The sequence below is a fragment of the Mesorhizobium montanum genome, assembly GCF_033977145.1.
GTDB classification, from domain to species: Bacteria; Pseudomonadota; Alphaproteobacteria; order Rhizobiales; family Rhizobiaceae; genus Mesorhizobium; species Mesorhizobium montanum.
Window position 1 is genome coordinate 397,563 of sequence record NZ_JAVIJF010000001.1, and the last position, 103,674, is coordinate 501,236.

At 64.0% G+C, this 103,674-nt stretch carries 101 protein-coding genes, 1 tRNA gene, 2 pseudogenes and 1 riboswitch (1 of these 105 cut by a window edge); of the genes and pseudogenes, 51 read left to right on the forward strand and 53 right to left on the reverse strand.

All coding sequences use genetic code 11. The annotated features are described in order from the left end of the window. The 3 genes from RFM68_RS01885 to xylF form a co-directional block, all read right to left on the reverse strand. Positions 1-208 carry the 5' portion of an ATP-binding cassette domain-containing protein gene (locus tag RFM68_RS01885; RefSeq protein WP_320230947.1) on the reverse strand. It extends 593 nt beyond the left edge of the window, so the window shows 208 of its 801 coding nt (coding positions 1-208); the start codon lies at positions 206-208; its stop codon lies beyond the left edge, outside the window. A 13-nt stretch (positions 209-221) separates the two neighbouring features. Then, a complete protein-coding gene (locus RFM68_RS01890) occupies positions 222-1,574 on the reverse strand; it encodes a sugar ABC transporter permease (RefSeq protein ID WP_320230948.1) in 1,353 nt (450 codons plus the stop codon). A gap of 231 nt (positions 1,575-1,805) precedes the next feature. After that, positions 1,806-2,846, reverse strand: coding sequence for a D-xylose ABC transporter substrate-binding protein (xylF, locus tag RFM68_RS01895; RefSeq protein ID WP_320230949.1), 1,041 nt, complete (start codon positions 2,844-2,846; stop codon positions 1,806-1,808). Positions 2,847-3,115: 269 nt separating this feature from the next. Between xylF and RFM68_RS01900 the strand changes: the two genes are divergently transcribed. Continuing rightward, complete coding sequence (locus tag RFM68_RS01900) at positions 3,116-4,360, forward strand: ROK family protein (protein ID WP_320230950.1); 1,245 nt, start codon at positions 3,116-3,118, stop codon at positions 4,358-4,360. A gap of 156 nt (positions 4,361-4,516) precedes the next feature. Then, positions 4,517-4,954: a VOC family protein gene (locus tag RFM68_RS01905; protein ID WP_320230951.1), complete on the forward strand. Its 438-nt coding sequence runs from the start codon at positions 4,517-4,519 to the stop codon at positions 4,952-4,954. Between the two features lie 129 nt (positions 4,955-5,083). Here the strand turns inward: RFM68_RS01905 and phoB are convergent, their stop codons facing one another. The 7 genes from phoB to RFM68_RS01940 all read right to left on the reverse strand — a co-directional run bounded on the left by phoB (position 5,084) and on the right by RFM68_RS01940 (position 14,250). Then, on the reverse strand, positions 5,084-5,773 hold the full coding sequence (gene phoB / locus RFM68_RS01910) for a phosphate regulon transcriptional regulator PhoB (RefSeq protein WP_010911896.1): 690 nt from the start codon (positions 5,771-5,773) through the stop codon (positions 5,084-5,086). Positions 5,774-5,792: 19 nt separating this feature from the next. Further along, positions 5,793-6,500 (reverse strand): phosphate signaling complex protein PhoU, encoded by a 708-nt coding sequence (phoU, locus tag RFM68_RS01915; RefSeq protein WP_320230952.1) that lies wholly within the window; start codon positions 6,498-6,500, stop codon positions 5,793-5,795. Between the two features lie 20 nt (positions 6,501-6,520). Next, positions 6,521-7,324 (reverse strand): phosphate ABC transporter ATP-binding protein PstB, encoded by an 804-nt coding sequence (gene pstB, locus RFM68_RS01920; RefSeq protein ID WP_320230953.1) that lies wholly within the window; start codon positions 7,322-7,324, stop codon positions 6,521-6,523. Then, positions 7,321-8,172 (reverse strand): phosphate ABC transporter permease PstA, encoded by an 852-nt coding sequence (gene pstA, locus RFM68_RS01925; RefSeq protein WP_320230954.1) that lies wholly within the window; start codon positions 8,170-8,172, stop codon positions 7,321-7,323. The genes pstB and pstA overlap by 4 nt, the downstream gene beginning before the upstream one ends. 3 nt (positions 8,173-8,175) lie before the next feature. Beyond that, positions 8,176-9,159, reverse strand: coding sequence for a phosphate ABC transporter permease subunit PstC (pstC, locus tag RFM68_RS01930; protein WP_320230955.1), 984 nt, complete (start codon positions 9,157-9,159; stop codon positions 8,176-8,178). Between the two features lie 65 nt (positions 9,160-9,224). Then, positions 9,225-10,280 (reverse strand): phosphate ABC transporter substrate-binding protein PstS, encoded by a 1,056-nt coding sequence (pstS, locus tag RFM68_RS01935; protein WP_320230956.1) that lies wholly within the window; start codon positions 10,278-10,280, stop codon positions 9,225-9,227. Positions 10,281-10,899: 619 nt separating this feature from the next. Then, the gene (locus RFM68_RS01940; protein WP_320230957.1) at positions 10,900-14,250 is read right to left on the reverse strand and encodes a response regulator; all 3,351 of its coding nucleotides are present in this window, start codon (positions 14,248-14,250) and stop codon (positions 10,900-10,902) included. A 198-nt stretch (positions 14,251-14,448) separates the two neighbouring features. Between RFM68_RS01940 and RFM68_RS01945 the strand changes: the two genes are divergently transcribed. Next, the gene (locus RFM68_RS01945; protein WP_320230958.1) at positions 14,449-14,796 is read left to right on the forward strand and encodes a hypothetical protein; all 348 of its coding nucleotides are present in this window, start codon (positions 14,449-14,451) and stop codon (positions 14,794-14,796) included. Between the two features lie 128 nt (positions 14,797-14,924). Here RFM68_RS01945 and RFM68_RS01950 read toward each other — a convergent pair whose 3' ends face one another. Then, complete coding sequence (locus RFM68_RS01950; RefSeq protein WP_320231051.1) at positions 14,925-15,269, reverse strand: DUF2865 domain-containing protein; 345 nt, start codon at positions 15,267-15,269, stop codon at positions 14,925-14,927. A 264-nt stretch (positions 15,270-15,533) separates the two neighbouring features. Continuing rightward, positions 15,534-15,842, reverse strand: a complete 309-nt coding sequence (locus RFM68_RS01955) for a hypothetical protein (protein WP_320230959.1) — start codon at positions 15,840-15,842, stop codon at positions 15,534-15,536. A 255-nt stretch (positions 15,843-16,097) separates the two neighbouring features. Between RFM68_RS01955 and RFM68_RS01960 the strand changes: the two genes are divergently transcribed. Next, positions 16,098-16,319 (forward strand): hypothetical protein, encoded by a 222-nt coding sequence (locus RFM68_RS01960; protein ID WP_320230960.1) that lies wholly within the window; start codon positions 16,098-16,100, stop codon positions 16,317-16,319. Positions 16,320-16,381: 62 nt separating this feature from the next. Here RFM68_RS01960 and tolA read toward each other — a convergent pair whose 3' ends face one another. From tolA to RFM68_RS01990, 6 genes are all read right to left on the reverse strand, one after another. Beyond that, positions 16,382-16,771 carry a cell envelope integrity protein TolA gene (gene tolA / locus RFM68_RS01965; protein ID WP_320230961.1) on the reverse strand — a complete coding sequence of 130 codons (390 nt, stop codon included), beginning with the start codon at positions 16,769-16,771 and terminating at the stop codon, positions 16,382-16,384. A gap of 293 nt (positions 16,772-17,064) precedes the next feature. Continuing rightward, positions 17,065-17,925 (reverse strand): glutathione S-transferase family protein, encoded by an 861-nt coding sequence (locus RFM68_RS01970; RefSeq protein ID WP_320230962.1) that lies wholly within the window; start codon positions 17,923-17,925, stop codon positions 17,065-17,067. A 22-nt stretch (positions 17,926-17,947) separates the two neighbouring features. Continuing rightward, positions 17,948-18,529 carry a VOC family protein gene (locus tag RFM68_RS01975; protein ID WP_320230963.1) on the reverse strand — a complete coding sequence of 194 codons (582 nt, stop codon included), beginning with the start codon at positions 18,527-18,529 and terminating at the stop codon, positions 17,948-17,950. Between the two features lie 159 nt (positions 18,530-18,688). Then, positions 18,689-18,763 (reverse strand) — tRNA-Glu (locus RFM68_RS01980). An 84-nt stretch (positions 18,764-18,847) separates the two neighbouring features. Next, a complete protein-coding gene (locus RFM68_RS01985) occupies positions 18,848-19,261 on the reverse strand; it encodes a VOC family protein (protein ID WP_320231052.1) in 414 nt (137 codons plus the stop codon). 11 nt (positions 19,262-19,272) lie between these two features. Next, a complete protein-coding gene (locus tag RFM68_RS01990) occupies positions 19,273-19,656 on the reverse strand; it encodes a fimbrial protein (RefSeq protein ID WP_320230964.1) in 384 nt (127 codons plus the stop codon). A 26-nt stretch (positions 19,657-19,682) separates the two neighbouring features. On the opposite strand from RFM68_RS01990, the gene RFM68_RS01995 reads away from it, so the two are divergent. After that, positions 19,683-20,753: an RluA family pseudouridine synthase gene (locus RFM68_RS01995; protein ID WP_320230965.1), complete on the forward strand. Its 1,071-nt coding sequence runs from the start codon at positions 19,683-19,685 to the stop codon at positions 20,751-20,753. Between the two features lie 217 nt (positions 20,754-20,970). Then, complete coding sequence (gene rpoH, locus RFM68_RS02000; protein ID WP_320230966.1) at positions 20,971-21,882, forward strand: RNA polymerase sigma factor RpoH; 912 nt, start codon at positions 20,971-20,973, stop codon at positions 21,880-21,882. 291 nt (positions 21,883-22,173) lie between these two features. Here rpoH and RFM68_RS02005 read toward each other — a convergent pair whose 3' ends face one another. The 3 genes from RFM68_RS02005 to RFM68_RS02015 form a co-directional block, all read right to left on the reverse strand. Further along, positions 22,174-22,833 (reverse strand): peroxiredoxin, encoded by a 660-nt coding sequence (locus tag RFM68_RS02005; RefSeq protein ID WP_320230967.1) that lies wholly within the window; start codon positions 22,831-22,833, stop codon positions 22,174-22,176. Positions 22,834-23,022: 189 nt separating this feature from the next. Beyond that, positions 23,023-23,388, reverse strand: a complete 366-nt coding sequence (locus RFM68_RS02010) for a cell division protein ZapA (protein ID WP_320230968.1) — start codon at positions 23,386-23,388, stop codon at positions 23,023-23,025. Between the two features lie 5 nt (positions 23,389-23,393). Beyond that, a complete protein-coding gene (locus tag RFM68_RS02015) occupies positions 23,394-23,666 on the reverse strand; it encodes a DUF4164 domain-containing protein (protein WP_023763725.1) in 273 nt (90 codons plus the stop codon). A gap of 276 nt (positions 23,667-23,942) precedes the next feature. Here RFM68_RS02015 and tkt point away from each other — a divergent pair, with 276 nt between their 5' ends. From tkt to RFM68_RS02045, 6 genes are all read left to right on the forward strand, one after another. After that, positions 23,943-25,931, forward strand: a complete 1,989-nt coding sequence (gene tkt / locus RFM68_RS02020; protein WP_320230969.1) for a transketolase — start codon at positions 23,943-23,945, stop codon at positions 25,929-25,931. Between the two features lie 154 nt (positions 25,932-26,085). Further along, positions 26,086-27,096, forward strand: coding sequence for a type I glyceraldehyde-3-phosphate dehydrogenase (gene gap, locus RFM68_RS02025; protein ID WP_320230970.1), 1,011 nt, complete (start codon positions 26,086-26,088; stop codon positions 27,094-27,096). 156 nt (positions 27,097-27,252) lie between these two features. Next, a complete protein-coding gene (locus RFM68_RS02030) occupies positions 27,253-29,142 on the forward strand; it encodes a potassium/proton antiporter (RefSeq protein ID WP_320230971.1) in 1,890 nt (629 codons plus the stop codon). Positions 29,143-29,244: 102 nt separating this feature from the next. Further along, positions 29,245-30,441, forward strand: a complete 1,197-nt coding sequence (locus RFM68_RS02035) for a phosphoglycerate kinase (RefSeq protein ID WP_320230972.1) — start codon at positions 29,245-29,247, stop codon at positions 30,439-30,441. A gap of 119 nt (positions 30,442-30,560) precedes the next feature. Further along, positions 30,561-31,586 (forward strand): class I fructose-bisphosphate aldolase, encoded by a 1,026-nt coding sequence (locus RFM68_RS02040; protein WP_320230973.1) that lies wholly within the window; start codon positions 30,561-30,563, stop codon positions 31,584-31,586. A gap of 258 nt (positions 31,587-31,844) precedes the next feature. Further along, on the forward strand, positions 31,845-32,585 hold the full coding sequence (locus RFM68_RS02045; protein WP_320230974.1) for a DUF899 domain-containing protein: 741 nt from the start codon (positions 31,845-31,847) through the stop codon (positions 32,583-32,585). An 87-nt stretch (positions 32,586-32,672) separates the two neighbouring features. On the opposite strand, the gene RFM68_RS02050 is transcribed toward RFM68_RS02045, so the two are convergent. After that, on the reverse strand, positions 32,673-32,852 hold the full coding sequence (locus tag RFM68_RS02050) for a hypothetical protein (RefSeq protein WP_040985195.1): 180 nt from the start codon (positions 32,850-32,852) through the stop codon (positions 32,673-32,675). Positions 32,853-33,038: 186 nt separating this feature from the next. Here RFM68_RS02050 and RFM68_RS02055 point away from each other — a divergent pair, with 186 nt between their 5' ends. The 3 genes from RFM68_RS02055 (at position 33,039) to RFM68_RS02065 (ending at position 34,561) form a co-directional block, all read left to right on the forward strand. After that, positions 33,039-33,203, forward strand: coding sequence for a hypothetical protein (locus tag RFM68_RS02055; RefSeq protein WP_320230975.1), 165 nt, complete (start codon positions 33,039-33,041; stop codon positions 33,201-33,203). 209 nt (positions 33,204-33,412) lie between these two features. Then, entirely contained in the window at positions 33,413-33,823 is a 411-nt protein-coding gene (locus tag RFM68_RS02060) for a hypothetical protein (RefSeq protein WP_320230976.1), read from the forward strand. Positions 33,824-33,841: 18 nt separating this feature from the next. Further along, a complete protein-coding gene (locus RFM68_RS02065) occupies positions 33,842-34,561 on the forward strand; it encodes a helix-turn-helix transcriptional regulator (protein WP_127865650.1) in 720 nt (239 codons plus the stop codon). Positions 34,562-34,727: 166 nt separating this feature from the next. On the opposite strand, the gene RFM68_RS02070 is transcribed toward RFM68_RS02065, so the two are convergent. The 3 genes from RFM68_RS02070 to RFM68_RS02080 form a co-directional block, all read right to left on the reverse strand. Then, positions 34,728-35,426 (reverse strand): DUF1013 domain-containing protein, encoded by a 699-nt coding sequence (locus tag RFM68_RS02070; protein WP_320230977.1) that lies wholly within the window; start codon positions 35,424-35,426, stop codon positions 34,728-34,730. A 403-nt stretch (positions 35,427-35,829) separates the two neighbouring features. Next, positions 35,830-35,970, reverse strand: a complete 141-nt coding sequence (locus RFM68_RS02075) for a DUF1127 domain-containing protein (RefSeq protein ID WP_320230978.1) — start codon at positions 35,968-35,970, stop codon at positions 35,830-35,832. A 357-nt stretch (positions 35,971-36,327) separates the two neighbouring features. Then, the gene (locus RFM68_RS02080; RefSeq protein ID WP_430694810.1) at positions 36,328-37,308 is read right to left on the reverse strand and encodes an NAD(P)H-quinone oxidoreductase; all 981 of its coding nucleotides are present in this window, start codon (positions 37,306-37,308) and stop codon (positions 36,328-36,330) included. 143 nt (positions 37,309-37,451) lie between these two features. Here RFM68_RS02080 and RFM68_RS02085 point away from each other — a divergent pair, with 143 nt between their 5' ends. From RFM68_RS02085 to RFM68_RS02095, 3 genes are all read left to right on the forward strand, one after another. Further along, the gene (locus tag RFM68_RS02085; RefSeq protein WP_320230980.1) at positions 37,452-37,646 is read left to right on the forward strand and encodes a DUF1192 domain-containing protein; all 195 of its coding nucleotides are present in this window, start codon (positions 37,452-37,454) and stop codon (positions 37,644-37,646) included. A 79-nt stretch (positions 37,647-37,725) separates the two neighbouring features. Further along, positions 37,726-38,973, forward strand: coding sequence for an MFS transporter (locus RFM68_RS02090; protein ID WP_320230981.1), 1,248 nt, complete (start codon positions 37,726-37,728; stop codon positions 38,971-38,973). Between the two features lie 32 nt (positions 38,974-39,005). After that, positions 39,006-39,281: an ArsR/SmtB family transcription factor gene (locus RFM68_RS02095; RefSeq protein WP_320230982.1), complete on the forward strand. Its 276-nt coding sequence runs from the start codon at positions 39,006-39,008 to the stop codon at positions 39,279-39,281. Between the two features lie 77 nt (positions 39,282-39,358). Here RFM68_RS02095 and RFM68_RS02100 read toward each other — a convergent pair whose 3' ends face one another. Continuing rightward, positions 39,359-40,015: a glutathione S-transferase family protein gene (locus RFM68_RS02100; RefSeq protein ID WP_320230983.1), complete on the reverse strand. Its 657-nt coding sequence runs from the start codon at positions 40,013-40,015 to the stop codon at positions 39,359-39,361. Positions 40,016-40,134: 119 nt separating this feature from the next. After that, positions 40,135-40,962 carry an alpha/beta fold hydrolase gene (locus RFM68_RS02105; RefSeq protein WP_320230984.1) on the reverse strand — a complete coding sequence of 276 codons (828 nt, stop codon included), beginning with the start codon at positions 40,960-40,962 and terminating at the stop codon, positions 40,135-40,137. 86 nt (positions 40,963-41,048) lie between these two features. On the opposite strand from RFM68_RS02105, the gene RFM68_RS02110 reads away from it, so the two are divergent. Then, positions 41,049-41,567 (forward strand): winged helix-turn-helix transcriptional regulator, encoded by a 519-nt coding sequence (locus RFM68_RS02110; RefSeq protein ID WP_320230985.1) that lies wholly within the window; start codon positions 41,049-41,051, stop codon positions 41,565-41,567. A 259-nt stretch (positions 41,568-41,826) separates the two neighbouring features. On the opposite strand, the gene RFM68_RS02115 is transcribed toward RFM68_RS02110, so the two are convergent. The 3 genes from RFM68_RS02115 to RFM68_RS02125 form a co-directional block, all read right to left on the reverse strand. Continuing rightward, positions 41,827-42,228 (reverse strand): hypothetical protein, encoded by a 402-nt coding sequence (locus RFM68_RS02115; protein WP_320230986.1) that lies wholly within the window; start codon positions 42,226-42,228, stop codon positions 41,827-41,829. 236 nt (positions 42,229-42,464) lie between these two features. After that, on the reverse strand, positions 42,465-42,647 hold the full coding sequence (rpmF, locus tag RFM68_RS02120; RefSeq protein WP_006203806.1) for a 50S ribosomal protein L32: 183 nt from the start codon (positions 42,645-42,647) through the stop codon (positions 42,465-42,467). A gap of 154 nt (positions 42,648-42,801) precedes the next feature. Continuing rightward, positions 42,802-43,509 (reverse strand): biosynthetic peptidoglycan transglycosylase, encoded by a 708-nt coding sequence (locus RFM68_RS02125; RefSeq protein ID WP_320231053.1) that lies wholly within the window; start codon positions 43,507-43,509, stop codon positions 42,802-42,804. A 128-nt stretch (positions 43,510-43,637) separates the two neighbouring features. Here RFM68_RS02125 and RFM68_RS02130 point away from each other — a divergent pair, with 128 nt between their 5' ends. From RFM68_RS02130 to RFM68_RS02140, 3 genes and pseudogenes are all read left to right on the forward strand, one after another. Then, positions 43,638-44,555, forward strand: coding sequence for a polyprenyl synthetase family protein (locus tag RFM68_RS02130; RefSeq protein ID WP_320230987.1), 918 nt, complete (start codon positions 43,638-43,640; stop codon positions 44,553-44,555). 793 nt (positions 44,556-45,348) lie between these two features. Further along, positions 45,349-45,566: pseudogene (locus tag RFM68_RS02135) on the forward strand (tautomerase family protein). A gap of 134 nt (positions 45,567-45,700) precedes the next feature. Beyond that, complete coding sequence (locus RFM68_RS02140) at positions 45,701-48,034, forward strand: response regulator (RefSeq protein ID WP_320230988.1); 2,334 nt, start codon at positions 45,701-45,703, stop codon at positions 48,032-48,034. Positions 48,035-48,262: 228 nt separating this feature from the next. Here the strand turns inward: RFM68_RS02140 and RFM68_RS02145 are convergent, their stop codons facing one another. From RFM68_RS02145 to RFM68_RS02155, 3 genes are all read right to left on the reverse strand, one after another. Next, entirely contained in the window at positions 48,263-49,123 is an 861-nt protein-coding gene (locus RFM68_RS02145; RefSeq protein WP_430694805.1) for a transglycosylase SLT domain-containing protein, read from the reverse strand. A gap of 4 nt (positions 49,124-49,127) precedes the next feature. Then, positions 49,128-50,378, reverse strand: a complete 1,251-nt coding sequence (gene ispG / locus RFM68_RS02150; RefSeq protein ID WP_320230989.1) for a flavodoxin-dependent (E)-4-hydroxy-3-methylbut-2-enyl-diphosphate synthase — start codon at positions 50,376-50,378, stop codon at positions 49,128-49,130. A gap of 255 nt (positions 50,379-50,633) precedes the next feature. Then, a complete protein-coding gene (locus RFM68_RS02155) occupies positions 50,634-50,813 on the reverse strand; it encodes a YdcH family protein (protein WP_027166662.1) in 180 nt (59 codons plus the stop codon). Between the two features lie 249 nt (positions 50,814-51,062). Here RFM68_RS02155 and RFM68_RS02160 point away from each other — a divergent pair, with 249 nt between their 5' ends. Continuing rightward, positions 51,063-51,266 (forward strand): YdcH family protein, encoded by a 204-nt coding sequence (locus tag RFM68_RS02160; RefSeq protein WP_320230990.1) that lies wholly within the window; start codon positions 51,063-51,065, stop codon positions 51,264-51,266. Between the two features lie 123 nt (positions 51,267-51,389). Here the strand turns inward: RFM68_RS02160 and RFM68_RS02165 are convergent, their stop codons facing one another. Continuing rightward, complete coding sequence (locus RFM68_RS02165) at positions 51,390-52,190, reverse strand: IclR family transcriptional regulator (protein ID WP_320230991.1); 801 nt, start codon at positions 52,188-52,190, stop codon at positions 51,390-51,392. 122 nt (positions 52,191-52,312) lie between these two features. Between RFM68_RS02165 and RFM68_RS02170 the strand changes: the two genes are divergently transcribed. The 8 genes from RFM68_RS02170 to RFM68_RS02205 all read left to right on the forward strand — a co-directional run bounded on the left by RFM68_RS02170 (position 52,313) and on the right by RFM68_RS02205 (position 58,779). Further along, positions 52,313-53,185, forward strand: a complete 873-nt coding sequence (locus RFM68_RS02170; RefSeq protein ID WP_430694806.1) for a transporter substrate-binding protein — start codon at positions 52,313-52,315, stop codon at positions 53,183-53,185. A 75-nt stretch (positions 53,186-53,260) separates the two neighbouring features. Beyond that, entirely contained in the window at positions 53,261-53,926 is a 666-nt protein-coding gene (locus tag RFM68_RS02175; RefSeq protein ID WP_320230992.1) for an amino acid ABC transporter permease, read from the forward strand. A gap of 1 nt (position 53,927) precedes the next feature. Next, the gene (locus tag RFM68_RS02180; protein ID WP_320230993.1) at positions 53,928-54,578 is read left to right on the forward strand and encodes an amino acid ABC transporter permease; all 651 of its coding nucleotides are present in this window, start codon (positions 53,928-53,930) and stop codon (positions 54,576-54,578) included. Positions 54,579-54,582: 4 nt separating this feature from the next. Then, positions 54,583-55,392, forward strand: a complete 810-nt coding sequence (locus RFM68_RS02185) for an amino acid ABC transporter ATP-binding protein (RefSeq protein WP_320230994.1) — start codon at positions 54,583-54,585, stop codon at positions 55,390-55,392. 36 nt (positions 55,393-55,428) lie between these two features. Continuing rightward, positions 55,429-55,890 carry a RidA family protein gene (locus tag RFM68_RS02190; RefSeq protein WP_320230995.1) on the forward strand — a complete coding sequence of 154 codons (462 nt, stop codon included), beginning with the start codon at positions 55,429-55,431 and terminating at the stop codon, positions 55,888-55,890. 20 nt (positions 55,891-55,910) lie between these two features. Further along, on the forward strand, positions 55,911-57,116 hold the full coding sequence (locus RFM68_RS02195) for an aminotransferase class V-fold PLP-dependent enzyme (RefSeq protein WP_320230996.1): 1,206 nt from the start codon (positions 55,911-55,913) through the stop codon (positions 57,114-57,116). Between the two features lie 83 nt (positions 57,117-57,199). Next, positions 57,200-57,697: a 5-(carboxyamino)imidazole ribonucleotide mutase gene (gene purE, locus RFM68_RS02200; RefSeq protein ID WP_320216736.1), complete on the forward strand. Its 498-nt coding sequence runs from the start codon at positions 57,200-57,202 to the stop codon at positions 57,695-57,697. Beyond that, positions 57,694-58,779, forward strand: a complete 1,086-nt coding sequence (locus tag RFM68_RS02205; protein WP_320230997.1) for a 5-(carboxyamino)imidazole ribonucleotide synthase — start codon at positions 57,694-57,696, stop codon at positions 58,777-58,779. The genes purE and RFM68_RS02205 overlap by 4 nt, the downstream gene beginning before the upstream one ends. 124 nt (positions 58,780-58,903) lie before the next feature. Here the strand turns inward: RFM68_RS02205 and RFM68_RS02210 are convergent, their stop codons facing one another. Next, a complete protein-coding gene (locus RFM68_RS02210; protein WP_320230998.1) occupies positions 58,904-59,323 on the reverse strand; it encodes a lysozyme inhibitor LprI family protein in 420 nt (139 codons plus the stop codon). A 241-nt stretch (positions 59,324-59,564) separates the two neighbouring features. On the opposite strand from RFM68_RS02210, the gene ykgO reads away from it, so the two are divergent. The 3 genes from ykgO (at position 59,565) to RFM68_RS02225 (ending at position 61,645) form a co-directional block, all read left to right on the forward strand. Next, positions 59,565-59,690, forward strand: coding sequence for a type B 50S ribosomal protein L36 (ykgO, locus tag RFM68_RS02215; protein WP_006203764.1), 126 nt, complete (start codon positions 59,565-59,567; stop codon positions 59,688-59,690). A 144-nt stretch (positions 59,691-59,834) separates the two neighbouring features. Then, a complete protein-coding gene (locus RFM68_RS02220) occupies positions 59,835-60,455 on the forward strand; it encodes a tetratricopeptide repeat protein (protein ID WP_320230999.1) in 621 nt (206 codons plus the stop codon). Positions 60,456-60,667: 212 nt separating this feature from the next. Next, positions 60,668-61,645 (forward strand): alpha/beta fold hydrolase, encoded by a 978-nt coding sequence (locus RFM68_RS02225; protein WP_320231000.1) that lies wholly within the window; start codon positions 60,668-60,670, stop codon positions 61,643-61,645. Positions 61,646-61,955: 310 nt separating this feature from the next. Here the strand turns inward: RFM68_RS02225 and pyk are convergent, their stop codons facing one another. Further along, the gene (gene pyk, locus RFM68_RS02230; RefSeq protein WP_320231001.1) at positions 61,956-63,383 is read right to left on the reverse strand and encodes a pyruvate kinase; all 1,428 of its coding nucleotides are present in this window, start codon (positions 63,381-63,383) and stop codon (positions 61,956-61,958) included. Then, entirely contained in the window at positions 63,380-63,868 is a 489-nt protein-coding gene (locus RFM68_RS02235) for a DUF1036 domain-containing protein (protein ID WP_320231002.1), read from the reverse strand. Before RFM68_RS02235 ends, pyk begins: the two co-directional genes overlap by 4 nt. Positions 63,869-64,112: 244 nt before the next feature. Here RFM68_RS02235 and RFM68_RS02240 point away from each other — a divergent pair, with 244 nt between their 5' ends. The 3 genes from RFM68_RS02240 (at position 64,113) to RFM68_RS02250 (ending at position 66,878) form a co-directional block, all read left to right on the forward strand. Further along, a complete protein-coding gene (locus RFM68_RS02240; RefSeq protein ID WP_320231003.1) occupies positions 64,113-64,910 on the forward strand; it encodes an N-formylglutamate amidohydrolase in 798 nt (265 codons plus the stop codon). Between the two features lie 43 nt (positions 64,911-64,953). Continuing rightward, positions 64,954-65,262 carry a DUF1244 domain-containing protein gene (locus tag RFM68_RS02245; RefSeq protein WP_320231004.1) on the forward strand — a complete coding sequence of 103 codons (309 nt, stop codon included), beginning with the start codon at positions 64,954-64,956 and terminating at the stop codon, positions 65,260-65,262. A gap of 407 nt (positions 65,263-65,669) precedes the next feature. Next, positions 65,670-66,878 carry an MFS transporter gene (locus RFM68_RS02250; RefSeq protein WP_320231005.1) on the forward strand — a complete coding sequence of 403 codons (1,209 nt, stop codon included), beginning with the start codon at positions 65,670-65,672 and terminating at the stop codon, positions 66,876-66,878. A gap of 61 nt (positions 66,879-66,939) precedes the next feature. On the opposite strand, the gene RFM68_RS02255 is transcribed toward RFM68_RS02250, so the two are convergent. Continuing rightward, positions 66,940-67,833, reverse strand: a complete 894-nt coding sequence (locus RFM68_RS02255; protein WP_320231006.1) for a LysR family transcriptional regulator — start codon at positions 67,831-67,833, stop codon at positions 66,940-66,942. 96 nt (positions 67,834-67,929) lie between these two features. On the opposite strand from RFM68_RS02255, the gene RFM68_RS02260 reads away from it, so the two are divergent. Then, positions 67,930-68,886: an SDR family oxidoreductase gene (locus RFM68_RS02260; RefSeq protein WP_320231007.1), complete on the forward strand. Its 957-nt coding sequence runs from the start codon at positions 67,930-67,932 to the stop codon at positions 68,884-68,886. A gap of 58 nt (positions 68,887-68,944) precedes the next feature. On the opposite strand, the gene RFM68_RS02265 is transcribed toward RFM68_RS02260, so the two are convergent. The 6 genes from RFM68_RS02265 to RFM68_RS02290 all read right to left on the reverse strand — a co-directional run bounded on the left by RFM68_RS02265 (position 68,945) and on the right by RFM68_RS02290 (position 77,970). Beyond that, a complete protein-coding gene (locus tag RFM68_RS02265; protein ID WP_320231008.1) occupies positions 68,945-69,103 on the reverse strand; it encodes a DUF3309 family protein in 159 nt (52 codons plus the stop codon). Between the two features lie 95 nt (positions 69,104-69,198). Next, positions 69,199-72,375 (reverse strand): efflux RND transporter permease subunit, encoded by a 3,177-nt coding sequence (locus RFM68_RS02270; RefSeq protein ID WP_320231009.1) that lies wholly within the window; start codon positions 72,373-72,375, stop codon positions 69,199-69,201. Positions 72,376-72,444: 69 nt separating this feature from the next. Continuing rightward, on the reverse strand, positions 72,445-73,626 hold the full coding sequence (locus RFM68_RS02275; protein ID WP_320231010.1) for an efflux RND transporter periplasmic adaptor subunit: 1,182 nt from the start codon (positions 73,624-73,626) through the stop codon (positions 72,445-72,447). A 366-nt stretch (positions 73,627-73,992) separates the two neighbouring features. After that, a complete protein-coding gene (locus tag RFM68_RS02280) occupies positions 73,993-75,414 on the reverse strand; it encodes a coniferyl aldehyde dehydrogenase (RefSeq protein ID WP_320231011.1) in 1,422 nt (473 codons plus the stop codon). Positions 75,415-75,537: 123 nt separating this feature from the next. Further along, positions 75,538-76,668: a patatin-like phospholipase family protein gene (locus RFM68_RS02285; protein ID WP_320231012.1), complete on the reverse strand. Its 1,131-nt coding sequence runs from the start codon at positions 76,666-76,668 to the stop codon at positions 75,538-75,540. Positions 76,669-76,869: 201 nt separating this feature from the next. Then, on the reverse strand, positions 76,870-77,970 hold the full coding sequence (locus tag RFM68_RS02290) for a citrate synthase/methylcitrate synthase (RefSeq protein WP_320231013.1): 1,101 nt from the start codon (positions 77,968-77,970) through the stop codon (positions 76,870-76,872). Positions 77,971-78,059: 89 nt separating this feature from the next. Between RFM68_RS02290 and RFM68_RS02295 the strand changes: the two genes are divergently transcribed. Continuing rightward, the gene (locus RFM68_RS02295) at positions 78,060-79,226 is read left to right on the forward strand and encodes a citrate synthase (RefSeq protein ID WP_320231014.1); all 1,167 of its coding nucleotides are present in this window, start codon (positions 78,060-78,062) and stop codon (positions 79,224-79,226) included. Positions 79,227-79,465: 239 nt separating this feature from the next. On the opposite strand, the gene phaR is transcribed toward RFM68_RS02295, so the two are convergent. Beyond that, a complete protein-coding gene (gene phaR / locus RFM68_RS02300; RefSeq protein WP_320231015.1) occupies positions 79,466-80,065 on the reverse strand; it encodes a polyhydroxyalkanoate synthesis repressor PhaR in 600 nt (199 codons plus the stop codon). A gap of 303 nt (positions 80,066-80,368) precedes the next feature. On the opposite strand from phaR, the gene RFM68_RS02305 reads away from it, so the two are divergent. The 6 genes from RFM68_RS02305 (at position 80,369) to RFM68_RS02330 (ending at position 88,491) form a co-directional block, all read left to right on the forward strand. Then, positions 80,369-81,553, forward strand: a complete 1,185-nt coding sequence (locus RFM68_RS02305) for an acetyl-CoA C-acetyltransferase (protein WP_320231016.1) — start codon at positions 80,369-80,371, stop codon at positions 81,551-81,553. A 126-nt stretch (positions 81,554-81,679) separates the two neighbouring features. Beyond that, positions 81,680-82,405 (forward strand): acetoacetyl-CoA reductase, encoded by a 726-nt coding sequence (gene phbB / locus RFM68_RS02310; protein WP_320231017.1) that lies wholly within the window; start codon positions 81,680-81,682, stop codon positions 82,403-82,405. A gap of 699 nt (positions 82,406-83,104) precedes the next feature. Further along, the gene (locus RFM68_RS02315; RefSeq protein WP_320231056.1) at positions 83,105-86,509 is read left to right on the forward strand and encodes a helicase-related protein; all 3,405 of its coding nucleotides are present in this window, start codon (positions 83,105-83,107) and stop codon (positions 86,507-86,509) included. 71 nt (positions 86,510-86,580) lie between these two features. Then, a complete protein-coding gene (locus RFM68_RS02320; protein ID WP_320231018.1) occupies positions 86,581-86,967 on the forward strand; it encodes an RNA-binding S4 domain-containing protein in 387 nt (128 codons plus the stop codon). A 228-nt stretch (positions 86,968-87,195) separates the two neighbouring features. Further along, positions 87,196-87,534, forward strand: coding sequence for a ferredoxin FdxA (fdxA, locus tag RFM68_RS02325; RefSeq protein ID WP_320231019.1), 339 nt, complete (start codon positions 87,196-87,198; stop codon positions 87,532-87,534). A 375-nt stretch (positions 87,535-87,909) separates the two neighbouring features. Continuing rightward, entirely contained in the window at positions 87,910-88,491 is a 582-nt protein-coding gene (locus RFM68_RS02330; RefSeq protein ID WP_140803259.1) for a CarD family transcriptional regulator, read from the forward strand. A 53-nt stretch (positions 88,492-88,544) separates the two neighbouring features. On the opposite strand, the gene RFM68_RS02335 is transcribed toward RFM68_RS02330, so the two are convergent. From RFM68_RS02335 to RFM68_RS02345, 3 genes are all read right to left on the reverse strand, one after another. Then, positions 88,545-89,333 carry an amino acid ABC transporter ATP-binding protein gene (locus tag RFM68_RS02335; RefSeq protein WP_320231020.1) on the reverse strand — a complete coding sequence of 263 codons (789 nt, stop codon included), beginning with the start codon at positions 89,331-89,333 and terminating at the stop codon, positions 88,545-88,547. Continuing rightward, a complete protein-coding gene (locus tag RFM68_RS02340; RefSeq protein WP_320231021.1) occupies positions 89,330-90,010 on the reverse strand; it encodes an ABC transporter permease subunit in 681 nt (226 codons plus the stop codon). Before RFM68_RS02340 ends, RFM68_RS02335 begins: the two co-directional genes overlap by 4 nt. Before the next feature lie 125 nt (positions 90,011-90,135). Further along, positions 90,136-90,909, reverse strand: coding sequence for an amino acid ABC transporter substrate-binding protein (locus RFM68_RS02345; protein WP_320231022.1), 774 nt, complete (start codon positions 90,907-90,909; stop codon positions 90,136-90,138). A 306-nt stretch (positions 90,910-91,215) separates the two neighbouring features. Here RFM68_RS02345 and RFM68_RS02350 point away from each other — a divergent pair, with 306 nt between their 5' ends. Both RFM68_RS02350 and RFM68_RS02355 read left to right on the forward strand, forming a co-directional pair. Beyond that, entirely contained in the window at positions 91,216-92,079 is an 864-nt protein-coding gene (locus tag RFM68_RS02350) for an RNA polymerase factor sigma-32 (RefSeq protein WP_320231023.1), read from the forward strand. A gap of 207 nt (positions 92,080-92,286) precedes the next feature. Then, positions 92,287-94,263, forward strand: coding sequence for a caspase family protein (locus RFM68_RS02355; RefSeq protein ID WP_320231024.1), 1,977 nt, complete (start codon positions 92,287-92,289; stop codon positions 94,261-94,263). Positions 94,264-94,335: 72 nt separating this feature from the next. On the opposite strand, the gene RFM68_RS02360 is transcribed toward RFM68_RS02355, so the two are convergent. From RFM68_RS02360 to thiB, 4 genes are all read right to left on the reverse strand, one after another. Next, positions 94,336-95,802: a M48 family metalloprotease gene (locus RFM68_RS02360; protein ID WP_320231025.1), complete on the reverse strand. Its 1,467-nt coding sequence runs from the start codon at positions 95,800-95,802 to the stop codon at positions 94,336-94,338. Between the two features lie 153 nt (positions 95,803-95,955). Beyond that, a complete protein-coding gene (gene thiQ / locus RFM68_RS02365; protein WP_320231026.1) occupies positions 95,956-96,744 on the reverse strand; it encodes a thiamine ABC transporter ATP-binding protein in 789 nt (262 codons plus the stop codon). Continuing rightward, positions 96,741-98,357, reverse strand: coding sequence for a thiamine/thiamine pyrophosphate ABC transporter permease (gene thiP, locus RFM68_RS02370; RefSeq protein WP_320231027.1), 1,617 nt, complete (start codon positions 98,355-98,357; stop codon positions 96,741-96,743). The genes thiQ and thiP overlap by 4 nt, the downstream gene beginning before the upstream one ends. Before the next feature lie 243 nt (positions 98,358-98,600). Beyond that, the gene (thiB, locus tag RFM68_RS02375) at positions 98,601-99,611 is read right to left on the reverse strand and encodes a thiamine ABC transporter substrate binding subunit (RefSeq protein WP_320231028.1); all 1,011 of its coding nucleotides are present in this window, start codon (positions 99,609-99,611) and stop codon (positions 98,601-98,603) included. A gap of 43 nt (positions 99,612-99,654) precedes the next feature. Then, positions 99,655-99,759, reverse strand: a riboswitch (TPP riboswitch). A 125-nt stretch (positions 99,760-99,884) separates the two neighbouring features. Between thiB and RFM68_RS02380 the strand changes: the two genes are divergently transcribed. Genes RFM68_RS02380 through RFM68_RS02395 form a run of 4 tightly spaced genes read left to right on the forward strand, consistent with a single transcriptional unit; the run spans position 99,885 to position 102,960 of the window. Beyond that, entirely contained in the window at positions 99,885-100,529 is a 645-nt protein-coding gene (locus tag RFM68_RS02380) for a thiamine diphosphokinase (RefSeq protein ID WP_320231029.1), read from the forward strand. Positions 100,530-100,547: 18 nt separating this feature from the next. After that, positions 100,548-102,362: an ABC-F family ATP-binding cassette domain-containing protein gene (locus tag RFM68_RS02385; protein ID WP_320231030.1), complete on the forward strand. Its 1,815-nt coding sequence runs from the start codon at positions 100,548-100,550 to the stop codon at positions 102,360-102,362. A 56-nt stretch (positions 102,363-102,418) separates the two neighbouring features. After that, on the forward strand, positions 102,419-102,661 hold the full coding sequence (locus tag RFM68_RS02390; RefSeq protein ID WP_320231031.1) for a type II toxin-antitoxin system CcdA family antitoxin: 243 nt from the start codon (positions 102,419-102,421) through the stop codon (positions 102,659-102,661). Next, the gene (locus RFM68_RS02395) at positions 102,661-102,960 is read left to right on the forward strand and encodes a CcdB family protein (protein ID WP_320231032.1); all 300 of its coding nucleotides are present in this window, start codon (positions 102,661-102,663) and stop codon (positions 102,958-102,960) included. Before RFM68_RS02390 ends, RFM68_RS02395 begins: the two co-directional genes overlap by 1 nt. Before the next feature lie 29 nt (positions 102,961-102,989). Here RFM68_RS02395 and RFM68_RS02400 read toward each other — a convergent pair. Beyond that, positions 102,990-103,674: pseudogene (locus RFM68_RS02400) on the reverse strand (hypothetical protein); the annotation flags it as partial.

Consider the following 103,674-nt stretch of genomic DNA (forward strand, 5'->3'; position numbering starts at 1 on the left):
ATATCTGTCCGCCGTCGCGCTTGTAGGCGCCGGACAGGATCTTGATCAGCGTCGACTTGCCGGCGCCGTTGTGGCCGAGCAGCGCCATCACCTCGCCGGGGAAAAGGTCGACGGACGCGTCGTCGACAGCGCGGATGCCGCCGAAGGCGATCGAGACGTTGCGCATATCGACCAGCGGAACGCCTGCGGAAGCGGTTTTCTCTGTCATGATGTTCTCCCCCTCAGACGCGCTTGCGGTAGACGGTGTCGAGCCAGACGGCGATGACCAGCACGGCGCCGACGACGATGCTTTGCAGCGGCGAGTCGACGCCGAGCAGCACCATGCCGGACTGCAGCGACTGCATCAGCAACGCGCCCAGCATGGCGCCGAGCACGGTGCCGGAACCGCCGGCGAGCGACGTGCCGCCGATGACCGCCGCGGCGATGACCAGGAGCTCGTCCAGGGTGCCGAGCGCATTGGTCGATGAATTCTGCCTGGCCGACGAGATTGCCGCCGCGATCGTCGCCAGTACGCCCATGATCATGAATACCTTCATGGTGATCCAGCGCGTGTTGATGCCGGCAAGGTTGGCTGCTTCCGGATTGCCGCCGATGGCAAAGACATAGCGGCCGAAGCGCGTGCGCTTGGTGACGAAGGTCATGATCAGGCCGACGGCGACCGCCATCAGCACCGGAATGGCTATGCCATGCGCGATGAACAGCCCGCCTTCGGGAACGGTGATGTTGTTGGCGGCGGCGTAGCGGTTCACGATGCCGACCGGCCACGGATAGGAGTTGGCGAGCCACACCGCGCCCAGGATGATCGCGCAGGTGACCGTGGCCAGCAGCGTCTCGGCCCAGACCGGACGCAGCGGGAAGCGGAAGCGCTTGCGCTGCACGCGGCCGTTGAAATGCATGAATACGACAGCCAGGCAGGCGACGATGCCGACGGCCCAACTCCATCTGGCGCCGATCGAGCCCGCCGGGCCGCCACCCATCAGCTGGAACGTGGCGTCGAGCGGCGCCACCGTCTGGCCGCTGGTGACCCACCAGGCAGCACCCCGCCATACCAGCAGTCCGCCCAGCGTCACGATGAAGGCCGGCACTTCGAGATAGGCGATGATGAAGCCCTGGAAGGCGCCAATGAGCAGGCCGAGCGCCAGGCCGATCAGCAAGGCCAGGATCCAGATCCAGGGATTGCCCAGTTCAAGCCCGACGAAGCGCACCAGGAAATGCACCTGGGCAAAACCCATGACCATGCCGATCACACCTTCGGCCGATCCGACCGACAGGTCGATGTTGCGCATGACGATGACCAGCACCATGCCGGAGGCCATGATCGCCACGGCCGAAGTCTGCACCGACAGGTTCCAGAGATTTCGGGGCGTGAGGAACGTGCGGCTGTCGAAGTCGAGCGGATTGACGCCAAGACGCAGGCTGGAGATCACATGCAGCCCGATCCAGATCAGGAGCAGCGCGCCGATCATGCCGAGCATGCGGGTGTCGAGCTCGGTTGCCTTCAGGAACCGGGCGACGGCGCCGAGTTCCGACGCGCGCGCGGTGTCTGCCTGTGAGGTAGACGTCGTGTCGGTCATGATTTTCTCCCGCCGGCTTGTCCGTCTGACGCGGACACCGGGACCAACCTAGAAGCTATCCGCCAGAGGCGGAAACACAAATCTTTTTGAGAAAACGCCGCGGCTTTAAAGCAATTCCAGGAAAAGTGCGTAGCGGTTTTCCGTCCGGGATTGCGGCAACAAAGAACTGGAGCGGTTCAATGAACCGCTCCAGCCCGCGGCGCAAGTAACGTGATCGAACGTCGGTAAGGCTTAGTTGCAAACCTTGACGCTGCCGGCGGCAACGCCGGCGCAGACTTCGTCCTTCTTGATCCAGCCGGCGTCGATGACGACGTTGAGATTGTCCTTGGTGATCGCGACCGGTGTCAGGAACAGCGACTTGACGGTGTTGCCGCCGGGCGTCGTGAAGTCCTTGGCGCCGGCGATGTCGGCCATCTTCTTGCCATCGGCGAGCTGCGAGGCGATCTCGGCGGCGTTCTTGCCGAGCTCGCGCGCGTCCTTCCACACCGACACGGTCTGCGTGCCGAGCGCGATGCGGTTGAGCGCCGCATGGTCGCCGTCCTGGCCCGAGACCGGAACGGTGCCGGCCAGGCCTTGAGCCGTCAGCGCCGCGACGACGCCGCCGGCGGTGCCGTCATTGGCCGCCACCACCGCGTCGACCTTGTTGTCATTGGCGGTCAGGAACTGCTCCATGTTTTTCTGCGCATTGGCTGGCAGCCAGCCGTCCGTATAGGCCTCGCCGACATTCTTGATCTTGCCGCTGTCGATCGCGTCCTTCAGCACCTCCATCGAGCCCGCGAACAGGAAATCCGCATTCGGATCGGAGCCCGAGCCCTTGATGAAGACGTAATTGCCTTCCGGCTTGGCCTTGAACACCTCACGGGCCTGCATGCGGCCGACTTCCTTGTTGTCGAAGGTCAGGTAGAACACGTCCTTGTTCTCGATCAGGCGGTCGTAGCCGACGACCGGGATGCCTTCATCGAGCGCCTTCTGCACCGCCGGGCCGATCGCCGAGGCATCCTGCGCCAGGATGATCAGCGCGTTGGCGCCTTGCGAGATCAGGCTTTCGACGTCGGTCAGTTGCTTGCCCGGATTGGACTGCGCGTCGGCCGAAATATACTTGTCGCCGGCGGCCTCGATTGCCTTCTTCATCGCCGCTTCGTCGGTCTTCCAGCGCTCTTCCTGGAAATTCGACCACGAGACGCCGATTACCTTGTCCTTCGCCTCGGCTACCGACGCCAGTGTCAACGACATGGCAACGCCCGCCAGAATGGCGGCTGCGAATTTTTTCATGATATCCTCCCTGCGCCCTGTGCGGCGCGACCCAGACTGGCCCGAAGGCCGGCACAGAGGCTTTTTTTCGAGCCTCAAAAAAATAGTGATCCAGCAAAACGACACTGTCAACTGAGATTCTGATGGCTTTTGATGGGTCCGGCCATTTTTTTCGACGTCCGCAATAAATAATGACATGGGCTTTGGCTTCTGCCACTATCCCTAGCGTGTCGGCGACAGGCCATGGCATCATCACAAGGCCGCGATGACCCGGGAGGACGTGCGAGACGATGTCGGTCGGAATCCGCCATGACGATTTGCGCCGGCGCAATCGCGCCATGGTGATTTCGGCCGTGCGCCGCGCCGGCCAGCCCTCGCGGACGGAGATTGCCGCCACCACAGGGCTCAGCCACTCGACCATCTCGGCGATTTCCGCCGACCTGATCCAGGAGGGCATTCTTACCGAAAGCAAGGCCAACGAGCCGACGGCGTTGAAACGCGGCCGGCCGCAGATCGGCCTTGCGCTGAACCCTGAAGCCGCCGCGGTGCTGACCGTGGTGTTGTCGCTGAATTTCCTGTCGGTCGCCGTGATCGACTATGCCGGCCAGGTGATTGCCGAGGAACAGCAGCGCCTGGACACGCTTGTCATGCCGCGCGACCAGCTGATCGGCGAATGCATGGCAATCGTCCGGCGCCGGCTGCAGGATCCCGACCTCGACCTGGGCAGTGTCGCGCGTATCGCCATGGGTATTCAGGGCATCACCGACACCCATGCACGCGCCATGCTGTGGTCGCCGATCACGCCGTTGACCGACATTCCTTTTGCCGACATCCTCGAGACGGAATTCGGCATCCCAGCCACCATGGAGAACGACTGCAACATGATGGCGGTGGCGCTGCAGTGGCGCGACCCCGAGCGCTATCGCGACGACTTCATCGCTATCCTGCTCTCACATGGCATTGGCATGGGCCTTGTGCTGAAGGGCACGCTGTTCACCGGCACCCATTCCTCCGGCGGCGAGTTCGGCCACATGATCCACCGCCCGGGCGGCGCGCTTTGCCGTTGCGGCCGCCGCGGCTGCGTCGAGGCCTATGCCGGCAATTATGCGATCTGGCGCAGTGCCATGAAGATGGGCGAGGACGCCGAGCCGGTCGACGTCGGCGACGCCGATATGCGGGCCCTTGCCGCGAAGGCGCGCGAGAAGGACGGCCCGGAGCGCGAGGCCTATCGCCGGGCGGGCGAGGCGCTTGGTTTCAGCCTCGGCAGCCTGTTTGCGCTGATCGATCCGGCGCCTGTCGCGATGGTCGGCGTCAGCGCCGCCGCCTTCGACCTGATCGAGCCGGCGCTGCGGGAGGCGATCGCCCAGACCGCCGGCGGCCAGCACTCGAAATCGATCTCCTTCGACACCGAGCCGAACGAATTGCCGCTGATCCGCGAAGGCTGCGCCATGCGCGCGCTGACCTTCGTCGACCAGGAGATTTTCGCTCCCGGTGTCCAATCTAGGACCGGCGCGGCGGGGAAGAACGTGGCCTGAGGCGGCGTTGACACGCGTGGCTCATCGCCAACGTTCGGGATTGGCTGCTGCCTCCCGCGGGTCATCCCAGGTCCGCGCGTCGCCTCGCTGCCTGCCGCGCCGGAAGTATCGAACCCGTCCGTTGTCAGACCCGACCACATCTTGTAGATCGGACACATGGCGCTCAAACGGATGGACAACATAGGAATCGTCGTCGAGGATCTCGCGACGACGATTGATTTCTTTCGCGAGCTCGGCCTCGAGCTCGAAGGTCGGGCTATGATCGAAGGAGAATGGGCCGGACGTGTCACTGGGCTGGGCGATCAGCGCGTCGAGATTGCCATGATGCGCACGCCGGACGGCCACGGCCGGCTCGAGCTCTCCCGCTTCCTCACACCGCCTGCCGTCGCGGATCACCGCAACGCCCCGGTGAATGCTCTGGGCTACCTCCGCGTGATGTTCACCGTGGACGACATCGACGAGACGCTTGAAGGGCTCCGCAAGCGCGGCGCGCATCTCGTAGGCGAAGTAGTCCAGTATAAAGACGCGTATCGGCTCTGCTACATCCGAGGGCCTGAAGGGCTTCTCATCGGAATCGCCCAAGAACTCGGCTGAGCGTAATACGAAGACGGTGACCGAGCGACCAATGTCAGCGAGCGCATCTCACCAGAGCAATTCCAGGAAAAGTGTGACACGGTAGGCTCGGCGTTTTCGCCCGTAAGCCCTTCCGTCCGGAATTGCGGCCTAATCTTCCCTGATTGCGTAGCCTGCCCCGCGGATGGTGCGGATGACGTCCGGCATGCGGCCGTTGTTGACGGCCTTGCGCAGGCGGCCGACATGCACGTCCACGGTCCGCTCGTCGATATAGATCGTCTCGCCCCAGACATTGTCGAGCAGCTGGCTGCGCGAGAACACGCGGCCGGGATGGCGCATCATGAATTCGAGCAGCCGGAACTCGGTCGGGCCGAGCCTGATCTCGCTCTTTTTGCGGTAGACGCGATGCGATTCGCGGTCGAGCACGATGTCGCCGACCTTGAGCACGCTGGACAGCACCTCCGGCTTGGCGCGGCGCAGCAACGCCTTGACACGCGCCATGAACTCCGGCGTCGAGAACGGCTTGACCAGATAGTCGTCGGCGCCGGTCGAGAGGCCGCGCACGCGGTCGCTCTCCTCGCCGCGCGCCGTCAGCATGATGATCGGCAGCCGCTCGGTCTCGGGCCGCATCCTGAGACGCCGGCAAAGCTCGATGCCGGAAACCGCCGGCACCATCCAGTCGAGTACGAGCAGGTCGGGAACGTTTTCCTGCAGGCGGATTTCGGCCTCGTCGCCGCGGGTCACCACTTCGACCTGGTAACCTTCGGATTCGAGGTTGTAGCGGAGCAGCACCCCCAGCGGCTCCTCATCCTCCACCACCATGATGCGTGGCGCGATCATTGGCAGATAACCTTTTCCGTCACGCCGCCGGCGCCGACATTGCCGTCTCGTCCTGCTTCGGGCGGTTCGCGGGCAATTGCGTGCCGGTCAACACATAATAGGCGTTCTCGGCGATGTTGGTCACATGGTCGCCGATGCGCTCGAGATTCTTGGCGCAGAACAGAAGATGCGTGCAAGCGGTGATGTTGCGCGGATCTTCCATCATGTAGGTCAGGAGCTCGCGGAAGACGGACGTGTATTTGACGTCGATGCGCTCGTCGTCGTTGCGAAGCTTGGCCAGCGCCGTAGCATCGCCCACCGTATATTCCTGTATCACCGCCTGGACCTGGATCAGCACCAACTGCGCCATGGAATCGATCGAATGCGTGAGATCGCGCGGCGCGGCGCTGATGCCGACGGCGCCGACGCGCTTGGCGATGTTCTTGGCCAGGTCGCCGATGCGCTCGAGGTCGCCGGCCATGCGGATCGAGCCGACCACGTGGCGCAGGTCGTCCGCCATCGGCTGCCGCTTGGCGATCAGCGTGATGGCGCGGTCGTCGAGCTCGCGCTGCCGCGCATCCATGATGGCGTCTTCGGAGACGACGCGCTGCGCCAGCGCATTGTCGGACTCGAGCAGCGCCCGGGTCGAAGCGCCGACCATGGAACCGGCAAGGTCGCCCATGTCGTTGATGAGCCGGCTGATCTGCCTCAGATCCTCGTCGAAGGAAGCGACGGTATGTTCGGCCATAATGATGTCCTCGTATGAACTCAGCCGAAGCGGCCAGTGATGTAGTCCTGCGTGCGCTTCTCGCGGGGCGAGGTGAATATCTTCTCGGTCCGGTCGAACTCGACCAGCTCGCCGAGATACATGAACGCCGTCTGCCGCGATACGCGCGCCGCCTGCTGCATGTTGTGGGTGACGATCACGATGGTGTAGTCGGCCTGCAATTCGTCGATCAGCTCCTCGATCTTGGCGGTCGACAGCGGATCGAGCGCGGAGGCCGGCTCGTCGAGCAGTATCACCTCGGGCTTCACCGCCACCGTGCGGGCGATGCATAGGCGCTGCTGCTGGCCGCCGGAGAGGCTGAGGCCGCTGGCGTTGAGCTTGTCCTTGACCTCGTTCCAGAGCGCGGCGCGCTTCAGCGCCTGCTCGACGCGGCTGTCCATCTCGGCCTTGCCGATCTTTTCATAGAGCCTGACGCCGAAGGCGATGTTTTCGTAGATTGACATCGGGAACGGCGTCGGCTTCTGGAACACCATGCCGATCTTGGTGCGCAGCAGGTTGAGGTCCTGCGAGCGGTCGAGGATGTTCTTGCCGTCGAGCAGCACCTGCCCTTCCGCGCTCTGCTTCGGATAGAGCTCGTAGATGCGGTTGAGCACGCGCAGCAGCGTCGACTTCCCGCAGCCCGACGGCCCGATGAAGGCGGTCACGCTGCGCTCGGGCAGGGACAGGTTGATGTCCTTCAGCGCTTTCGACTGGCCATAGTAGAAATTGAGGTTCTTGATCTCGATCTTGGCCTTCTCGACGGTCGTGTCGGCTACGTTCAGATCCGTGGACAACATCGGTTTCATCTGTCCTCTCTGCGTCCGGTTAGGCTGCGGGCGAAGATGCTCAGCCCGAGAACCGTCAGGGTGATTATGAGTGCGCCCGTCCAGGCCAGCTGCTGCCATTCCTCGTAAGGGCTGAGGGCAAACTGGAAGATGGTCACCGGCAGGCTGGCCATCGGGGCATTGAGATTGCTCGACCAGAACTGGTTGTTGAGCGCGGTGAAGAGCAGCGGCGCGGTCTCGCCGGAGATGCGGGCGATCGCAAGCAGGATACCGGTGACGATGCCCGACATTGCCGCGCGGTAGGCGACCGAACGGATCACCACCCAGCGCGGCGCGCCGATGGCGGTGCCGGCTTCGCGCAAGGCGTTGGGCACCAGGTTGAGCATGTCCTCGGTGGTGCGCACCACGACCGGGATGACCAGGATGGCCAGCGCGACGGCGCCGGCGATCGCGGAGAAATGGCCCATCGGCCGCACCATCAGCTCATAGACGAACAGGCCGATGATGATCGAGGGCGCCGACAACAGGATGTCGTTGATGAAGCGCACCACCGTCGTCAGCTTCGAGAAGCGACCATACTCAGCCATGTAGGTGCCGGCCAGCACGCCGATCGGCGTGCCGACGACGATGCCGATGATGGTCATCACGATGCTGCCGTAGATGGCGTTGAGAAGGCCGCCGGCGTCACCGGGCGGCGGCGTCATCTGCGTGAACACCGCCAGCGAGACGCCGGACAGCCCTTTGTAGATCAGCGCCCCGAGGATCAGCGCCAGCCAGGCAAGGCCGATGCCGGCAGCGACGACGCACAGCGTCATCATCACGCCGTTCTTTCTCTTGCGGCTGTTATGGAGTGCAAGGGATGTCGACATCGGTCAGGCTCCCGTGCGGGCGTCGATGCGCATCAGCATGTAGCGCGCGATGGCAAGGATGATGAAGGTGATGACGAACAGGATGAGGCCGAGCGCCACCAGCGAAGAGGTATAGAGGTCGCCGACGGCTTCGGTGAATTCGTTGGCGATAGTCGCCGAGATCGTCGTGGCAGGGGCAAACAGCGAGCTGCTGATGCGGTGGGCGTTGCCGATGACGAAGGTGACGGCCATGGTCTCGCCGAGCGCGCGTCCGAGAGCGAGCATGACGCCGCCCATGATGCCGACACGTGTATAGGGAATGACGACGCGCCGCGTCACTTCCCAGGTCGTGCAGCCGATGCCGTAAGCCGATTCCTTGAGCACCGATGGCACCGTGTCGAACACGTCCTTGCTGATCGAGGTGATGAAAGGCAGGATCATGATGGCCAGGATCATCGCCGAGGTCAGCAGGCCGATGCCATAGGGCGGGCCGGCAAACAGGTTGTTGAGGCCGGGAACGCCATGGAACAGCCAGATGATGAAGGGCTGCACGGTCGTCTGCAGGAATGGCGCGAAAACGAACAGCCCCCAGATGCCGTAGATGATCGAGGGAATTCCGGCCAGCAGTTCAACCGCCATGCCGATCGGGCGCCGAAGCGGCCGCGGGCAAAGTTCGGTGAGGAAGATGGCGATGCCGATGCCGATCGGCACGGCGATCAGGATGGCGATGGCCGACGTGATGACGGTGCCGTAGATCGGCGCCAATGCGCCGAATTTTTCGGTCACCGGGTTCCAGCTCTCGCTGGTTAAGAAGGAGAAGCCCAAGGCCGACAGGGCCGGCCAGGAGCCGGCAACCAGCGAGAAAGCAACGCCGCCGAGCAAGACCAGGACCAATATCGCGGCGGCTTTCGTCAATGCGCGGAAGATCGCATCGGTAAGGGCGAAGCGCCTGACCGTGGCATCGCGCGAACCACGAACGGCCGGCATGGCTTCCTGGACAGCACTCATGTCAGGTTCTGCTCTTTGGCTCGAGGACGAAAAGGAGCGCCGCGATGCGGCGCTCCTTCATTTTGTTACTCGCCGGCGTAGACGGGCTTGCCGCCGGCCTGGATGCCGGACTTCCACGAAGCCTTGATCAGGTCGACGACGCTGTCCGGGATCGAGACGTAGTCGAGCGTCTTGGCGGTTTCCTTGCCGTCCTTATAGGCCCAGGCGAAGAACTTGAGCGCCTCGCCGGTGGCGGCGGCGTCATCCGGGGTCTTGTGGATGAGCACCCAGGTCGAAGCAGCGATCGGCCAGGTGGCGTCGCCGGGCTCGTTGGTGATGATGACGTTGAAGTTCTTGGCGCCCTTGAAGTCGGCGTTCGAAGCGGCGGCGCCGAAGGATTCGAGCGACGGCTCGACAACTTTGCCGGCTGCGTTCAACATCTTCGAGTAGGAGAGCTTGTTCTGCTTGGCATAGGCGTACTCGACGTAGCCGATGCCGCCGTCGGTCTGCTTGACGGTGTTGGCAACGCCTTCGCTGCCCTTGGCGCCGACGCCCGTCGGCCATTCGACGGCGGTGTCCGAACCGACCTTGTCCTTCCAGTCGGGCGAGAGCTTCACGAGATAGTCGGTGAAGTTGAAGGTCGTGCCCGAGCCGTCCGAGCGGTGGACGACGGCGATGGCGGTCGAAGGCAGGGTGAGGTTCGGGTTGAGCGCCTTGATCGCGGCATCATCCCAGGTGGTGATGGCGCCGAGATAGATCTGGGCCAGGGTCTTGCCGTCGAGGACGAGCTCGCCCGGCTTCACGCCCTGAAGATTGACGATCGGCACGATGCCGCCCATCACCATCGGGAACTGCACGAGGCCGTTCTTTTCGAGGTCGGCGTCGGACATCGGCTTGTCGGTGGCGCCGAAGGTCACGGTCTTGGCGATGACCTGCTTGATGCCGCCGCCGGAACCGATCGACTGATAGTTGAGGCCGATGCCGGTGTCCTTCTTGTAGGTGTCGGCCCACTTGGCGAACACCGGATAGATGAAGGTCGAGCCGGCGCCGGAAAGATCGGCGGCCATGGCCGCGGTGAGCGTAACGGTGGATGCCGCAGCCATTGCAATCGCAACGGCCGCCGAGCGGATGAAGTGTCTCATATGGCCTGCTCCTGTTCGGAAGATGGTCTCTTGGCACCCGTGTCTGTCGGCGCCCGACGAGGGGCATAGCTCTCGATTATTACAGTCGCATGACAGTTTCATGTCAGCCCGGTAACGGCTGAACGGCGACGTCGGGAGAGGCCTGCGGCGGCCTCTCGGGGCCATCCGGAGTTTGCCGCGGGAATCAGCAACTTGTCTGACTTTTGAAACAAAATTTATCCCGGCGACCGAATCATGGTCGCCGGGAAATAAAATCCGGACGAGAGCGCGTTGCCTGAATGCCAGAGCGGATCATGGCCTGGCCATCGCCGAAAACAGGTCCGTTGGGGTAGAGTCGACGCTGTTTCTTGTTTGGCGGTCGCTGCTCCCGCCCGTAACCGAAGAGCGGAATCAATGCCATTATTGTCCGGGCTTGGCGTTTGCTTGGATATGGTGCGATCGCACCATACGTATGCGTAAGCGTCTCACGCCCGCCAGCGATTTTGGCGTGGTCAGAGCCATTCCAGGAAAAGTGTGAAACGGTTGGGCTCGGCGGCTTCGTCGTAGCCTTTCCGTCCGGAATTGCGTCAAAACTAAAGAGATAAAGCAGCTCGGCGTTTTCGGTGCAACGCTGAAAGCTCTAGCCGGCGTTGCGCCGGGTCTCGATGTCAGAGCCGAGCCAGCGCTCGAGCTTTTCGAGCAGCGCCCGCGGACTGATCGGCTTCGGCAGGTAATCGTCCATGCCGGCCTCCAGGCAGCGTTCGCGGTCGCCCTTCAGCGCATGCGCGGTGACGCCGACGATCGGCACATGCGTGCCCATGTCCTGCTCGAGCCGGCGAATGGCGTCCGTGGCCTCCAGTCCGTTCATTTCCGGCATCGATACATCCATCAGGATCATGCGCGGATTGAGCCTGCCGAAGGCATCGAGCGCCTTGCGGCCGTTGCCGACGATCTCGAAGCGATAGCCGGTCTCGCCAAGGATCTGGGTGAACACCAGCTGGTTCACCTCATTGTCCTCGGCGACCATGATGTCGAGCCCGCGCTCCGCATCGGCGGGGCGTGGACGCGCGCGCGCCGGTGGCGGCTGCAGCATGGCGCGGTCCGATGCCGCCGTCGGCGCCGGCGCGGCTTGCGATGGGCCGACGGCTGGGTGCGCCGCGCCGCTGGAGTGACGATGGCGCTGGATGGTCGCGACAAGCGTTTCAAGCAGGATGGAGGAGCGCGCCGGCTTGATCAGCTGCGCATCGATGCCGAGGTCGCGATAGGCCGTGTTGGCAAGCGACTGATCGACCGAGGTCAGCATGATGATCGGCGTATGCGCCAGGCTCGCCGTGCCGCGCACGATGCGCGCCATCTCGGCGCCGGTCATGCCGGGCATCTGGTAGTCGAGCACCACGCAATCGACCGGCACGCCATAGGCGGCGGCGGCAATCAGCACCTTCAACCCTTCGGCGCCGCTTTCAGCCGCGCAGGCATCGAACGTCCACGAGGCCATCTGCTCGCTCAGGATCGAGCGGTTGACGGCATTGTCGTCGACGATCAGTACACGCGCGCCGGTGACGTCGACCGGCATGATGCGCTGCCCGCCCTGCTCGGCCTTGGGCAGCGTGACAGTGACCCAGAAGGTCGAACCCTTGCCTTCGGCGCTGTCGACGCCGATCTCGCCGCCCATCATCTCGACCAGCCGCGAGGTGATGGCAAGGCCGAGCCCGGTGCCTTCGTGGCGCCTGGTCGAGGAGGTGTCGACCTGGCTGAACTTTTCGAACACCAGCTTCAGCTTGTCTTCCGGAATGCCGATGCCGGTGTCGGTGACCGATATGGTGAGCCTTGTTCCGGCCGGAACCCGCTCGCCGGTGACGTCGACCAGCACATGGCCTTCGTCGGTGAATTTCACCGCATTGCCAAGCAGGTTGGTGACGATCTGCCTGACGCGGCCGACGTCGCCGACGAACTGGCCGTCGAGCCCCGGCTGCACGCGGACAATGAGCTCCAGGTCCTTCTCCTTGGCGCGCGTCGACACCAGCGTCGCCACATCCTCGATCGCTTCGGCAAGATTGAACGGCGCCGGGTCGAGCACCAGCTGGCCGGCATCGATCTTGGAGAAATCGAGGATGTCGTTGATGATGGTGAGCAGCGCGTTGCCGGATTTGACGATGATGTCCGTGAACGTCTTCTGCTTCGGATCGAGGTCCGATTTTGCCAGCAGTTCCGCCATTCCAAGAACCCCGTTCATCGGCGTGCGGATCTCGTGGCTCATATTGGCGAGGAATTCCGACTTGGCCCGGTCGGCGAGCACGGCGCGCCGGCGCGCCTCGCTGAGCTCGGCCTCGCGCTGCTTGAGCTCGGTGATGTCGGTGGTGGAGCCGATGAGATAGAGCGAGCCGTCCGAGGCGATCATCGCGCCCTTGCGCGCGAACTGGTGCCTCACGCTGCCGTCCGGCATCGTCACCGTCTCTTCGATCTCCTGCGTCTCGCCGGTGCGCAGCACGGCAAGGTCGCTGGCGACGAAGGCCTCGCCGTCCGCGCCGAAAATCTCGACATCGGTCTTGCCGACGGCTTCTTCCTTGCTGAAACCGGTAAGATCGCACCAGCCCTTGTTGACGTAGAACTGCCGCAGGTCCGAGCGCTTGGCGTAGATCGACACCGGTACGTTGTCGATCAGGCTGCGGAACACCTCGTTTTCGCTCATGCTTTTCTTGAGCGCCTGCTCGCGCGACTTGACGTCGGTGATGTCGGTGCTGGAGCCGACCAGGTGCACCGAGCCGTCGGTCGCCACAAGCCGGCTCTTGCGCGTCATCAATTGCCGCACCGTGCCGTCGCGATGAGTGACGGCCTCCTCGACCTCGCGCCCAGCGCCGGTCGCTATGACTTCGGCGTCGTCGCTGCTGAAGCCGTCGGCCTCGTCCGTAGCGAAAAGCAGTCGGTCCGTCTTGCCGATCACCTCCTCCTTGGGAAGGCCGGTCAGCGCGCACCACGCCTTGTTGACGAATTCGATGCCGAGATCGTCGGCCTTGATGAAGGCGGCGACGGGCAATTCGTCCATGACATGCCGGTAAAGGTCGATCTGGCGCATGGAGTCGCGCAGCTCTTTCTCGCGCAGCTTGATGTCGGTGATATCGACGCGCACGCCGATGAACGTGCCATCGTCGGTGCGCATGTCATAGACCTGGTACCAGCGCCCATCTGGATTGAGGCGCTCGTAGGATGAGTTCGGCAAACGGTACCGCCTGAGCATGGCGTCAAGCCAGCGCTCGGCGTCGACGCCATAAAGGCTATCGATCCCGGTGTCGCCGCTCGAGCGGAAATAGCCGACGGAATGGCCGAGCGCCAATGCCTCGCGAAAGCTGCGGCCCGGCTGCCAGGCCGGCTTCAGCGCCGGCAGCGTATCCTGCAGCTTGCGGTTGGCGAAGACGAAGCGATCGTCGCGGTCGTAGATGATGACGGCGGCCGGCAGCGACTCCAGCACGGTGGCGAGGTTCCTGCGCGCCTCCTCGGCCTCGGTCTCGCGCCGTTTCATGTCGGTGATGTCGACATAGGAGATCAGCCGTTTGCCGCCGGGAAGCGGCGCCAGCGAGGCGATCAGCGTGCGGCCGTCCTTGCGTGGCAACTGCCTGGAGCCTGCCGCGCCGGCCCGGATTTCGGCTTCGCGTTCGGCGATGTGACGTTGCCAGGCCTGCTCCTCGCCGCCGAACGGATCGGCGTCGCGGCTGGCTTCCATGAGGTCGCGAAAGCAGCTGCCCGCCGGTGCGCGCCGCGGATCGATCTGCCAGAAGTCGTAAAATGCCCGGTTGACCACCTCCGCCCGCAATTCGGCATCGAGAACGATGACGCCGATCGGCATCGAATCGACCATCAGGCCGAGATTGGCGAGCGCCTCCGCGGTCCCGGCCATGTCGTGACCCCCACCGAGGGAGGCCCCGTTGCCGCGCATATCCGCCTTGTTGAAATCCCGCGCGCTGTCCGCCCCGACAGTCCCGTCCGTATCCGCCATTGCTACCCCCAAGGCCGAACCGCGCCGGTTCGTCGGCGGAATGTGCCCGACAAGCATTAACGATCCGCTAACCATAATGATTGCAACCCGCTGCCGCCCGATGCCGTTGACGCAAATCCGGTCGTGGCGCCGGCTGCGGTAATCCGCCTGTTGGCGATCAAGGCAACGACGCATTATAAGGTGCCTGAGGTGTTGCTAATGTTCGGTCGATTCGCGGCTTTCATCCTGTGCCCGGTGCTGCTTGCAGCGGGCGGCTGCGTGCGCAGCGACGACGGCACGGTGATCGTTCCAAGCCGGATGGACGTCAGGCGTGTCTGGGACAGGACGCCGCCGGGAACGACCGCGTCGAGGCAGATCGCGTCGGACGTGTTTCCTTTGCCGCCGAGCCCGCCAGCGGGCCCCGTTGTCCGGCGCCATTCCAGGCCCGCTTCGAGGACGCCGTCCCTGAGCCGGGACCTGCCTGATCCGTCTTCCGGCGAGCAGAAGCCCCTCGCCTGCAGGAATGTCGGCGAAGACGGCAAGCGCTATCGCGTCGTCTGCGAGTAACTTTGCTTCGATCCGACGGTCGGTGCCGGCAGTGCGCCTTGCTTCGAGACGGATGCCTCAAGGCTGAGAACGGCCGGATTAATTCGCGGGGAAAAAGGTAGGCCCGACCACGCGCACCGGTTTGGCGCTTACCGGCACAACCGCGGCCGACGGCGCTGTCGCGCCGGCCGCCGCCGCCCCCGTGCCGCCGTCGCTCGATGGAATGTCCGAGACTGTGCCCATGTCCGGCCTTGTGTCGGCAACGGAATGATGGCGTTTTCCATGTTGCCTGGCGTCACCGTGCGCGCCCTGAGCTCGGCCACGCGCTGGGAGTAGCGCTTGAGATCGCAGGCCTTGAACTCGGCGGCGTCGCGATAGCGGAAGGCGGTTGGGAGCTCGGTATAGGGCTTGCGTGTCTCGACCGCGACCATCTGATCGGTCTCGAGGCTCGGGTCGCTGAGCGAATAGAGATCGACGCCCGAATCGTCGCAGATGTAGCGGCACTGATCGGCCGTATCCTCGAGATCTCTGGCCTACGCGAATTGCGAATTCGGCGCAGGGAAGAAATAGCCGTCTGAAAGGCGAACGCAAAACAGCATCGCGTTGCCGCTGGACACCGGACCGGAAGCTCCCATGTTGGACACCTGCTGCGGCTGCGGCCGCTTGGCTGCCCCCTGACAGCCGAGAGCGACGTATCTCGCCTGCAACCCGGAGGACTCGCGGCCGGAATTGCCGATGCCGGCGATCTGGCGCTGCACTTAGGCCCGGTTGCGGGCAAGATCCGCGCAGGCATTGAAGAAGCCGCCGGCAGCGCTGCTGGCGGTGCATCGGCGCTGCCTCTCTATCCCCTGGATCGCGGCAAGCTGGCGCCGCAGTTGCGCAAGCCGGGGGCTCGCCGCGCCGCGGCCGCCGGACAGCATCTGACTTCTCAGCGCCGAGCAAGAATCGGCATAAGAAACCTGCGTCAGTGCCAAGATCGCCATGGTCGCCAGGAATGGTGTCTTAAGAAGCCGCAAACTCGTCATCGGGTGCCACCCCTGCTCGAAACACGAGATCGACTTAATCAACGCCGGCTAATTAAGTAAATACTCATTAGTCGGAAGATTAGCCAAAAATTGCTTTATAGGATTTGGGTGTTACGCTCAATCTTACGAAGCGAATATTACGCTTTCATTTCAAGATTGAGACACTAGCCGAAAAACCATTTTCAGGCTGGCCATGACCGAGCGGGCGGCGCTATCACGGATTGCTGATGAAACCTTTGGCCGGTAACGGACGTTGTTGGCGCTGATGTGATCCGTGCAGCGCAGAGGAGACCGGAGATGTCCATTCATTTCACCGTCTCTGGCCTGACCAGGAACCTGATCCATTCGCTTGGGCTGGATCATGAGCGGGCGGCGAGGCATCTGACGGCTGAGCAAAATTTGTTGCTGGAATGTTATCTGGCCGGACAAATTCCGGAATCGGCCTGGAGCGACTATGTCTTCGAGATGCCGGAACTGGAAAAGCACGCAACCGCCCGGCGCCGGCGCAATGCGGCATAATGCGATCCGAGCCTGGTGGGGTCGGCTCGGAACCGCGCAAAGGTAATTTCAGCAGCCCGGTTCTATTGCTGAATTGCTTTCGCGTTGTCTTTTGGCGAATTGAACTGAAGCGTAAAAACCTTTCCCGGCATTCCTTGCGCGAGCGTCGGCGAGAAGCTGAGCGGCAGGCAATTGCGCAAGGCGGCCGTCGCCGCGTCGACATAGACCTGACGTGCCTTGTCATCGCCGCCGACCTTGATGGCCGTTGGTTTGGGTGGGCCGATTAGCGTGCCGTCGCGCTTGAAGCTGAAGCTCAAGGTGACCGTGGCATTCCCGGAATTGGCGGGCGGGGTCCAGCAGGCCTGCAGGGCTGCGCCAACCTCCTCCATGGTGTTGAGCGGCGCGGCGTTCGCAGCAAAAGGCATTGCCAGCAGCGTCCCAATGATGGCTGAAAATCCTGCCGTGGTTCTCATCGCGCGTCCTTACTGCCTCCGCCCGTCGCACGTTCGGCCCATTCGCCCATCGCTTGGCGACATGGTACGATCAACGTGGAGGATGACAATAGGATTTCAATCGGGCCGGCACCGGCAAATCATCAAAATTATGTTGTCCCGACGCGGGCGCGGCCGCACCCGAAAAAGCAAAAGGCCGGCACGGAGCCGACCTTTCCCTTGCCTCGTCATGGCGCCAGTACATCCGTGGTCGCGGCGAGGACTGAGGCCAGTAGACAGGCCTTGGGTAAACGAAACCTTAACGCGAGGGGCGGCTAGACCCTCGCCTGCGATTTCATATGCGCGATGTAGCCGCGCACGTCGCCGGCCGGTTCCGCATAGGCTTTGCCGAGCTTCTTCTCCAGCGCCGCCATATAATCCTTCGCCCATTGGGGCAGCGCATAGTCGACAACGGCCAGGAATTCGAGCGTCGCCGCCAGCCGGATATCGGCGATCGATGGATTCTTGCCGCCGATGAACGGTTTGCCGTCGCGGAAGAAAGAGTGAAACACTTCGAGCGGCTCGGCGATCGCGGCCATCGCCGCCTTCTGTGCTTCCGATTTCCTGTCGGGATGGGCATCGCTGTGGCCGACCTCGCCGGCATATTGCGGAAAGCCGAGCGCCGGATAGGTGGCTCTGGCGACATAAGGATAAAGCGTGCCAACGAGGTAGAACATGGCGCTGTCTACCATCGCCCGCTTGGCCGGCGCCTTCGGATAGAACTTCTCCAACCCATGCTTGTTGGCGAGATATTGCATGATGGCGCAGCTCTCCCACAGCACGCCGCGCGGCAGGCCCTTGTCCTCGATCATCGGCGTCAGATGCGCCGGATTGCGCGCCAGGAACTCCGGGGAGCGCGTATGGCCCCAGGCATCGGTCTCCGCGGGATCGAGCCCGGCCGCGCGCGCGAACACCCGCACCGTCATGTTGTTGACGCTCGGCCGCAGCATGCTGAGCTTTATGCCTGGTTTCCTAGCCGGCTTCGCTTTAGCGGCTTTCGCAGTCGTTTTGGGCGCGGCTTTTGCCGTCGCTTTGGTCGCGGCTTTCGCCGTCACCTTCGCGGCCGTTTTCGCCGCGGCCTTTGGCGCGGTTTTGGCCGCGGATTTCTTCGCACTCTTGCTTGCAGCCTTTGCCATCTCGGTCCTCCCTCTGACCTGGTTAGTATGGATTTTTCGGCGCCCTGTTTTCCGACAGGGTCGCGCGCGACCGCTCGACCAGCGCCTGGATGGCGTCGGCCAGATGCAGTTCGGCGATATTGTAGTCGGCGCGCGCCACGCGGATCTTGTGCGCCTCCATCAGCACGTCGGCATGGGTGAAGCCGGCCGGCGGCTCGAAGCGGTAGGAGGCAAGCTCGATCAGCAGTCCCAGCGGATCCTCGAAATAGATCGAATCCATGAAGCCGCGATCCTTGACGCCGCTGTGTTTGATGCCGCGCTCGTCAAGTCGCGCGACCGCCTGCAGGAAGGTGACCCGCGACACCGAGAACGCAATGTGATGGACGCAGCCGATATCGGTCGGCGTGCGCCGCTTGACCGGGGTGCGGCTCTCGTCGGTGAACACGGTGATCAGCCGTCCGTCGCCCGGATCGAAATAGAGATGGCTTTCGCTCGCCTTGTCGAGATTGGGCTGCTCGAAGATGAAAGGCATGCCGAGCACGCCCTCCCAGAAATCGATCGAGGTCTGGCGCCCGGCGCCGACCAGCGTGATGTGATGAACGCCTTGCGACTGCAGTTTTTGCATTTGGCTCCTCCCTCCGCCTCGCTCGCCACTTTGCCGGGCAAGTTCGAAACCATAATCGTTGGTGCTTTCACCAAGGATTATGATGCAATGCTAATTCAATTGGCAGCGCCACGCCAGAGAGATGCGCGAGCGTGCAATGCGGAGTTGAGGAAGAAGACTTGGTACGCCCAAGGGGAATCGAACCCCTGTTCCCGCCGTGAGAGGGCGGTGTCCTGACCGCTAGACGATGGGCGCGCTCAAGAACCGGCTACATAGGCTGGCGGCTGGGAAAAAGCAACTGGGCTTTCGGCCCCTTCGCGCGCTTTGCGCACCCCCCGGTCAGCCCCGCCGTTTCGGCTCGATCAGGTCCCAGAGATTGCCGTAGAGGTCGGCGAAGACGGCCACCGTACCATAGGCCTCGTGGCGCGGGGCTTCGCGGAACTCGACCCCCTGGGCAAGCATCGACTGGTGGTCGCTGGAAAAATCGTCGGTCTCGAGGAACAGAAACACCCGGCCGCCGGTCTGGTTGCCGATACGGCTTGCCTGCTCTTCGCCGGATGCTTCCGCAAGCAGGAGCCGGGCCCCTTGTCCATTTGGCGGCGTGACCGTGACCCAGCGCTTGCCGCCGCCGAGGTCGACATCGTCGCTCAGCACGAAGCCGAGCCGCCCGACATACCAGGCAATCGCCTCGTCATAATTGCCCACGACCAGCGCGACGGTCGCAATTCTGCGGTGCTCGGCAAAACCGCGAATGTGTTGCGGGCTCATTTGTTACGGATTGGGAACTGGCCGATGATGCGGCGTTCGGCGATGTCGTAGACGAAAATCGAACGGCTGCCGTCCGCCAGTTCGGCATCGATCGACAGGCGGTTGCCTGACAAGGACTGGCTAACCACCTTGGCGCCCACGGGAAGCAGAATGTCGCCCGAGAGCGGCGCACCGGCCGGAGCCTGGACATCGCCCGCAGGCGCCGAGCCGGCCACCGGCGCGTTGCGGGCTTTGTAGACAAGCGCGCCGATCACCACCATAAGGGCGATGAACAGAAGGCCGAGATTGACGATCATGAAGCGAACGAGCTTCCGGCGCACGTTTTCGGCCGCCGGGTCGAGCGGCTTTTCCTCATCTTCTTCGGCGACAGGCCGGGCCATGGCTAAACAATCCGCAGCGGTTTTCGATGAGCGCTCATAACGAAGACACCCCGATATTGATAGGGGATGAATTAGCGGACGATGAGTCGGCAGCGGGCGAAGCTGCCGTGCTCGAAGCCGGCGCGGACGCCGCCGGCCAGCGCCTCGACCAATGGCTCGCCGCCCGGCTCGGGCCGGAGCTCTCGCGCAGCCGCGTGCAGGCGCTGATCAAGCAAGGCGCGGTCTCGATCGCCGGCAAGCCGGTGCTGGAAGCCAAGCGCAAGCTGACGGCCGGTGAGCGCGTCGAAGTTCTGGTGCCGGCGCCGGAGCCCGCCGAGCCGCAAGGCGAGGACATTCCCCTCGCCATCCTTTACGAGGACGACGAGCTGATCGTCATCAACAAGCCGGCGGGGCTGGTCGTCCATCCCGGCGCCGGCAACTGGACAGGCACGCTGGTCAACGCGCTGATCCATCATTGCGGCGACAGCCTGTCCGGTATCGGCGGCGTCAGGCGGCCGGGCATCGTTCACCGGCTCGACAAGGAAACCAGCGGCGTCATGGTCGTGGCCAAGACCGACCGCGCCCACAAGGCCCTGTCGGAGGCCTTTGCCGACCATGGCCGCACCGGCGATCTCGAGCGCGCCTATCTGGCGCTGGTCTGGGGCATACCGCAGCGGCCGACCGGCACCGTCGATGCAGCCTTGGGCCGCGCCGCCGACCGCGTCCGCCGCGCCGTGGTGCCCGAAGGCCGCAACGATGCCCGCCACGCCGTCACCCATTTCCGCGTCGTCGAGCGCTTCGGCGAAGGACAGCAGGCCTTTGCCGCCGCAAGCCTGGTCGAGTGCCGGCTGGAGACCGGCCGCACCCACCAGATCCGCGTCCACATGGCTCATATCGGCCATCCGGTGATCGGCGACCCGGATTACGGCCAGGCCTTCCGCACCAAGGCCAACCGGCTGCCTGAACCCTTGAAGACCAAGGCCAATGCCTTTCCCCGGCAGGCCCTGCATGCCTGGCTCCTTGAATTCGAGCACCCGACCACCCATCTAACGATGAGGTTCGAAGCGCCGATGCCCGGAGATATGGAGGAACTCGTCGGCGACTTCCGAAAACTTTGAACCGACCCGCCACGAACAGGCTGCAAACCAGCCATCAAAAAACCTGACCGGCGTTGTTCACTTCAGCGTGACACACTGTTTAACGTTGAACAAATGCCTGTCTTTTCTGGTTTTGTTCCTATATATACCGGTTGTCTGCGGATGAGCTTTTGGCATCCGCGTCCTATGCTCGCCGCGTTTCGGGGGCATCCACTCCAAAGAGAGAGGGGGCGCTATCATGGCCCAATCATTACCCAGTATTGTTTCCGGTGAAGGCGGTCTCGCCCGTTACCTGGAAGAAATCCGCCGCTTTCCGATGCTTCAGCCGCAGGAAGAGTACATGCTCGCCAAGCGTTACGCCGAGCATCAGGACACTACGGCTGCCCACAAGCTCGTCACCAGCCATTTGCGGCTCGTCGCCAAGATCGCCATGGGCTATCGCGGCTACGGCCTGCCGATCGGCGAGGTGATCTCGGAAGGCAATGTCGGCCTCATGCAGGCCGTAAAGAAATTCGAACCGGAGCGTGGCTTCCGGCTCGCCACCTATGCCATGTGGTGGATCAAGGCTTCGATCCAGGAATACATCCTGCGCTCGTGGAGCCTGGTCAAGATGGGCACCACCGCCAACCAGAAGCGCCTGTTCTTCAACCTGCGCAAGGTGAAGGGCAAGATCCAGGCGCTGGATGACGGCGACTTGAAGCCCGACCAGATCGCCGAGATCGCCACCCGCCTCAACGTCTCCGAGGCCGAAGTGGTGTCGATGAACCGCCGTCTGTCGGGCGACGCTTCGCTCAACGCCCCGATCCGGGCAAGCGAAGGCGAGTCCGGCGAATGGCAGGACTGGCTGGTCGACGACCACGAAAGCCAGGAAGAGATGCTGATCGAGCAGGACGAGCTGGAAAACCGGCGCGGCATGCTGTCGGGCGCTCTATCCGTGCTCAACGATCGCGAACGGCGCATCTTCGAGGCGCGGCGTCTCGCCGAGGAGCCGCTGACCTTGGAAGAGCTGTCGACCGAGTTCGACATCAGCCGCGAGCGCGTGCGCCAGATCGAGGTGCGCGCCTTCGAAAAGGTGCAGGACGCGGTCAAGGCCGCCGCCAAGCGCCAGACCCAGGCGCTGCGCACCATCGAGGCGCAGCCCGCGGCTTAACCAGCCAGAGGCATTACGCAAAGACAAAACGGCGGCGCCAGAATCTGGCGCCGCCGTTTTCATTTAACGCTACAAAGTCTGCGATTGGCGAAAGCGGCGAACCAGCCTTTTCTCCCCGTCACTATACGGGGAGAAATGCCCGGCAGGGCAATGAGGGGCAGCGCTGAGGTTGCGAGGTTCTCGTTCCGGGTGAGACGTTCGGAAGCTGCGGCGCGATCACTTTGGAACGCCGCGCCGCCCCTCATCCGCCTGCCGGCACCTTCTCCCCGTGGAACGGGGAGAAGGAAAAGCTCATGCCGAGGGCTGCTTGGTCTTGCGCAGATAAGGCAGCACCGTCTCGTAGGCGCCGAAGCGCTTGATCGCATCCTCGTTGGAGACGGCGGCGGTGATGATCACGTCGTCGCCCTGCTTCCAGTTCGCCGGCGTCGCCACCTGGTGCTTGGCCGTCAGCTGGATGGAATCGACGACGCGCAGGATCTCGTCGAAGTTGCGGCCCGTCGTCATCGGATAGGTCAGCACCAGCTTGATCTTCTTGTCCGGGCCGATGACGTAGACCGAACGCACCGTGGCGTTGTCGGCCGGCGTGCGGCCTTCCGAACTCTCGCCCGCGCCCGCCGGCAGCATTTCATAGAGCTTGGCGACTTTAAGCTCGCGATCGCCGATCAGCGGATAGTTCACTGTTTGGCCGGTGGCGGTCTTGATGTCGGCCTGCCACTTGTCGTGGCTCGACACCGGGTCGACCGAAATGCCGATGATCTTGACGTTGCGCTTTTTGAAGTCGCCTTCGAGACCGGCCATGGTGCCGAGCTCGGTCGTGCAGACTGGCGTGAAATTCTTCGGGTGGCTGAACAGCACCGCCCAGCCGTCGCCGATCCAGTCGTGGAAGTTGATCGTGCCTTGCGTGGTCTCGGCCGTGAAATCCGGCGCGATGTCGTTGATACGAAGACTCATGACTTGTCCCTACCTCTTTGAAAATTGTAGCCGGCTCGCGGCTGGCCGTCGCCGGCTCGCAAGCCTAGCACCATCGCGGCATCGGTTAAACGCCCGCGATGATGGTCACGACCTGCGTGAGGCGAAATTTTTGCGCGGCCGCCGGCCATTCGCGGCGGGATTTTCCGTCGGAATGGACGTCGGAGGCGCTCAGGCCTTCTTCACGGCAAGGGTCGCGCTGAGGTCTTCCATGCGATGCGCCAGCGCGTCGAGCGCCGTGGTCAGCACGCTGTCGCTCTTGTCGGCCTTGATCAGCGCCTCGTCGCGCGTCTTGCGCAGCGTCAGCACCTCGCTTTCCATGCCCTTGACGCGCTTGGTGAGTTCGGACAGTTCGTCCATCACCATGATGCCCGCCATGACGGTGAGCCGCTGGTCGCCGATCTCGCCGAAGGAGTCCTTCAGATGCGAGACATAGCGGTCGAAGCGCTCGGCAAGATCGATCAGATGCTCTTCCTGGCCTTCGTCGCAGGCCATGCGATACTGCTTGCCGTCGATGGAAACCGTGACCTGTGCCATTGGCCCTACCTGTCCAGAACCGCCCGGATGGTTTCCATGGCGGTCACCAGCCGGCGCGAGACTTCCTTGTTGGCGTCTTCCAGCCGTTCGGCGCGCGCTTCGGAATTGTCGAGCTCCTGCGCCAGGCGCGAGCGGTCGGCGTTCATGCGCTGCACTTCGGCCTCGGCTTCCGAATAATCGCGCTCGTGCTCAAGCTTCGCCGCCACGGCGTTTTCGAGCCCCTCCATGGCCTTTCCCAGCCTGGCGATGACTTCCTTGAGGGTCGTTTCCCCGGTCATGGCTTCGTCCTATGCCCTGCCCATCACCGAATCGCTCGCGTTCAGAACGCGTTACCTCCGAAAGATTAGGCACCGGGTGAAGGGCGCGTCAACAAAGCTCTCGCGACTGTCCCCCGCTATCGCTAATGTAAGGCGTCCGACACACAAGATGACCTCATCACAAGCCCGGCAAAAACCGTCCCCATTTGTTGACTAAAAGGCCGTGCCTGCTATGTGTCGCGCAACCCTTTCCCCAGGGTTCTCCCAAGGCCCTCAACCCGATTTCCCGGAGGAAGTATGAGCTCGCGCGAACAACATGACCGGATGGCCAATGCGATCCGTTTTCTTGCCATGGACGCCGTCGAGAAGGCGAACTCCGGTCACCCCGGCCTGCCGATGGGCTGCGCCGACATCGCCACCGTGCTGTTCAGCCGCTTCCTGAAATTCGACGCCAAGGCGCCGCACTGGGCCGACCGCGACCGGTTCATCCTGTCGGCCGGCCACGGCTCGATGCTGCTCTATTCGCTCCTCTACCTCACCGGCTATGAGGACATGACGATCGACCAGATCAAGAATTTCCGCCAGCTCGGTTCCAAGACCGCCGGCCACCCCGAATACGGCCATGCCGCCGGCATCGAGACCACTACCGGTCCGCTCGGCCAGGGCCTTGCCAATTCGGTCGGCTTCGCGCTCGGCGAGCGCATCATGAATGCCGCCTTCGGCAACGATCTCGTCAACCACTACACCTATGTGCTGGCCGGCGACGGCTGCCTGATGGAAGGCGTCTCCCAGGAAGCCATCGCCCTTGCCGGTCATCTCAAGCTCAACAAGCTGATCGTCTTCTGGGACAACAACAACATCTCGATCGACGGTCCGGTTTCGCTTGCCGACAACACCGACCAAGTCGCCCGCTTCCAGGCTTCCGGCTGGAATGCCAGCCACATCGACGGCACCGATCCGGAGGCGATCGCCTATGCCATCGAAGCCGCGCGCCATTCCGACAAGCCGACGATGATCGCCTGCAAGACCACCATCGGCTTCGGCGCCCCGACCAAGGCCGGCACCAACAAGGCGCATGGCTCGGCGCTCGGCCCCGAGGAAATCGCCGGCGCGCGCAAGTTCTTCAACTGGAGTTCGCCGCCTTTCGAGATTCCGGCAGACATTCTCGACGCCTGGCGCGCCGTCGGCAAAACCGGCGTCAAGGCGCGCACCGATTGGGAAGGGCGCCTCGCCAAGGCGGACGCCAAGCTGAAGGGCGAGTTCGAGCGCCGCATCGCCGGCAAGCTGCCGGAGAATTTCGACGCCGTGCTCGGCGACTATAAGAAGAAGCTCAGCCAGGACAAGCCGAAGGTCGCGACCCGCAAGTCCTCGGAAATGGCTCTGGAAGTCATCAACGGCACGGTGCCGGAAACCATCGGCGGCTCGGCCGACCTCACCGGCTCCAACAACACCAAGACCAGCCAGACCAAGAACATCACGTCGGACGATTACGGCCAGCGCTATGTCCATTACGGCGTCCGCGAGCACGGCATGGCGGCGGCGATCAATGGCCTGACCTTGCATGGCGGCCTGATCGCCTATGGCGGCACCTTCCTGTGTTTCTCCGACTACGCCCGTCCGTCGATGCGTCTGGCCTCGCTGATGGGCATCCGCTCGATCTTCGTCATGACGCATGATTCGATCGGCCTCGGCGAGGACGGCCCGACCCATCAGCCGGTCGAGCATCTGGCGGCGCTGCGCGCCATTCCGAACCACAATGTCTTCCGCCCGGCCGATGCGGTGGAAACCGCCGAATGCTGGCAGATCGCGCTCGAATCCGAAAAGACGCCCTCGACCCTGGCGCTGACCCGCCAGAACCTGCCGACGGTGCGCACCGAATTCAGCGCCAAGAACCTGAGCAGCCAGGGCGCCTACGAGCTGGCCGCCGCCAGCGGCGAGGCGGTGGTGACGATCTTTGCCACCGGCTCCGAGGTCGAGATCGCGCTCGGTGCGCGCGACCTGCTCGAAAAACACGGCCACCCGACCCGCGTCGTCTCGGTGCCCTGCTTCGAGCTGTTCGACCTGCAGAGCGACGATTACCGCAAGAAGACCATCGGCAACGCCAAGGTGAAGGTCGCGATCGAAGCCGGCATCCGCCAGGGCTGGGACCACCTCATCGGCACTGACGGCATCTTCGTCGGCATGCACGGCTTCGGCGCCTCGGGCACGATCGAGCAGCTCTATCCGCATTTCGGCATCACCGCCGATGCCGCGGCCAAGGTGGTCGAAGCCCGTCTGCACAAATAGAAATTGGCTCAGGCCGGCAGCTCCGATTAACGGTTTTGCCGGACTGGACCAACCTAATCGATTTAAATCCGACCTTCTGCGGCTGGATTCTTACGCCGTCCGCCGTTATGAAGCTGCGGACCCATCCGCTTTCCAGCCCCCAAGGGAGAGAACAATGACCGTCAGAGTTGCCATCAACGGATTTGGCCGTATCGGCCGCAACATCCTACGCGCCATTCATGAATCCGGCCGCAAGGACATCGACGTCGTCGCCGTCAACGATCTCGGCCCGGTCGAGACCAACGCGCACCTGCTGCGCTATGACAGCGTGCATGGCCGCTTCCCGCATGAGGTGACGGTCGACGGCGACCAAATCTCCGTCGGCAAGGAGAAGTTCAAGGTCACCGCCATCAAGGACCCTACGCAGCTGCCGTGGAAGGAGCTCGGCGTCGACATCGCGCTCGAATGCACCGGCATCTTCACCGCCCGTGACAAGGCAGCCGCGCACCTCACCGCCGGCGCCAAGCGCGTCCTCGTCTCGGCGCCGGCCGAAGGCGCCGACCTGACCGTCGTCTACGGCATCAACCACGACAAGCTGACCAAGGACCACGTCGTCATCTCGAACGCCTCCTGCACCACCAATTGCCTGGCGCCGCTGGCGGCCGTGCTGCACGAGACCGTCGGCATCGAGAAGGGCATGATGACGACGATCCACTCCTACACCGGCGACCAGCCGACGCTGGACACCATGCACAAGGACCTCTACCGCGCCCGCGCGGCGGCGCTCTCGCAGATCCCGACCTCGACCGGTGCGGCCAAGGCGATCGGCCTGGTGCTGCCCGAGCTCAAGGGCAAGCTCGACGGCATCTCGATCCGCGTGCCGACCCCGAACGTCTCGGTCGTCGACCTCAAGTTCATCGCCAAGCGCTCGACCACGCCGCAGGAGATCAACGAGGCGCTGATCGCCGCTTCCAAGGGCAAGCTCATGGGCGTGCTCTCGGTCACCCATCATCCGAACGTGTCGATCGACTTCAATCATGATCCGCATTCCTCGATCGTGGCGCTCGACCAGACCAAGGTGATGGACGGCAATTTCGTTTCGGTGCTGTCCTGGTACGACAATGAATGGGGCTTTTCGAACCGCATGGGCGACACCGCCGTTGCCTTCGGCAAGACCATCGCCTGATTGCGGGCATCCTTCCGCGATTGGAGACGCCCGGTTTCGGCCGGGCGTTTTTATTGGCCGCTTGGCCAAAAACCATGCTGCCGCCTTGCACTGGTCATGTCTTCGCCCCACTCTGCCTTGAAGCGGGAGGGACGCGTATCTGAGGGGCAATAGCGGATGGAGCATGCGATCTATCTCGTGACGCTGGTCGGCACAGCGCTTGTCGTGGCCGCCGCGTTTTCGAGCCTGATCGCCTTCCGCTTCGGTGCTCCTCTGCTGCTTCTCTTCCTCTGCATCGGGCTTGCCACCGGCGTCGACGGCCTCGGCATCGAATTCGACAATGCGCGGCTGGCTTATTTTGCCGGCTCACTGGCGCTGGCGATCATCCTGTTCGATTCCGGGTTCGGCACGCCGCTCAACGCATTGCGGCAGGCAGCTGGACCGGCACTGTCGCTCGCAACCGTCGGCGTCATCCTGACCACCGCCATTTTCGGTACCGCCGCTTACTACCTGCTCGATCTCAACTGGCTGGAATCCTCGCTGCTGGGTGCCGCCGTCGCCTCCACCGATGCGGCGGCCGTCTTCTTCCTGCTGCGCGCCGGCGAGATCCATCTGCGCGAGCGCGTGCGCGCGACGCTCGAGGTGGAATCCGGCACCAACGACCCGATCGCCATCTTCCTTACCATCACCCTGGTCGAGATCATCGCCGCGCATGCCAATCCGGAAGCCAATGTGCTGGCCACCAACCTTTTGCTCGGCTTCCTCGCCAATATGGGGCTCGGCGCCATTGTCGGCGTGCTCGGCGGCTTCGGCATCGTGCGTCTTGTCGAGCGGCTGAACCTCGACCACGGCCTGCTGCCGATCTTCGTGCTGACGCTGTCGCTGATGGTGTTTGCCGCCGCCGGCGCCATTGGCGGCTCGGGCTTCCTCGCCGTCTACCTTGCAGGGTTGATCGCCGGCAATTCCGACATCCGCGCCGTCACCATCCTGAAGCGCTTCCAGGACGGCATGTCGTGGCTGGCGCAGATCATCATGTTCCTGATCCTCGGCCTGTTCGCCACGCCTTCGCAGTTCCCGGCGATCCTGGTGCCGGCGATCCTGCTTGGGCTGTTTCTCATCTTCGTGGCGCGGCCGGTCGCCGTCTGGCTCTGCCTGATCCCGTTCCGCCTGCCGCGGCCCGAAGTCGCCTTCGTCTCCTGGGTCGGCCTGCGCGGCGCGGTCTCGATCCTGCTTGCCATCACGCCGCTGCTCGGCGGCCTCGAGCATGGCCGGCTGATCTTCAACGCCGCCTTCATCATCGTGCTGGTGTCGCTGGTGGTTCAGGGCTGGACCGTCGGGCCGCTGGCGCGCCGCCTCGGCCTGATCGTGCCGGCGCGTCTCGGGCCGCTGGACAAGGTAGAGCTCGAATTGCCGGGCTCGGCCCATCACGAGCTGCTCGCTTATCGCGTGGCGCCGGGAAGCCCGGTGGCGCGCGGCGAGCGCATTCCGCGCTGGGCACGGCCCTCGCTGGTGCTGCGCGACGGCCGCTCGATGCGCTTCCAGGACATGGGTCGGCTTGCCGCCGGCGATCAGGTCTACATCTTCGTGCCGGATCGATATCCGCGCCTGCTCGACAAGCTTTTTGCCAGTCGCGCCGTGGTCGATCCCGAAGATGCCGACTTCTTCGGCGCCTTCGCCCTCGACCCGGCCCGCTCGGCGGCGGAGCTGGAAGCCGCTTATGGTCCGGGCCTGACGGAGGCCGAACAGAAGCTCACTGTTGCCGCGTTGATTTCGGAGCGGCTCGGCGGCCACCCCGAATATGCCGACCGCGTGATGATCGGCCCGATCGAGCTGATCGTGCGCGATGTCGACGAAAAAGGCAGGATCACCGGGCTTGGCCTCTCCTTCGAACCAACCGCGCCGGTCGCGCGCGTACCGGTATTCATGAGCGCCGGCGAAATCGGCGACCGCATCGCCGCCCTGATCCGCAACTGGCGCAGGCCGGTGGAAAGGCAGGCGGTCGAGGACGTGCCGATCGACACCGTAGCGCCCGCACCGGACGGGCAGAAGGCAACCGGCGAAGGCTGATGTCTCACGGCGACATCATTTTTGCTCACGCGCCTCAACGCGGCCCTTGCATCGTCCTTCGTGCCGGGTAAGGTCGCCGCGTTTTCGCGGAAAGGAACGACCATGGCCGGCTTCAAGACACTCGATGACATCGGCGCCGTCAGCGGCAGGCGCGTCCTGGTGCGTGTCGACCTCAACGTTCCCGTCGCCGACGGCAAGGTGACCGACGCCACCCGCATCGAGCGCGTCGCGCCGACCATCGCCGAGCTTTCCAAAAAGGGCGCCAAGGTCATTCTGCTTGCACATTTCGGCCGTCCCAAGGACGGCCCCTCGGCCGAGTTCTCGCTGGAACCTATCGCCAGGGCCACGGCAGACGTTCTCGGCCGCCCTGTCGGCTTCGCCTCCGACTGCGTCGGCGACAAAGCCGCCGATGCCGTTGCCGCCATGAAGGACGGCGACGTCCTGCTGTTCGAAAACACCCGCTTCCACAAGGCCGAGGAGAAGAACGAGCCGGCCTTCACCGAACAGCTCGCCGCCAATGGCGACATCTATGTCAACGACGCTTTTTCCGCCGCGCACCGTGCCCATGCGTCGACAGAAGGCCTGGCGCATCGGCTGCCGGCCTATGCCGGCCGCACCATGCAGGCCGAGCTCGACGCGCTGGAAAAAGGCCTCGGCAACCCGGCGCGGCCGGTCGTGGCCATCGTCGGCGGGGCCAAGGTCTCGAGCAAGATCGACCTGTTGATGAACCTGGTGAAGAAGGTCGACGCGCTGGTGATCGGCGGCGGCATGGCCAACACATTCCTGGCGGCGCGCGGCACCGATGTCGGCAAGTCGCTCTGCGAACATGACCTCGCCGGCACCGCCAAGCAGATCATGATCGAAGCGGCCGAAGCTGGCTGCGCCGTCATCCTGCCCGCCGACGGCGTCGTCGCCAAGGAATTCAAGGCAGGCGCCCCAAGCGAGACGGTTGCCATCTCGGACGTGCCGGCCGACGGCATGATCCTCGATGTCGGCGCGAAGACCGTGCAGAGCGTCAACGACTGGATCGACCGTGCCGCGACGCTGGTCTGGAACGGTCCGCTCGGCGCCTTCGAGATCGCGCCTTTCGACCGCGCCACGGTGGCGGCTGCAAAGCACGCGGCAGCCCGCACCCGGCAGGGCAAGCTTGTGTCGGTAGCCGGCGGCGGCGACACGGTGGCCGCGCTCAACCATGCCGGTGTCGCCGACGACTTCACCTATGTCTCGACCGCCGGAGGCGCATTCCTCGAATGGATGGAAGGCAAGCCGCTGCCCGGCGTCGAGGTGCTAAAGCGCTAAGCAGTCCGGGAACGCGCGAAACCGCGCCCGGCTTTCAATCGATTCGAGCTTTTCGACCCCATTCCTTTGGCGGTAGAGTTCCGTTAAGCGCGGAACCAACACTGTCAAGGAGAGCACCCATGAGTGAACGTCTCGAAGATATTGCCGCCGCGATCGTCGCCGGTGGCAAGGGCCTTTTGGCCGCCGATGAAAGCTCCGGCACCATCAAGAAACGCTTCGACGTCATCGGCGTCGAATCGACCGCCGACAACCGGCGTGACTATCGCGAGATGATGTTCCGGTCCAAGGAGGCGATGTCCCGGTACATCTCCGGCGTCATCCTCTACGACGAGACGATCCGCCAGAAGGCCGCCGACGGCACGCCGCTGGTCGACATCATCAAGGCGGCTGGCGCCATTCCGGGCATCAAGGTCGACGCCGGCGCCAAGCCTCTCGCCGGCTTTCCCGGCGACACCATCACCGAGGGCCTCGACGGGCTGCGCGAACGGCTCGCCGACTATTACAAGCTCGGCGCCCGTTTCGCCAAATGGCGCGCGGTGATCGACATCGACACCGGCAAGGGCGTGCCTTCCGCCAATTCGATCAGCTCGAACACCCATGCTTTGGCCCGCTATGCCGCGCTTTGCCAAGAGGCCGGTATCGTGCCGATCGTCGAGCCGGAAGTGCTGATGGACGGCGCCCACTCGATCGACACCTGCTACGACGTCTCCAAGGCGACGCTGATCAAGCTCTACGACGAACTCTACGCGGCGCGCGTCGTGCTGGAAGGGACCATCCTGAAGCCCAATATGGTTATCTCCGGCAAGAAATCGGGCAGGACGGACAGCCCCGAGGAAATCGCCGAGAAGACGATAAAACTGTTCCGCGAAGTGGTGCCGTCGGCGGTGCCGGGCATTGCCTTCCTCTCCGGCGGCCAGGAGGACGAGGAGGCGACCGCCAACCTCAACGCCATCAACACCATCGGACCGCATCCGTGGAAACTGACCTTCTCCTACGGCCGTGCCCTGCAGGCCGCGCCGCAGAAGGCGTGGAGCGGCAAGGCATCGAACGTCGCCGCCGGTCAGGCCGCCTTCACCCATCGCGCCCACATGAACCATCTGGCGGCGCTCGGAAAATGGCAGCCGGCGCTGGAAAAGGCCGCCTGACGCTGCTCTGCTTCATGCATCGAAAACCCGGGCCACTGGCTCGGGTTTTTTGTTTTTTGCGGGCCGCATTCCTACCTGATGCAGCGAAACAGCGGCGGCAGATGCATGTCGCCCGAAAGTGTGCGCCGGTTTTGGGAAACGACATGCATAAAACAAGGACTTAAAAGCGCGTCGCCTGAATCCGTTTCAGCGCGATGCGCTTTATGTCGGGTCGCGCCCGTGTCGAACGTCCTTGGCAGGAGAGGACAGGAGATAGTTATGCATCGCAATGCCGTGGTTTCGCGCGACGACTGGTTCGAGGCGCATAGAAAGCACCTGGAGCGCGAGAAGGAACTGACGCAATTTCGCGACCGCATCGCCGCCGAGCGGCGGCAACTGCCCTGGTACAAACTGCGCAAGGACTATGTCTTCGAAAGCGAAGCGGGACCGAAGCGCCTGGCCGAACTGTTCGCCGGCAAGAGCCAGCTCATCGTCTATCATTTCATGATGACGCCGGGCTCCGATCACCGTTGCGAGGGCTGCTCGTTCCTGGCCGACCATATCGACGGCGCCAACCAGCATCTGAAGCACCATGATGTATCGCTGGTCGTCGTCGCACGCGCGCCGCTGACCGAGATCCTGCCTTACAAGCAGCGCATGGGCTGGAAGTTCGACTGGGTGTCGTCCTATGCGTCCGACTTCAACTTCGACCTGCAGGTCTCCTTCACCGACAAGCAGATCACGGCGGGCGAAACCACCTATAATTTCGAGAAGCGTCCGTTGCGGTCGAAAGACCTGCCCGGCACCAGCATCTTCCATCGCAACGAGTGCGGCGACACCTTCCTCACCTTCATGTCGCGCGCCCGCGGCGGCGACGCGCTGATCGGCGCCTATCATTATCTCGACATGACGCCGAAGGGCCGCGCCGAGACCGGCCCCTATCATGGCTTGATGGACTGGGTGCGCCTCCACGACGAATACCAGGACAAGGCGAAGGGGCTGCCGGATTGCTGCGAATGATCAACCTTGTTCACCTCCTTCGTGAGCAGGTTGCCGCGCCTGGGCGAAGACGCGCCATTCGCAGGTCGTCCGCACAGACAGACCTACCTACGCCCAGTGCCCAAGGACCGCAGCCAGCGATATCGCAGCCATGGCAAGCAGCGCCAGCTTCCAGAAATCGCCGCGCCGCTTCAGCCCCGGCCAGCCGAGCGGCTTGATGACCTGGATCAGCATGATGCCGATGATGACAAGGGCGAGCAGTTTCGTCATGCCGCCTTTGACCAGCAATGCCCGCGCCTGTCAAAGCCGTTCTCGGCGCCGCCGTCCGGACTGAATTCCCCTGACAATCCGGCGGTTTCCCGGAACCCCGCCAGACTTTGCGGCGCCTTCTTCCATACCCTGCCAAGCTCCTGACAGACTGCTGTCAGGAGGGGTGTGAGATACTCTCCTCATCAGAAACAGAGGAGCCAGGTCATGAACGGTTTTACCATCCTGCGTAGCGTGCAACACTATGTCGGCAGAATCCACACCGTGCGCAATGAGATCCGCACTCAGCGTTTTTTGAACACCTTGCCGGCGGATATCCGCAAGGACATCGGCTGGCCGGACCTTTACACCGGTCGCGTGCGTGAAAACTGAAATTTTGCGGCCGCGACTTGGATTGCGGCGACACCACGCCCAGATGTAATGGCGGCCAGTGCTGTTGCGTTTCGGGAAAGAGGCCTTTGTTCGCCGGTAGCTTCGCCGCACGCCTCCTGACAGGATGTTGTCAGGAGGCATGCGGTAATTGAAGGGGCTCCGATCCTGACAGGAACGAACATGATCCGACTATACGGAGTTGTCCGCGTATGGCGAAAAACTGGAACGACAGGCTGAACACGCCGGGCACCAACGGCATCAAGCCGTCGCCGCGCACGGTCGGCGATGTCGTCGAGGGCCAGTCGATGCTGGTGCCGACCGCGCGCCAGGTCGACGACCTCATCCGCTCGATCCCTGAAGGGGTGGAGATGAATGTTCGCGCGCTCCGCACCGCTTTGGCCGTCGAGCACGGCGCCGAAGTGACATGTCCGGTGACGATCGGCTATCATCTTCGCACCGTTGCCGAGGCCGCTCATGAGGATCTTGAGCGCGGCATGACATTGAGCGATGTCGCGCCGTTCTGGCGTGTGCTGGATGCGGAGACGCCGACCACGGGCAGACTGTCCTTCGGGGCGAAATTCGTTGCCGCGCAGCGCAAGCGCGAAGGGCTGAAGCCATAAACCCCGGGGGAGAAATCGATGCGCCGCGCCGACAGGCTTTTCCAGATCGTACAGCATTTGCGGGGTGGCCGGCTGGTCACCGCGCAGAAGCTCGGCACTTGGCTCGAGGTTTCCGAACGCACCATTTACCGCGACATAGCCGACCTGCAGTCGACCGGCGTGCCGATCGACGGCGAAGCAGGCGTCGGCTACATGATGAGGGAGGGTTTCGACCTTCCACCGCTGATGTTCACACGTGACGAGATCGTGGCGCTGGTTGCCGGCGCCCGGATGGTGCGCGCCTTTGGTGGCGCCGCGATGGCAAGGGCCGCCGACGAGGCGCTGGTCAAGATCGGCGCAGTGCTGCCCGATACCGAAAAGGACCGCATCGCCCGCACCGAGATCCACACCCCGATGTGGGTGGTGAGCGATGCCGCGCGCGAGGCGATCGACCTCATCGAGCGCGCCGTCGAGAAACGCCAGGTGCTGACCATCGACTATTCCGACGAGGCCGGCCGCGGCACCGCGCGCGACATCAGGCCCTTGGGCCTGTGGTTTTGGGGCAAGGTCTGGACCCTGGTCGCCTGGTGCGAGATGCGTGACGATTTCCGCGCCTTCCGCATCGATCGCATCGCCTCGGTCGTCATCGCCGGCCGCGTCTTCAAGCCTGAGCGCGGCAAGCAGCTTGCCGATTTCTACCGCGCCGTCGAGCGCAGCGAGGATTACGGCATGGCGCCTGACCGCGCCGCGCGGACATGACTTTCCTCCCAAGCCATTGTCCAACAAAAAAGCCCGCGCGAGCGGGCTTTTTTGTTGAGCGCCATCGATGCATGTCCCCCAGAAAGTGCGCAGCGGGTCCGGGACAACGGCATGCAAAACAAACCTGAAGCGCGTCGCGTGAAGCGTTTCGCGACGCGTTTTTGGCTTACTCCTGGTCCTCGTCCTCGTCCTTGTCCTTCGACTTGAGTGCCGAAAGCTTGGCGAAGACGGCGTTGGCGTCGAGTTCGGCATCCTCGTCCTTCGGCTTCTCGGGCGCCGGCACCAGCCGTTCGGTGAGTGCCGCTGGCAGCAGCGTGTCGCCGACGGGCTGCGCCGGCTCGCGGCCGCGCGAGGCCCGGTTGACTTCGAGGTCGAGGTCGATCTGCGAGGTGAGGCCGAGCGTCACCGGATCCATCGGCTGCAGATTGACCGAATTCCAATGCTTGCGTTCACGAATCTGCTCGATGGTCGACTTGGTCGTGCCGACAAGACGCGAGATCTGTGCGTCCTTGAGTTCCGGATGGTTGCGCACCAGCCAGAGGATAGCGTTCGGGCGGTCCTGGCGCTTCGAAAGCGGCGTGTAACGGGGACCCTTGCGCTTCGATTCCGGCACGCGAACCTTGGGGTCGGACAGTTTGAGCCGGTGGTTCGGGTCCTTCTCGCTGCGTGCGATCTCGTCGCGGGTGAGCTGGCCAGTCATGATCGGATCCATGCCCTTGATGCCCTGCGCCGACTCGCCGTCGGCGATCGCCTTGACCTCCAGCGGATGCAGCCCGCAGAATTGCGCGATCTGCTCGAAGGAGAGCGCGGTGTTGTCGACCAGCCAGACAGCGGTCGCCTTGGGCATCAGCAGCGAATTGGCCATATCAAAAATCCTTCTCGTTCGCCCGCGTTCCCGCGCGGGCGGTGGTTTTAGAGCCACCAAATGGGAAATTCGCGGCCTATATAAACGCTCCCTCACATTTTCGCAATGTTTTTGGGAAGGAGCCGATTTGCCAAAAGTGCCACAGCGTCCTTTGCGTGTCCGAAAGGACGCGCGGCGCTGTATGTCGCCCAAAAGTGCGCGGCGGTTTTGGGACAACGGCATGTATAAAACAAAGGCTTAAAAGCGCGTCGCTCGAATCCGTATCGACGCGGCGTGCTTTAAGCCCCCGAAAAGACAAAACCCGCCGGACAGGGTCCAGCGGGTTCGGAACCGGAGACAAGCAAGCGTCTCCACGGCTCTGGCTTCTCCTCGCGGCCCCGGCCTTGCGGCCGGGGCGCTGCGATCAAAGAGCCTGGCGGGCGATGCGCTCGATGTCGCCACGGTTGATGCCGAGGTCGCTCAGCTGGCGGGCATTGAGCTTGTTCAACTCGCGCACGGTTTCGTTGTACATGCGCCACTTACGGAAAGCACTGATCGGGTTCATGATGGTTCTCCAGTCGTTTGGTCAAATCGTTTGATGCCGCTTAAATAGGCACGTCTGCCCACAAATTGAACGGACGCTTTTGCATGGCCGCAATGCGTTTTGTGCAATGCAGCATTAAGCCTTTGTTCAGCTTGGAGATGGGGGCATTCGCCGACCTCAGGATGGGTCGAGATTCAGGTCAGGCCGAGCCGAGAATAATGGCTTCCGAGAACCGGCCTACGCCGACCGTAGCTTTCTTAGAGCGGAGACACTTATGAGGGCTTCGGCCGGCGAAGGCCTGAGCGGCGCGTACGTGAAGCACCGGAAGCACCGGAAGTCATTGTTCGCAGGCCGGCCTCACCTGAATATCGACCCATCCTAGCCGACGTCGAGGACGATCTTGCCTATATGCTCGCCCTCTTCCATGCGCTCATGCGCCCGCCAGGCTTCCGTCAGCGGAAAGATCATGTCCATGACGGGGGCCACTTTTCGCGTCCCGAGCAGCGGCCACACCTGCGCTTCGAGCGCGGCCGCTATCGCCGCCTTGAACTCGACGGTGCGTGGGCGAAGCGTCGAGCCGGTATGTGTCAGCCGTTTCACCATGATCTTTGAAAAGTCGGCGCTGGCCACGGCACCGGCCTGCACCGCGATCTGGACGATGCGCGCTTCAACGGCCGCGGCATCGTAGTTGCGCCCGACATAGTCGCCGCCGACCATGTCGAGGATGACGTCGGCACCCTTCCTGTCGGTCGCATCCTTGACCGCGGCGACAAAATCCTCCTCGCGGTAATTGATCGCCCGGTCGGCGCCGAGCTTCAGGCAGGCGTCACATTTCTCCTTGCTGCCGGCGGTGGTGATGACATAAGCGCCGAACGCCGAGGCGAGCTGGATTGCGGTGGTACCGATGCCGGACGAGCCGCCATGGACAAGCAGAGTCTCGCCCTTCTTCAGCCCGCCGCGCTCGAACACATTGTGCCAGACGGTGAAGTAGTTTTCCGGAACCGCCGCGGCCTCCGAATGCGTAAAGCCTGCCGGCAGCGGCAGCACGCTGCCCGCATGCACCTTGACATATTCGGCATAGCCGCCGCCCGGCGTCAGCGCGCAGACCCGGTCGCCGATGCGCCAGCGCGATATCTCGTCGCCGAGCGCCGCGATTTCGCCCGAAGCTTCGAGGCCGGGCAAGTCGGAAGCGCCGGGCGGCGGCGGATAGGCGCCTTTGCGCTGCTGCACGTCCGGCCGGTTGACGCCGGCCGCATGCACCCGGATCAGCACTTCGCCCGGACCGGGCACGGGCACGTCGCGGGTTTCCGGCTTCAGCACCTTGGGACCGCCGGGCTGCGAGATCGCGATGGCCGTCATCTTCGCCGGTATCTCGTGATTGTTTGACATGGCTTTCCCGTTTCCTCGAATTTGTGCCGTCGCTCGCGGTTTGCATCGGCGCCCCTGCCCTATGTATGCTGATTGCCAAATCAGGCAAATGGCCAAGTAAGGGAGGAGCGACGATGGCTATCTTCGACGACGAACCCAGGAAAAAGCCCCGCCCGCACGAGATCGGCCAGAACTTGTCGCTGCTGTCCGCCGGCGAATTGTCGGAGCGCATCGCATTGCTGCGCGACGAGATCGCCAGACTGGAAGCCGAACTGACCGCCAAAGGCACAACCAAATCCGCCGCTGAGGCCTTATTTCGCCGCGGATAGATGTCCGGCCTGCGCGCCCGCCGCCGAAAAGCCCGAATAAGCCTGTCTCCAGACCCTGCGCCCGAACCCGGATCAAGCGATGTTTGCAACCTACCGACCGATCCTCTCGCTGCTTCGCGGCACGGCGTTCCTGCTGGCGGCATCCGGCCTGCACGGCCTGCTTTTGCCGTTGCGCGGCCAGTTGGAAGGCTTTTCGACCGCATCGCTCGGCCTGATGGGCACCGCCTGGGCCGGCGGCTTCGTCGCCGGCTGTTTCTTCGCACCGCGCCTTGTACGCCGCGCCGGCCATGTCAGGGCCTTCGGCGCCTTCGCCGCGTCGGGCGCGATCGTCGCGCTGCTCACCGGCCTCATCATCGACGAATATTTCTGGATTCTGTTGCGCGCCTTCACCGGCTTCACCATGGCCGGCGCCTTCATGGTCATCGAGAGCTGGCTGAACGAGAAGGCCACCAACGAGAACCGCGGCACGGTCTTCGGTCTCTATATGATGGTCACCTACGCTTCGATCATGGGCGGCCAGATGATCGTTGCCGGCGGCGACGTGCGGTCGGCCTCGCTGTTCATGATCACCGGCATCCTGTTTTGTCTCTCGCTTATTCCGACGGCTGTGTCGACGCAGTCGCATCCGAAGCCCCTGCAGGACGTCAAGCTCGACGTCAAAGGCCTTTACGCGAATTCACCGGTGTCCGCGGTGGCCTGCCTTCTGATCGGCATCGCCAACGGTGCCTGGGGCACGCTGGGCGCCGTCTACGGCGCCCGTATCGGCATATCGACCGCGGAGATCGCGTTGATGATGAGCCTTGTGGTCGTCGCCGGCGCCGCAATGCAGCTTCCGGCCGGGCGCCTTTCCGATACAACCGATCGACGCTTCGTGCTCGCCGGCGCGGCCTTCGGCGCGGCTCTGATCGCGGCGCTGATCTTCCTGATCGCGCCGCGTTCGGGTGTGTTCGTCATCGTGCTGACCGCCGCCTACGGCGCCTTCGCCTACACGCTCTATTCGATCGCCGTCGCGCATGCCAACGACCACGCCCGCTCCGAGGACTTCGTCAAGGTTTCCGGCGGCCTGCTCTTGCTCTACGGCTTCGGCACGATGATCGGCCCGCTTTTGGCCGCGGCCTTGATGGGTTCGGTGCGTCCGGAGGGACTTTTCATTGCCACCGCGCTCGCGCATCTCAGTCTCGCCGGCTACACGCTGCTGCGCATCCGCGCTCGCGCGCCGGTGCCGATCGAAAACCGCGATGCCTTCAAGACTCAGCCCGCGGACCGCGCGGTCACACCTGAGGCATTGCGGCTCGACCCGCGCAGAAAGGTTGAAACCGACGGTTGAGATTTGGAAAACTTTGCCCCACAAATAAAGGCATGATCTTTTCCGATGCCTTCGTGGCGATCGCCGATCCGAACCGGCGCTATCTCTTGGAAGAACTCCGGCGCGGCCCGAAGACGGTGAACGAATTGGCGGCCGGATTGCCAGTCTCACGCCCGGCCGTTTCTCAACATCTCAAAGTCCTGCTCGACGCCGGCCTTGTCAATGCCAAGGCCAAAGGCACAAGGCGCGTCTATACCGTCAGCACCGCCGGTTTCCTCAGGCTCAACATCTGGCTCGACCAGTTCTGGGAAACAGCGCCCGGCGAATAATGTCTGGCCGCCGTAGATGGCATCGTCATAGGAGCTGGTGAACGTGAAATCGTCCGCCAGCATGGCCCGCGACTAAATTAGCCGTCGTTGTAGGGGAATAACTTGAAATAGGGCTGCGCTTCCTCGATGACGCGGGCGAAGGACGAGCGCGCGAGCAGCCGGTCGTGATAGCGTTTGACGGCCGGGAATTTGTCGCCGAACGGCTCGACCTTGTTGGCGTAGAACAGCGCCGGCGAGGCGGCGCAGTCTGCCATCGTAAAGGTTTCGCCTACGGCCCAGGTCCTTCCCGTCATCTCCTCTTCGATAATGGCGTAGGAATTGCGGAGTTGCGCGCGAGCCTCCTCGACCCCGAACGGATCGGTCTTGTCCTTTGGCCGCAGCCTGTCGCCGACGATCTTCTGCATCGGATGCTGCATATAGAAATCGTAGAAACGGTCCGCCTGGCGGACTTGGAGGGCGACATCGACATCGGCGGGAATGAGCTCGACCGGCCCGGGATAATGCGCGGCGAGATATTCGATGACGATGGTCGATTCCAACACCGTGCGGTCCCGCGCATCGTCGCGCAAGGCAGGCATCTTGCCTGTCGGCGACACTTTCAGGAAAGCCGCGCGCGAGGCGTCGTCGCCGAGGTCGACAATGACCGGTTTGAAGGGCGTGTCGTTTTCGTAGAACGCAATCAGCGGCTTCCAGCAGAAGGATGCCAGCGGGTGGAAATGCAGCGTCAGGGACATTCTGGCTCTCGTCGTCGTTGCAGATTCAAAACCTGAAGCAGTTACTTTGCCGCGTGGCGGTCCCGTCAAGGGCGGGATCACTGATGTGTGGCGGAAGCCATCACTGTGTGGCCAAGCCATCACGGGTGCGTCGCGATGGCTTCGACGATTTGCGGCCAGTCGTCGCGGTGCAGTTCGTGACCGCCGCGTTCGATCCACACCAGCCTTGCGGCGGGAACGGCCTCGGCAAGCGCTTCTCCATGCTCGATCGGGAAGATCGGATCGGCGGTGCCGTGGACGACGAGCAGCGGCACGCGGAGATCCCGCACCGTCCGCTGCGGGCCGCCGCCCTTGAGCAGGAAATGATTGGTCGCGCTGGCGAGGCCGCCGGAGCGGTCGTAATCCTCCTCGATCATCGCGCGCGTCCGTTTCTCGTCGAACGGATGGAGCGTGCTGGCGATCGCGCGAGCGTCCTTGACCATGAAGTCGAGCACCTGCCCCCGGTTCGACCAGTCGAGGTCGGCGCGTTCCGCCGAATGCTGATTGTAGGCTTCGGTCGTTCCGGGCAGAGCGGAGGTATCGACGCCGAGCGGCGAGCTGCTGATCACGGTGAGCGCGTTGACGCGTTCGGGATATTTCAGCGCCACGCTCTGCGCGATCATGCCGCCCATCGACATGCCGGCGACATGCGCCTTGGCGACGCCATGGTCATTGAGCACACGCACGGCATCGTCCACAAGGTCCTCGAATGTGTAGGGCGGCGCACCGGGCGGATATTTCGTCGACAGGCCGGTATCGCGGTTGTCGTAGCGGGTGACGAAACGGTCGCGCTCGGCAAGTTGCCTACAGAAGGCTTCCGGCCACCACTGCATCGACGCCATCGCACCCATTATCAGAAGGATTGCCCGATCCGCCGGGTCACCGAACGCCTGAGAGACGATTTCAGGACGCTGTGTCGACTTCGTCATAGGTACCTCCAATCTGATTGCATTTTGCAATCAGTTGCGCGATACTAAGACCGATATCATAATGCAACTGGTTTTTGGAGATCGTTATGAAGACCGAGCATCGATCCGGCTGCCCGATCAATCTGTCGCTCGAGGTCTTTGGCGACCGCTGGAGCCTGATCATCCTGCGCGACATGATCTTTGGCGGAAAGCGCCATTTCCGCGAATTGCTCAACGGCTCGCTGGAGGGCATCGCCTCCAACATCCTTGCCGACCGGCTGAAGCGGCTGATGGAGCTTGGCATGCTGACCAAGGCCGACGATCCCAGCCACAAGCAGAAGGCGATCTACAGCCTGACCGAGATGGCGATCACGCTGGTGCCGATCATGGCGCATCTCGGCGCCTGGGGGCGCATCTGGCTGCCGGTCACGGAAGAACTGTCGATCCGCGCCGACCTGCTCGAAAAGGGCGGTCCACCGCTATGGGAGCAGTTCATGGACGAGTTGCGCCACGAACATCTGGGCGCGCCGTCGAAGACGCCACCAGGAACACTGACGGTGCGCCAGCAACTGCGCGCTGCCTACGAGGAAGTGGTCGCGCGAAAGGCCGAAACGACGGCAGGTTGAGGCGGGGCGAAGAACTTCGTCATTCCAGGGCGAAGCAGGAGCGAAGCTCCGTCGCGAAGACCCTGGAATCCATGCCGTTACCTTCGCCAAGGAGTACAGCGGAGCAGAATTCTGCCCCGCAGCAGCGCTTCCAAGTCACGGAATAGATTCTATGGTCTGCGCCACGTCGCTGCGCTCCTTGCTCCGCCATAGAATGACGACGCGATCAATGTGCTGCGCCAATCGCGAAGTCATGCGATCAGAAATTCTATGCCTTATCTCAGTTCAGGTTGATGTCCCTGCTTGCCGACCGCATCGACACAGAGAAGCCGGCCAGCACGTCGAACAGCGCGATGACCATCAGCGTGAAAAAGACGGAGTGTGCCGCGCCCTTCACCAGCAGGAACTCGACCAGGAAGGCAATGAAGACCAGCGTCGACAACAGATGATCCAGGATCGAGGCATTGGTCGTGCGCACCGATTTCGAGATTTCGACGAACAGGAAGATCAGCCCGATCAGCACCATCAGGTCGCCGAGCGTCATCGAGAAGACGCCGCCCGACATCATCCGGAACGAGAACATCTCGATCATCCAGGGATCGTCGCCACCGCCGAACAATCCGAGCAGTCCGAGATTGTAGAGGACGAAGGGTACGATCAGCAGCGGGATGGCACCGAACATCTGGGCGACTCCAATGGGGCACCCCTTTTGTAAAATCCGCGGCAAGCGCGCCGTCAAGGTTTTTCGCTGGCGGCAGCGAACACGCTGTAAGACCTAATGAAATAACGATGTCAGCAGGTTGTCCGGCTGCCTTTCAGCCAGGCGTGCCCATCCAGCACGAAGCCATTCCCAGTCGCCAAAAACAAAAGACCGGCCAGAAGCCGGTCTTTTGAAACGTCACGAACCGTGGAAGCTTCTCAGCTTTCCTTCGGCTCCAGCACCTGGCGGCCGCGATACATGCCGGTCTTCAGGTCGATGTGGTGCGGACGGCGCATCTCGCCGGAATTCTTGTCCTCGACATAGGTCGGGGCCTTGAGGGCGTCGGCCGAGCGGCGCATGCCGCGCTTCGAGGGAGAGGTTTTTCTTTTTGGAACGGCCATGGATATGCTCCACTACATGGTCAAAATGCCCCGGCAACCCTCGCGAAAGGGCCGCATCGAGGCCATAATCTGAGAAAGTCGGGTGCCTATACACGCCTTACGCAGTTTTGGCCAGCGTTGCCCGCGAATTTTTTTGAGCCGGCACCGCTCCGTCCTAATCCAGGCAACCGACATACGCGACCGATCGACTGGCGCGCCGCTCGATCAGCGAGGCCAGCCGCCGCAAGCCCGGCCCCGGCTTGGCCGGATTGCGCGTGATCGGATTGGGCAAGCTGACGGCAAGCAGGGCTGCCTGCCTTCGCGACAATTGCTTGGCCGAGACCCCGAAATGATGCCGGGCGGCGGCCTCGATGCCGTAAATGCCCGGCCCCCATTCGGCGATGTTGAGATAGATTTCCATGATGCGCCGCTTCGACATCACCGCATCGAAATAGACGGCCAAGGGCAGTTCGACCACCTTGCGCACGCTGCCCAGCGGCCGCGACCACAGGAAAAGGTTCTTCACCGTCTGCATGGTGATGGTGGAGGCACCGCGCGTCGCCTCGCCGGCCAGCGCATCGTCGACCACGCCGCGCAATTCGCCGAGGTCGACACCGCGATGGAAGCAGAACTGCCCGTCCTCCGACATGATCACCGAATGCGCCAGCACCGGCGCGACGTCGTCTATCGACACCCAGCGTCGGTCGTAGCCGGAAAAGGTCACGAGGTCCTTCAGCATCAGCGTCGAGATCGGATGCACGAAGGACGGCAGATAAAGGAACGTGAGCACGACCGGGATAGCCGCCAGCACGAACGCCACGACCAGGCCACGCCGGACGATGCGCTTCATACCAGCGCGGTTCAGGCGCCGCGGCCGCGCCATGTCCAGCCCTTCGATTTCATGTTCGACGATCGGTTCCGTCAAGCCGCCCCACCCGTGCCTCGCCCCCTCCGGCATAAAGGCGCGCGCCTGCTTGCGCAATGTCTGAGTGTCGGCTACCGCTCCCGGCCATGAGCAAAGACGACCAGATCGCCTTCGAATCCGCGCTTTTCGTGCGCGCCGCCGCGGTCGAAACACAGCTGCGGCGGATCCTCGATGCGCGCCCGCTTCCCAGCGAAATCGCGCGGCCCGAGCGCCTGATGGCGGCGATGCGCCATGGCGTGCTCAATGGCGGCAAGCGGCTGCGCCCTTTTCTGGTCATGGAAAGTGCCGCGCTGTTTTCGGCCGACAATGATGCGGCGCTGCGCGTCGCCGCGGCACTCGAATGCGTGCACTGCTATTCGCTGATCCACGACGACCTGCCGGCCATGGACGACGACGATCTGCGCCGCGGCCAACCGACCGTGCACAAGGCCTTCGACGAGGCGACCGCGATCCTCGCCGGCGACGCGCTGCTGACCCTGGCCTTCGACATCATCGCCGACGAGGCGACCGCGCTATCGGCCGAACGCCGGGCAGCGCTCGTGCTGGCGCTGGCGCGCGCGGCCGGCGCCGGCGGCATGGTCGGCGGCCAGATGCTCGATCTCGAAGCCGAGCGCAGACGGCCGGACGAGGCGGGCATCATCACGTTGCAGGCGATGAAGACGGGCGCGCTGATCCGCTTCGCCTGCGAGGCCGGGGCGATCGTCGGAGGCGCGCCGCCCGCCGACCGCGAGAGGCTGGCCGAGTTCGGCTCGGCGATCGGCCTTGCCTTCCAGCTCGCCGACGACTTGCTCGACCTGACCGCCGACGCCAAGCAGATGGGCAAGGCGACGAACAAGGATGCCGCCGCCGGCAAGGCGACGCTTGCCGCGCTGCACGGACCCGACTGGGCGCGCGGCCAGCTCCACGGCCTGATCGACCAGGCGCATGGATTGCTTGAGCCTTACGGCGAGCAGGCGGAGTTGCTGAAGGCGGCGGCGACGTTCGTGGCGGCGCGAAATAGCTGAACTGTAGCACAGACAGACGACGCCAGCCCGGCCCCGATCCGATCGTCACAGCCTTGCCTGGGCGAAAATGCGGGATGCCCACTCCAGGAAAGCGCCTAGAGCAATTCCAGGAAAAGTGTGAGCGGTTTTCCGTCCGGAATTGCGTCAAAATCAAGAGATAGAGCGGTTCGCCGTTTCCGTGAAACGGTGAAACGCTCTAGTTCCCCGACACAGGGATTTTGAAAGGTTGCCGTTTGTTTTGGTAAGGTTTTTCCGTTCATTTCCGTGAAATCAGCGCAAACGCCGGGATTTGGTCGAGGCCGCCGCAACGTCGTCATTCTATGGCGGAGCAAGGAGCGAAGCGACGCGGCGCAGACCATAGAATCCATGCCGTGACTTGGAAGCGCCGCAACGGCGCTGAATTTTGCTCCGTTGCACGCCTTGGCGAAGGTAACGGCATGGATTCTAGGGTCTTCGCGACGGAGCTTCGCTCCTGCTCCGCCCTAGAATGACGATCGCGGTGGGCGTTTTGGCCAATCTCCAAGGCATGCCACCTGCTAACGCAAACAGAGCCGACCGGTCAAAATCCCTGTGCAGTGCCACTAGCAGCGGAGCAAGCTGCCGGGTCTGCGGATAGAGCGTCGACAACGGCTCTGATTGATTGTTCGTCCTATCCGAATACTCCTGTCAGCAGCGGGTGATTATCCGGCATCCGCAGCAATCTATATCCGCTCCAGGACAACGAACGGAGCCGTCCGATGATGGCCTCGGCGACTTCCTCTGTCGTGAAATCCAACCCGAAAGGAACCTGGAAATGCCCTTTGCCAACTTCAAGATGCCCGAGGCCGCCCTCACAAAGACCCAGAAGGAAGACCTCATCCACAAGACCACGCAGATGTTTGTCGACTATTTCGGCGAAGCTGTGCGCCCCTACCCATGGTGCTGATCGAAGACGTTCCCGACGGAGGTTACGGCCGCGCCGGCGAAGTCTTCATTCTTCCCGACGCTTACCGGGCGAAGGATGCTGCCTGATTTGAACGGTGCGAGTAGCCTGCCGCGAGTTGACACACCGACACACCCGGCCATCGCCCGCCACCAACGAAATCTTAATGTAAATCGAGCGTAATCCCGACCATTAAAATTGTGCGTATGTGTTGGGGTTGCGCATGCCGGAATACTCTTCCTTCCTTCGGTCGATCCGGATCCGCTACATTTCGGGATTGCTGATCTTCGCGCTGGCCTCGGCCACGGTGATGTATGCGCTCAACCGTGTGAATTCCTTTCGTCACGAGGTCGATGCGCTCAGCGGCAATTTCGTCATCTTCGCCCGCGACCTGCGCAACGCCACCAGTTTCGCCGAGACGACCGGTACCGCCTGGCGCAGCGAGACGCGAGACGCGCTGGCGACCGCCGCGCGCGGCCATTCCGAACGCCTGACGGGCGAGATCGAGCGCCTGAACGCCGAGCTTGCCGCGATCAGGCCGCGCCTGTCCAGGAACACCACCAATGCGCTGGATACCGCTTCGGTGAATGACGACCTGTTCTGGTCGGCGCGCGACATGGTGCGCAACTTCAACCTGATGTCGGCGGCCCAGAAGGTCGACGAATGGAGCTATCGCGAAATCCGCAACCAGAACGATCTCTTCGCCCAGCCGATGCTGGTGAAGGTGCGCACCACGCTCGACGACGAGCGTCGCCTCGCCGACGCTTCCAACGACAGGCTGCTGTTGGGGGCGAGCGGGCTGCTGTTTGCGGTGCTCGCCATTGCCGCGATCTGGATCTTCCGGCCGATGGAGACTGCGATCCGCCGCGCCTTCGCAGCGAGCGCCGCATCGCTGTTCAAGGCCGAGGCCGCCGACCGCGCCAAGTCCGAATTCCTCGCCAATATGAGCCATGAGATCCGTACGCCGATGAACGGCGTGCTCGGCATGGCCGAGCTGCTCGCCAAGACCGAGCTGACGCCGCGCCAGAAAACCTTCACCGACGTCATCGTCAAATCCGGCAACGCGCTGCTCACCATCATCAACGACATTCTCGATTTCTCGAAGATCAATGCCGGCCAGCTGACGCTCGACCCAGCCCCCTTCCGCCTGGCCGAAGCGGTCGAGGACGTGGCGACGCTGGTGTCGGCGCGCGTCGCCGAAAAGAACCTGGAGCTGATCGTGCGCGTCGACCCGCGCCTGCCGGCCTTCGTCGTCGGCGATGCCGGGCGCTTCCGCCAGATCGTCACCAACCTGCTCGGCAACGCCGTGAAGTTCACCGAGAAGGGCCATGTCTTGGTCGATGTCGGCGGCGATGTCGTCGGCGGCGTAGTCCAGCTCAAGGTCCGCGTGGAGGATACCGGCATCGGCATTCCGGCCGAAAAGCTGCAAAGCGTGTTCGAGAAATTCGCCCAGGTCGACGGCTCCTCGACCCGCCGCCACGAAGGCACCGGACTCGGCCTTGCGATCGGCGCCCGGCTTGTCGACCTGATGGGCGGCAAGATCGGCGTCGAAAGCGAGATCGGCCGTGGCTCCGTCTTCTGGTTCGCCGTGCCGCTGCCGGTGCACGACCAGCAGGCGCGCGACGAGCTCGTCCCGGTCGATGTCACCGGCGCCCGGGTGCTGGTCATCGACGACAATCCGGTCAACCGCGAGATCCTGCTCGAGCAGCTCAGAAGTTGGAGCTTCGACTGCGCGGCCGCCGAAAGCGGCGCCGTCGGCCTTGCCTTCCTCGACCGCGCCTGCCAGCTCGGCGCCTCGGTCGACTGCATCATCCTCGATTACCAGATGCCCGGCATGAACGGCGCCGATGTCGCCAGGGCGATCGCCGCCGACAGCCGGCTTTCCTCCATTCCCGTCGTGCTGCTCACCTCGGTCGACCAGGTCGATTTCGGCCGGATGGTGATCGATTTCGGCATCGTCGCGCATCTCACCAAGCCGGCGCGTTCGGCGGTGCTGCTCGGCACGGTGATCTCCGCCATCCAGAAGGCGCGCACGCAAGGCGCCAAGGCGCATTTCGTGCGCGAGCCGGTCGCGGTCCAGGCAGCCCCGCCGGCCTTCACCGTCATCCGCGGCCCGTCCGTTCCGGTCCCGGCCGCGCCGGAATCGACCGCCGCGCCGAGCGGCCCGATCGACATCCTGATCGCCGAGGACAATGATGTGAACCAGCTGGTCTTCGGCCAAATCCTCAACGGTTTCGGTCTCAGCTACCGCATCGCCGGCAACGGCCGCACGGCGGTCGAGATGTACCGCTCACTGCGCCCGCGCCTGGTGCTGATGGACGTCTCCATGCCGGAGATGAACGGCTATGAGGCGACGCGCGCCATCCGTGCCATCGAGGAGCACAACGGCGATCACACCCCGATCATCGGCGTCACCGCGCATGCGCTCAAGGGCGACCGCGAAAAATGCATCGAGGCCGGCATGGACGATTATCTGCCGAAGCCGGTGTCGCCCGACCGCCTCGGCGCCAAGATCGGCACCTGGCTCAGCGAGACAGTGGCGGCGAAGACGGCGTAAGGCTGGTCGCGACCAACGACCTACCGCCGAGTTCCTTCGCCCCCCTCTGGCCTGCCGGCCATCTCCCATTTGGGGGGAGATTGGCAGTTTCGGCGCCTCGCTAGTCCCCACCGTTGGAGATTGGCGAAAGCAGATGTCACGGCCAATCTCCCCCCTTGTGGGGGAGATGTCCGGCAGGACAGAGGGGGGCGCTGTGCCGCCAGCGTCGCCAAGTAATCCCATGCAGCCTCACCGGTTGCGCAGCACCACGCAGGCGCCGCCGACGCTTTGCAGCTGGTTGCAGATGCCGTTGGCCTCGCTGCGCGAGTCGGCGCCGATCCTGACCGCATAGATGCCGCGCCGGCCGATCGGCGTGCGCACCCGGCTGACCACCGGGTCATGGCTGGCAAGCAAGGCCGGGAACCGGCCCCTGACCCTCAGCCATTGGCCGATCGCCGCCGATCGGCGGAAATTGCCGGCCACCTGGACACCCCAGGGCTTCACGTTGATCGAGGCCATGGCAACGGTCCGCGACATGATCACCGGCAGCCTGCGACAGGCGACCGCGAAGCTCATCTTCGGGTCGAGCGGCTGGACGGTGCCGGCGTAGGACTTGTCCGAGAACTTGTCGACGGGTTCGCCCATGACGTCGAAGACATAGCTTTCCGTCTCCATCGGCAGGAAGCCGCCTGAGGCGAGCCAGCGCGACACCCGGTTCTCGCCGGCATTGTAGGCCGCCGCCGCGAGGCCGAGATTGCCGTAGCCTGCCTTCATCTCGGCAAGATATTTCGCCGAGGCGGGGATGGCCTGCTCAATGTCGAAGGAGTTGGCCAGGCCGCGCATCTTGGCGGTGCCCGGCATGAATTGCGCGATGCCTTCGGCGCCGACCGGGCTCACCGCGTTCGGATCGAAGCGGCTTTCCTTCCAGATCAGCCTGGCGAAGAAATCCTTGGGCAGGCCATTCCGTTGGGCCTGGGTCTCGATCAGATCGCAGACGCGGGAGATCAGCCGTTTTGCGGCCGATTGCGACTGCGGTGGATCGGCGAATGCCGGACCGGCAAGTATCAGCGCGCAAGTCAGGATCAGTGCCGCCCTGAACATGCGCTGCATGGGCTTATTCCGCGGCGGCTTTGCCGTGTCCGTACCGCTGCTCGATATAGTCGGCGACCATCTTCTCGAAATCCTGCGCGATCGAGGGGCCGCGCAGCGTCGCCGCCTTCTTGCCGTCGATGAAGACGGGCGCCGTCGGCGTCTCGCCTGTGCCGGGCAGAGATATGCCGATATCGGCATGCTTGGATTCGCCGGGGCCGTTGACGATGCAACCCATCACCGCGACCTTGAGGTTCTCGACGCCAGGATATTTTTCGCGCCACACCGGCATGTTCTTGCGGATATCGGCCTGGATGCTTTGGGCGAGCTCCTGGAACACGGTAGAGGTCGTGCGGCCGCAGCCGGGGCAGGCCGCCACGATCGGCACGAACTGCCGGAAGCCCATCGTCTGCAGGAGTTCCTGCGACACCTGCACCTCGCGGGTACGGTCGCCATTCGGCTCCGGCGTCAGCGAGATGCGGATCGTGTCGCCTATGCCTTGCTGCAAGAGGATGCCCATCGCGGCGGACGAGGCAACGATGCCCTTGGTGCCCATGCCGGCCTCGGTCAGGCCGAGATGCAGCGCGTGGTCGGAACGCGTCGCAAGCTCGGTATAGACGGCGATCAGGTCCTGCACGCCGCTGACCTTGGCCGACAGGATGATCTTGTCGCGGCCAAGCCCGATCTCTTCGGCCATCTCGGCCGACAGGATCGCCGACTGCACGATCGCCTCGCGCGTGACTTCCTGCGCGGTGAGCGGCGAGCCCTGGGCCTGGTTGTCGTCCATCAGCCGGGTCAGCAGCTCCTGGTCGAGCGAGCCCCAGTTGACGCCGATGCGCACCGGCTTGTCGTATCTGATCGCCATCTCGACGATCGCCGCGAACTGGCGGTCCTTCTTGTCCTTGAAGCCGACATTGCCGGGATTGATGCGGTATTTCGCCAGCGCCTCGGCGCAGGCCGGGTGATCGGCAAGCAGCTTATGCCCGATATAGTGGAAGTCGCCGACCAGCGGCACGTCGATGCCAAGCCGCAACAGCCGCTCGTGGATGCGCGGAACCGCCGCCGCACTTTCGTCGCGGTCGACCGTGATGCGCACGATCTCGGAGCCGGCACGATGCAGCGCCGCTACCTGGGCGACCGTCTGATCGACATCGGCCGTGTCGGTGTTGGTCATCGACTGCACGACCACCGGCGCGCCGCCGCCGACGATCACGCCGCCGACCGAAACGCCGACCGACGCGCGCCGCGGGAAGGGAGAAGAAAAATATCCGGTCATGCCGGCCGCCTTCATCTGGGAGTTCCGGGCATGAGGTGGCGGACCAAAGATGGCTTGTCAATGGCAAGCGACCGCCAACATCCGCAAATCGGCCACGCTTGATCGGAGACCGTTCGGACAATAACGGCGTGCCGGGCCGCAAGACGCAAGCCCAAACTTTCCGGTGATTTCAGTTAAAAACACCAAGCCGGTGGCAGTTCTTGCCACCGGGAGACTTCACCGCGGCGGGTTGCGGTGATGGTGCCTGGAAGAGCTTCAGTGCGTGGTCGGGCTTCCCTTCAGCTTTTCAATCTCGTCCTTGATTGCCAGCTTGCGTCGCTTGAGATTCACGATTTCGAGGTCGTCGACCGAAGGATGGTTCATCGCATCGGTGAGCTCGCGCTCGATGTCACCGTGTTTCCGCTGCAACTCATCAAGATGGGATGCAAGAGACATGATTGGTTCTCCCTTTCATGGTTTCCTCGATTGCAGCCGTCGCAGGCGCGTCCACCGCAGGTTGCGACTGTGACGGCACAATGACAGTTTGCCACCAACCGATCTCGATGTCGAATGCCACGTGGTAGCATTCCACGACAAAGTGAAATGTGATAAGGGCTGCGCGCCGGTCGCAAACCCACGAGTCACAAACCCGACCGGTCCCGCCCAAACAGCCCGATTGGGCGATGCATACGCAGACGGTAGATAATGTCCGAACAGGAACAGGCTGAAATACGCCTCGAATATTCCCGGCTCAAACAAGAACACGCCGATTTCGACGCCGCCATCAACGCGATGATCGCCACGGGCTGCGACCCGCTTCAGATCCAGCGCATGAAGAAGAAGAAGCTGTTGCTGAAGGACCGGCTGTCGGCGCTGGAAGACCGCATCATTCCCGACATCATCGCCTAAGCGGAACTCCCGGTTAATGCTTGTCGCCCAAAAGTGCGCAGCGGTTTTGGGATAACGGCATGTATCAAAACAAGGACTTAAAGCGCGTCGCCTGAATCCGTTTCATCGCGACGCGATTTAAGCTCACGAGGTCGAAAGCCGCGCCGCGCGTTCGCGCAACAACGGCAGCAGCTCTCCCGTTCGCTCTGCCGAGGTGTCGATCGGCACGACCAGGCACATCGTCGCCTCTACCTTGCCAGGGGCCGAGAAAACGGGCGCTGCAAGGCACTTGGTGTAGGCATCGACCAGGCCTGAGGTGACGCAATAGCCGGTGACGCGCGCCCGCGCGATATCGTCGATGAAATCGTCGAGTTCGAGCTTGCGGCCGTCGGGCAGCACGAGATCGTCTTGCGTGACCATCGCTTCGATCTGGCTGCGATCGAGGCCTGCAAGCAGCAGGCGGCCCGAGGCGGTCCAGGGCAGCGGGATCTGCAGGCCGGTGGCCGAGCTGATGCGGAATGGTCTGGTGCCCGGGCTGGAATGGACAATCGTGTAGCGGCCGCTCTGCAGCATGCAGAGTTCGGACGTCTCGCCGGTCTCGCGCGACAGCGTGTCGACCTCCTGGCGGCCGCGCCTGAGCAGGTCGTTGCCGCGCATATAGGCCATTCCATAGAGATAGAGCTTCTTGCCGAAATAGACGCGATTGCCGTCGCCGGCCATTTCAAGCAGCCCGGCTTCGACCAGCTCGCGCACCAGCGTATAGGTCGTCGAGCGCGGCGCATTCAGCCCCTTGGCCAGCTCGCCGATGCCGATCGCACGCTGGTTGGCATGCAGGAATTCCAGCATGTTCAAAACTCGGTTGAGCCCCTTCTCGCGCGAGCCCGCCGGCCGCTCTTCATCCGCGCCTTCGCTCGGCCACCCGGTCAGCGTTTCACTGTCTTGCATTGTCGATTCCTGGTGCTAGTATCTGTCTTGTACAGGATACACACGTCTCTTGTAAGAGACAATCGCTGATTGCGATGTGCATCGCTGCTGCATTGGGGAACACACAATCAAAGGAGGTCGCCGTGAACGACACATCCGGCAGACGTGATTTTCTGAAACTGGGAATGGCGGGGCTGGCCACCGCCGGCGCGCTTACCGCGATCAGCGCCGAGAAGGCAGCGGCGCAAGCCGCGTCCGACAGCGTGCTGCGCACCGTGCTCGATCGCGGCAAGCTGATCGTCGGCACCGGCAGCACCAACGCGCCCTGGCATTTCGAGAACGATGCCGGCGAGTTGGTCGGCATGGACATCACCATGGGCCGCATCCTCGCCAAGGGCCTCTTCGACGATCCGACCAAGGTCGAGTTCGTCATGCAGGATCCGGCCCAGCGCATCCCGAACGTGACCACCAACAAAGTCGACATCACCATCCAGTTCATGACCATGACGGCGCAGCGCTCGCAGCTGATCCACTTCTCGCGGCCCTACTACGTCGAGGGCGTCGCGCTGCTCACCCTGCCCGGCTCCGAGAACAAGACCTTCGACAAGCTCTTGGCGAACGGCGCCGCCACGCGCATTTCGATCCTGCAGAATGTCGACGCCGAAAGCTCGGTGCATTTCGCCTTGCCGCAGGCGCAGGTGATGCAGATCGACACCCAGGCGAACGTCTTGCAGGCGCTGGAATCGAAGCGCGTCGACGCCGCCGCGGTCGATCTCTCCACCGTGCGCTGGCTCGCCTCGCGCAATCCGGACAAATATTTCGATGCCGGCAAGAGCTGGTACTCGATGCTTTACGGCGCGGCCGTCAGGCAAGGCGACCTCGACTGGCTGACCTATGTCAACCAGACCTTCACCATCGCCATGTTCGGCCATGAGACGGCGCTCTACGACGCCGCGTTCAAGGACTATTTCGGCCAGGAGCCGCCGGCACGCCATCCCGGCTTCCCGGTCATCTGACCAGCCGAGGGAAGAGCGCCTTGAGCGTTCTTCCCCGCGGCCTATCCTTGAAGCGCTCGGCACCGAGAGAGGCGCATGGGCTATACGCTCAATTTCAACCTGATCTGGCGGCATTTCGACAAGCTGTGGGGCGGCCTGCTGCTCAGCCTCGAGCTCGCCGTGATCTCGATCGCCATCGGCGTCGTCATCGGGCTGGTGCTGGCCGTCTGGTATGTCTCGGCCGGGCGCGTCGTGCGTGCCATCATCGCCGCGTACGTCGAATTCATCCGCAACGTGCCGCTGATCCTGCTCGTCTATCTGGTCTTCTACGGCCTGCCGACGGTTGTCGACCTCGCCTACAGCGCGCAGACCTCCTTCGTCGCGACGCTCGCTCTCTATAGCGGCGCCTATCTGGTCGAAGTGTTCCGCTCCGGCCTGGAAGCCGTGCCGCGCGGCCAGATCGATGCAGGCAAGGCGATCGGCTTGACGCCCTGGCAGCGGCTCATCCATGTACGGCTGCCGACGATGATGCGCATCACGCTGCCGGCGCTCTCCAACACCTTCATCTCGCTGTTCAAGGATACATCCGTCGCCTCCGTCATCTCGGTGCCGGAGCTGACCTATGGCGCGCAGTGGATCAACTTCAACACCTTCCGCATCGTCGAGGTCTATCTCGTGGTGACGGCGATGTACCTGGTAACGGGCTACGCCCTGCTCTTTGCGCTGCGGTTGGTCGAGCGCTGGTACAGGACGGCGCGCTGAGATGCTCGGTCAGATCGCCTACGCCCTGCCCTTCCTCGCCCAAGGCTTCGCGCTGACGCTCTGGGTGTCCTTGCTGGTCGTGGTGCTGTCGCTGATCGCCGGCATCATCCTCGGCGTCGGGCTTGTCTATGGGCCTACGCCGGTTCGCTGGGCAGTGCGCATCTTCAGCGACACCATCCGCGGCATCCCGATCCTGGTGCTGATCTTCTTCGTCTACTACGGCCTGCCCGCGGTCGGCGTGCACCTGCAGTCCTTCTGGGCCGCCGTGCTGGCGCTGACCTTGTTCAAGACCGCCCAGGTCGTCGAATATCTGCGCGGCGCCGTCGCCTCGATCCCAAAAGGCCAGTCGGAAGCGGCGATGGCGATCGGCCTCACCTTCCGCCAGCGGCTGGCCTATGTCATCTTCCCGCAAGCCTTCCGCCGCTTCCTGCCGCCCTGGATCAACGGCGTGACCGATGCGGTGAAAGGCAGCGCGCTGGTCTCGCTGCTCGGCATCACCGATCTGATGCAGGCGATCAACCAGGTGATCGGCCGAACCTATGAGGCGATGCCGCTCTATATCCTCGGCGCGCTGATCTATTTCGCCGTCAACTATGCGCTTTCCTACGCCAGCCGGCGACTGGAACGGCGCTTCGCTTTCATCCGGGACTAAGCCGATGGACACCAGTTCGAACAACAGCACCGCGCTTCTCGATATTGCCGAGGTCTCGAAATCCTTCGGCTCGGTCGAGGTGCTGCGCTCGGTCAGCCTGACGGTTGCGAAGGGCGAGGTGGTCACCGTCATCGGCCCCTCCGGCAGCGGCAAGACCACGCTGCTGCGCTGCGTCAACTTTCTCGAGAGCTACGACAGCGGCTCGATCCGCATCGACGGCAAGGAGGTCGGCTTCCGCCCCGGTCCTGCTGGCGACTCCGGCACCCGCCAGCGGCGCAGCGAGCGCGACTTGGCCGCCATGCGCGCCGAGACCGGCATGGTGTTCCAGAGCTTCAACCTGTTCCCGCATCTGACGGCGGCCGGCAACATCATGCTCGGCCTCACCAAGGTGCGCGGCAAAAGCAGTTCGGAAGCGCATTCGATCGCCGAGCATTGGCTGGGCCGCGTCGGCCTCGCCCACAAGGCCGACAGCCTGCCCGCCGAATTGTCCGGCGGCCAGCAGCAGCGCGTCGGCATTGCCCGCGCCGTCGCCATGGAGCCGAAAATCCTGCTACTCGACGAAATCACCTCGGCGCTCGATCCGGAACTCGTCGGCGAGGTGCTGGCGGTGGTGCGGAGCCTGGCCGAGGACGGCATGACCATGGTGATGGTGACGCACGAAATGGCCTTCGCTCGCGATGCCTCGAGCCGCATCGTCTTCATGGCCGATGGCGGCGTCTCGGCCGTCGGCCCGCCCAAGGAGGTTCTCGCCGCGGAGACGACCAACGAGCGCCTCCGCCAGTTTCTGGCGCGCTTTCGCGCCTCGCATTTCTGAACACGGATGGCCTGGCCATCCAAGGAGTACCCTTCCATGACGCCTTACACCCGGCTCGCCGAACTCGGCCTGACGCTGCCCGAGCCGCCGACGCCCATCGCCAACTTCGTCACCCATGCCGAGAGCGGCCGGCTGATCTTTCTCTCCGGACAGGGGCCGTTGCGTGCCGACGGCACGCTGTGCACCGGCAAGGTCGGCGACGACGTGACCGTCGAGCAGGCCTATGAGCATGCCCGCCTCACCGGCCTCAATCTGCTTGCCGTCATGCATGCGGCGGCCGGGGATCTCGGCCGCATCGTGCGTGTGGTGAAGCTGCTCGGCTTCGTCAACGCGACACCGACCTTCAGCGACCACCCCAGGGTGGTCAATGGCTGCTCCGATCTCTTCGCCGATGTCTTCGACAAGATCGGCGGCCATGCGCGCTCTGCGATCGGCGTCGGCTCGCTGCCTGGAAACATCACCGTCGAAATCGAAGCGGTCGTCGAAATTGCGGCCTGACCTTCATGGAGTCCACACAAATGAAAACCTATTCCGACACCGGCTCCAACACCACGATCCGCGAGAGGCTGGGGCTGAGGCCGATCATCAACGTCTCGGGCACGATGACGGCGCTCGGCGCCTCGATCATCGTTCCCGAGGCGATCAGCGCCATGGCCGAGATCGCTTCGCAATGGGTGGAGATGGACGATCTGCAGCGCGCCGCGAGTGCTGTCGTCGCGCGCCTCACCGGCGGCGAGGCCGGCTTCATCACCGCCTGCTGCGCCAGCGGCATCACCATGGCGGTGGCAGGCGCGATGACCGGCACCAACCTTCTGGCGATCGAACGCCTGCCGGACGATACCGAAGGCCTGAAATCGGAAGTCGTCATCCAGCTAGGCCATATCGTCAACTACGGCGCGCCGATCGACCAGTCGGCCCGGGTCGCCGGCGCCAGGGTCATTCCGGCCGGCACGGTTAGCGTGACGCAGGATTACCATGTGGGCGAGGCGATCAACGAGCGCACGGCGGCAGCCCTTTACGTCGTCGCCCACCACACGGTGCAGTACGGCATGCTTTCGCTGGAGGAGTTCTGCGAGATCTGCCACGCCAAGGGTGTGCCGGTGATCGTCGACGCGGCCTCGGAATACGACCTGCGCAGCTTCCTGGCGCGCGGCGCCGACATCGTCGTCTATAGCGGCCACAAATTCCTCAGCGGCCCGACCAGCGGCATCGTCACCGGCCGCAAGGATCTGGTTCGCGCCGCCTATCTGCAGAACCGCGGCGTGGCCCGCGCCATGAAGGTCGGCAAGGAGAGCATCGCCGGCACCATGGCCGCGCTCGACGCCTGGGAGAAGCGCGACCATGCCGGCATCCGCCGGCGCGAGGAAGCCGCGCTCACTCTTTGGAAGGCTGCACTGCAGGGGATTGCGGGCATCGGCGCCGAGATCATTCCCGACCCGACCGCCAATCCGCTCGACCGCCTGCAGGTGTTCGTGCGCCCGGAAAGCCGCTTCAACGCCGCCGGCCTTGCTTCGGCGCTCGCCGCCGGCTCGCCGCCGGTCATCGTGCGCAACCACGAGGTCGAGCGCGGCCATTTCTTCCTTGACCCGTGCAACCTGCATCCCGGTGAAGCCGAAATCGTCGCCGAGCAGCTGCGCGCCGTGCTGAACGCCAAGGATCGTCCGGCCGATGCCATGAAGGCGGTACGCAAGGATTCGAGCGGAGCGCTGCGCTGGCCCGACTGACCTCCCTCCTGGGGACGGAATCGACAATCCTTGCGGCTATTGGCGTTTTCCGCTAAGGCGCGCCTTTACCGGGGAGCGATACCTTGACCGATCAGCGTGCCGACGTCGCCATCATCATGGGCAGCCAGTCCGACTGGGCGACGATGCGCCAGGCGGCCGAAACGCTGGAGGCGCTCGGCATCCCGCACAAAAGGCTGATCGTCTCTGCCCACCGCACGCCAGACCGCCTCTATGAATTCGCCAAGGGCGCCAAGGCGGCCGGCTTCAAAGTCATTATCGCCGGCGCCGGCGGGGCGGCGCATCTGCCCGGCATGACGGCGGCGATGACCCCGCTGCCGGTCTTCGGCGTTCCGGTCGAATCCAAGGCGCTGTCCGGCCAGGACTCGCTGCTTTCCATCGTGCAGATGCCGGCCGGCATCCCGGTCGGCACATTGGCGATCGGCAAGGCGGGCGCCGCCAATGCCGCACTTCTTGCCGCGGCCGTGCTGGCGCTCAACGACGACAAGCTCGCCGCCCGGCTCGATGCCTGGCGCTCGGCGCAGACCGCCAAGGTCGCCACCGAGCCGACGGACGCGCCGTGAGCTTGGCGCCTGGATCGACCATCGGTATCATCGGCGGCGGCCAGCTCGGTCGCATGTTGGCGATGGCCGCGGCGCGCCTCGGCTACCGCATCGTCGTACTGGAACCCCAGGCCGACTGCCCTGCGGCACAGGTCGCCAACCGGCAGATCGTGGCGGCCTATGACGATCCGGCAGCGCTCGCCGAATTGGCCGTTGCCAGCGCCGTCGTCACCTACGAATTCGAGAATGTCCCGGTCGCCGCGGCCGAAATGCTTGCCGCGAAAGTTCCGGTCTATCCGCCGGCCCGCGCGCTCGAAGTCGCGCAGGATCGCGTCACCGAAAAAAGCTTCCTCGCCGGCATCGGCATTCCGACGGCGGAATTCTGTCCGGTCGACAATGACGACCAGCTGACCAAAGCCCTGAAGAAGTTCGACGGCAGTGGTGTATTGAAAACCCGCCGCATGGGCTATGACGGCAAGGGCCAGCGTGTCTTCCGCAACATGGAAACGGGCAGCTTTGCCGGCGTCTGCGAGGCGATGGGCAACGTGCCGCTTATCCTGGAATCGCTCGTCGCCTTCGAGCGCGAGATTTCGGTGATCGCCGCGCGCGGCCTCGACGGAACTGTCGCCGCCTTCGATCCGGCCGGGAACGTCCACCGCGACGGCATTTTGCGCAGCTCGACCTTGCCGGCGGGCATCCGCCCGGAAACAGCTACCGCTGCAAAGGACGCCGCCTCGAAAATCCTTTCTGCGCTCGACTATGTCGGCGTCATCGGCGTCGAGTTCTTCGTCCTCGCCGACGGCTCGCTTCTAGCCAACGAGCTGGCGCCGCGCGTGCACAATTCCGGTCACTGGACGGAGGCTGCCTGCGTCGTCTCCCAATTCGAGCAACACATCCGGGCCGTTGCCGGGCTGCCGCTGGGTTCGCCCGCCCGGCATTTCGACTGCGTGATGGAAAATCTTATTGGCGACGACATGCAGAAGGTGCCGGCGCTGCTCGCCGAGCCCGATCTGATGCTGCATCTCTACGGCAAGGCCGAGTCACGCCCCGGCCGCAAGATGGGTCATTTCACGCGGATTGGAACAATTCCAGGAAAAGTGTGAGCGGTTTAGGCTCGGCGACTTCGCCGTAGCCTTCCGTCCGGATTTGCATCAAAACAAAGAGATAGAGCGGTTCGCCGTTTCCGTGAAACGGTGAAACGCTCCAGCCGTAAGAGCTGACGGCGCCCTACTGCATATCCTGGTCGTCCCCGTCCGGGCTGGCGCAGCTCGTATCGCCTTCCTTGCAGTTTGCGCCGGAAGTGAGCTGCCTGGTGCGCTCATTGGTGAGTTCTGTCAGGCACTGCGACACTTCCATCGGATGGATGGAGCCGCCTTCGCTGTCGGCGGTCGAATAGGCGCATTCGGCGTCGCGGAAAGCGATCCAGGCGCGCTGCGCTGTCTGTAAGAGCTTGTTCGAGGCCGGATCGTTGCGGCCGACAAGATCCTTATAGGCGGCGTTGAGCTTGGCATCGGCCGCCTGGTGGTCGGCATTGGCGCAGATATTCATCATCGACTGGCTGTCGTCATTGCGATCACAGTCCTCGGCAAAGGCAGCGGGAGCGGTTGCCAGAAGGACAAGGCAGACGGACAGAAAGACACGGCGCATGGAGATCTCCAGTCGCTTGAGCGTTGAATCACCATTCCAGTCGTCCTTGAGTCGCGCAATGCCGTGCTGCGTGAATGGCGAATATTTGATGTGAGGCGCCACTTGTGGCATTCGGGCACGCGCACGTGGTTGACACGGGCAAGGCTCCTCGTTTATGAGCCACGCAAGTTCAAAGGCGCGCTTTTTCGGGCGCGCCTTTAAAATTCGGCCCGGGACGGGCCCTGACCGAACAGGCAAGACCATGAAGATCAAGAATTCGCTCAAGGCGCTCAAGGCGCGTCACCGCGACAACCAGCTGGTTCGCCGCAAGGGACGCATCTACATCATCAACAAGACCGCTCCGCGCTACAAGGCGCGTCAGGGCTGAGCCTTTCGCGCAGCTTGATGCATGTCGCCCGAAAGGAAGCGACATGCGGAGAGACCACGCCGCGCTGATGTCGATTGCCGGTTCGCCGGCTCTCTCACGCTAAAATCACTTTGACGATCCGCCGTCCGGGACTAGATTCCGGCGATGCGGATTCGTTTTGCTTGTCTCACCGCCCTTTTGCTGTCCGGCATAGCTTTGCCTGCAGGAGCAGAAAAGGTGCCAGGCGCGCTGCCTCCAGATGCCGCGCCTCCAGCCACGCCGCCGCCGCCGGCCGCTCCGACCAGGCAGGGCCGCCTCGATCAGCTCTTCACCGAGTTGAAGCGCGAGCGCAATGAAAAGGCGGCCGAGCGCATCGCCGGCCGCATCTGGAACGAGTGGAACCAGTCCGGCAGCGCCTCGATCGACCTGATGATGCAATGGGCGCAAAAGGCGACGGAGAACCAGAAATTCGACGTCGCGCTCGATTTCCTCGACCAGGTCGTGACCCTGCAGCCCGACTACGCCGAAGGCTGGAACCGCCGCGCCACCGTGCATTTCATGATGAAGAATTACGGGAAGTCGATGGCCGACATCGACCGCACCCTGCAGCTCGAGCCACGCCATTTCGGCGCGCTCTCGGGTCTCGCCCAGATCATGACCGAGACCGGCCACAAGCAATCGGCGCTCGAAGCCTGGCAGAAGGTGCTGGCGATTTATCCGATGATGCGCAGCGCCCAGAACCAGGTTTCGACGCTTTCCGAAGAGCTGGCCGGCGAAGGCATTTAGGGAATAGGGGTTAGGCACAAGGCAATAGGTGAAGAGATTGCTCCGGGGAACACATCCCCTACCTACTACCTACTACCTACTACCTACTGCCTACTGCCTACTGCCTACTGCCTACTGCCTACTGCCTACTGCCTACTGCCTACTGCCTACTGCCTACTGCCTACTGCCTACTCCCCTAAACTAATCTCCCTCCACTCCCGTACCTCCTCCGCATGAACCTCATCTGCGCCGCCTTCCTCTTCCTCATCGCACTCTTCTTTGCCTTGGCCGGCGTCACCCGGGCAGGCGTCTGGCTGATCGAGCGCCGCAATCCACCCGCCGGCGCGTTCGCCGAGATCGACGGCGCGCGCATCCACTATGTCCATATTCCGGCGCGTGCTGGCGCAGATCTGCCGCCGGTGATCTTCATCCATGGCGCCAGCGCCAACCTCAGGGACCAGATGCTGCCGCTGAAGCCCTTGCTCGAAGGACGCGCCGAGATGCTGTTCCTCGACCGCCCGGGCTTCGGCTGGTCGGAGCGCGGCGACAACGAAACTTTGGCCGCGCAGGCAGATACCATCGCCGCGCTGATGGACCGTCTCCATATTGAGAAAGCCATCATCCTCGCCCATTCCTTCGGCGGCGCCATCACCACGGCCTTCGCCCGCCAGCATCCCGAGAAGACGCTGGGGCTGGTCTTCATCTCGCCCGCCACGCACCCCTGGCCGGGCGGCGCAACCGCGTGGTACTACAAGCTCACCGCCATGCCGGTGGTCGGCTGGCTGTTTTCCGAGACCCTTGCTTATCCGGCCGGCATGCTGCAGATCGGCGATGCGACGGCTTGCGTCTTTTCGCCGAACAGCGTTCCGGACGGCTATGTCGACAAGGCCGCGATCTCCCTGGTGTTGAGGCCGCGCGCGTTCCGCGCCAACGCCCGCGATGTCGCCCAGCTCTACGACTATGTCCGCGCCGCCTCGCTGGGCTACCGCGAGATCAAGGCGCCGACCGTCGTCATCTCAGGCGACCGCGACAAGGTGGTCTACGCCACCATCCATTCCATCGGCCTGGAGCGCGATATTCCCGGTGCCGAGCTGGTCTGGGTCCACAATCTCGGCCACAAGCCCGACTGGATCGCGCCCGACCTGGTGGTCGGCGCCATCGAAAAGGTCGCCGGCGCGCCGGTCGACCTGCACGCGATGGCAGGACCGTAGAGAGCCGTATCGCCGGCGACACGCAGAGCGTCGACAGATGCCCGGAACTCAAGGTGCCGGAAGCGGAGCTTGCGCCAGGCTAAGCTCAAAGGCGAAAGCGCCTAAGGATGTTTTGAGATTCGGGTCAGGCCGAGTCGAAAATGGTGGCTTCCGAGAACCGGCCTACGCCGGCCGTAGCCTTCATAGAGCGGAGACACTTATGAGGGCTTCGGCCGGCGAAGGCCGGAGCGTAGCGTACTCAAAGTACGTGAGCACCGGAAGCGCCGGAAGCCATCATTTGCAGGCCGGCCTCACCCGAATATCACACACCCTAATGCGTCTCCGACCCGACATACGCAATGCGCAGCATATTGGTCGACCCGGGCGTCCTCAGCGGCACGCCGGCGGTGATGATGACTCGGTCGCCGGGCTTGCCGAAACCTTCGTCCAGAGCGATGCGGCAGGCACGGTCGACCATGTCGTCGAGGTCGGTGGCGTCCGGCGAGACGACGCAATGCGTGCCCCACAAGAGCGACAGCCGGCGCGCCGTGTTGACGATCGGCGACAGCGCCACGATCGGCACCTGCGGGCGCTCGCGCGCCGCGCGCAGCCCGGTTGTGCCGGAAGCCGTGTAGGTGATGATCGCCGACAGCTTCAGCGTCTCGGCGATCTCGCGCGCGGCGAGCGAAATCGCGTCGGCGCCGGTTGCTTCCGGTTCCGAGCGCTGCGCGTTGATGATGCCGGCATAGGTCGGGTCGGTTTCGACCTTGGTGGCGATGCGGTTCATCATGGCGACCGCCTCGACCGGATAGGCGCCGGCCGCGGATTCGGCCGAGAGCATGATCGCATCGGCGCCCTCGAACACGGCGATCGACACGTCGGAGACCTCGGCGCGGGTGGGCACCGGCGCGGTGATCATCGATTCCAGCATCTGCGTGGCGACCACCACCGGCTTGCCGGCGCGGCGCGCCGCGCGCGTGATCTGCTTCTGGATGCCGGGCACGGCTTCCAGCGGCATCTCGACGCCGAGATCGCCGCGGGCGACCATCAGCGCGTCGGAGAGTTCGATGATCTCTGCCAGGCGAGCAACCGCCTGCGGCTTTTCGATCTTGGCCATGATCAGCGCGCGGCCGCGCGCGATCTTGCGAGCCTCCGCCAGATCTTCCGGCCGCTGCACGAAGGACAGCGCCACCCAGTCGACGCCGGTGGCGAGCACCGCGTCGAGGTCGGAGCGGTCCTTCTCGGTCAGCGCGCCGACCGGCAGGTCGGTGTCGGGCAGGCTGACGCCCTTCTTGTCGGAAATACCGCTGCCGGCAACGACCGTGCAGGTGATCGACTTGCCGTCGCTCTTCAGAGCCTTCAATTCCAGCTTGCCGTCGTCGATCAAAAGACGATGACCGGCCTCGACCGAGCTCAGGATTTCCGGATGCGGCAGATAAACCCGCTTCGACGTGCCAGGCTCCGGATTGTCGTCGAGCGTGAAGGTTTGTCCTGGCGTCAGCGCTTCCTTGACGTTGGCGAATTTGCCTACCCTGAGCTTCGGACCCTGCAGGTCGGCAAGGATGCCTATCGGCCGGCCGACTGCCGCCTCTACGGCGCGGATGCGGCCGACCAGTGTGCGCATCAGCTCGTGGTCAGTATGGCTCATATTGATGCGGAAGACATCGGCGCCGGCTTCGAAAAGCTTTCTCAGCATTTCCTCGGAGGAGGAAGCCGGACCGATGGTGGCGAGGATCTTGACCTTGCGGTTACGTCTCATTGAGTGTTTGTTCCCGGAGCGGGGGCCGCTGGCGCGCCTCCCGTTGCGGGCTCGTCGGTCAGCTGGACCATCCAGCTGGCCTGCTCGCCCGTGTCATATTCCTGAAAACCGGCGCGCTGAAAGCCCCGGGCGACGCAATCACTCACGCCGGCGATCTTGAACTCTTTTTCGGCGACGCACATGTTGATCGGGCCGTCCCAGCGCCCGCCGCGTTCGGCGTCTTCTGCATAAAGATAGTAAAACCTTGATGACAGCGGACCCTCGATCAGCGTCTTGCAAGTCGATCCTTCGATGTGCCACCAGCCCTCGGTGATCCAGCCGGCCTTGGCGCGATAGCCGATGCCGACGCCCACCAGATTTTGCGTTGCGTTGCAAACGCGGAAGTCGGCGCGGGCCGGCGAGGTCGCGCCAATCGCGCACAATCCCGCGCCGATGATCAGCAACGGCACGGCCAGGTGCTTGCGCAACCGACCGGCAAAACCCATCGCGGATCCCCTTGCGAACCACATTTGCATCTCTCGAAGCCCTTTTCAGCAAACTCCGGTCGCATGTCAACGCGCCGTTTTATTCAATTCCAATCGATTTAGAAGGGCCCGTCGCGCAAATTCTCCTCCAGCCGGGGATTTTTTGCGGAAACCTTGGCCAAACAACGGCATTGCACCGGCGTTCTCTTCGTGGAATGACGATACCACCCTGCCCCGACCTCAGCGAACAGCCCATTTCCTGACGATGACCCGTTCCACAGCTTTCGCGCCATTCGACATTGTCGAGGGCGACCGCAAGAAAGCCATCGTGCTTCTCGCCGATCACGCCCGCCGCGAACTCCCCGAGGAATATGGCAGCCTCGGTTTGCCGGCGGCCGAATTCGACCGCCACATCGCCTATGACATCGGTGTCGAGACGGTGACGCGCGAACTTGCCGCGGCGCTCGACGCGCCTGCCGTGCTTGCCGGCTACTCGCGTCTGTTGATCGACCCCAACCGGGGCGAGGACGATCCGACCATGATCCGTCAGCTCTATGACGGCACGGTGGTGCCGGGAAACTATCCGATTGCCCAGGAGGAACGCGAGCGGCGGCTCGACCGCTTCTACCGGCCCTACCACGACGCCGTCGGCGCGATGATCGCCTCCGTCGCCCACGCCTCGGGCAAAGCGCCGTTCATCTTCTCCGTGCATTCCTTCACGCCGGTGATGCAGGGTTTTGTCCGCCCTTGGCATGTCGGCGTCCTGTGGGACCTCGACGACCGCGTGGCGCGGCCGCTGATCGACATGCTGGCGCAGGACAAGTCCCTCGTCGTCGGCGACAACGAACCCTATGACGGCGCGCTGCGCGGCGACACCATGTTCCGCCATGCCATCGTCAACGGCTATGCCCACGCGCTGATCGAGATCCGCCAGGACCTGATTGCCGACCGTGCCGGCGCTCTCGCCTGGGCCGAACGGCTGGCGCCGATCGTTGACGCAATCGATCGCCGTGCCGATATACATGACGTAAAGATGTTCGGCTCGCGCACCGGGCCAGCATGAAGGGAATTTACGTGAGAAGGCCGACAGGCCGGGAGTTTCCCGAATGACCGAACTCAGCGACGACCAGAAGCGCGACTTCGAGGCAGCCGCTTTCCGCCGGCTGGTGCAGCATCTGCGCGAACGCGGCGATGTCCAGAACATCGACCTGATGAACCTCGCCGGCTTCTGCCGCAACTGCCTGTCCAACTGGTACCGCGAAGCCGCCGACGCCGAAGGCGTGGCGCTGTCGAAGGACCAGTCGCGCGAGATCATTTACGGCATGCCTTATGCCGAATGGCAGGCGCTCAACCAGACCGAGGCGTCGGAAGCCAAGAAGGCCGAGTTCGAAGCAAGGCGCCCGAAGGATCATTGAGGTACTATGCGGCTCGCCCCTGCGGCTTCGTCATTCCAGGGCGGAGCAAGGAGCGAAGCGAAGCGCGCAGACCCTGGAACCCATTCCGTGACGGCTGTCGAAGAGCGCAGCGGCCCAAAAAGAGGATGCATACCACTGACGCTGCGGTGCCAAAGCCTGCACCACTGCGACGCCTCGAAGCCACACACAGGATCCTCGGGTCTGCGCGCGTCGGTTCGCTCCTTGCTCCGCCCGTGGATGACGAACGCGGAAGCGTTTCCGCCAACCTCGAAAGCCGCGGCGTACCTCGAGCGAGGCCGACCCGGTCGCTCACCTGGTCCAAGCACTTCCCGAACGCGGTTCTTGACCGCCGATTGAATCGATCTAATTTGCCGCGCAAAGCCCATTGACGCAGCGGATTTCAGACCATGAGCGTGCAAACCACGATGCAGGCCGCGACGCGCGGCCGCTGGGCCGTCGCCGGCATTTTCCTCGCCAATGGTTTTCTCACCGGCAGCTGGGCGCCGCAGATCCCAGTGTTCCTGACCAGGCTGGACATTACCAAATTCTCCCTTGGCCTGCTGATCCTTCTGTTCGGCGTCGGGGCGGTCATTGCCATGACCTGGTGCGGTCATCTCATCTCCAGGCACGGCTCGCGCACCGTGCTGCGCTGGTTCGGCATCTGCGGCAGCTTCGGCTTGTTGATCGTATCGCTTGCACCCAATGTGCCGCTGGCAGCAATTGCCATGCTCATCTTCGGCGGCTCGATCGGCGGCATGGACGTCGCGATGAACTCGAACGCCGTGGTGGTGGAAAGAAAACTCTCCCGCGCGATCATGTCGTCCTCGCACGGCTTCTGGAGCCTCGGCGGCTTCGCCGGCGGCGCGCTCGGTGGTTATTCGATCCAGAACCACGGCTATCTTCCCCATGCCATCGCGGTGACGGTGATCGCCTTTGCCGTCATCGCCTTTGCCATTCGTCATCTCGTCGCCGAGGACCGGCCGCAGGCCGTCGAGCATCGGAAATTCACGCTGCCGCGGCACTCGGCCGTCTATCTGGTCGGGCTGATGGCGCTGCTCACCATGGTCTCCGAGGGCGCGGTGCTCGATTGGGCGGCGCTGTTCCTGCATCAGGAGCTGGGCGCCGACCTCGCGGTCGCCGGCCTCGCCTATGCCGCCTTCTCCGGCGTCATGGCGCTGATGCGCTTCCTGGGCGACGGCGTGCGCAACCGCTTCGGCGCGGTGGCCACGCTGCGCGGCTCGGCGCTCGCCGCGGCCGCCGGCATGCTGGTCGCCGGCCTCTCGCCCTCGCCTTACCTCGCCATTGCCGCTTTCGCCTTTTGCGGCTTCGGCATTGCCAACATGGTGCCGATCCTCTTCTCCGCCGGCGGCAACCAGGAAGGCATGTCGTCTGGCACCGGCATGAGCGTCGTTACCACGATGGGCTATTCCGGCATATTGGTGGCGCCCTCGGCGATCGGCTTCGTCGCCGAGCATTCGAGCTTCGGCCCGATCTTCATCGCGCTGTCCGGACTGCTGGTCATCGTGCTGTTGATGGCCGGCCTCGCTCACCGGGCCGAATTCGCCCCCGAGCCGGATGATTTCAGGTCGGATCGACCTGAAATCATCCGGCTCTAGAATCAGAGAAATAGAGCATGATGTCGTCCGAAAACTGCTTCACACTTTTCGGCATCATGCTCTAGCCGGCGCCAGCGGAGTAGCGCTTCAACTCCTCATGCAGGAAATCCGCCACCCGGCGGATGCGCATGCTGGTGCGCACATCGCGATGCATGGCGAGCCAGACCGGCAGGTTGGGCAGAGGTACCTCCGGAAACAGCTTCTCCAGATCCGGATCGGCATCGGCCAGCGGCTCCTGGCCGATGCCGATGCCGTTGCCGGTCCGCACCGCCTCCCACAGCACGATCTGGTTGTCGGTCCTGAAGCGGAAGTGGCTGCGGCCGACCGGAATGCCGAACGAGGTGAAGCCGCGAATGATCTCGTCGCTGCGGTCGAAGCCGACCAAAGCGTGATCGGCAAGGTCGGCGGGTTTCTCGGGACGGCCGCGCCGGCCGAGATAGGTGCTGGCCGCACATAGGCAGAGTGGAATATCGGTGACCTTGCGCGCCACCAGTTCGTTCTGCGCCGGCCTGACCATGCGGATGGCGATGTCGGCATCGCGGCGCAGCAGGTTCTCGACCTGATTGGAGGCGACGACCTCCACCTCGATGCCCGGCTCTTCCTCGCCAAGCCGGGACATCATGTCCGGCAACACAAAGGCGGCGACCACCTCTGAGGCTGCAATGCGCACCGTGCCCTCGATCGCTTCGACCGAACTCAGCGCCAGCAGCGAAAAGGCATTGGCTTGCTCGCCGACCGCCCGACCGCGCTCGTAGAGCGTGCTGCCGGCTTCCGTCAGTTCATAGCCGCGCCGCCCGCGCCGGAACAGGATGACGCCGAGCGCCTGCTCCAGTTCGGCAATATGGCGGCCGAGCGTCGGCTGGCTGGCAGCAAGCCTGCGCGCTGCCGCCGAAAGGCTGCCGGTCTCGGCGACCGCGACGAAGCTCTTGATCAGGTTCCAGTCGAATTCTTTCATTCATTTTTGAATAATAGAGCGCCGATCTAAGTCAATTTCAATTCGCCCGTGAAGGCATCAGATTAGCCGGGCAAACACAGACAACGGAGAGAACAAATGACCAAGATCGCCATCCTCGGTGCCAATGGCCGGCTCGGCCGGGTGGTTGGCAAGGCTTTCATCGACGCCGGCTTCGACGTCCGCGCCGTCACCCGCACCGGCAAGGTACCGGCGGAACTCAAGGGCGCCACGGCGGTTGCCGGCGACGCACTGGACCGCGCCTCCCTGATCCGCGCCACAGAAGGCGTCGACATCATCTTCAATGGCCTGAACCCGATCTACACCGACTGGGGCAAGTGCCTGCCGATGGCCGAGAACGTCATGGCCGCCTGCCGCGCGAACAACACGCTGCATCTCTTCCCGGGCACGGTCTACAATTACGGCTCGCCGATGCCGCAGGTGATCACAGAAGAGACGCCGTTCCATCCGACCACCGAAAAGGGCCGCATCCGCTGCGCCATGGAAGACCTGTTCCGCGGCGAGGCCGAAGCCGGCCGGGTCCGCACCATTGTCCTCCGTGCGGGCGATTTCTTCGGCGGCACCGGCAGCGGCTCCTGGTTCGACCTCGTCGTCGCCGCCAAGATGGAGAAGGGCGTCTACACCGCGCCCGGCCCGGCCGACCTTACCCATGAATGGGCCTACCTGCCGGACTTCGCCGTCGGCTTCGTCGGCTTGGCGCGCAACCTCGACAAGCTCGGCTTCTACGAGGCCATCAATTTTCGCGGCCACGCCATCACCGACCTCGACATGAAGGCCGCGGCCGAGAAGGCGCTGGGACGCAAGCTGAAGCTCAGCTTCATGCCCTGGTGGGTGCTGCGCGCCGGCAGCCCGTTCGTGGCCATGTGGCGCGAGATCGTCTCGATGTCCTATCTGCGCTTCGAGGCGCACCGGCTGGTCTCGACGCGGCTGGAGGAGGTCATCGGCAAAATCCCCCACACCCCGCTCGACCAGGCGGTGAAGGAGGCGCTGCAGGATATCGGTATTGCCGCGGAGCCTGCGCGCCAGGCCGCCTGATCGAACGCACCGAACTGAAACGGTCGGGCCTCGAGGCCCGGCCATGGATGGTTGAGGATCAAATTCGGCCCAACAGCAACATAATCAGCAGAATGACCAGAATTACGCCAACGATCCCCGACGGGCCGTAGCCCCAGGCGCGCGAATGCGGCCATGCCGGCACGGCGCCGATCAGGATCAGGACCAGGATGATTACGAGAATTGTGCCGATCGTCATGAAAGGCCCTCGCCATATGGTTGAATATGAGAGGACAATGAAAAAGCCGCCCGGTTGTTCCGGGCGGCTTTTGTCGTCGGGCTTCGAAAAGCGCCCTATTCCGCGGCTTTCGGGAAGGCGACCGCCGGCTCGGCGCCGGCCTCGTTGGCCGGTTCGTCGATCGCTACCTTGCCCTTGCCGCGACGGAACAGGCGGCTGAACAGGCTGCGCCGCGCGCCGGGCTTCACCTTGGCGCGGGTGAACACCATCAGCATCGACGGCGTCACCACCAGCGTCAGCAGCGTAGCGAAGGACAGGCCGAAGACGATCGCCGAGGACAGCGAAATCCACCACTGCGTCGATGGAGCGTTGATCGTCGTCTCGTGATGGAAGATTTCCAGGCCGAGGCCGAAAGCGATCGGCAGCACGCCGAGGATGGCCGACACCGCCGTCAGCACCACCGGCCGGGCGCGCTCGCGACAGGTCTGCAGCACCGCCTCCATCTTGTCCCAGCCCTCCTCGCGCAGCCGGTCATAGGTGTCGATGAGCACGATGTTGTTGTTCACCACCACGCCGGCGAGCGCGATCACGCCGATGCCCGACATGACGATGCCGAAAGCCTCGCCCGTCAGAAGCAATCCGAGGAACACGCCGATCGTCGCCATGACCACGCAGGACAGGACAAGCCACACGCTGGTGAACTTGTTGAACTGCGCCAGCAGCACCAGGAAGATCAGGAAGAGCGCCGCGCCGAAGGCCTTGCCGAGGAAGGCGCTGGCCTCCGCGCTATCCTCGTTGGAGCCGGCCAGCTTCCAGCGGATGCCGCTGCCGAGATCCATATCGGCGACGGCCTTGGTGACCTGCTCCTGCACCGCCGCGACCTGCGCGCCGGCGTTGACATTGGCCTGCACGACAACGGTGCGCGCGCCGTCGATGCGGTTCAGGATGCCGACGGTCGGCTCGGGCTTGCGCACGACGAAGTTCGAGATCGGCACCGACCCTTGCGAGGTCTGCACGCGGAGCTCATCGAGCGTCGATAGCGTGCGCCGGTCTTCGGGCAGGCGGAGCCGGATGTCGACCGCCTTGTCGGCTCCGGCCGGCCGGTATTCCGACAGCTTGAGCCCGTTGGTAACCAATTGCACCACGGTACCGACCGACGTCGGGCTGATGCCGTATTGCGCCGCCTTGGCGCGGTCCACCTCGAGCGCCCAGTCGACGCCGGGCGGCGGCAGGCCGTCGGAAATGTCGATGACGTTGGGCACCTTGGCGATCCGCGCCGCCACCGCGCGCGCCTTATCGTCGAGCCCGGCCGGGTCGGCGGCCGACAGCCTGATCTGGATCGGCTTGCCGGTCGGCGGCCCGGCTTCCGGCACGCGCACCTCGACATCGACGCCGGGAATGCCCGCCATCACCGCGCGCAGATCGTCGAGGATCTGATTGGCCGATTTGCGCTCGCGCCAGTCGACGAACTCGTACTGGATCACGCCGACGACGTCTTCGGGGATGTCCTGGCCGCCGCCTTGCGTCTTGCCGACGCGCGTATAGACCGACTTCACGCCCGGCCAGCCGAGCAGACGGTTTTCCGCCGTCTTCGTCGCCACGTCCATTTCGGCAAGCGAAAGATTGCCGCGGGCATGCACATAGAGCAGGCCGTAATCCGGTTCGACGCTGGGGAAGAACTCGACGCCCGCGCCATATTTCGAATAGGCGAAGCCGACGCCGACCAGAAGGGCGACGGTGAGCAGGATGACGGTGACCGGGAAGCGCACCGCCTGCTTGACCAGCCCCATGTACCAGCCGTCGCGATGATCCTCCTCGTGATGCTTGGGCGCCTTGGCGAAGATGGCGCCCAGCGTCGGCGCGAAGACCAGCGCGTAGAGCATCGAGGCCGACAGCGTCACGATCAGCGTGATCGGCATATACTTCATGAAGTCGCCGATGATGCCGGGCCAGAACAGCAGCGGTGAGAAGGCGGCGATACGCGTCATCGTTGCCGCGATGACCGGGCCGGCCATGCGCTTGGCGGCCAGAGCGAAGGCGTCCGCCTTCGGCATGCCCTCGCTCATGCGCCGTTCCGCGAATTCGGTGACGATGATGGCGTCGTCCACCAGCATGCCGACGGCCAGGATGAGGCTGAACAGCACGATCATGTTGATCGTGTAGCCCATCATGGCAAGCAGCAGGATGCCCATCAGGAACGACGACGGGATGGCAAGCCCGATAAGCAGCGAGGCCCGGCCCGACAGCGCATAGAGGATGACGATGAACACCAGGATGACCGCGATCATCACATGGTTCTGCAGGTCGCCCAGCAACTGGTTCACGAAGACCGACTTGTCCTGCGTGTAGGTGACGTGCATGCCTTCCGGCATCGTCTTGATGAAGGTGTCGGACACCTGCCTGACATGGGTCAGCGTGTCGATCAGATTGGCGCCGATGCGCTTCTTCACTTCGATGGCGATGGCCGGCCTGCCGTCGAGGCGGGTGACCGTCTCGGCGTCCTTGAAGGTGGAGCGGATGGTGGCGACGTCCTTGGCCTGCACCACGGCATTCGGCGTGGCGACCACCGGCAGGTTGGCGACGTCCTCCGGCGTCACGATCAGCGACGGCACCTTGACCGCGTATTTGCCCTCCGAGCCTTCGAGATTGCCGGCCGCGACCAAGCTGTTGGAGGAAGCGACGCCCTGGATCACCTGGTCGAGCTGCAGCCCGTAGGAGGAGAGCTTCACCGGATCGATCACGACCTCGACGAGGTCGTCGCGCGCCCCCTGCAGCGAGCCCTCCAAAACGCCCGGCACTTCCTCGATGCGGTCGCGCAGTTCGCGCGCGGCGGAAGTCAGCACGCGCTCAGGCACATCGCCTGAAAGCGTGACGACGAGGACCGGGAATTCCGAGACGTTGACCTCGTTGACCGTCGGCTCCTCGGCCGCCTGGGGCAGATCCGCCTTGGCGTCCTGCACCTTGCTGCGCGTATCCTGCAGCGCCGTCGCGAGGTCGGTCTGCGGCTGGAATTCGACCAGCACATAGCCGCCGCCCTGGAAGGCGGCCGAGCGCATTTCCTTGAGCCCCTTGAGGCTCTTGAGTTTGCTCTCCATCGGCCTCAGCAGCAGGCGCTCGGAATCCTCCGGCGAGATGCCCTGATAGATCAGGCTGACATACATCATCGGGATCGGAACGTCGGGCTCCGCTTCCTTTGGTGTCGATTGATAGGCGACCCAGCCTGCGACCAGCAGGAACATCAACGCCGATATTGTGAGGCGGGCGTTGTTGATGGCGAGTCTGACGATATCCATGACTTCGGCCTGTTATTTTCGGGCTGCGAACTGGCCGCCGGGCGGGGCCCGGCAAAGGCGCGTCGTGCTTTATTGCGTGCCGGCGGTGGCTTCGCCGATCAGCTTGTTGATGGTCGCCTGGTCGGCCTCGACGGGCTTCACCAGGTCGCCTTCCTTCACCAGCTCCTGGCCGGCGACGATGATGCGCGCGTCTTGCGGGATGCCGCCGAGCACCAGGCCGTGCGGCGTGTCGTCGACCAGGTCGATCGGGAAGAACGCCACCTTGCCGTCCTTGCGGACGGCGCGGATGCCGAGGTCGCCCTTGTCGCCCAGCGTCACCACCGAGCGCGGCAGCATGACCGCATTGGTCGGCTCGGCGCTGAGCGCGATCTCGGCCGTCATGCCGGCGGGAATCGAGCCGTCGCCATTGGGTATCGCCACCTCGACGCGGAAGGTGCGGGTCTGCGAAGAGGCATCGCGGCTGATGTAGCGAACGGTGCCGGTGACCTTCTGGTCGTTGACGAGACGCACATCGGCTTCGTCGCCGATCTTGACATAGCGCAGGTCGCGCTCGCTGATCTCGCCGCGAGCGATCACCGGATCGAGCTTGAGGATCGTCGCCACCTCGCCGCCCTGCATCACCGAGCTGCCGAGCTCCACCGGAATGCGGTCGATCACGCCGTCGAACGGCGCCTTGACCTCGTTGCGGTCGAGTTCGGCCTGCGCGGTATCCAGCTGGGATTGCGCCAGGGTCAGATTGGAGCGAGCGGTATCGAGCTGCAGTTTCGGCAGGTTGCCGGTCTTGGCCAGCCGCTCTGCGGCATCGAGTTCGGCCTTGCGTTGCACGACAAGCTGCTTGGCGTTGTCGACCATCGAGATCTTTTCCTCGGCCGCGAGCATCAGCACCAGGTCGCCGGTCTTGACGTGATCGCCCTGCTTGACCGGCAGCTTTTCGATGACGCCGGCGACTCGCGTCGCCAGCACGGCGCGTTTGTCGGCCTCGGTCAGGCCGGAGATGCGGATGGCGCGTGCATAGGTCTTGCGCGGCGGCGTCACCACCGCGACGGTACGCGGCGCGGCCTTGGGCTCGGCCTGCACCGTGTTCGGCTTCGCGGCTCCCGGCTTCCCGGCGTCAGCTTGCGCCGGCTTGCCGGCGTCAGCGTGCTTGTCGGCGGCGCTGCCGACGGACGAAAACGCGCCCGTTCCCATCCAGGCCGCGAATCCGATGAGCACAGCGATGGCTGCAAGCTTGTGAAACCTGATTTTCGGCATCGTCATTTTTCCGTTGCAGGACCTGGCGAGGTCGGCGCCTCCGACTTCGGGCGCGCGGCCGATATGGGTGTGCGCGGGGCCTAGTTCAATTTGCCGTGATCGGCGAAAGCGCGCTTCTACCTTAAAGTTGCGGCGCAATATAGTCAGAAAAGTTACGAGAGCATTGCGCCGTGGAATGCATTACCTCGACAAATACCGGCTTTTCCGCCAGCCGGCTGCCGCTTTTGCTGGCGCGCCGACAGTTTTTCCCAGATTTCCCCGAGGTTACTGGCAGCAGCCGTCAGGATGATGCAAAAATCTTCCATACGCGACGGCGATTGCCTGATTGGAGCGCGGTTCCGCCCTGCCCTGTTGGGGCTGAAGCTGTCAAGTGATGAGCTTCAGCAACCGGAAGATCCGCTCGAAGGTCCTGCCATAGGGCGGGCGGAGCAGGCCGCCGGCGCTGAGCTTCGACTGGATGAAGATCGGCTTTTCCTTGCTGAAAGTACGAAAACCCCATTCGCCGTGATAGGCCCCCATGCCGCTGTCGCCGACGCCGCCGAAGGGCTGCCGCTCCTGCACCAGATGCATCATGCAGTCATTGACCGTGACGCCGCCGGCGACGGTTTCCTGCATTACCCTTTGGCGATTGGCGCTATCGCTGCCGAACCAGTAGAGCGCCAGCGGACGCTCGCCCCGGTTCACATGATCGACGGCCTCGGCCACCGTGCCATATTCGACGATCGGCAGCACCGGCCCGAAAATCTCCTCGCGCATAAGCCGCAGATTCTCACCGGCATTGCGGACCAGCACGGGCGCCATCTTGCGGTCGGTGACCCCCAGCTTCTCGTTCCCAGGATTGACCTCGGTGATTTCGGCGCCGCTGTCGCGCGCCTCGGCGACCATGTCGTTCAGCCGCCGATGATGCCGCTCGCTGACGATCGCAGTATAGTCGGGATTGTCCTTCAGGCGCGGATAGAGCTTCGCCATGGCGACGGCGAACTTCGCTACAATCGCTGTGCCCTGGCCTTGGGGGACCATGAGATAGTCCGGCGCGATGCAGGTCTGGCCGGCATTGAGCAGCTTGCCATAGGCGACGCTGGCGACCGCCGCGTCGAGATCGCAGGACGGGTCGAAGATCGCCGGCGACTTGCCGCCAAGCTCGAGCGTCACCGGCGTCAGATTGGCGGCGGCGGCCAGCGCCACCTGGCGGCCGACAGCGGTCGAGCCGGTGAACAGGAGGTGGTCGAAAGGCAGGGACACGAACGCCTTGCCGACCTCGGCGTCGCCGACCATTACGCTCACCTCGTCGGCGGCGAAATATTTCTCCACGAGGCTGGCGAGCAAGTCCGAAAACTTCGGCGTCAGCTCGGACGGCTTGAGCAGCACGCGGTTGCCTGCCGCGAGTGCCGCGGTCGCCGGCGCGACGGCAAGCTGGAAAGGATAGTTCCAGGGCGACACGATGCCGACGACGCCGAGCGGCTGCGGCAACAGGCGGTTGCGGCCGGGCAGAAACGGCAGGCTGGTGACGATGCCGCGCTCACGCATCCAGCCGCGCAGATGCGACAGCGCATGCCTGATGCCGGCGCGCACGACGAACAATTCGGCAAGCCGCGTTTCCTGTGCCGAGCGGGCGGAAAAATCACTGTCGATCGCCGCGCAGATCTCGGCCTCGTGCTTTTCGGTGAGCGCCAGCAGGCGGTTCAGCCGGTCCCTGCGCACGTCCAGCGTCGGGAACGGCTCCTTCTCGAAGGCCCTGCACTGCGCTTCAAACCTGACCCCGAGAGCGTTCTGTCCGGTCTGCAGCATCGCTACCTCCCCTTTACGTCCAGGTAAGCTACTCGCCCGGCGTGGGCGAATCCAGCGCATCGCCGGTTCCGCGAGGGAAGGTTTAGCGCAAGCTAAAATGCATGTGAGGCGTGAGGAAGCGGTCTAAGCGCGGCGACGTGTTGCTTCCGGGTTCAGCCGCGCGGCCAGGAATTCCTTGACGCGGCGGCCCGGCGCCGGGCCGCGCACCGGCTTGAAGCCGTCGTCGAGTTCGCCCGACAGGTCGAGCGTCGCTTGGCTGCCGACGGCGTCGTAATTCTCCTCCAGCCAGTCGCTGGCCGCACTTCGGCCAAGGTCGCGCAGATAGGCGATAAAGGCCCATTCGGCATTGACCTTGGACGACGCCGAGAGGTCCTTGAACGCCTCGTCGGCATCGATGCGGTGCATGCGGATGTCGCGATATTCGCCATGCGGCAGGCGTTCGGCCGCGATCAGTTCCTTGACGAAGGCGATCGAGCGGAATTCGCGCAGCAGCCCGGCGTTGAAGGTGATCTCGTCGATGCGGTTCTGGATCTCGTTGGCGCTTTTCGGTGTGCCTTCGCGCACCACGGGATTGATCTGCACCAGAAGCACGTCCTCGGTCGCCGCCGTCTTGAAGAAAGGAAAGAGCGCCGGATTGCCGCCATAGCCGCCATCCCAATAGGGCACGCCCTTGATCTCGACCGCCTGGAACAACTGCGGCAGGCAGGCCGAGGCCATCACCGTGTCGAGGTCGATCTCGCCGTCGGAGAAGACGCGCAGCTGTCCGGTCTCGACATTGGTCGCCGAGATGAACAGCTCCATCGACTTGCAGGCGCGCACGTTTTTGAAGTCGATCTCCTTCTCCACCACGTCGCGCAGCGGATTGAGGCCGAGCGGATTGGCGACATAGGGCGAAAACACCCGCGACATCGTGTCGAAGAAGACGTAGCCGGGCGTGTTCTCGATCGACCAGTTGCCCCAGGCGACGTCCCAGGGCATGCGCTGCACCGGGCTGAAACGGCCCTTCGAGGCCACCGCCCGCCACAAATGGTCGAGCTTTCGGCGCGCGCCCTCGATTCCGCCGCGCACGAAGCCGTCGGCGAGCGCCACCGCGTTCATGGCACCTGCGCTGGTGCCGGACACGGCCGCGATCTCCAGCCGCCCATCTTCCAGCAGACGGTCGAGCACGCCCCAGGAAAAGGCGCCATGCGAGCCGCCGCCCTGGAGGGCTACGTTGATCTTCTTCTTTTCCTCCGCCTTGCCGTTCTTCGCCATGGCGTTCCTATCCTGATGCGTCGGCTTGCCCCTGCGTCATTGCGTGGGTCAGCCTTCGGCCTGTCTATGTTGCAGTGCAGCATATAAGGACGAACCAAGGCAAGAACACGGACACACAAGCGTGATCGGGTGAAATTTCGGTCATGAAAAAAGCTCCCCGCGCCGGAACGCGAAGAGCTTGATGGAACTGTGCCGGCGTCGTCAGGCGACGAGATCGGGCACCGGCCCGACATAGCGCGACTGCGGCCTGATCAGCCGTCCGGTCGCCTGCTGCTCACGCGCATGCGCGATCCAGCCGGCGACGCGGCCGGCGGCAAAGACGCTGGAGAATGCCTCTTTCGGGAAGCCGACCGCTTCTAGCAGAAGCGCGGTGTAGAATTCGACATTGGTCTGGATCGAGCGCTGCGGCTTGGCGAGTTTGAGCACTTCGAGCGCTGCCTGTTCGACCGTCTCGGCGAAGGCCAGCCGCCTGCCCGTTTCGCCACCACTCTTCGCGTTGCCGGACCCGAGCTGCCGCACGACCGCCTTCAGCGCGTCGGCGCGCGGATCGCGCACACGGTAGATGCGGTGGCCGAAACCCATGATGCGCCCGCCATGCGCGATCTCGCCGCTGAGCCAGGCGGCGGCATCGCCGCTCGCCTCGATGGCGTCCAGCATCTCGATCACCGGCCCCGGCGCGCCGCCGTGCAGCGGGCCTTTCAGCGCGCCGAGCCCGGCCAGGATCGCGGAGGTCAGTCCGGCTTGCGTCGACGCCACCACGCGGGTCGCGAAGGTCGAGGCATTGAGCCCATGGTCGCAGACCGTCACCAGATAGCTGTCCAGCGCCCCGGCAAGCGCCGGCGAGGCGGTGCCGCAGAGCATCCGCAGCATATCGCCGGCATGATCGGCCTTTTCGTCGGGAGCGATCGGCGTCTCGCCCCGGCCAAGGCGCAGCAACGCCGGCGTCAGCACCGCCGGCGCCGCGATCAGCCGCTGCGCATCGTCAAGCTCGCCGCCGTCCGGCAGCATGGCGATGCCGGCCCTCATGCCGCTGTAGATGTCGAGCGGCGCAAGCTGGGTAAGCATCGGCTGCACAAGGTCGAACACCTCGGTGCGCGCCCTGCCGATCGCCTTCTCCAGTCCGGTATCGCTTGGAAGGCCATCGAAGAAGCCGTCGAACAGCAGCCGGACCACTTGCGCATGGTGCCAGCGGCCGGTGAGCTCCATCAGCGAATGGCCCCGGATGGTGAGATGCCCACCCGCGCCGTCGACATCGGAAAGCACCGTATCGGCCGCCACAACATCATCGAGCCCATTTGCCATGATCGTCTCCTTGACCTTTTGTGCATTGCAAATAATGGTGCGCAATCAATGCATCAATCTTGATCAATATAATCAATGTAAGGCGGCGGATGACGGAATGGCTGACGCGGGAGCAAGCGCTGGAGCGGCTGAACGTCCGGCCGCAGACGCTCTATGCCTATGTCAGCCGCGGCCGCATCGGCATGAAGCCGGACGACACCGACCCCCGCCGCAGCCAGTACCGCGCCGACGACATTGCCGCGCTCGCCACCCGCCGCGAGCGTGGAAGGAGCCCGCAGGCGATCGCCGAAAGCGCCATCGCCTGGGGCGAACCGGCGATCGCCACTTCCATCTCGACGGTTCTGCATGGCCGCCTCGTCTATCGCGGCAAGGATGCGGTGGCGTTTTCGGCGGCGGCGACACTTGAGGAAACGGCCGCCCTGTTATGGGCCGCGGATCTTCCGGTGTCGTTCGCGTCGCTGACCCCTTCAGCCGCTCGGCAAAGCGGCACGCCAACGGCATTCTCCTGGCTCTCGGCGCTCGCGGCCGAAGGCTGGCCTTCGCTCGGCTGCAGGTCGGCCATGCTGCAGCAGGACGGCGCCGCCGCCACCAGCGCGCTGGCCATGGCGCTCGGCGCGACGCCGGGTTCCGAACCCGTGCACGCAAGACTGGCGCAGGGCTGGTCGGTAGAGGCGGCGGGCGCCGATCTCATCCGCAAGGCGCTGGTGCTGCTTGCCGATCACGAGCTCAACGCCTCGACCTTTGCCGCCCGCGTCGCGGCCTCCACCGGCGCGCCGGTCGCCGCCTGCCTGCTTGCCGGCTTGGCGACGCTTATCGGCCCGCGTCACGGCGGAGCCGGTGCGGCGGCGATCGCGCTTGTCGAGGATGCGGAACGGCTGGGTCCCGATGCGGCGATCGCCCGCTGGCTCGCCCATGACCGGCCGCTGCCAGCCTTCGGCCATCCGCTCTATCCGGAAGGCGACCCGCGCGCCGAGGCCCTGTTCTCCGATTTCACGATCGATGACGGGCTGTTGCGGCTGCGCAAAGCCGTTCTTGCCGCGACCGGCCTGCATCCCAACATCGATTTCGCTCTGGCCGCCATGACGCGCAGCCTGCGCCTGCCCGCCGACGCACCGTTTCGCCTGTTCGCGCTCGGCCGCAGCGTCGGCTGGACGGCGCATGCCATCGAGCAGGTGACCAGCAACAGGCCGATCAGGCCACGCGCCCGTTATGACGGGCCTAGAGGGAGCGGCTCTAGCGCAGACGACTGGGATTAGCCGAAACGCGTCTCAAATCGTCATTCCAGGGCGGAGCAAGGAGCGAAGCGACGCGCGCAGGCCCTGGAATCCATGCCGTCACATCAACGTGCTGCGGCGGTTCAGAATTCTGCACCGATACGTTCTCCGGCAACGGTCACGTCATGGATCCTCGGGGTCAAGCCCGAGGATGACGAAGGGACGGGCCTCTACGGCTAACCACAAGCGTTCCGACCGCCGCCAAACTGCGGCGCACCCGATCAGGACATCGTGTCAAGCTTGCGCTGCATCGCCGCGATCTGCGCTTTCAATTCCTGCAGATCGTCGCCCTTCTCGGCCGTTTCCTTCTTCGGCGGCTCGGCCGGCGCCGCGGAATTCCCGCCGGCGGACGGGAACGGCGTGAACATGCGCATGGCGTTCTGGAACATCTCGACGTTGCGTCGCGTCTGTTCCTCGAGCGCCTTGATCGGCGTCTTCATCATGTCGATCGGCGTCTTGCCGAAGGTGCCCTTCAGCTGCTCCCGAAACCGCTCCTGCTCCTTGGAGAAGGCGATCATCGACTGTTCGAGGAAGCTCGGCACGATCATCTGCATCTGGTCGCCATAAAAGGCGATGAGCTGGCGCAGGAACGGGATCGGCAGCATGTTCTGCCCTTCCTTGTTCTCCAGCTCGAAGATGATCTGCGTCAGCACCGGATGCGTGATGTCGTCGCCGGTCTTGGCATCCTGCACCGTGAACTCCTCGCCCTTCTTGACCATCTCGGCCAAGTCCTCGAGCGTCACATAGGTGCTTGTGCCGGTATTGTAGAGCCGGCGATTGGCATATTTCTTGATGACGATCGGGTCGTCTTTCGCGGCCATCCGTATCCTCCCCAGGATACCGGCGCGCGCACAGTAGGCGGCCGGTAACGATTGTGCCCTTTGGCGAGGATATGCGCAAAAGCGTCACAATTCCAAGCGGTTTGTGCAGTGCGGCATCAATTAATGCTGCATGGCCACGACAAAATCCGCCGCGCGGTCAACGTCATGTTACCGCAACCGGTACGCGCTGTGCTTGCCGCGCATGGCGGCCATGCCCATTTCCGGTTTGACTTGGGGTTTCGAACGGGCAAGAAGTCCTAAAGCGATCCTGAAAATACGACACCTCGAAGTCTGGAGAAGAAAATGTCCGCTTCCAATGCCATCGTTGTCGCCAGCGCCGCCCGCACCGCGGTCGGCTCCTTCAACGGCAGTTTCGCCGCCACGCCGGCGCATGAGCTCGGCGCCGTGGTGATCAAGGAATTGCTCGCGCGGGCGAGCGTCGAGGCGGCGGAAGTCGACGAGGTCATCCTCGGCCAGGTGCTGACCGCCGCTCAAGGGCAGAACCCGGCCCGCCAGGCCTCGATCAATGCCGGCCTGCCGAAGGAGACCACCGCCTGGGGCCTCAACCAGGTTTGCGGCTCTGGCCTGCGCGCGATCGCGCTCGGCATGCAGCAGATCGCCACCGGCGACGCCAAGGTGATCATCGCCGGTGGCCAGGAATCGATGTCGATGTCGCCGCATGCCGAGCATCTGCGTGCCGGCGTCAAGATGGGCGACTACAAGATGATCGACACCATGATCAAGGACGGCTTGTGGGATGCCTTCAACGGCTACCACATGGGCAACACGGCCGAGAACGTCGCCCGCCAGTTCCAGATCACCCGCGAAGCCCAGGACGAATTCGCTTTAGCCTCGCAGAACAAGGCGGAGGCCGCGCAGAAGGCCGGCAGGTTCAAGGACGAGATCGTCGCTTTCACCATCAAGGGTAAGAAGGGCGACACCATCGTCGACCAGGACGAGTATATCCGCCTTGGCGCGACGCTAGACGCCATGACCAAGCTGAAGCCCGCTTTCGACAAGGACGGCACGGTCACCGCCGCCAACGCCTCCGGCATCAATGACGGCGCCGCCGGCGCGCTCCTGATGACCGAGGCAGAGGCTGCCCGGCGCGGCATCACCCCGCTGGTGCGCATCGCTTCCTGGGCGACCGCCGGCGTCGATCCGGCGATCATGGGCACCGGCCCGATCCCCGCTTCGAAGCGAGCACTGGAGAAGGCCGGCTGGTCGGTCAAGGACCTCGATCTCGTCGAAGCCAACGAGGCCTTCGCCGCGCAGGCCTGCGCCGTCAACAAGGGCATGGGCTGGGATCCCTCGATCGTCAACGTCAATGGCGGGGCGATTGCCATCGGCCATCCGATCGGCGCTTCCGGCGCCCGCGTCTTCAACACGCTGGTCTTCGAGATGCGCCGCCGCGGCGCCAAGAAGGGCCTGGCGACGCTGTGCATCGGCGGCGGCATGGGCGTGGCGATGTGCGTCGAAGCGATGTGAGCTCAGCGAATAACGAATAGGGAGTAGCGAATAGGGAAGGAAAAGCGTCGCGCTGCGGGATATCAGATCCCTACTCGCTATTCGCTACTCCCTATTCGCTCCTCCGACCAAAAAGGGAGGAACTTCATGTCCAAAGTAGCAATCGTCACGGGCGGATCGCGCGGCATCGGTGCGGCGATCTCGGTGGCGCTGAAGAGCGCCGGCTATTCGGTGGCCGCGAACTATGCCGGCAATGACGAGGCAGCAAGCAAGTTCACCGCCGAGACCGGCATCAAGACCTATAAATGGTCGGTCGCAGACTATGACGCCTGCGCCGCCGGCATCAAACAGGTCGAAGCCGATCTCGGCCCGGTCTCGGTGCTGGTCAACAATGCCGGCATCACGCGCGACGCCATGTTCCACAAACTGACGCGCGAACAGTGGAAAGAAGTCATCGACACCAATCTGTCGGGCGTCTTCAACATGACGCATCCGCTGTGGGGCGGCATGCGCGACCGCAAGTTCGGCCGCGTCATCAGCATCTCCTCTATCAACGGCCAGAAGGGCCAGGCCGGCCAGGTCAATTATTCGGCCGCCAAGGCCGGCGACATCGGCTTCTCCAAGGCGCTGGCGCAGGAAGGTGCTCGCGCCGGCATCACCGTCAACGTGATCTGCCCCGGCTATATCGCCACCGAGATGGTCAAGGCGATCGACGAGAAGGTGCTCAACGAGCGTATCATCCCGCAGATTCCGGTCGGCCGCCTCGGCGAGCCGGAAGAAATCGCGCGCTGCGTCGTCTTCCTGGCTTCCGACGAGGCCGGCTTCATCACCGGCTCGACCATATCAGCCAATGGCGGCCAGTACTTCGCCTGATATCCAATTGCACTAGGGCGGCCCTGACATCCGGGCCGCCCTTTCTCGCCCGCTGGAAAGGCCGGCGCGACACCTTGCCTCAATTCGGCACGCAAAGGTTAACGGCCCGGGCCACACCCTGTGCACAACCCGCTTCGCAAGCTGTGAATTCTCGGTGGGCAAGCTGTGGACAACACCATATCTAGGGGTGAACAAACCGGGAAAATCGGCGGAACGCTGATTCGTCGCCGATTCGTTCTGCCTTTGGCCGAAAAGTTAACGGCAGACGGGGCGAACTCCACCGAATTCGTTAAAAGCGATTAAGAAAAATCAACAATTTCATAATCTTGGGGGCCACCCGCAAGTCGGCCACGACCGTTTACCGGCAAAGGTTAACGACGGCTTGGTTCCAGCGAGCACCAAGCATGAATCGGGCCAATTTCCCGATTCAGCATGTGGTGAGACTCATCGTCAAAAAATCCACATATAGCCATGAACAAACCATGAATCAGAACGAGTCACCGATTCGTCGCTGATTCGTTCCAGACTCGTTCCAGCCGTTAACAACAGCCGATTTTTGACCGGCCCGGCCGGCCTCGCCTATCCCGGAGGAACATTCCGCTTTCGCTCGTCGTCCTAAATCCCTATGTGTCGGCTGTCACACGCGGCGGCGCCGCCGCGCTTCCGACCAAAAGCGGCAGAAACCTCATTTCCGAGCCGATGAATATCCAGCCGAAACACTCCCAGCCACTGATCCTTTCGGGCCGCGACGTGACGGCCGTGCTAGGGCCCACCAACACCGGCAAGACCCATCTCGCCATCGAGCGCATGGTCGCGCATGAGACCGGCGTCATCGGCCTGCCGCTGCGGCTGCTCGCCCGCGAAGTCTATGCCCGCGTCTGCGAGAAGGCGGGCGCCCACAAGGTGGCGCTGATCACCGGCGAGGAGAAGATCGTCCCGGCCGGAGCAAGATATTCGGTCTGCACCGTCGAAGCGATGCCGCGCGAAACCGATGCCGCCTTCGTCGCCATCGACGAGGTGCAGCTCGCCGGCGATCTCGAACGAGGCCACATCTTCACCGACCGCATCCTGCATCTGCGCGGCCGCCAGGAGACGCTGCTTCTGGGCGCGGCCACCATGCAGGGCATCCTGCAGCGCCTCTTGAAGGGCGTGTCGGTGGTGACCCGGCCGCGGCTGTCGCATCTTGCCTATGCCGGCTCGAAGAAACTCACCCGGCTGCCGCGGCGCACGGCGATCGTCGCATTCTCGGCCGACGAGGTCTATGCCATCGCCGAACTGATCCGCCGCCAGCAGGGCGGCGCCGCCGTCGTGCTCGGCGCGCTCTCGCCGCGCACCCGCAACGCCCAGGTGGCGCTCTTCCAGTCCGGCGACGTCGATTACCTTATCGCCACCGATGCCATCGGCATGGGGCTGAACCTCGACCTCGACCACGTCGCCTTCGCCCAGAACCGCAAGTTCGACGGCTATCAATACCGCAACCTGAGCGCGGCCGAGCTCGGCCAGATCGCCGGCCGCGCCGGCCGCCATTTGCGCGACGGCACCTTCGGCGTCACCGGCCAGGTCGATCCGCTCGACGAGGACCTGGTCAGGAAGATCGAGGGGCACGACTTCGACCCGGTGAAGGTGCTGCAGTGGCGCACCGCCGATTTCGACTTTTCCAGCCTAGATCAACTGAAGCGCTCGATCGAAACCAATGCGCCGGTCGAGGGGCTCACCCGCGCGCTGCCGGCCGTGGACGCGCAGGCGCTGGAGCATCTGTCGCGCGATGGCGACATCCGCGCTTTAGCCTCAGGCATGGAACGCGTGGCGCTGCTCTGGGAGGCCTGCGCCCTGCCCGACTACCGCAAGATCGCGCCGGCCCAGCATGCCGACCTCATCGCCTCCATCTATATGGACCTTGCGCGCCATGGCCATGTCGATGAGAATTACATGGCCGAGCAGGTGCGCCGCGCCGACACGATGGAAGGTGACATCGACACGCTGTCGCACCGGATCGCGCAGATCCGCACCTGGACTTTCGTCTCCAACCGGCCGGGCTGGCTGGCCGATCAGCTACACTGGCAGGAAAAGACGCGCGAAATCGAAGACAGATTGTCGGATGCGCTGCATGAGCGGTTGACGAAACGCTTCGTAGACCGCAGGACTTCCGTCCTCATGCGGCGCCTTAGAGAAAATACCATGCCTGAAGCCGAAATCAGCCCAACCGGAACCGTTCTCGTCGAAGGCCATCACGTCGGCGAGTTGCAGGGGTTCCGCTTCACCGCCGACCAGAGCGCCGGCGGCGAGGACGCCAAGGCGGTGCGCACCGCCGCCCAAAAAGCACTTGCCGCCGAGTTCGAGGCGCGCGCCGAGCGCTTTGCCGCGTGCGCCAATGGCGACTTGGCGCTCGGCTCCGACGGCGTCCTGCGCTGGATCGGCGCGCCGATCGGCACGCTGGTGGCCGGTGACGAAGCGCTGAAGCCGCGTCTGGTCCTGCTTGCCGACGAGCAGCTGACCGGCCCTGCCCGCGACAGGGTCGCGGCGCGTGCCGAGCGTTTCGTCAATTTCCAGATCGAGTCGCTGCTGAAACCGCTGGTCGATTTGAAGAATGCCGACCAGCTCACCGGCATCGCGCGCGGCATCGCGTTCCAGCTGGTCGAGCATTTCGGCCTGATCAATCGCCGCGACATCGCGGAGGAGATGAAGTCGCTCGACCAGGAAGGCCGCGCTGCGCTGCGGCGGCTGGGCGTGCGCTTCGGCGCCTACCATGTCTTCGTGCCGGCACTGATCAAGCCAGCGCCGGCCGGTCTGGTGACGCTGCTCTGGGCGCTGAAGAACGACGGCAAGGACAAGCCGGGTTTTGGCGATGTCGTGCATGCGCTCGCCTCGGGCCGCACCTCGGTGGTCATCGATCCGGCCTTCGACAAGACCTTCTACAAGCTCGCCGGCTACCGCAATCTCGGCCGCCGCGCGGTGCGCGTCGATATCCTCGAACGGCTTGCCGACCTCATCCGCCCGGCGACCAACTGGAAGCCCGGCCTCGGCCAGCGCCCGGACGGCGCCTATGACGGCCACGCCTTCATGGTGACGCCGCCGATGATGTCGATCCTCGGCGCCACCGCCGACGACATGGAAGAAATCCTGAAGGGCCTCGGCTATCGCTCCGAGGCGAAGCCGGAGGCCGAGGTAAAGGCGAAGCTCGAGGCCCAGGACAATGTCGCCCGCGAAGCGGCGGCGGCGAAGCTCGCCGCGGAAGAGGCAGCTCGCGCCGCGCAGGCGGCGGAAGCTGCCGCGACAGACGCGGTTGCTGAGACATCCGTCGAAGGTTCGGAGCCGGCTGCCGCTGTCGAGACTGCCGCCGAAGTTCCGGCCGAAACCATTGCGGAAGTGGCTGAGGAACCCGCCGCGGGAGAGCCGGCAGAAGCTTCGACCGAGGTCACGGAAGAAGCCCGTTCTGCAGAGGATATTGTGGTGCTCGAGTCGGCCGAACTTGCCGAAGCTCCCACCTCCCCCTCGATGGGGGAGGTCGCGGCGCGAAGCGACGCGGGTGGGGGTGACGGCGCCGACGATGCAGATACTGATACCGCCGGCGCCCCCCCGGCGCTGCGCGCCGGCGCTCCGCACGAGAGTGAGGGTGAAGTCGGTGAGCCCGCAGCGGAAGCCGAGGAGCCAAAACCAATCCTTCTATGGCGCCAGGCGCGTTTCGATCATCAGCGTTCGCGCCATCGCCACGACAACCGTCGTGACAATCGCCCGCGCGGTGGTCAGCCTTCACGCGACAGCCAGGCAGGTGCTGCAAGCGGCCAGACCGGCGATCACCCGGCCCGCGAGCAGCGTGACGGCGCTGGTAAGCCGCGCTTCGACCGCTCGAAGTTCAAGCCGAGGCCGGAGACAGGCGACCGGCGCGAGGGTGGTGAACGGCGCGAGGGCAGGCCGCAAGGCGAACGCCCCGACCGCCGCGAGGGCCGGCCCGACTGGAAGGGCAAAAGACAGGACGGCAAGGGCAACGCTCCGGGCGGCAAGCCGACCTTTCAGAGTAAGCCGCGCGAAGAGCGCCCGCAGCGCTTCGACCCGGATTCGCCCTTCGCCAAGCTCGCCGCCTTGCGCGACCAGCTGAAGAAATAGGCTAGAGCATGATCCCGAAAAGTGGGAACCGGTTTTCGGATAAGATCATGCTCCAACAAAGCTAGCCTGCGATGGTTGGGGAAGGCCGCCAGCGCATCGACAAATGGCTGTTCTTCTCGCGCGCGGTGAAGTCGCGGTCCCTGGCGGCAAAGGTCGTCGTCGCCGGGCGTGTTCGCATCAATCGCGACAAAGCAGCGCAGGCCTCGGATCTGGTGAAGCCCGGCGACGTGCTGACCATCACGCTCGAGGGCCGTATCCTCGTCTGGAAAGTGCTGAATTGCGGCGCGAGGCGCGGCCCTGCCGAGGAGGCGCGGCTGCTTTACGAGGACATGTCCCCGGCGCCGACACCCAAAGGCGAGGCCGTCCCGGACGCCATTCCGGCTTTGCGCGAGGCCGGCAGCGGCCGCCCGACCAAACGCGAGCGCCGGCAGACCGACCGGCTGCTTGGCGATGATTGAGACCGGACCTCGGCGCAGCCGGAGCAATCCGGAAAAAGTTCGCAGCGGTTAGGTTCGACGACCTCGCCGGAGCAGGCCGGCCTTTCCATCAACCGCCGAACTGCGCCAAGGACTGGAATTCCATTCCGCAACGCCGGCTCCGCCAGCAAGCCCTGCCCTTGCATGCGGCGGGCAAAGGCGTTACCTCAGCCGAAAAGCCCAACAAAATGGGACGTTCCGGAGCCTGCAATGACCTATGTCGTGACCGACAATTGCATCAAATGCAAATACATGGACTGCATCGAGGTCTGTCCGGTCGACTGCTTCTACGAGGGCGAGAACATGCTCGTCATCCATCCCGACGAGTGCATCGACTGCGGCGTCTGCGAGCCCGAATGCCCGGCCGACGCGATCAAGCCGGACACCGAGGGCGGCCTCGACAAATGGTTGCAGGTCAATTCCGAATACGCAGAGAAATGGCCCAATATCACCGCCAAGAAAGAGCCTCCGGCGGACGCCAAGACCTTCGACGGCGAGACCGGAAAGTTCGAGAAATATTTCTCGGCGGTGCCCGGCGAAGGCGATTGATATAGGTGCTGGCAACGCCGGCGTGACGCGGCGTAACGTGGCCGATACAATTACTGTCTTGACAGGCAGGGGTGCCGCTCGGCGTCTGCGAACGCAGCAAAACCTTGATTCTTCCGACTTTTTGTGTTACATCAACCAAACATGCCGGTGACACAACGTCGATTTATGGCGCTAACGCCCCAAATCACTGAAAGGTGAGCTTCTCAAACCCGGACCAGAGCGATCTGGGACAGGCGGCCGCATTCGTGCGCTTTGCTGGTCTCAGCTTTTTCCGGTGGGTTCACCTGTTGTGCGGCTAATGATCGGCTGTCGCCGGTCACGCGAGTTCAGCCGGCGCCGCCATGCCGGCGCTACAACCAAGGAGTTCAGGGCGTAATGGCAACGATCACCCCGCAGAAGAAGTCCACCGCGGCCCGCCACGGGTTCAAGACCGGCGAGTTCATCGTCTACCCGGCACACGGCGTCGGCCAGATCGTGGCGATCGACGAGCAGGAAGTTGCCGGTCACAAGCTGGAACTGTTCGTCATCGACTTCCAGAAGGACAAGATGCGGCTGAAGGTGCCGGTCGCCAAGGCGACCTCGATCGGCATGCGAAAGCTGTCGGAAGAAGATTATGTCGACCGCGCGCTGAAGGTCGTGCAGGGTCGTGCCCGCGTCAAGCGCACCATGTGGTCGCGCCGCGCCCAGGAATATGATGCCAAGATCAATTCCGGCGACCTGATCTCGATCTCGGAAGTGGTGCGCGACCTCTATCGCGCCGACAACCAGCCGGAGCAGTCCTACTCCGAACGTCAGCTGTATGAAGCCGCGCTCGACCGCATGGCCCGCGAGATCGCCGCGGTGAACCGCATGTCGGAGACCGAAGCGGTGCGCCTCATCGAGGTCAACCTCAACAAGGGTCCGAAGCGCGGCGCCAAGGCCGACAACGAAGAATCCGAACAGGAAGAAGCTGCCTGAGCTTTTTCGCCATCTGAAGACGAAAACCCGGCCTCGCGCCGGGTTTTTGTTTTTCAAGGAGCGGGCGTCTGTGGGGCTCCGGCTTCCTTCTGCGCCTCTTCCTGCCGCAACGACGCGATGAAGCGCTTGGTGCGCTCGCGCTCCGGATTGTCGAAAACCACCGAGGCAGGGCCTTTCTCGACGATCGAGCCGGCATCGAGGAACACGACCTCCTGCGCGATCTTGGAGGCAAGCCGCAGATCATGCGTGGCCATCACCATGGTCGTGCCCTCGCGGGCAAGCTGTCCAAGCACGTCGACCACTTCCTGCGCCAGTTCCGGGTCGAGCGCCGAGGTCGGCTCATCGCACAGCAGCACGCGCGGCGACGGCGCCAGCGCCCGGGCGATCGCCACGCGCTGCTGCTGACCGCCCGACAGCGTCGCCGGCCAGGCGTCTGCCTTGTGCGCCATGCCGACCTTTTCGAGCAGCGCCAGCGCCCGTTCGCGCGCTCTCGACTCAGGCCATTTCAGCACCGTGACCAGCCCCTCCATGATATTCTCGATCGCCGTGCGATGCGGGAAGAGCTGGAAGTTCTGGAACACCATGCCGGTCTGCAGGCGGATGCGCTGGATATCTTTTGCCGGCACCTTGCCACCCGGGTGGAATTCAAGCGCCTCATCGCCGATGCGCAAGGCGCCGGAAGTCGGGATCTCCAAGAGGTTGATGCAGCGCAGCAGCGTGCTCTTGCCACCGCCCGAAGGGCCGACCAGCGCCGTCACGCTGCCCTCGTCGAGGCTGACGGTGACGCCTTTCAGCACCAGGTTGTCGCCGAAGCGTTTTTCGATGTTGGTGAGGCCGATCATGCGTTGGCCTCCAGGAACCCGCCATAGCGGTTGAGCCGCACCTCCAGCCGCGCCTGCAGCGCCGACAGCACCGAGCTTAACGCGAGATAGAGCGCCGCCGCCTCGACATAGAGGATCAGCGGCTCATAGGTGGTGGCGACGATGCGCTGCGCGGCCTGGAACATCTCCGGCACCGTGATCGCTGCCGCCAATGACGTGTCCTTGACCAGCGAGATGAAGGTGTTGGAAAGCGGCGGCACCGCAACGCGGCCGGCCTGCGGCAGGATCGTGCGCCGCATCGCCTGGCTCCAGGTCATGCCGATGGAATAGGAAGCTTCCCATTGCCCTTTCGGCACCGAACCGATGACGGCGCGGATGATCTCCGACGTGTAGGCGCCGATGTTGAGCGTGAAGCCGATCAGGGCCGCGGGAAAGGCATCGAGCAGGATACCGACCGACGGCAGGCCGTAGAAGATCAGGAAGAGCTGCACCAGAAGCGGCGTGCCGCGAAAGATCCAGACATAGAAGCGGGCGAGCAGCACCAGCGGTTTCGGGCCGAACAGCCGGATCAGCGCGGTCACCAGTCCGGCTATGAGCCCGAGCGCGAAGGACAAGAGCGTCAGCGGCACGGTGAAGATCAGCGCCGCCCACAACAGCGTCGGCAACGAGTCCAGCATCAACTGCAGCCAGTGCGGCACGGAAGTCCTCCTGTCCAGGCGCTGCGGCTGTCCTACAGCCGCGGCGCTGGATGAATATCATGCGAAAAACGGCGGGCCGTCAAAGACGACCCGCCGGAATTAAAGAAGCCAAAGAACGGTACAGCTTACTGCGAAACGTCCTGGCCGAAATATTTATCGGCGATCTTTTTGTAGGTGCCGTCGGCCTTGATGTCGGCCAGCGCCTTGTTGATCGCGGCAACCAGATCCGGATCGCCCTTGCGTACGATAACGCCGGAATAGTCGGCATTCTCTTCCTGCGCGGCAATCTTCACATTGGCGTCCGGCTTGTGCTTCTTGAAGTCGAGGAAGGACAGGCTGTCGTTGATGGTGGCGTCGGCGCGGCCGGTAAGCAGAAGCTGGATCGACTGGTCGAAACCGTCGGTACCGACGAGCTCGGCGCCGTTGGTTTCGGCAAGCTTGCCAAAGTTGGAGGTCAGCGACTGTGCCGACTTCTTGCCCTTGAGGTCGGCGAAGGTCTTGATGTCGGTGTTGTCGCCGCGCACGATCAGCACGGCCTTCGAGGCGATATAGGGATCGGAGAAATCATACTTGGCCTTGCGGGCATCGGTGATGCCGACCTCATTGATCACGGCATCGTAGCGATTGGCGTCGAGACCGGCGATCAGGCCGTCCCACTTGCCTTCGAGGAACTGGACCTTGACGCCGAGCTTGTCGGCGATGGCCTTGGCGATCTCGACGTCGAAGCCGACCAGCGCACCGGACTCGTCGTGATAGGTGAAGGGCGCATAGGTGCCTTCGGTGCCGACCTTGATGACGCCAGCCTGCTTGATCTGGTCGAGATTGGCGCCGGCATGGCCGGCGGTGACCGCCAGAGCCTGCAGCGTTCCGGCGATAAGGAGTGATTTAAGCCATTTCATTTTTCTGTGATCCCGTTTTGACCGGTGCCCGGCTCGATTGTGAGAGCCGGAAACTGACAGATAGAAGGCTGCTGAATAAGGAACCAGATTTCAAATATCGGCTCTGCCAGAAATCTGATCCTCAAAATCCCTCGACAATCCGCCAAGCGGCGTATCCGGGCCGATAACGAAATGTTCCCGCTGGCAACACTTGCCCCCTCGGGCGGCGGAACCATCCATGCGCCTGACACGTTGCATGGCTGTTGTAGGGCGCGGCGGCGTCTTTTCAACCGCCACTATGCAATCACCGCCAAAAGGGAGCCCGGCATGATCGAGGACGCGGCAGGACGGACACTGGTCCGGGCGGCAATGAGGGCTCCCTATCTCGAGCGCGACGAGGAGCATGTCCTCGCGTTGCGCTGGAAGGAAGAGAACGACCAGCAGGCGCTGCACAGGATCACTGTCGCCCATATGCGCCTGGTCATCTCCATGGCCTCGAAATTCCGCCATTACGGCCTGCCGCTCGGCGACTTGATCCAGGAAGGCCATGTCGGCCTCCTCGAGGCCGCGGCCCGTTTCGAGCCCGCGCGCGAAGTGCGCTTCTCGACCTACGCCACGTGGTGGATCCGCGCCTCGATGCAGGATTACATCCTGCGCAACTGGTCGATCGTACGCGGCGGCACCAGTTCGGCGCAGAAGGCACTGTTTTTCAATCTCAGACGTTTGCGCGCCCGCCTCGCCAACGGCGCCGAGCCGATATCCAACGCCTCGCTATACCGCGAGGTCTCGGCGGCGCTCGGCGTGCCGGAGGCCGACGTGGCGATGATGGATTCGCGCCTGTCCTCCCCCGACAGCTCGCTCAACGCGCCTTTAGCCGACGAGAACGGTGCCGCCGAGCGGATGGATTTCCTGGTTTGCGAAGACCCGCTTCCCGATGAGATCGTCGGCGACATGATCGACATTCAGCGCCGGGCCGTCTGGCTGAAAAGCGCGCTCGGCGCACTCAACGCGCGCGAGCTTCGCATCATCGAGGAGCGCAGGCTGAGCGATGATGGCGCGACGCTGGAATCGCTCGGCGAGCAGCTCGGCATATCCAAGGAGCGTGTCCGCCAGATCGAGGCGCGCGCCATGGAAAAGCTGAAGCTGGCGCTGGTGAAGCAGAACCCTGAATTCTTGGCGGAAGCCGCGTGAAAATTCATAGAAAAGCTCGAAAATCGATATTAAGATATTTATAAAATAAGAAAATATCGCCATCGCGGCAATTTTTCCTCACCCGTATCTATGGATTGTGATCTCTTTAACAGACCGTTGCGCCGCAACCGGTCTTTTTGAAGTCTCCAGACCATAACGGATAGGGGATATGCCATGCTGCGATGCTGCGTGCTCCTTGCAGCCCTGATGCTCGTGGGTCTCACCACGTTCGAAGCGCACGCCGATCGAAGGGTTGCCCTTGTGATCGGCAATTCCGGGTACCGCGAAATCCCGGCGCTCAAGAACCCCGACAAGGACGCCGAGGACGTTTCGAAGACGTTCCGGCTGGCCGGTTTCGAGGTGTTCGCGGCCAAGGACTTGACCAAGCTTCAATTCGAAGAGCAGTTCCGCAACTATCTGGCGGCAGCGGACGGCGCCGATCTGGCGGTCGTCTACTATTCCGGCCACGGCTTCCAGATCGGCGGCGAGAATTTCCTCATTCCAGTCGATGCGTCGCTGAGAGACGCGGCCGACATGGAGGTCCAGGCTATCAAGGTCGATGACATACTGCAGCAGCTGCGCTCGAAATCGAAGATCCAGGTGATCATCCTCGATGCCTGTCGCAACGATCCTTTCCCGCGCAAGGACTATTGGCTGCGCGACCAGTTGATCGTCGCCGACGGCACCGGCCTCGCGCAAGTGACGGGCTCGCAGAATACGTTGATCGCCTTTGCCACGGAGCCGGGGGCGGTCGCTTATGACGGCAGCGGCGATCTCAGCCCGTTTTCGTCGTCCTTTTCCCGCCGCGCGCTGGCGCCGAACCAGGAGATACATTCGGTCATGGCCGCTGTGCGCCGAGATGTGGTCAAGGCGACCGGCGGCAAGCAGATTCCGTGGGAGAATTCTTCACTGATCGACGACGTGGTGCTGATGCGCGGGGTGGAGCAACCGGCGCTGCCGCCGCCCGACGCCCAGCAAAACCAGCAGGTCGCGGAGCGCAAAATCCAGGTCGCCGCTGCCGCCGAAGCGATCGGAAATCGCGACATCGGCGTCCCGGTCGGCGTCGGCCCGGTTCCGCTGAAATTGGATCTCCCTGCCAAGGATGTCCCCATCAGCCTCAAGCTCGCCAGCTACCCGGCGAGCGGGACACTGTCGTTGCCGAATCGCGTCCTGTCCCCGCAATCGAACCTGATGGCAACTGAAGTCGACCAATTGCGTTACGAGCCGCAGATCGGTCAGGCCACCCCCGTCGAGATCGGCTTCCAGATCGGCGCTGGCAAAATGTCGGAACGGGCGACATTGAAGCTCTCGCCAAGTGTCGATCCTTGCGACCAGGCAGCCGGCGAGCCGCTCGACTTGCAGGGCGTCGCCCATGGCGTCCTGGCGAATGAGATTGGCGGCGGGGCGGTGGAGGCCTGCGAAGCGGCGGTGCAAGCATACCCCGATGTCGCCCGCTTCCGCTACGAGCTCGGGCGGGCGCTGCTGGCCGCCGGCAGGACCGACGACGCGAGGAAGGCGATCCAGGAAGCGGCCGACAAGGATCATATCCGCGCCGTTTTCGAGCTCGGCTATATCGCCGCGTCCGGAATAGGGGCGGTCCCGGATCCCACGAAAGCGAACAGCTTCTATGCGCAGGCGGCCGACAAGGGAGATCCCTACGCCATGACTGCTTGGGGGCGCGCCCTGTTCGATGGTGTCGGCGTCCAGCGCGATACCGGCAAGGGGCTGGACCTGCTGCTCAAGGCAGCGGCGATGGGGCACATCAATGCCATGAACGATCTGGCGCTGATCTTCAAGGATGGCCGCAATGGCGTGCCCGCCGACCCGGGCCGCGCCTTGGCTTTCCTCAGAGCCGGGATCGGGCGGCAAGAGACGTATTCGATGAGCATTCTCGGTCTTGCCGGGCGCAAGACCCCGACCGTTGCAGCGTGCAAGCCGCCGAAAACAATCACGAAGATAAAGGTGGTCCGCATACCCGCGCCGAAGGCGCCAACGGTGACGGTCCCGATAGTGGTCAAGCCACCGCAGAATGATACCGGGCCGGCGCCTTGGCGTGGCAGTGGCGGCGATCATCCCGGGCCCCGCAGTGGCGGTCAAAGTGGTGACGGCAACAGCGGCAGCAGCAACAGCGGCAGCGGCGACACCGGCGACAGTACTGGCGGCGACAGCAGTTCTAACTTCTGATGGCGGCAGTCACTGCTTGCCGAAAAGACAGCGTCGAACCGGACCCAAGCCGCCTGAACGCGGACGCCGACTCTACTTGTCGGTGACGATCTTGACCTTATCGCCGGCCGACACCGTCGCGCCCGGCGACATGGCGTTGAGCACCCGGAACAGATCGAGCTTGCGGTCGACGCCGACCATTTGCGCGGCGAGCGAACCCATGGTCTGGCCGGCCTGGACGGTGACGACGCGGATATGCAGCGGCTTCAGCGCCGCCTTCTCGGCCGGGCTCAGCACGCGGAAGGATGAGCTGACCGAGCGCGCGACCGGATCCAGCGAAGTGCTGGCCGAGGGCGCGGCCGTCAGCAGCCGGTAAACCTGCCCGCCGGCGCGAATCACGGCGATGTCGAACTGCCAGCCTTGCGCGCTGGCATGCGCCGTCGCCGCATCGTTGCCGTTGATCGTGTCCTGGTGCACGCTGGCGTCTTCGAGCCCCGCCACCCAGCCGCTGCGGATGTAGTTGGCGAGCGACACGGACTTGTCGATCGCCACGCCGTCGAAGCGGATGGCGATATCGCCCGGCCCGGTCGCGGTGACGGCGGCAGCCGTATTGTCGATGACGAAACCGTCCGGCACCGTGAAGGAGACACCGAGATTGGGGTGCATGAAGGTCTGGCCGCGCACATAGCCTTCTTCCGGCGTGTCGCCGTAAAGCAGGCCGTCTATGCCGGCGAGGAAGGCGTCGCGGTCGCGCGTGCCGAAGCCGGGCGGGCCGAAATTGCGCGCAAGGCGCTGCGCCAAATCGATGCGCTGCGGCGTGTTGGGGTGCGTCGCCAGGAAATCGAGGCTGGCGTCGGTGGCGCCGCTGGCCGAGCGGAAATCCGTATAAGCCGACATCGACTGCAGGAAGCGGCCGGCGGCATAGGGATCGTAGCCCGCCTCGCCGATCGACTTGATGCCGATGGCATCGGCCTGCAGTTCCTGGTTGCGCGAGAATTGCGCCAACCTCAGCTTGCCGCGGATCAGCGCCGCCTTTGCGGTCGGGCTGTCGCCGAGCACGTCGGAAACCACCTTGGTCGCCAGGCCTTCCTCGGCCTCGAGCTGCTGCCGCTGCAGCCCATGATTCGCCGTGACGTGGCCCATCTCATGCGCGATGACGGCGGCAAGCTCGGAGGAATCGTTAGCCAGCGCCAGCAGGCCGCGCGTCACATAGAGATAGCCGCCCGGCAGCGCGAAGGCATTGACGTTGGGCGAATTGAGGATGGTGATGCGATAGGTCTGGGTCGGGTTGGCCGACACCACCGTCAGATTGCCGACAACCTTGGCCACCATGCGTTCGAGCTTGGGGTCGGAATATTCGCCGCCATAGGTGGCCAGGATGCGCGGATGCTGTGCCTTCGCCATTTCGGCGAGCTTGGCATTGGCGACGACATTGTCGACGGTGATCGGCTTGTCGGAAGGCTGGAAGCCGCTCTCCTGCACGTCCGGCGGCGTGAACATCTGGCAGCTGGCCAGCACGGCAACGCTCGCCAGCGCGAAAAATCGTGCCAGCGGCCTCATCCACACTTTCTCCGCGCCGGTCGTCAGATCGGCTTCCTTTCGAAATCTTTCGGCAAATCACGGCCCCGCCGGACCAGCATGGCCGGACCTAGCCACACTCCCCCGGACAAGGCAAGCAAACGCCGGATCGCCCATTGCCGGTTTGGCCGTAAATTATGTCCGCTTCCGGGCAATATGTTGTGATCCGGCAACGGTGCCGCCTCGATCGCCGATATAGCGCCTGAACGCATCCGGTCCAGATCGATCGAAGAAATCGTCGGCCGGGCCGATCGCCGCGATCGTCCCTTCATCGAGGAATGCCATGTCCTGGCCGATGCGGCGCGCATCTTCCGGCTGATGCGTCACGAACAGGACCGTCATTTTGCGCTCGGCATGGATGCCGGCGACAAGGTCGAGCATGTCGTCGCGCAGCGCCGGGCCGAGCGATGCGAAAGGCTCGTCGAGCAGCAATACGGGCCGGGCGCGCAGCAGGACTCTCGCCAGCGCCACGCGCTGCCGCTCGCCGCCGGAAAGCTCGCGCGGCAGCCGCTTTTCCTTGCCCGCCAGACCAACCCGCGCCAGCGCCTCTGCGACCGCCGCCCGATCGGCATCGCCGAGCTTCAGCGACGGCGACCGGCCGAGCCCGACATTGGCTTCGACCGGAAGATGCGCAAACAGGTTGTTTTCCTGGAACACCATCGACACCGGGCGCGCCGAGGGCGGCGCATTGCCGACATCGACCCCGCCGAGGAGAACCTTGCCCGTGCGGGGCGTTTCGAAGCCGGCTATCAGATTGAGCAGTGTCGACTTGCCGGAGCCGCTCGGCCCCATGACTGCGGTGACCCTGCCGGCGGCGAATTCGGCGTTGAAGCGGAAGGATGCCTCGCCGTAACTGAACGAAACGTCGTCCAGCGTAACGGCGAGGCCCTTCTCCGCGACGGTACCGTTGATGGTTGTCGTCATGACCTTCCTTCTCGCCCCAACCAGTCGGCGACGACCACCAGCATCAGGCAGACGATGCCGAGCAGCAAGGCAAGTCCCGCCGCATCGGCTGTCCGATAGCTGCCCATGCGCGCCAGCAGTAGATAAGGCAAGGTCTGCACGGAATCGCTGCCGAACAGCGCGATCACGCCGAGATCGCCAAGCGACAGCGCCATTGCGAAGGCAAAGCCGGTGGCTAAAGGCCGCCTGAGCGACGGCCAGTCGATCAGGCGCAGCCGGTTCCAGCTGGATACGCCAAGCGCCAGGCAAAGCCGCTCATGCCGTTCGCTCGCCGCGTCATAGGCGGGGCGAATGGCACGGATGGCGAACGGCATCGCCATCGCCGCGTTGACGCCGACGACCATGACCGGGGCAATGGCAAACACATCCGCCACATTGCGTAGCGCCAGGAACCAGCCGGCGCCAAGCACGATCGGCGGCACGACGAGCACGAAGCCGGCGCCGGTGTCGGTGGCGTGTTCAAGCAGGCTCATGGCGCCGCCAGCCCGGCGCCGCAAGGCCAGAGCGCGCCGCGCGGCGATCAGCGCCAGCGACAACGTCACGCTGAGCAGCGCCGCGAGGAAGGCGAGGCCCGCGCTGGTGAGGGTGGCGCGGCGCACCGCCTCCTCACCCGCCAGACGGCCGAGATCAGCCCCCAGGCCAGAAAGCAACGTCGCCACCATCGGTCCGGCGACGAACAGCAGGGCAAGCGCGATGACGCCGGCGTTCAGCACGCTTTCCATCCGGCCCGCCGAAAGGTAGCGGCGCGGCGCCACCGGCAGATTGGCATCGCCGACCGTGTTGGCGCCGAGCCGCGTGAGCACGACGACCACGACGAAGGTCAGGGCGATCTGCAAAAGCGTCAGCACCACGGCACGCGCCGGATCGAAATCGAAGCGCAGCGCCTGGTAGATGGCGACCTCCAGCGTCGTCGCTGCCGGACCGCCGCCCAGCGTCAGCACGATGGTGAAGGACGTGATGCAGAGCATGAAGACAAGCCCCGCGATCCCCGGCAGAGCCGCGCGCAGCACCGGCCATTCGATCAGCCGGAAGGCCGGCCGTGCGCCCATGCCAAGCTGGCTCGCCAGCCGCCATTGGTCGGCTGGAATGGTGCCCAGCGCCTCGAGGAACAGGCGCGTCGCCAAGGGCAGGTTGAAGAAGACATGGGCGACAAGGATGCCGGAGAGGCCGTATATGCCCGGCCACTCTCCGCCGCCAAGCCTGGCGAAGACGCCGGCGAAGTACCCGGCCCGGCCATAGAGCGTCAATATACCGAGTGCCGCGACGATCGCCGGCAGTGCCAGCGGCACGGTGAACAGCTGCAGGATCAGGCGGCGGCCGGCAAAGGCCGGATGTCTCGACAGCGCGCGCGCCACCAACAGCGCCGGCGCGACCGACAGCAGCGTCGACAGCAACGCCTGCCAAAGCGTGAAGCGGGCGACGCGGAAGAGGTAGCCGTCGAAGGCGGCGGCAGCACCGGAGAGATCATGCGCGCCTTCGAGGATAAGACCGGCGAAAGCACCACCGATAAGCACGGCGATTGCCGCAAGCGCGACGACGCCTGCGGTAATGCGGGAGTCAGAGCGCGGCTGCACGTTGCGCCATGTGGGCTTGAGCTAGCGAACGCTGCGTTCCTTCGCGCCCCCCTCTGGCCTGCCGGCCATCTCCCCCTCTAGGGGGGAGATTAACAGCTTCGACGTCCCGCTCTGTTTTGCAACGTTTGAGATTGGCGAAAGTCGAGGTGACAGCCAATCTCCCCCCTAGAGGGGGAGATGTCCGGTAGGACAGAGGGGGGCGCCGTAGAGCGATCATCTTGGAAGGATAATAACCAAGACCACCTACTTGCTCATCACCACCAGCCACTCGTCCACCCACGCCTTGCGATTGGCCGCGACCTCCTCCGGGCTGAACAGCAAGGTCTTGGTCGGCTTCACCAGTCTGTCGAAGGCCGGGTTGAGCGGCTTGTCGGTCTTACCGGCGGGGAACATCCAGTTGGTTTCCGGAATAACGTCCTGGAATTTCGGCCCGGTCATGAAGGCTATGAATTTTCGCGCCAGCGGGTTCTTCGCGCCGGTCGTGGTGATGCCCGCCACTTCGATCTGCAGGTACTCGCCTTCCTCGAAGGAGGCTGCCTGGTAGCGCTCGGTGTTCTCGGCCACCATGTGATAGGCCGGCGATGTAGTGTAGGAGAGCACCATCGGTGCCTCACCCTTGGTGAACAGGCCATAGGCCTCGCTCCAGCCCGGCGTCACCGTCAAGACCTTCGGCTTCAGCTTTGCCCAGGCCTCCGGCGCCTTGTCGCCATAGACCGACTTAACCCACAGGAGCAGGCCGAGGCCCGGCGTCGAGGTGCGCGGATCCTGGATGACGATCTTGTCGGTGCCGTCGCCATCGACCAGATCCTTCAGGCTCTTCGGCGGCGTCTTCAGCTTCTGGGTGTCGTAGACGACGGCGAAATAGCCATAGTCGAAGGGCACGAAAGTGTCGTCGCTCCAGCCGCCGGGCACATTGATGCCGGAGACTTCGCCATGCGGCGCGAACAGGCCGCCCGCCTTGGCATCGGCGGTCAGATTGGTATCGAGGCCGAGCACGACATCGGCCTTGGTGCCGGCGCCTTCCAGCTTGACACGGTTGAGCAGGGCGACGCCGTCGGCGACCGAGACGAATTCGAGGTCGCAGCCGCATTCGGCCTCGAACTCTTTCTTGACGGCCGGGCCGGGACCCCAATCGGCGGTGAAGCTCTCATAGGTATAGACGGTGAGCTTGTCCTTCGCGGCGGCAGGGCTGACGCCTGCCAGGAGCGAAACAAGGCCGGTGGCGAGAATGAGATGGGACAATACCGTGCGCATCGGCGCCTCCTTCGTTCGAGTGACAAGGAATTGAGGCGTCGGATGTTCCGAAACGTCTAATCCCTCCGCCGGTACAAACCGGATCAGGTTCAGCGGGTTGGCTTTTCGCCTCTCAGCCGGATCACGTCCGGCACCCCGTTAGAGCGTTTCGACAGATAGGCCCGCCCGAAGCCGCGCGCAAGCGGAAGTTTGCCGGACATCTAATGTTCGGGACGCAACGTTACGAAGTGGCCGGCTTCCGTTTCGCCCGGCGGGCTGATAAGGGCGACGGCCATGGGCACATTCACCATCCTGCTTGGCGGCGAGCTCATTCGCACGCCGCGGATCGAACGCCAGATCGAGGGTTCGCGCATCATTGCCGCCGACGCCGGCATCGGCCATGCTCGCTTGCTTGGCCTCATGCCTGAGCTCTGGGTCGGCGATTTCGACTCGGTGCCGGCGAACCTGCCGAAAAATCTGGCCGCCGTGCCGCGCAAGGTCTTCCCGGCCGAGAAGGACATGACCGATGGCGAGCTCGCCATAGCGGAAGCGCTCCAGCGCGGCGCCACCAGCCTGGTGCTGGTCGGCGCCTTTGGCGGCAAGCGCGCCGACCATGCCTTCCTGCATCTGGCGCTGGCCGTGCGGCTGGCCGCCGCCGGCACGCGCGTTCTGCTGACCAGCGGCGCGCAGGAGGGCGTTCCCATCCTGCCTGGCAAGTCCAGCTTCGATTATGATGATGGCACCTTGTTTTCGGTGCTCGGCTTCTCCGATCTGGCCGGCCTGACGGTCTCCGGCGCCAAATGGCCGCTAGACCGCGTCGAGGTAGCGTTCGGCTCCTCGCTCACTATATCAAACGAGGTCAAAGGGCGGCTTGGCATCGCGCTTGAGCGGGGCCGGGCGCTGCTTCTGGCCCACCCCTATCCCCTTCCCGAAAGCTGACATTTCCAGAAAGTTGACATGGCGCCGCCACTTCTCAATCTCGACGGCATTAAACTGACCTTCGGCGGCACCCCGCTGCTCGATGGCGCGGCGCTTAGCGCATCCGCCGGCGAGAAGATCGCGCTGGTCGGCCGCAACGGCTCGGGCAAGTCGACGCTGCTCAAGATCGCCGCCGGGATGATCGAGCCGCAGGACGGCGAGGTGTTTCGCCAGCCTTCGGCGACCGTCCGCTACCTGCCGCAGATGCCGGATATGGATGGCTTCGCCAGCGTGCGCGCTTATGTCGAGGCCGGCCTCGGTCCGGCCGACGATCCGCATCGCGCAACCTATCTGGTGGAGCATCTCGGCCTGACCGGCGAGGAGCGGCCGAACGACCTTTCCGGCGGCGAGGCGCGCCGCGCAGCCCTTGCTCGCGTCATGGCGCCCGAGCCCGACATCCTTCTGCTCGACGAGCCGACCAACCATCTCGATCTTTCGGTCATCGAATGGCTGGAAGAGGAGCTTGCCCGCACCTCGTCGGCGGTGATCCTGATCTCGCACGACCGCCGCTTTCTCGAGCGCGTCACGCGCGCCACGATCTGGCTCGATCGCGGCCGGACGCGGAGGCTCGACAAGGGCTTCGCCCATTTCGAGGAATGGCGCGACCAGGTGCTTGATGAAGAAGAGCGCGAACAGCACAAGCTCGGCCGCCAGATCGTGCGCGAGGAGCACTGGCTGCGTTATGGCGTGACCGCCAGGCGCAAGCGCAACATGCGCCGCCTCGGCGAACTGCAGACGATGCGCCAGCGCTTCCGCGGCCATCGCGGCGCCGAAGGCACCGCGACCATGGTGGCGAGCGACGCCGCCGAGTCCGGCAAGCTGGTGATCGAGGCGAAGGGCATCGAAAAGAGCTTCGGCGACCTCACCGTGGTCAAGGGTTTCTCGACCCGCATCCAGCGCGGCGACCGCGTCGGCCTGGTCGGACCGAACGGCGCCGGCAAGACGACGCTTCTGAAGATGCTGACCGGCGAGCTGGCGCCGGACGCAGGCACCGTGCGGCTCGGCGTCAATCTGGAGATCGCAACGCTCGACCAGAAACGCGAGGCCGTCGACCCGCAGGAGACACTGACGCATTACCTGACCGACGGTCGCGGCGAGAACCTCGTCGTCAATGGCGAGCAGCGCCATGTCGTCTCCTACATGAAGGACTTCCTGTTCAAGCCGGAGCAGGCGCGCACGCCGGTGCGCGAGCTTTCCGGCGGCGAGCGCGCGCGGTTGTTGCTGGCGCGTGTGCTGGCGCGCCCGGCAAATCTCCTGGTGCTCGACGAGCCGACCAACGATCTCGACATGGAGACGCTGGAACTGCTGCAGGAGCTGGTCGCCGGCTTTGCCGGAACCGTGATCCTGGTCAGCCACGACCGCGACTTCCTCGACCGCACCGTCACCAGCGTGATCGCGCCGGACGGCGGAGGGCGCTGGATCGAATATGCCGGCGGCTATTCCGACATGCTGGCACAGCGCGGTGGTTCCAGGCTGGAGGACCGCAAGGCGAGGTCAAAAGCCGAGGCGGCCGAGGCTCCGCCGAAAGCCGAACAAGCAGTGCCGAAGGGCCCGGCGAAAAAACTCTCGTTCAAGCAGAAATTCGCATTGGACTCGCTGCCGAAGAAGATCGAAGCGGTGACGGCATCGATCGCCAGGCTGGAGAACAACATCGCCGACCCAGCCTTCTACGAACGCGATCCCGTGTCATTCCAGAAGACGATCGCCGCGCTCGACAAGGAGCGCGCCACGCTCGCCGCGCTCGAGCAAGAGTGGCTGGAGCTTGAGATGCTGCGCGAAGAGATGGAGGGGTAACCGGCTTGCCTGCACGTATCTATGCGCTTATCTTATGCGCATAAAGGAAGGCGGTCATGCTCCATTCAACTGCAAAGCAGCAACGCAAATCGGTCAACACCTCGATTGATTCCAGATTGATCGAAGAGGCCAAGGCGCTGGGCATCAACATGTCCCGCGCTGCCGAGCAAGGAATTGCGAAGGCTATTTCTGCCGAAAAGACGCGCCGCTGGCAGGAAGAGAATAAGGCGGCGCTCGAAAGCTCCAACGACTACGTCAAGCGCAATGGCCTGCCTTTAGCCAAATACCGGCTGTTTTGATGGCCCGATATGATTTCTACCGAAGTGCGGGAGGCGACGGTTATCTGCTCGATATCCAGTCCGACCTGCTGGAGCACCTCGATACCAAGGTCGTTGTTCCGCTTTTGCCGCCCAACACGGCACCGTTGCCGGCCCGCCGACTGAACCCAATCTTCAGGATCGATGGCGAGGACCATGTCATGGTCACTCAATTCATGTCGGCTTTGACGGGTTCGGAACTACGCGCGGCGGACGGCAATCTTGCCAGGCATCACGACGATATCGTTGCGGCCCTCGATATGCTGTTTCAGGGGTTTTAAGTGGCGGCGCACTGCGCCGCCACGATCCCTCACCCCGACGTCTTCGCCGCCCAGGCCTTCAGCGCCTCGTCGAACACCTTCTCGCCCGGGATGCCTTTTTCCATCGTGAGCAGCGCGCGGCGTCCGGTCTTGTAGACCACCGGCACGTCGATCCAGTCCTGGCCCCGAAGCAGCGTCAGGTTGGCGTCCTGGTCGGCCTTGTTGTCGTTGAGCGCCACGAGGAAGAAGCCGTCGCCGATCTTGGCCGGGAGGCCGATCAGCGGGCTGCCGGCGTCCTGCTCCGAGCTCTTCATGGCGATGCGCAGAAGGCCGTCGACGCCGCCGCCGTCGAAGTCTTTCGGCGTCAGGAAGATCATCTCGATGATGTGGCTGGCCGGCAGGGTCTGGTCGGTGTTGCGCCGGATCGTCATGCGCAGCTGGATATTCTTGCCGGGAATCGTCGCCTCGGCGCGGATCGCCGGCTCCGGCGGCAGGTCGCCGCCGGGCGATTCCTGCACCAGCGACCAGACGATGCTGCCGGGCTCGGCCGTGCCCTGCTGGGTGCTGGTGCGCTCCTCGTAGAAGATCGCCTTCTGCCCTACCGGCACGGTCGCCTCGGCTGTCGCCGGCGCGGGCGTTGCCGGCGTCGTGGCTGCGGCTGGCGGTGTTGCCGCCGCCGAGGGTGGTGTGGCGGTGGGCGGAGCGGGTGGTGTGGCGGTGGCCGTGGCCGTGGGC

Bases quoted from the DNA above. Each gene is read 5' to 3' on its own strand.
- RFM68_RS01890 (WP_320230948.1), bottom strand. From the start codon at position 1,574: ATGACCGACACGACGTCTACCTCACAGGCAGACACCGCGCGCGCGTCG.
- xylF (WP_320230949.1), bottom strand. From the start codon at position 2,846: ATGAAAAAATTCGCAGCCGCCATTCTGGCGGGCGTTGCCATGTCGTTG.
- RFM68_RS01900 (WP_320230950.1), top strand. From the start codon at position 3,116: ATGTCGGTCGGAATCCGCCATGACGATTTGCGCCGGCGCAATCGCGCC.
- RFM68_RS01905 (WP_320230951.1), top strand. From the start codon at position 4,517: ATGGCGCTCAAACGGATGGACAACATAGGAATCGTCGTCGAGGATCTC.
- phoB (WP_010911896.1), bottom strand. From the start codon at position 5,773: ATGATCGCGCCACGCATCATGGTGGTGGAGGATGAGGAGCCGCTGGGG.
- phoU (WP_320230952.1), bottom strand. From the start codon at position 6,500: ATGGCCGAACATACCGTCGCTTCCTTCGACGAGGATCTGAGGCAGATC.
- pstB (WP_320230953.1), bottom strand. From the start codon at position 7,324: ATGAAACCGATGTTGTCCACGGATCTGAACGTAGCCGACACGACCGTC.
- pstA (WP_320230954.1), bottom strand. From the start codon at position 8,172: ATGTCGACATCCCTTGCACTCCATAACAGCCGCAAGAGAAAGAACGGC.
- pstC (WP_320230955.1), bottom strand. From the start codon at position 9,159: ATGAGTGCTGTCCAGGAAGCCATGCCGGCCGTTCGTGGTTCGCGCGAT.
- pstS (WP_320230956.1), bottom strand. From the start codon at position 10,280: ATGAGACACTTCATCCGCTCGGCGGCCGTTGCGATTGCAATGGCTGCG.
- RFM68_RS01940 (WP_320230957.1), bottom strand. From the start codon at position 14,250: ATGGCGGATACGGACGGGACTGTCGGGGCGGACAGCGCGCGGGATTTC.
- RFM68_RS01945 (WP_320230958.1), top strand. From the start codon at position 14,449: ATGTTCGGTCGATTCGCGGCTTTCATCCTGTGCCCGGTGCTGCTTGCA.
- RFM68_RS01960 (WP_320230960.1), top strand. From the start codon at position 16,098: ATGTCCATTCATTTCACCGTCTCTGGCCTGACCAGGAACCTGATCCAT.
- tolA (WP_320230961.1), bottom strand. From the start codon at position 16,771: ATGAGAACCACGGCAGGATTTTCAGCCATCATTGGGACGCTGCTGGCA.
- RFM68_RS01970 (WP_320230962.1), bottom strand. From the start codon at position 17,925: ATGGCAAAGGCTGCAAGCAAGAGTGCGAAGAAATCCGCGGCCAAAACC.
- RFM68_RS01975 (WP_320230963.1), bottom strand. From the start codon at position 18,529: ATGCAAAAACTGCAGTCGCAAGGCGTTCATCACATCACGCTGGTCGGC.
- RFM68_RS01990 (WP_320230964.1), bottom strand. From the start codon at position 19,656: ATGGCCCGGCCTGTCGCCGAAGAAGATGAGGAAAAGCCGCTCGACCCG.
- RFM68_RS01995 (WP_320230965.1), top strand. From the start codon at position 19,683: ATGAGCGCTCATAACGAAGACACCCCGATATTGATAGGGGATGAATTA.
- rpoH (WP_320230966.1), top strand. From the start codon at position 20,971: ATGGCCCAATCATTACCCAGTATTGTTTCCGGTGAAGGCGGTCTCGCC.
- RFM68_RS02005 (WP_320230967.1), bottom strand. From the start codon at position 22,833: ATGAGTCTTCGTATCAACGACATCGCGCCGGATTTCACGGCCGAGACC.
- RFM68_RS02010 (WP_320230968.1), bottom strand. From the start codon at position 23,388: ATGGCACAGGTCACGGTTTCCATCGACGGCAAGCAGTATCGCATGGCC.
- RFM68_RS02015 (WP_023763725.1), bottom strand. From the start codon at position 23,666: ATGACCGGGGAAACGACCCTCAAGGAAGTCATCGCCAGGCTGGGAAAG.
- tkt (WP_320230969.1), top strand. From the start codon at position 23,943: ATGAGCTCGCGCGAACAACATGACCGGATGGCCAATGCGATCCGTTTT.
- gap (WP_320230970.1), top strand. From the start codon at position 26,086: ATGACCGTCAGAGTTGCCATCAACGGATTTGGCCGTATCGGCCGCAAC.
- RFM68_RS02030 (WP_320230971.1), top strand. From the start codon at position 27,253: ATGGAGCATGCGATCTATCTCGTGACGCTGGTCGGCACAGCGCTTGTC.
- RFM68_RS02035 (WP_320230972.1), top strand. From the start codon at position 29,245: ATGGCCGGCTTCAAGACACTCGATGACATCGGCGCCGTCAGCGGCAGG.
- RFM68_RS02040 (WP_320230973.1), top strand. From the start codon at position 30,561: ATGAGTGAACGTCTCGAAGATATTGCCGCCGCGATCGTCGCCGGTGGC.
- RFM68_RS02045 (WP_320230974.1), top strand. From the start codon at position 31,845: ATGCATCGCAATGCCGTGGTTTCGCGCGACGACTGGTTCGAGGCGCAT.
- RFM68_RS02055 (WP_320230975.1), top strand. From the start codon at position 33,039: ATGAACGGTTTTACCATCCTGCGTAGCGTGCAACACTATGTCGGCAGA.
- RFM68_RS02060 (WP_320230976.1), top strand. From the start codon at position 33,413: ATGGCGAAAAACTGGAACGACAGGCTGAACACGCCGGGCACCAACGGC.
- RFM68_RS02065 (WP_127865650.1), top strand. From the start codon at position 33,842: ATGCGCCGCGCCGACAGGCTTTTCCAGATCGTACAGCATTTGCGGGGT.
- RFM68_RS02070 (WP_320230977.1), bottom strand. From the start codon at position 35,426: ATGGCCAATTCGCTGCTGATGCCCAAGGCGACCGCTGTCTGGCTGGTC.
- RFM68_RS02075 (WP_320230978.1), bottom strand. From the start codon at position 35,970: ATGAACCCGATCAGTGCTTTCCGTAAGTGGCGCATGTACAACGAAACC.
- RFM68_RS02080 (WP_430694810.1), bottom strand. From the start codon at position 37,308: ATGACGGCCATCGCGATCTCGCAGCCCGGCGGTCCCAAGGTGCTGAAG.
- RFM68_RS02085 (WP_320230980.1), top strand. From the start codon at position 37,452: ATGGCTATCTTCGACGACGAACCCAGGAAAAAGCCCCGCCCGCACGAG.
- RFM68_RS02090 (WP_320230981.1), top strand. From the start codon at position 37,726: ATGTTTGCAACCTACCGACCGATCCTCTCGCTGCTTCGCGGCACGGCG.
- RFM68_RS02095 (WP_320230982.1), top strand. From the start codon at position 39,006: ATGATCTTTTCCGATGCCTTCGTGGCGATCGCCGATCCGAACCGGCGC.
- RFM68_RS02100 (WP_320230983.1), bottom strand. From the start codon at position 40,015: ATGTCCCTGACGCTGCATTTCCACCCGCTGGCATCCTTCTGCTGGAAG.
- RFM68_RS02105 (WP_320230984.1), bottom strand. From the start codon at position 40,962: ATGACGAAGTCGACACAGCGTCCTGAAATCGTCTCTCAGGCGTTCGGT.
- RFM68_RS02110 (WP_320230985.1), top strand. From the start codon at position 41,049: ATGAAGACCGAGCATCGATCCGGCTGCCCGATCAATCTGTCGCTCGAG.
- RFM68_RS02115 (WP_320230986.1), bottom strand. From the start codon at position 42,228: ATGTTCGGTGCCATCCCGCTGCTGATCGTACCCTTCGTCCTCTACAAT.
- rpmF (WP_006203806.1), bottom strand. From the start codon at position 42,647: ATGGCCGTTCCAAAAAGAAAAACCTCTCCCTCGAAGCGCGGCATGCGC.
- RFM68_RS02125 (WP_320231053.1), bottom strand. From the start codon at position 43,509: ATGGCGCGGCCGCGGCGCCTGAACCGCGCTGGTATGAAGCGCATCGTC.
- RFM68_RS02130 (WP_320230987.1), top strand. From the start codon at position 43,638: ATGAGCAAAGACGACCAGATCGCCTTCGAATCCGCGCTTTTCGTGCGC.
- RFM68_RS02140 (WP_320230988.1), top strand. From the start codon at position 45,701: ATGCCGGAATACTCTTCCTTCCTTCGGTCGATCCGGATCCGCTACATT.
- RFM68_RS02145 (WP_430694805.1), bottom strand. From the start codon at position 49,123: ATGCAGCGCATGTTCAGGGCGGCACTGATCCTGACTTGCGCGCTGATA.
- ispG (WP_320230989.1), bottom strand. From the start codon at position 50,378: ATGACCGGATATTTTTCTTCTCCCTTCCCGCGGCGCGCGTCGGTCGGC.
- RFM68_RS02155 (WP_027166662.1), bottom strand. From the start codon at position 50,813: ATGTCTCTTGCATCCCATCTTGATGAGTTGCAGCGGAAACACGGTGAC.
- RFM68_RS02160 (WP_320230990.1), top strand. From the start codon at position 51,063: ATGTCCGAACAGGAACAGGCTGAAATACGCCTCGAATATTCCCGGCTC.
- RFM68_RS02165 (WP_320230991.1), bottom strand. From the start codon at position 52,190: ATGCAAGACAGTGAAACGCTGACCGGGTGGCCGAGCGAAGGCGCGGAT.
- RFM68_RS02175 (WP_320230992.1), top strand. From the start codon at position 53,261: ATGGGCTATACGCTCAATTTCAACCTGATCTGGCGGCATTTCGACAAG.
- RFM68_RS02180 (WP_320230993.1), top strand. From the start codon at position 53,928: ATGCTCGGTCAGATCGCCTACGCCCTGCCCTTCCTCGCCCAAGGCTTC.
- RFM68_RS02185 (WP_320230994.1), top strand. From the start codon at position 54,583: ATGGACACCAGTTCGAACAACAGCACCGCGCTTCTCGATATTGCCGAG.
- RFM68_RS02190 (WP_320230995.1), top strand. From the start codon at position 55,429: ATGACGCCTTACACCCGGCTCGCCGAACTCGGCCTGACGCTGCCCGAG.
- RFM68_RS02195 (WP_320230996.1), top strand. From the start codon at position 55,911: ATGAAAACCTATTCCGACACCGGCTCCAACACCACGATCCGCGAGAGG.
- RFM68_RS02210 (WP_320230998.1), bottom strand. From the start codon at position 59,323: ATGCGCCGTGTCTTTCTGTCCGTCTGCCTTGTCCTTCTGGCAACCGCT.
- ykgO (WP_006203764.1), top strand. From the start codon at position 59,565: ATGAAGATCAAGAATTCGCTCAAGGCGCTCAAGGCGCGTCACCGCGAC.
- RFM68_RS02220 (WP_320230999.1), top strand. From the start codon at position 59,835: ATGCGGATTCGTTTTGCTTGTCTCACCGCCCTTTTGCTGTCCGGCATA.
- RFM68_RS02225 (WP_320231000.1), top strand. From the start codon at position 60,668: ATGAACCTCATCTGCGCCGCCTTCCTCTTCCTCATCGCACTCTTCTTT.
- pyk (WP_320231001.1), bottom strand. From the start codon at position 63,383: ATGAGACGTAACCGCAAGGTCAAGATCCTCGCCACCATCGGTCCGGCT.
- RFM68_RS02235 (WP_320231002.1), bottom strand. From the start codon at position 63,868: ATGGGTTTTGCCGGTCGGTTGCGCAAGCACCTGGCCGTGCCGTTGCTG.
- RFM68_RS02240 (WP_320231003.1), top strand. From the start codon at position 64,113: ATGACCCGTTCCACAGCTTTCGCGCCATTCGACATTGTCGAGGGCGAC.
- RFM68_RS02245 (WP_320231004.1), top strand. From the start codon at position 64,954: ATGACCGAACTCAGCGACGACCAGAAGCGCGACTTCGAGGCAGCCGCT.
- RFM68_RS02250 (WP_320231005.1), top strand. From the start codon at position 65,670: ATGAGCGTGCAAACCACGATGCAGGCCGCGACGCGCGGCCGCTGGGCC.
- RFM68_RS02255 (WP_320231006.1), bottom strand. From the start codon at position 67,833: ATGAAAGAATTCGACTGGAACCTGATCAAGAGCTTCGTCGCGGTCGCC.
- RFM68_RS02260 (WP_320231007.1), top strand. From the start codon at position 67,930: ATGACCAAGATCGCCATCCTCGGTGCCAATGGCCGGCTCGGCCGGGTG.
- RFM68_RS02265 (WP_320231008.1), bottom strand. From the start codon at position 69,103: ATGACGATCGGCACAATTCTCGTAATCATCCTGGTCCTGATCCTGATC.
- RFM68_RS02270 (WP_320231009.1), bottom strand. From the start codon at position 72,375: ATGGATATCGTCAGACTCGCCATCAACAACGCCCGCCTCACAATATCG.
- RFM68_RS02275 (WP_320231010.1), bottom strand. From the start codon at position 73,626: ATGCCGAAAATCAGGTTTCACAAGCTTGCAGCCATCGCTGTGCTCATC.
- RFM68_RS02280 (WP_320231011.1), bottom strand. From the start codon at position 75,414: ATGCTGCAGACCGGACAGAACGCTCTCGGGGTCAGGTTTGAAGCGCAG.
- RFM68_RS02285 (WP_320231012.1), bottom strand. From the start codon at position 76,668: ATGGCGAAGAACGGCAAGGCGGAGGAAAAGAAGAAGATCAACGTAGCC.
- RFM68_RS02290 (WP_320231013.1), bottom strand. From the start codon at position 77,970: ATGGCAAATGGGCTCGATGATGTTGTGGCGGCCGATACGGTGCTTTCC.
- RFM68_RS02295 (WP_320231014.1), top strand. From the start codon at position 78,060: ATGACGGAATGGCTGACGCGGGAGCAAGCGCTGGAGCGGCTGAACGTC.
- phaR (WP_320231015.1), bottom strand. From the start codon at position 80,065: ATGGCCGCGAAAGACGACCCGATCGTCATCAAGAAATATGCCAATCGC.
- RFM68_RS02305 (WP_320231016.1), top strand. From the start codon at position 80,369: ATGTCCGCTTCCAATGCCATCGTTGTCGCCAGCGCCGCCCGCACCGCG.
- phbB (WP_320231017.1), top strand. From the start codon at position 81,680: ATGTCCAAAGTAGCAATCGTCACGGGCGGATCGCGCGGCATCGGTGCG.
- RFM68_RS02315 (WP_320231056.1), top strand. From the start codon at position 83,105: ATGAATATCCAGCCGAAACACTCCCAGCCACTGATCCTTTCGGGCCGC.
- RFM68_RS02320 (WP_320231018.1), top strand. From the start codon at position 86,581: ATGGTTGGGGAAGGCCGCCAGCGCATCGACAAATGGCTGTTCTTCTCG.
- fdxA (WP_320231019.1), top strand. From the start codon at position 87,196: ATGACCTATGTCGTGACCGACAATTGCATCAAATGCAAATACATGGAC.
- RFM68_RS02330 (WP_140803259.1), top strand. From the start codon at position 87,910: ATGGCAACGATCACCCCGCAGAAGAAGTCCACCGCGGCCCGCCACGGG.
- RFM68_RS02335 (WP_320231020.1), bottom strand. From the start codon at position 89,333: ATGATCGGCCTCACCAACATCGAAAAACGCTTCGGCGACAACCTGGTG.
- RFM68_RS02345 (WP_320231022.1), bottom strand. From the start codon at position 90,909: ATGAAATGGCTTAAATCACTCCTTATCGCCGGAACGCTGCAGGCTCTG.
- RFM68_RS02350 (WP_320231023.1), top strand. From the start codon at position 91,216: ATGATCGAGGACGCGGCAGGACGGACACTGGTCCGGGCGGCAATGAGG.
- RFM68_RS02355 (WP_320231024.1), top strand. From the start codon at position 92,287: ATGCTCGTGGGTCTCACCACGTTCGAAGCGCACGCCGATCGAAGGGTT.
- RFM68_RS02360 (WP_320231025.1), bottom strand. From the start codon at position 95,802: ATGAGGCCGCTGGCACGATTTTTCGCGCTGGCGAGCGTTGCCGTGCTG.
- thiQ (WP_320231026.1), bottom strand. From the start codon at position 96,744: ATGACGACAACCATCAACGGTACCGTCGCGGAGAAGGGCCTCGCCGTT.
- thiB (WP_320231028.1), bottom strand. From the start codon at position 99,611: ATGCGCACGGTATTGTCCCATCTCATTCTCGCCACCGGCCTTGTTTCG.
- RFM68_RS02380 (WP_320231029.1), top strand. From the start codon at position 99,885: ATGGGCACATTCACCATCCTGCTTGGCGGCGAGCTCATTCGCACGCCG.
- RFM68_RS02385 (WP_320231030.1), top strand. From the start codon at position 100,548: ATGGCGCCGCCACTTCTCAATCTCGACGGCATTAAACTGACCTTCGGC.
- RFM68_RS02390 (WP_320231031.1), top strand. From the start codon at position 102,419: ATGCTCCATTCAACTGCAAAGCAGCAACGCAAATCGGTCAACACCTCG.
- RFM68_RS02395 (WP_320231032.1), top strand. From the start codon at position 102,661: ATGGCCCGATATGATTTCTACCGAAGTGCGGGAGGCGACGGTTATCTG.